This window comes from Enterococcus gilvus ATCC BAA-350 (assembly GCF_000407545.1).
Taxonomy (GTDB): Bacteria; Bacillota; Bacilli; order Lactobacillales; family Enterococcaceae; genus Enterococcus_A; species Enterococcus_A gilvus.
Genome location: NZ_ASWH01000001.1, coordinates 2,750,001 through 2,865,343, shown reverse-complemented (window position 1 = coordinate 2,865,343; position 115,343 = coordinate 2,750,001). Strand labels below are relative to the sequence as shown.

The window sequence follows — 115,343 nt, the reverse complement described above, 5'->3', positions numbered from 1 at the left end:
AAAACATTTTTATAACAATAAAGAATATATTATAATAAATGGAAACGGGGAATTAAACAATGGAAATCAATCGAATGATCGACCATACAATTTTGAAAGCCGACGCAACAAAAGATGATGTCATGAAAATCATCGAGGAGGCAAAAAAATATCGTTTCTATTCTGTCTGCATCAATCCTACATGGGTAGCGCTTGGCGCGAAGGAATTACAAGGTGAGCCCGTAGCTGTTTGTACAGTGATCGGATTCCCTCTAGGTGCAAATACGACAGAAGTAAAAGCATTTGAAGCAGCGAACGCTATTTCAAATGGTGCCGATGAAGTCGATATGGTCATCAATATCGGTGAGTTGAAAGCCGGTAATGTTGAGAAAGTTCAAAAGGACATTGAGGCAGTCGTTGCTGCGGCGAAGGACAAAGCGTTAGTCAAAGTCATCATTGAAACATCGTTATTGACGAATGAAGAGAAAGTGACGGCTTGTGAATTAGCGAAAGCAGCGGGAGCAGATTTTGTTAAAACGTCTACTGGATTTTCAACAGGCGGTGCGACAGTGGAAGATGTTCGCTTGATGCGCGAAACGGTAGGACCTGAAATGGGTGTCAAAGCTTCTGGCGGTATTCACAACGCGAAAGAAGCAGAAGCAATGATCGAAGCAGGAGCAACTCGTTTAGGTGCCAGCTCAGGTGTATCGATCATGAACGGACTTTCCGGTACGGGGTATTAAGATCGGAGGGTATAAACTATGAATAAAGAAGAATGGATCGACATTGCTGTCGAAGCACTCGACAAAGCGTATGTTCCGTATTCTCATTTTCCTGTAGGCGCGTGTCTCGTGACGAAGGAAGGCAAAACGTATCAAGGACTCAACATTGAAAATGCTTCTTACGGCTTATCAAATTGTGCAGAACGTACGGCCTTTTTCAAAGCTGTTTCAGAAGGCGAACGAGCATTCAGTCATTTAGTGATCGCGGGTCACACACCAGAACCAATCTCTCCATGCGGCGCTTGCCGTCAAGTCATGGCAGAGTTTTGCGACCCAGCGATGCCAGTAACCTTAGTCGGTGACAACGGTGTGATCAAAGAGACGACCGTTGAAGGATTACTGCCATACAGCTTCACGGACAAAGATTTATAAACCATGTTCATTCAGTCGCAGGACTGTTGAAAAAAAACATATTTAGGGGGCTTTACAGAAATGAAAAAAGCAAAATTATTTGGCCTAGGTACCGTGGCAATGGCAGCATTGCTAGCATTAGGAGCTTGCGGCGGAGGCGGCGGTTCAACGGATTCTTCAGGTGGAGGATCTGCGAATGAAGATGCAAAACACAGTGTTGCAATCGTAACAGACATTGGTGGGGTGGACGACCGTTCATTTAACCAAAGTGCTTGGGAAGGCCTTAAAGCTTGGGGCAAGGACCACGACATCAAGCGAGGAAATGGCGGCTACAACTACATCCAATCAAACGATGCTTCTGAATATGAACAAAACATTTCACAAGCTGTTACGAACGGATTCAAGACAGTCTTCGGGATTGGTTACTTATTAGCTGATCCAATCACAGCGGCAGCGGACCAAAATGCAGATACAAACTTTGTTATCATCGATTCAGTTATTGACGGAAAAGACAATGTCGCTTCAGCAACATTTAAAGACCAAGAAGCAGCTTACCTAGCAGGTGTTGCAGCAGCCGAAACAACGAAATCAAACAAATTAGGTTTCGTCGGTGGTGAAGAAGGTGCCGTAATCGACCGCTTCCAAGCTGGTTTTGAAAAAGGTGTCGCAGATACTGCTAAAAAATTAGACAAAGACATTTCTGTAGACGTTCAATATGCTGCGTCATTTGGTGATCCAGCCAAAGGTAAAGCCCTAGCAGCGAATATGTACAACGGTGGAGTAGATATCATTTATCATGCTTCAGGCGGTACTGGTCAAGGGGTCTTCTCAGAAGCGAAAGCACGTAACGAAAAAGCGGACGAAGCAGACAAAGTTTGGGTTATCGGTGTCGATAGCGACCAACAAAAAGAGGGCGAATACAAATCTCAAGACGGTAAAGACAGCAACTTCTGTTTAACTTCAACACTTAAAGGTGTAGGTGCAGCGGTTCAAGATATCTCTACTCGTGCGTTAGAAGACAAATTCCCTGGCGGCGAACACTTAACTTATGGTTTGAAAGACGGCGGTGTTTCTCTAACTGACGGATTCCTTTCAGACGAAGCAAAAGAAGCTGTGAAAGAAGCGAAAGATAAAGTTTCTGACGGCGACATCAAAGTTCCAGAAACTCCTGAGAAAAAATAATTCAGGTGTGACCATAGTCTCCATCCACGTGAGGCTATGGTCCTCTTTTAAAAAAAGGACCTTTCTTTTTTTATCCAAGTTACAGCGGATGCTTGATTTGGATAAGGGAAGAACGCCCTTTAACGTTGCAATGTTTTGTCAGGTTTAGAAAGCGATAGGATGTGAAAAGAAAGTGACAGAAGAACAAAATGTCATTGAGATGCGCAATATCACCAAGCAGTTTGGCACATTTAAAGCAAATGACAACATCAATTTACAGGTTCGAAAAGGAGAGATCCATGCTCTTTTAGGTGAAAATGGTGCCGGTAAATCGACGCTGATGAATGTTTTGTCAGGGTTATTACAACCAACTTCTGGTGAGATTTTGATGGATGGTCAAAAGGTCGATATCTCAAGTCCAACTAGAGCCAATCAATTAGGGATCGGAATGGTCCATCAGCATTTCATGTTAGTTGATGCCTTTACCGTTACAGAAAACATTATTTTAGGCAGTGAGCCAAAGAAAAACGGCATGCTGGACCAAAAGAAAGCAAAAGCTGAGATCGTGCGCTTATCTGAAGAGTACGGCTTAAAGGTCGATCCAGATGCGTACATCCGTGATATCTCAGTAGGGATGCAGCAACGGGTAGAAATTTTGAAAACCTTGTATCGAGGCGCGAATGTTCTGATTTTCGATGAACCGACCGCTGTATTGACACCGCAAGAAATCGATGAATTGATTGCAATTATGGAAGGGCTGATCAAAGAAGGCAAATCCATCATTTTGATCACGCACAAGCTAGATGAAATTAAAAAGGTAGCGGATCGCTGTTCAGTTATCCGTCGCGGACAGTACATCGGGACTGTTGACGTGAAAGATGTGAGTTCGCAGCAGTTGGCAGATATGATGGTAGGACGTTCTGTTTCATTTAAAACAGATAAAGTACCTGCTGTGCCAGGTGAAGTCGTTCTAACGGTCAAAGACCTAGTCGTGAAGGAAAGCCGCGGACTGGAAGCTGTTAAGAGCTTGTCCCTGGATGTTCATCGCGGGGAAGTTGTAGGGATCGCCGGAATCGACGGCAACGGACAAACAGAATTGATCCAAGCGTTAACGGGGTTGCGCAAAGTCGAAAGCGGGACTGTGACGATCTGCGGAAAAGATGTGACAGGCAAAGCGCCTCGTCATATTACGGAAACAGGCGTCGGGCATGTACCGGAAGACCGTCATAAATATGGACTGATCTTACCTTTGCCGCTCTCTGAAAATATTGCCTTGCAATCGTATTACCATGCGCCGTTTAGTAAAAACGGAATTTTGAATTATGGGGAGATCGATCGTTATGCCAAACGATTGATTGAAGAATACGATGTACGGACGATGGGTGAAAAAGCGCCTGCTGCATCACTTTCAGGTGGGAACCAGCAAAAAGCGATCATCGCTCGTGAAGTCGATCGTGATCCAGATCTGCTGATCGTATCACAGCCGACTCGCGGACTTGACGTAGGTGCGATCGAATATATCCATAGGCGTTTAGTAGAGCAGCGTGACAAACAAAAAGGTGTGCTGCTGGTAAGTTTTGAATTAGATGAAATTTTGAATGTCTCTGACCGTATCGCGGTTATTCACGCTGGCGAGATCGTTGGGATCGTTGATCCGAAAGAAACTTCTGAAAATGAGTTGGGGCTATTGATGGCCGGCTATAGTTTGGAAGAAGCGCGAGCAGAATTAGCAAAGGCTGGTGAGACAAATGAATGATCGTTCAGAAAAAATTAGAAATATATTAGTACCGATTATCTCAGTTATTCTAGGATTTGTTCTTGGTGCTATTTTGATGTTAGTGTTCGGATTCAATCCGATCGAAGGATACAATGCCATGTTCAGCTCGGCATTCCAAAGTAAAATGTCCTTTGGAGAAATTTTAGTGGGTGCCGGACCGTTGATCTTTACGGCGTTAGGCTTCTCTGTTGCCAACTCAGCGGGTTTCTTCAATATCGGGCTTTCTGGTCAAGCACTTTGCGGCTGGGTTGCAAGTATCTGGGTGGCACTAAGCATGCCGGATTCACCGAAGTTTATCGTTTTACCTATTGCAATTATTGTGGGTGCATTAGCAGGTGCTGGTGCCGCTGCGATCCCTGGAGTGCTGCGGGCATTCTTTGGAACCAGTGAAGTTATCGTTACGATCATGATGAACTACGTGATTCTTTATGTAGCCAATCATATCGTCAACCACGTGATGTCACCAGATATCATCTCGAACAAAGGGGTTACTAAAGCAGTTGGCTTGAATGCCTCTTTACGAGAACCTTGGCTGACCAATTTGTTTGGCGGCTCACGGGTCAATCTTGGGATCGTCTTAGCGTTAGTATTCCTAGTAGTCGTATGGTTCTTAATGAAACGCACGACATTAGGGTTTGAGATTCGTTCCGTTGGGTTGAATCCTTTTGCCTCTGAATATGCAGGAATGAGCAGCAAACGGACGATCGTGATCTCGATGATCATCTCAGGTGCCTTAGCAGGGCTTGGTGGGGTCGTTTATGGATTAGGAACCTTCATGAATTACTTTGTTCAAGGTTCTTCGATCAGTATCGGGTTCGACGGGATGGCCGTCTCACTGTTAGGAAATGGCAGCTCGATCGGGATTTTATTATCCGCGTTATTGTTCAGTATCTTAAAACTTGGAGGACAAGGAATGCAGTTCTCAGGTATTCCTAGCGAATTAGCCAACAGTGTGATTCCATTGATCATCTTCTTCGTCGCAATCAACTACATCGTACGTGTCGGACTTGCGAAAGTAATGGGCGGCAAGAAAGAGGTTGAAACGGTCAAAGAAGTGGAAAGTGCTCCGAATGACGAATCTGAAAAAGGGGGCAAAGTCTAATGAATATGGATTTATTAGCATCGATTATTGCTCAGACACTTGTGTATTCTGCGCCATTGATCTTGACCGCACTTGGCGGGGTCTTTTCTGAACGAAGCGGGATCGTAAACGTTGGTTTGGAAGGAATCATGGTAGCTGGTGCCTTTAGTTCAGTTGTCTTTAACTTAGCTTTTGCGGATCAATTTGGCGGGATGACACCTTGGCTGGGTGTGCTGGTCGGCGGACTGGTTGGGATGGCCTTCTCACTGCTGCATGCAGTGGCGACAGTCAATTTCCGGGCGGATCATATCATCAGCGGAACTGTAATGAATTTACTGGCGCCTCCATTGGCGATCTTCTTGATCAAAGTTATTTATGGAAAAGGTCAAACAGATACGATCCAACAGCAATTTGGTTACTTTGACTTTCCAGTATTAAGCAAAATCCCGATCATCGGAGATTTGTTCTTCAGAAATACTAGTTTACCAGCGTACTTTGCGATTTTAGTCGCTGTGATCTCTTGGTTTGTCATCTTTAAAACACGTTTTGGTCTGCGTCTGCGCTCTGTTGGGGAAAACCCGCAAGCAGCAGATACATTGGGGATCAATGTTTACGCGTTACGTTATTCAGGTGTTTTACTTTCTGGATTCTTAGGCGGTATGGGCGGTGCTGTTTTCGCACAATCAATCGCTGGACGTTTCGCAGCAACAACGATCGCTGGACAAGGATTTATCTCATTGGCAGCGATGATCTTTGGTAAATGGAACCCGCTTGGTGCGATGGGAGCAGCGATCTTCTTCGGATTTGCGCAAAACCTAAGTATCGCCGGATCAAACTTACCGATCATCTCACAAATCCCGGATGTGTATCTACAATCAGCACCATACGTATTGACCATCATCGTACTGGTTATCTTCTTAGGAAAATCAGCCGCACCAAAAGCCGATGGCGTCAATTACATCAAATCAAAATAATTCTTTCGTTTTTAAAGGGTGGGGCTATGGGACAATGTTCTTAGCACGCCCTTTTTTGCGAGTTCCACTTCACGCTTCAGCGTGATTAGTGGAATCGTATGCGCGGTGAGAATAAAACTAACTTTTTCAGTTTTGGAAAAAGTTAATCCTTTAATACGAATTAGCTGCGAATCAAATGTTCAGCGGAATCTTAGGTAAACGGATTTTTTTCCGACAATGGCTTTCAGTTTACGGAATTCCAGGAACCCAATATACTGGGACTGAGCCGTAATTTTTAACAATAAAGTACTTTGGTTAAATTTATGAGTAGGATTTGTCTTACTTATTTAGCTATAAATCAATAGAAAGAGGGAATAGAAATGTTTAAGCGCATTCACTTAGTCGTAATGGATTCAGTCGGTATCGGAGAAGCACCAGATGCTGAAAAATTTGGAGACGTTGGTTCAGATACATTAGGTCATATTGCTGAAGAAGCGGGATTGAATATTCCACATTTGGAACAGCTTGGACTTGGGACGATCCGTCCATTAAAAGGTGTCAAAGATGTTCCAGAGCATGATGGCTATGCAACCAAATTGGAAGAAGTTTCAGTAGGAAAAGACACCATGACGGGGCATTGGGAAATTGCTGGTTTGAACATCCAAACACCTTTCCGTGTCTTTCCAGAAGGCTTCCCGCAAGAATTGCTGGATAAAATCTCTGAATTTTCTGGTCGCGGTATTATCATGGGTGCCAACAAGCCGTATAGCGGGACAGAAGTAATCAATGACTTCGGGGAAGAACAAATGAAGACGGGTGATTTGATTATCTACACGTCTGCGGACCCGGTATTGCAGATCGCGGCACACGAAGAAATCATCCCATTGGAAGAATTGTACAAAATTTGTCAGTATGTTCGTGATATTACCAAAGATGATCCTTACATGATCGGCCGTATTATTGCGCGTCCTTATCTAGGCGAACCAGGCAACTTCACTCGTACCAGCAACCGTCACGACTATGCCCTTGATCCGTTTGGCAAAACAGTGTTGGATTCCTTGAAGGACAACGGCAAAGACGTCATCGCGGTTGGTAAGATCAACGATATCTTTAACGGTCAAGGAATCACTGATGCGGTTCGTACTAAGAGCAACATGGATGGCGTCGACAAATTGTTAGACGTAATGAAGAATGATTTCACTGGCTTGAGCTTCACGAACCTAGTTGATTTCGATGCCTTGTTCGGTCATCGTCGGGATGTGGTAGGCTATGCCCATGCCATCGAAGAGTTTGATTTACGGATTCCAGAAATTTTAGAGGCGATGCAAGAGGATGACTTATTGATGATCACTGCCGATCACGGAAATGATCCAACCTTTACAGGAACCGATCATACGCGTGAATATGTACCGTTCTTGGTTTATAGCAAGCAAATGGCGGAACAAGGGAAATTGCCGCAGGGCTATTATTCAGACATTGCTGCGACGATCGCGGAAAACTTTGATGTGCCGGCAACTGAAAATGGCGAAAGTTTCTTAAAATTATTGAAATAAAAAATTATCTATAAAGGAGCCTTTTATGACAGACTTACAAGACAAAATTCAACAGACTGCGAATTATATCCAGGACAAAGGAGTGGCCGATGTAGCTTTTGGCTTGATCTTAGGATCAGGACTTGGAGAATTAGCAGAAGAAATCGAAAACCCTGTAGTGATCCCTTACAATGAGATCCCGCATTTCCCTGTGTCAACCGTTGTTGGTCATGCTGGACAATTGGTCTACGGAAAATTGGCTGGTAAACAGGTGTTGGCGATGCAAGGTCGCTTCCATTATTATGAAGGAAATACGATGGAGACTGTCACGTATCCAGTACGTGTGATGGCGGCTTTGGGGATTCACTCAGTCGTTGTGACAAACGCAGCCGGTGGAGTGAACGAAGGCTTCCAACCTGGCAACTTGATGCTGATCACAGACCACATCAACTTCATGGGAACCAATCCGTTGATCGGACCAAACGATGACAACATGGGACCACGCTTCCCAGATATGAGTGCGGCCTACACGAAAGAATACCAAGAAAAAGCCCGTGAAGTTGCTGGTAAATTAGCAATTGATCTACAAGAAGGCGTCTATCTTGGGATGACAGGCCCAACGTATGAAACACCTGCGGAAATTCGGATGGCTCGCACGATCGGCGCAGATGCAGTGGGCATGTCGACGGTACCGGAAGTCATCGTAGCAGCTCATAGCGGCATGAAGGTCTTAGGCGTTTCATGTATCACGAATTTGGCTGCCGGCATGCAAGCCAACTTGAACCACGCAGAAGTTGTGGAAACCACGGAACGGGTGAAAGAAGACTTTAAGAAACTGATCAAAGAAACGTTAGCAGTTTTGTAGAAAAGGGATTAAAATAACCACTAAAATGAAATGGGAGGAATACAATGAGCGTTCATATCGAGGCGAAGCAAGGTGAGATCGCAGACAAAATTTTACTGCCGGGAGATCCGTTGCGGGCAAAATTTATTGCGGAGAATTTTTTGGAAGATGCAAAATGCTACAACAACGTGCGAGGCATGTTAGGCTACACAGGAACCTATAAAGGGGAACGTGTCTCTGTTCAAGGTACGGGAATGGGGATGCCCTCTGCCGGAATCTACGCACAAGAATTGATCCAATCGTACGGGGTGAAAAAATTGATTCGTGTAGGAACCTGCGGCGCATTGTCTAAAGATGTTCATGTGCGTGACTTGATCATTGCGCAAGGGGCTGTCACTAGCTCTTCAATGGTAGAAAAGCATTTCCCAGGCTTCCATTTTGCGCCGATTTGCGATTTTAATTTGATGATGAAGGCTTACGAAGTGGCGAAGGAAAAAGGCTTTACGACGCATGTTGGTAACGTATTGTCAGAAGACACCTTCTACAAAGATGATTTGGCGCCAACGTTCAACTTAGCAGAATACGGCGTGATGGGTGTCGAAATGGAAGCCGCGATCTTGTATTACTTAGGCGCGAAATTCCATGTACAAACATTAGGGATCATGACCGTCAGCGACCACATGGTGACAGGCGAGGAAACCACGTCTGAAGAACGCCAAAATACATTTAAAGACATGATGTATGTCGGTCTGGAAACACTGATCGCAAAATAAACAAGTAAGTGCCGTCCTTCAATTGCGAGGGACGGCTTTTTTGTCTCTTCTGCTTTGCGGGCGTTTTCGTGATAGAAAAAGAATGAAGCGTGTATGTCGGAAAAAATCATGGATTGTTGGGTATAATAGATACAAATAGTTAACTACTGGAGGTCAAAAATGAAAGTTGTTGTACGTAAGCGGACGGTAGGAAACATTCCCTTGCTTGAGGTCGTCGCGGAAGATAAAATTTATGAACCGTTGCCGCTGATCATTTATTACCACGGGTGGCAAACGGCTAAGGAACTGGTGCTGACACAAGGCCGCAAATTGGCCGCGCAGCAGTTTCGCGTATTGCTGCCGGATGCGGCGAACCATGGAGAACGGAAGACGAAAAATTCGGAGATTCCTTCTCTCACTTTTTGGGACAGTATCCAAACGAACTTATACGAATTTGGGTATCTCGTTGATTACTTTGAAAATCTTGGACTGGTGATGGGAAAAATCGGTGTCGGCGGGATCTCGATGGGTGGGATCACCACGTGTATGCTCTTGACTCAGCATCCTGAAATCAACGTGGCGGCTTGCGTGATGGGTTCTCCTGCACCGATCAAGTATCGTGAACGAATCGCTAGGCACGCGGGTGAGCTCGGGTTCTATTTACCGAAGGATTATCGTCAGCTAACCTCTTGGCTGGAAGGGTATGATCTGTCTTTAGCGCCGGATAAGGTCGCGGGTCGTCCGGTATTCTTTTGGCATGGCACGGAGGACGAAAAAGTTCCCTATGAGCATACGGCTGATTTTATTGAAGCCAACCCTCAGGACAACCTTACCTTTATCAGCGCAGAGGAACGCCACTTTGTCCAGATTGCTACGATGGATCAGATCGCCGCGTTTTTCGCGGAAAATTTATAGAGAGCACGCGTCGATGAGTGGGTGACGCCTATCAATAAAAATCGAAGACGAAACGGCAAAATTGAGGGAAGATAGTTTCATTCTGAAAAATTTTGGTTTATGCTAATTGGATAGAAATGAACAGGGGGAATGATCATGGAAAATTTTGATTTTCACGTTACAACAGATATTCGTTTTGGGAAAGATCGTCTGGCAGAATTGCCCGATGTGCTGAACCACTATGGCAAGCGCGTGCTGCTCGTTTATGGCGGCGGCAGTATCAAGAAAATCGGGTTGTACGATAAGGTGATGGACCAATTAAAGGCAAACGGCAACGAAGTCTTTGAGCTTTCAGGTGTCGAACCGAATCCGCGGATCGAAACCGTTCGTCGCGGGGCAGAGATCTGTCGCAAGGAAACTGTCGATGTCATCTTGGCAGTCGGCGGCGGCTCAACGATCGATTGTGCGAAGGTCGTCGCAGCGGCGACGAAATTTGACGGAGATGCTTGGGATCTGGTCTTACAGCGTCGGAAATATCAAGGCGGTGCGTTGCCGTTAGTGACGATCTTGACTCTTGCTGCAACAGGCAGTGAAATGAACAGCGGTGCGGTGATCTCTAATCTGGAGACCCATCAAAAATTAGGGACGGGAAGCAAAGCGATGCTGCCGAAAGTCTCTTTCTTAGACCCGCAAAATACCTTTAGTGTAAACACGTATCAAACAGCGGCAGGCTCTGCGGATATCATGAGCCACTTGATCGAAAATTATTTCAAGCGGACAGAAGGAACCGATGTGCAGGATTCTGTATCCGAAGGCTTGATGCGTTCTGTGATCAAAAACTGTCCGATCGCCTTGAAGTATCCCGAGGATTATGATGCCCGTGCGAACTTGATGTGGGCAAGTACCTTAGCATTGAACGGCTTGACTGGAAACGGCAAACCGGGTGCGTGGTCGTGTCATCCGATGGAACATGAGTTGAGTGCGTTCTATGACATTACTCATGGTGTGGGCCTTGCGATCTTGACACCGCGCTGGATGGAATACGCGCTGAACGATGAAACGGTAAATACGTTTGCGAACTTTGCGTGGAATGTTTGGAACGTGGAAGAAAAAGTACCGATGCTGGCTGCACGAATCGGTATCCAAAAATTATACGATTACTTCAAGGCTTGCGGTATTCCAATGACGCTGCCGGAAGTGGGGATCGATGATGAAAAATTCGACGAGATGGCGAAACAAGCGGTTGCTCACAGTATGATCAAAACCGATGCGTTCGTTCCATTAGATGAAGCCGCGGTAAAAGAAATCTATACCGCTTGCTTAACAGAAAGCAGCTTTGAATAGAATGGGAATAGAAAAACGGCGACTCAGGACGAGTCGCCGTTTTTATCTGGTTTATTGGGCATGATAAAATGCAAAATACGTGCGATCGTTTGCTGCAGTGTCGTCGTTACTTTTGGTCGAGAGAGGACATAGAGGATCAAGAGTGTTCCGGCGACCAATAAGATCAGGTGCAGCAGCGGGTCTTTCACGTATTGTGTGAATTCCACAAGGGGTGCCACCAGATAGACATGCAGTAAATAAATCGTTAATGTTTTTTGTCCCCACGATGTGAAGAAATGGGGCCGTGGTGCGGCAAGGCTCAAAAAGACGAACACAAACGCAAAGCCGACTAAGTAGAGCAGCACGTTATTCAAAATATTTTGGTAAAGCGGCAGCTTAAATAGTAAGAAGGAGCGGTCGCGCCATAATATTTCAGGAGGCAGATCAGTCTGTACCCAAAAGAAGGCGATCCCTAGTCCAGCTAAAATGATGCCGATGCTGATATACTTACGCCAACGGATACGGTGTGCCCTTTCCAATAAGGAGCGATCCATGAAATAACCTGCCAAGAAGTAGGGCAGAAAGCCAAGGGTTCGTGCCATCGCCATATACGTGCCGAATTCACTTAAAAAGCCAGAGAAAATACCAACAATAAAACTTAAAATTAAGATTCGTCGAACTTTTACGAGGTCTGGTAGCAATAGGCGCCAGATGAACATACAATATAAGTACCATAGAGTCCAACCGGGGCTCAAGATCATGAATTCGTTGATTTTACCAAGGGCCAGCATGATCAGCGACAGGACCATATTCAATAGAAGATAAGGGACGAGAAATGTCTCGACGGCTGTCGAACGCCCTTTGGCTAAATTTTTAGAGAAATAACCAGAAATAAAAATAAAAACAGGCATATGGAACAGGTAGATGAAGACGTAAATAAATTCACCAACCTTGTTATCTAAACGAAAATATTCTAACGCGTGTCCCAAGACCACGAGTAAAATCAATATGCCGCGAATATTATCATAAAGGTATTCGCGATTCGGCTTTGTGATTGTGGACACCTCCTCCAGATTCCGTTATGCTAAAGAAACAAACAATGACGGTCTACCCGTCTATTGTAGCACGAAAAGGAGGAGACCGGCGATGCGCTACTCAGCGAAATTCGTAAAAAATGTGTTTAAAGTGATCAACATGAAAAAGTTAGTAGGGATCAATATGGTGGCGCCACCGAAGCGGCGCGGCTTGATCAGTCGTCAATTGTCCCAAACGGATATTCCGCAAAAAGACTCGACGATCGATGGGCATCAATTGATCACGTTGTTTCCTAGCCACCCGACAAAACGGCACGTCTTTTATCTGCATGGAGGCGGGTATGCGTTGGAAGCCTCACCTTTCCATAAAGAGATCCAAGAGCGTTTTGTGAAACGCTATAATTTAAAAGTAAGTTATTTTGATTACCCGTTGGCGCCTGAAAACACCGCAGAAAAAACGGTGCCGCTGACGGAAAAGGCCTTTAAAAAATTAACGTATTTATACCCAGACGATTCTTTCTTCCTATTTGGTGATTCTGCCGGGGGCGGATTGGCGATGAGTTTGGCGCAGCATTTGCGCAATATCGATTTGCCGAAGCGGCCGAAAAAAATGGCCTTGGCTTCTCCGTGGCTGGATGCGTCACTTAGTGATCCTCGCTCAGATGAATTGCAGGAAAAAGATGTGTTGCTGGAAAAAGATTTATTGGCAGAAGCTGGTGAGAATTATGCGGGCGAATTGCCGTTGACTGATCCAATGGTATCACCGATTTTTGGGAATTTTGATGATTTAGGCGAATTGCTCGTCGTCGCCGGTACGGATGAGATTCTGTATCCAGATGTTTTGCGTTTGCAAGATCGAATCAAGCGTAGTGAAGGCACAACGATGCGGCTGGAAGTCGTGGAGGGCATGATGCATGATTTTGTCGTTTATCCATTAAAGGAATCGCTCCCGTACGTGGACCAAATCGGAGAATTTTACCAATAGCGATCAGAAAATGATAAGAAGGAGGGGAAGGATGACTCAACATTCACGTCCCCGCGCGCCTTGGCAGCAGAAAGTGATTCAATTCTTGCCTGTTGTCGGGTTAGCAGCGTTTATTATTCTTTTGATTTATATCAGACGCTCCGGCATGTTCAGCTCGATTGCTGATTTGCAGCAGTTTATTAAAAACTTTGGGAGTTTTGCGATCACAGCATTTATTGTTGTGCAGGCGATCCAGCCGATCATTCCCTTCATTCCAGGAGGGGTCGCGACGATCGTCGGAATGCTGATGTTCGGGAATATCCCGGGGATCTTTTACAGTTACATTGGGCTGGTTATCGGAGAAGTGGGGCTGTTTTTACTCGCTCGTCGTTTCGGCCCGAAGTTTGCTCGGTTGGTGTTGTCTGAAAAAAATTACGCTAAATTTGAAGCAACATTGCAGGATCACACGCAGGATATCAAACGGTTGCTGATCGTTTGTTTTATCTTTCCATTTCTGCCCGATGATTTGATTTGTCTAGTCGCAGGGATGACAGAATTGCCCTTTAGAGACTATTTGCGGATCGTCTTGCTCTTTAAATTATGGTCAGTGGCCTCTTATGGCTATGTTTGTCTCTTTGTTTTAGACAAAACCTTTGCAAAATTTTAGAATAGGAACAAGAGAAGAACTGGTTTGTTTAAATCAGTTTTTTCATTTTGATAGGAGGAAGAGAAAATGATTCGTTATGGTATTTTGAGTACCGCTCAAGTGGTTCCTCGGTTTGTGGCAGGCGTAAAGGAAAGCGAAGACGGCATCGTCACCGCGATCGCTTCACGAGGCATTGAAAAGGCGCAAAAAATGGCACAGGAATTGGCGATTCCACATGCGTTTGGAAGCTATGAAGAATTGTGTCAAAGTTCAGAGGTCGATATCGTGTACGTGGCGGTCTATAACAAAGGGCATTATGAAGCGGCAAAGCTGGCGTTGTTAAACAATAAACATGTGCTGCTGGAAAAACCTTTTACGATGACATTGGCGCAAGCAGAGGAATTGTTTGCATTGGCGGAAGAGCGCGGGCTGTTTTTGATGGAAGCACAAAAAGCGTTGTTCCTGCCGATCACGGATCAGGTCCAGCAGGCGATCGAAGAGGACAAAATCGGCGCGGTCCGGTGGCTGGATTCTGTCACAGCGTACCCGAACATCGACCACATCTCGTGGTTCCGTGATTTAAGCGCGGGCGGCGGGGTATTTCGCGGTGCGGGGACCTATCCATTAGAATATATGCAGCATCTGCTGCTGGCGGCACCTGAGGACTATAAGGGCACGCTGACATTTCCTGAAGGGCAATCCGATGCGCAGGCGCAAGTTACGCTGCGTTTTCCAAATGGGGTCATCGGGACGATCTTTTTAACGGTTGATCTGGATTTGCCGAAACGAATGATTATTTACGGAGAAAAAGGGAGAATCATTATCCCTGATTTTTGGAAGACGGACACGGCTGAGATCCAGTATGGCACGGGACTGACAGAAACACTTCATAGTGAACAAGCGAGTGAATTTGTCTTTGAAGTGAATCATGTCAATGAATGTCTGCGACAAGGACGGTTGGAAAGTCCGATCGTCACCAAGGCATTGACGTTGAAAACAGTGGCGATCACAGAATCAATTTATAAGAACGACGAAAAATGATTGTCAAAGGCTAAGCGAGTGTGCTATAGTGTGTCTCATGCGACGAGTCGAGCGGATCTGAAATTTTGATCCTTCGATACCAGAGGCACATGACACACGTCACCTGTCGGATTTCAGGCGTGTCGGAAAGAAGCTTAGTGGACGAAGAACCTTTCTATCAATTTATTGGTACTGGGAAAACCCCTCTTAGAATTTATTCTGAGAGGGGTTTTTGTAATGCTCAGTTTTTTATCAGCAATCTGTGCAGGGCTATTACAGGGCAGGTCGCAATCATTTGATTCCTCAGATATCTTCACTTATAATAGCATCTGTTATTAAAGTCCTTGGATGAACGAGTAGTTACTTGGACTTTTAAACTGGAGGGAATGTCATTGAAAAAAGAAAAAGTAGAAGTTACCGGCGATGTACGCGTTCGATACGCACCAAGTCCGACAGGTTTCCTACATTTAGGAAATGCGCAGTCTGCGTTATTCAACTACCTGTTTGCCAAGCATTATAACGGAACCTGGGTCTTACGCATCGAAGATACTGACTTGAAGCGAAATGTGGAACACGGAGAAGACAGTCAGATGGAAAACCTTCATTGGTTGGGCATCGATTGGGATGAAGGTCCTGACAAGCCCAATACTGAATTCGCTCCGTATCATCAAACGGAACGAGTCGATATATACCGCAAATATGTTCAACAATTGCTAGATGCAGGTCTAGCCTATAAGGATTACGCGACTGAAGAGGAATTGAAAGAATTGCACGATCAGCAAGTGGCCGCTAAAATCGCGCCGCATTATGATGGCCGCTGGTATGGTGCAACAAAAGAACAAATCCAACAAGCGGAAGCAGAAGGACGCAGCTACACGATCCGTCTTCATTTGCCAAGCGATCACATTTACGAGTGGAAGGACATGATCAAAGGCCCAGTCGCATTTAATTCAGACAATATAGGCGGGGATTTCATTATCGAAAAGAGCAATGGCATGGCGACCTATAATTTCGCGGTAGTGATTGACGACTACTTAATGAAAATCAGCCATGTGCTGCGCGGCGACGACCACATCGCAAACACACCTAAACAATTAGCGGTATACGAAGCACTTGGGCTGGAACCTCCTGTTTTCGGTCATATCACGTTGATCTACAGTTTGGACACGAAGAAAAAATTGAGTAAGCGAGACAAGGACACACTGCAATTTATCAGTCAGTATCGGAAATACGGGTATTTGAGTGAAGCGGTGCTAAACTTTATCGCTTTTCTAGGCTGGTCGCCAGTGGGAGAAAAAGAATTGTTTACCCGTGAGGAATTGATCGAAGCCTATGATGTCAATCGGATGTCCGCTTCGCCAGCTTACTTTGATCAAAAGAAACTCGATTGGACAAATGGCGAATACATCAAAAAGCTCTCTGTCGATGAATTAACGGAACGAATCGTTTCGTTAGTCGAGGATGCTGAAACAGAAGTTGCAGAACAATTAAAGGCACTCGGTATCGAAAAGGATCTAGACTTTATTAAAAAAATAGTCGACATTTATCATACAGAAGCGAAAACCTTGATGACCTTCATGGAGAAAATTCTGTTTATCAAAACGGTGGAGCAAGTGACCTTTACGTATGCCGATTTGGCGGATTTTGACAAGGAAAGCATCAAGCAAATACTGACCGTTCTGTCGACAGAGCTAGAAAAAGAATCGGGTGCAATCGATTATTCAGCGATCGTAGCGACTATTCAAAAAGAAACCAAACAAAAAGGCCGGAACTTGTATATGCCATTGAACGTTATCTTCACCGATAGCAAATCCGCGCCGCAAATCACGGATATTCTGTCGGTGATGCCAAAAGAAACGGTTCAACAGTTAATCGATAATGCCATGGCCTACCTGAATGACTAATGATGAGAACTACAGCCCGGAATCGAGGCTGTAGTTTTTTGTATGAATTTGGCGACGGCTTTTCAATCAGAATACGGGAAGTAGGAACATCAAAACCATATAAACGAGCGACATTTTCATATTGAAACTAGATGAAGCAGGTGTGTTAAAGGGACTAGACAAGTAAAAAAGAAGCTTGCTATGATGAAGGTAACGAATAGGGGTGAGGCAATGATCGATCGTGGAGCTATTTTAACGTATCAAAAGCAGCAACGAGTCATTTTTGGAAATGAAGATTGTCTGTATATTAAGCCTCACCCCGCCTTGCAGCCGTATGTCTCGAATTACACGCTGACATTTCCAACGAAAACCGCTATTTCTGATCACTATACAGTGATTCCACATGGGTGCGCGACCATGATTTTTGGAATAAAGGGACAAGAACTCGATAGCCAATTGTTTGGGCCGGCAACGCAAGCAGTTAGAGTTGGCGATCAAGCAGCAGGCTTTGATCAGATACTCATCGTGGAATTCCAGCCGGCGGGGCTGCATGCCTTTTTGGGCTTCCATCAGCATGAATTAACGGATCAGCTTTTTCCTTTGGAATTGTTGCATGCGAAAATACAACAGGGAATGCGGAGGTTGTTAGAAAAGGCGGAGAGTATGCAAGAGCTAGTAATGGGGGTTGACCAACTCTTCCTAAAGGCTATTTCAAAGCCTTCCCCATCAGAGGTGACTGGGTTGACCAGATCGATCGTTCACCACAGGGGGAATATTTCATTGAAGCAATTATCTAAAGAGGCTTTTTATAGTGAACGTCATTTGACACGCCTGTTCAACGAATACCTAGGAATGAGTACGAAAACGTTCTCCCGTTTAGTCCGCATCAATCACACGCTTCGTTTGTTGAATGATCCTTCCAATGGAATCACGAAAATCCATGAGGCGACCGGCTACTATGATGTTTCTCACTTCAACCGCGAGTTTAAGCAGATCACTGGTAATACGCCGCAAGGGTATCGACAAAAGATGTCCGATTTTTACAGTGAAATCGCTAAATTCTAAAGGTATAGTGGAGGAAATGAAGAAGGGGGCGGCGAGTACTATGAACTATGGCGGAATAATGATCGCGGTAAAGGACATGAACATAGCGAGGCAGTTTTACGAAGAAGTGATGGAACAAAAAGTCATGATGAATCTTGATAATATCCATGTGGTTTACGAGAGCGGCTTTTCCATGCAGGCGGATTATGCGGGCTTACTGGATGTTCCGATCGAAATGAAAGAGCAGGCCAATAATTTTCAACTTTATTTTGAAGTGGAGGATTTGGCTATCTGGGAGGAGAAGCTTTCAAAAGTGGAAGGCATCGAGTTCCTTCATCACAGCAAGGAATATCCGTGGGGGCAGCGGGTGATGCGTTTTTATGATCCTGACAAATTTATCGTGGAAGTCTCTGAAAGCATGACAAGTGTAGCGAAGCGTTACTTGGCGCAAGGGCTGTCAATCGAAGAAACGGCTGAAAAAACGATGTTTCCGGTGGCGTTTGTAAAGGAACTAATTTAATAGAAACAACGGATAGGGGTCTGGATCAGACCTCTATTTGCGATGCTTCCGCAATGTGCGTAGAATAAACGTCATAAGAGGAGGTCGTTCCAATGCATGAACATGAGATTGTCCCGCCTATCCAACCCGCGGATGTTGTTGACGATGGGAACACGATGCAGCAAGTTGCTCAAGCTTTTCTAAGAGAAGATCAGCAAGAAAACATCGAGATCAAAAAAGGGAAGAATGATCAAGAGGTCTTCGTTGTGATCGCTGATCCGGCACCTGTGACATTTGAACTGGAAAACGATCTAGCAATGAAAGAAAAACGAAAAATCAAAGGTGCCTTTGTTGAAATACGCGAGGACTGATGATTAAAATAAAAAAAATGCCGCAAAATCTGCGACATTTTTTTTATTACATGAATAAGCCTTTATATAAAGCGATGGCTGCGATGGACGCAACGATCGGTGCTAAAACGGGTACCCAAGAGTAGCCCCATTGTGAATCGCCTTTGTGTTTCAATGGTAAGATGGCATGCATGATACGTGGCCCTAAATCACGAGCAGGGTTCAAACCAGGTCCAGTTGGTCCGCCAAAAGAGGCAACCAATGTCCATACTAAGAAACCTAATGCCAAGTGAGCGGTTCCCAGATTATTCTGGAAGAAAGGCGCTTTGGTAATTCCAAGTGCACCGAAGAATAAAATGAATGACCCGAAGAACTCATTTACGAAACCATTGAATTTTGATCCGACACTATTGATCGTTGAGAAGGTTCCTAGCACATGTAGTTTATCTTCTGTTTGATCGTAATAAGGTTTGTAGCTGGCTACTACGACTAGTTGTCCGACCATTGCGCCAAGGATTTGAACGACGATGTAAGGAAGAACTTCGGCCCAAGGGAACATGCCGCTAACAGCTAAACCAATCGTAAACGCTGGGTTGATGTGATTACCGCTGATCCCGCCGAAAATCATCGCAGGAATCATAACCCCACACCCGTAACCTACTGCAATCAACATCCAGTCACTTCCGTAACCTTTCGTACCTCTCAAATCTACATTGGCAACTGCACCGTTTCCAAGCATTACTAATAAAGCAGTCCCCAAGAACTCAGCTGCTAACCGAGTAGTCAGTGAATAATCCATAAAAACCTCCTAAAATTTCTGAAATGAAAATGTAAATGAAAATTCCATTTTATATCTTAATCCCATTCTATGTAATTAGCAAATGTTAAACCCATAAAAACAAGAAATTCCTGTGATAATTGACAACATTTGTTATCAAAGGGGCAGATAGGGCGTTTTTATCAAAAAAGTTTTTTTGCAAACAAAAAAATCTTGTTCCATTGAACAAGATTTCATTCGTTGACCAATACTAAATGTCGAAAGTTTGGATTGTTCTCAATCAATTTATGGGCACCATAAAAATTCTTGTCTGAGAAACCATTTAATTGTGCCGTCAAAATGGATTTTAATTGATTCTTTCCCCACAGATAGACTAAAAGCTCCATGATCTTCCGTGAATAATCGATGCCTTCTGCGGTTTCAAAGGAAGATTCCAAAAACTCATCGCAATAAAAGTGCAGGAAATCAGGATCGACGTCCTTCCGTTTTTTCTTAACAAAATGCAACAGTAAAACGGTGGCAGTCTCTTTAAACTCTGCCAAATGATCAAAACTTTTTTCTTTTTCTGTATCTAGATTGATGACATAATCCACCGGTGTCATTTCCGCCTGGTCCAGCTCCTTTTCTAAATGAGTGGACTGGGAGAACACGACATCCGCACCCATATTCTTGATCCAAATCTCAGAGTTGTTCTTGTTGATCGTGGCGGCAACCTTCAATCCAGCCCATTTTGCTAGCTGAATGATCGTCGCGCCCAACCCGTCAGACGTATTCAAAATCAACAAATTTCCTTGATTTTTTCCAGGCTGCGGCTTTAGCTTCAACTGCTTGAACAGCACCTCGAAGGCCAAGAAGAAGCTATAGGAAAATGCAGCAGCTTCATCGGTAGGAAAGGTGTCCGGCAGCTTCACGACCGAATGGACATCTGCGATCTGAAAGTTGCTATAGCTGCCATATTTTCCGACTTTATTTATATATAAAACGCGGTCCCCGACATTCAACCGGGGATTGTTACTGCCGAATCGAGTGATGATCCCCACCCCTCCGCAACCAAGAATATACGGCTTTTTGGCACCTTTGATGTTTTGACGTATCTGAGTATCCAAGGTACTGATCGAGATGGCGGAAATTTTTATCATGACATCATTTTCCCGCAATTTTGGGAGCATGATTTTATATTGTTCAAATTTTTTATCTTCTTTTAAACGAAATTTTTTCTCGAACCCAATTGCATCTGAAATCATTCGTTTTACCCTCCTCAGAAATGACTTTCTGAAACCTTGATAAATAAAATGGCTACTTATAATATACTTGATTTAACAAAGAGAGGGAAATAATTTCTTTAAAATAGCAAAATAACTAAAGCGGTTTATTAAATTTTAGTCCGTTTTTTGTCAAATGAGGAAGCAAAAGAACCTTTACTGAAAGAATGTACCTTTTTTTCAATAGAAAAATGCAAATGAAAGGTATAAGCAGATCAAGAGATGGTAAAATCAGGATAGTGTCTTATCACCTGTGAATCATTCGCCTTTTTGGGAAAAGGCAGCAGTTGAAGCAAGGAGGAGTAACATGTTCACCGAAAATAGTTTTGCTGTATTTGATGTCGATGGGCTGGAGGAACGGATGGCAGCGATCCGTCAAGAAATCCAACCGGTTTTTCAACAATTGGATGAAGTTTTTCAACAAGTGTTAGAGCCGCTGCTTGGAGAAGAATTGTTTATCCACATTGCACAGCATCGTCGCCGTACCGCGAATCCACCTGAAAATACGTGGTCTGCGTTGAGTCGCCAAAAGCGCGGCTACAAGATGGAGCCGCATTTTCAGTTGGGGATTTGGCCGGAGTATGTCTTTATGTGGCTATCGTGCATCGATCAGCCAAAAAATGAGCAAGCCATCGCGGACACGCTGCTAGAGCATTTGGATCGTTTCGCTCAGTTATCCCCAGACTTCGTTCTGTCTGGCGATCACACGAAAGAAAAAGTGGAAGAGTTATCACCAGAAAACACAGAAAGGCTGTTGAAAAGATTCCGTGATGTAAAAAAAGGGGAATTTCAAGTAGGGCGGATCATCAAAAGAGAAGATCCTTTGTGGAAAAATCCGGAGGCGGCCCAAAAATTTATGGTAGAGACTTATGAACAGTTGGTACCCATCTATCAATTCGCTAGTGCAGCGAGTTGTGCACAGGTGGAAAAAGAACCCTCTCTGCCCTAAAAAGGAAAACAATCGCTTCGTAAAAAAATAAATGATGAAGAGAAACAGCGATTTTTTCGCTGTTTTTTTTACCTTAATCGCACAGTAAGATAGAGAAAGGAGAATTGGTCACTACGAAGCAGTTTTTAAACAGCACAAAAAGAAACAGGGGTTTTGAAAGGGGGTTATTTTCACAACTTATTTATGTCAGTTATTGAAAGCGTTTTATAAAAATGTCCATCTTAGTGGACACAAGAAAAAATGTACGCAAGAAAAAAAGAGCTATATTAATGACAAGGAGGTTGACAACATGCAGCTAAGCAAACGTGAAACGCAATTGATCGAACTGTTTATCAAACATGGGATGACACTCACCGCTCAAGAGTTAGCTGGATTTGCCAATGTTTCCACCAAAACAATTTACCGAACAATCAAAAAAATCAATGAAGCTTCTGATGTTGGAGAGCTGATCTCCGCCGAGGTCGGCAAGGGGTTTCGCTTAGATTATGACAATTATTTAAAAGAAAGTGTACAAAAACGAGGTGTAGATACCGTTCGCGGACCGCTGGAACGAAGGAACACGATTCTGTTGACCTTGTTATTCAAATCACCGAAGAAAGTGTTGATCCAAGACCTGTTTGATGAATATTATGTCAGCACCACCGTGATAAACAATGATTTGGTACGGATGACAGAATTTCTAATGGATCACCAGCTGGCACTGATTCGTAAAGGACAGCGGCTTTCGATCGAAGGAACGGAGAAACAGATCCGTAAGGCAGTCAACCATTTGATCAGTGCGAACCGTGTGTGGGAGGAGGACTTTTCCACACAACAGGAAAAGATCAGCTCCTACGACATCAACTTTATCACGTCCTTATTGGAATATATTGAACGGAAATTACAGAATGGGATCGCGTATCCCTATAACAGCAATATCTTTTCCCACATTTATATTTTGATCAAGCGGGTACGGGAAGGGGAGATTCATGCGGATACGTGTGGGGAACTTCTCGATCCTGACGAAGAGGAATTGATCACACGCTACGATTCGTTGTATCAGCTTTCACGGATGGTGATCACGAAGCTGAATCATTACTTGAATCTTGTTTTGCCAGAAAGCGAGACGTTTTACCTTTTTCAATACCTGATCTCCTCTCGAATGGAGAAGGAGCCGATCAAATTAAACCGAAAATCCAAAGAGGCGCTGGCGATCACTGAATTCTTTGCGACAGAGATGAGCTGCTTGATGGGGATGAAGGTGGATCAACAGCCGAATCGACAGGATCTGTATGAACACATTGATCCCTTATTGTACCGATTAAAAAATGAGATCATTGTCAAAAATGATTTGCTGGGAGATATCAAGCTGGAGTACCCCGAGATTTTCCAACAGGTCGAGCAAGTGAGTCGATCCGCGGAGGAAAAGTACCAGTTAAATGAGATTTCGGAAGATGAAATTGGTTTTTTAACTTTGTATTTTGTGAAATATAAAGAAATGATCCATTCAAAAAAACGAGTATTGATCATGTGCAGCAGCGGAGTAGGAACGTCCGAATTGCTGAAGGTGAAGGTCCGCAAGGCGTTCCCCGAATTAGAGATCGTGGACGTATTGTCGGCACGAAAATTTTCCAAAGCCCCAGAAAAATATCAAAACATTGATTTGATTTTAACGACGGTCAATTTAACGATCGAGCGGATGATTCCGACGATATTAGTAAATTCCGTATTTACCAAACAAGATGAAAAACGAGTGAAAGAGATGTTAGGAGAGATGTGAGATGACAGCAGAGAAAATGATGGATGATTTCAGTATCGGAGATGTTATTACCGAAGAATTGATTCAGTTAGAAATGAAAGCGAAAACAAAAAAGGAGGCGATTCAAGAGCTGACCCGTTTACTGATGGCAAATGGGGACATCGAAGACGAAGAAGATTTCATGGCCGACGTGTTCGAACGTGAGGCGGAGGGCATGACGGGGATCGGCAATAGTATTGCGATTCCTCATGGAAAATCCGACAGTGTCATCAAAACCTCATTGGTGGTCGGCAAAGCTGCGACCCCGATCGAATGGGAATCATTGGATGAAGAACCTGTTCGTGTGATCATCTTATTTGCGGTCAAAAACACGGACGCCAATACGATGCACATCAAGCTGCTGCAAAAAGTGGCAATGCTTTTGGCAGACGAGGATTTCATCGAGAACATGGTCAATGCGCAAACCAAGGCAGAAATGCTGGAGTTGTTATCAAAAGACCCAATGGAAGAAGACTAAAAAGAAACGGAGGAACAACGAATGAAAATAGTAGGAATCGCCGCATGTACGTCAGGGATCGCCCACACGTACATCGCCAAACAAAAATTGGAAAAAGCAGCTAAAGCACTTGGGCACACGGTTCATATTGAAACACAAGGAACGATCGGGACCGAAGACGAATTAACGATGGAGGAAATCAACGCAGCGGACGTCGTTATCATCGCAGCAGATATCAAGGTCGGCGGAAAAGACCGCTTCGAAGGAAAGCCCATCGTAGAAATCCCTACCAGCATGGTGATAAAAGCACCAAAAGGACTGATCAACAAGATCGAAGAAGAAATCGTAAAAGCGTAAGGAAACGAATTCTTTAAAATGAAAAAGGATGTCAGTTTGCGCGTTCCACTTCGCCGATTCGTACGATTAGTGGAAGGATATACGGCATGAAAATCAGACTAATTTTTCTGGAAGGAAAATAAATACATTAATTTGAAAAAGGATGTCAGTTCCACTCTTCGCAGCTAGTAAGTTGAAAAAACAAAAATCCAGAGCAACACAGAAAATCCGTGCAAAGAACTTAGTGGAATGATATACGGCATGAAAATCAGACTAATTTTTCTGGAAGAAAAATAAATACATTAATTTGAATAAGGAGATGAATTAAATGTTTAAGCAGCTTCAATTGAAAAAACATGCGCTGACGGCAATCTCGTACATGTTGCCAGTTGTTGTTACGGCAGGGTTGTTGATCGCAATCGGGAATCTGACAGGTGGGGGTGTCATCGAAAATTACAAGGCGGCCTATTCCGTTCCAGATGCGCTGGTCTCACTGGGTGTGCTGGGCATGGGGCTATTAGCACCAGTGATCGCAGCAGCGATTGCCTATTCAATTGCTGACCGTCCGGGTATCGGACCTGGGTTATTTATGGGGCTGATCGCAAATGCTATCGGCGCCGGGTTCTTAGGCGGGATGTTGGGTGGTTACTTGGTTGGTTTCTTCGTTCTGTTTCTAGTGAAAAATTTGAAGGTTCCAAAATGGGCGCAAGGCTTGATGCCGATGATGATCGTACCGCTCTTATCTACGTTGATCATAGGATTATTGATGTTTTTTGTCATCGGTGTGCCGATCGTTTGGGCAACAGAAGCGTTGACGGACTTCTTAAACGGACTGCAAGGCTCTGGTAATTTCTTGTTCGGTTCGATTGTTGGCGGAATGGCGGCCTTCGACTTTGGCGGCCCGGTCAATAAAGTGGCTTCTCTGTTTGCTGATGGGCTGTTGTTGGAAGGCGTACAAGGGCCAGAAGCGGTGAAAGTGTTGGCATCAATGGTACCGCCATTTGGTGTCACGATCTCTTGGGTATTATCAAAAATTCTCCGCAAACGTAAATATTCCGTTGAAGAGGAAGACAATATCAAAATCGCCTTTCCAATGGGGCTTTGTATGATCACAGAAGGCGTGATCCCGATTGCGGCAGTTGATCCATTACGGGTGATCTTCTCTTGTACAGTCGGTGCAGCGATCGGTGGCGGACTGAGTATGTCATGGGGCGTGGGTTCCCCAGTACCATCTGGCGGCGTCTTTATTATTCCGGCGATGACGGACCCGTTGAAATTTACGTTGGCTTTACTGATCGGTTCGGCGATCACGGGCATCCTGTTGTTTGCCTTGAAGAAAGCACCTGTTGAAAATGATATCAAGGATGATGAAGAAGAGGAAGAAGTCGATTTTTCTTCGATCAAGATTTCGTAGGAAGGCTGTCAGTTCCACTTTTCCCAGTTGCCAGTTCTACTTCTTGCTTTAGCAAGAGTTAGTAGAATGGTATGCGTACGAGAATCAATTTGAATTTTTACGTTAGAAAAATTCAATCTTAACTTGCGAGTTAGCTTAATAACGATAAGTAAGGAATGATATACGGCTTGAAAATCGAACTAATTTTTCAGAGAAAAATTAATTCTTTAGTATGAAAAAGGAGATTTGTCACATGTATGTTTCGATGAGAGAAATGATGGAAAAAGCCAATCGTGAGAAATATGCCGTGATGGCGATCAATTGCTTCAATCTGGAAACGGCTAAGGCGGTGATTGAGGCGGCTGAAGAAATGCGATCGCCGATCATTGTCGATCTGCTGCAGGATCATTTGAAGGAACACCTTGATATTCGTTATTTGACCCAGCCGATTATCCGAATGGCAAACAATGCCAAAGTCGAAGTGGCGATCAATCTGGATCACGGTCAGGATGTCGCCTTCGTGAAGCAGTGTCTGCATGAAGGGTTTTCCAGTGTCATGATGGATGCGTCGATGTATCCATTAGAAGAAAATATTCGTATCACAAAAGCGATGGTTGCGCTGGCGCAAGTATACAATGCCAGTGTGGAAGCCGAAGTTGGCGACATGGGTGCCGTAGCAGGGGATCATTTTACCAATGATGAGATGTACACCGATCCGGATGACGCGATTCGTTTTATCAAGGAGACAGGCGTGGATTGCTTGGCACTGTCTTATGGCTCGAGCCATGGCAATTATCCAGAAGGGTATGTCCCGAATTTTCGGTTTGATATCGTAGAAAAAATCAAAGCAGCGACGAACCTGCCGTTGGTATTACACGGCGGCTCGGGTGCTGGAGAGAAAAACATCCTTCGTTCGATCGAATTAGGGATCAATAAAATCAATGTCGGGTCCGACTTCATGAAGGCGCAAAAAGCCGAAGTCCAAAAGCAATTAGCAGAAAATCCCGAGGTGGATTATCCCACGCTGATTCATCAAACGATGGCAGCAGGAAAAGAAGTAGTCAAACGGTACATCGAACTTTCGGGTTCTAAAAATAAATCATAAGATGAGAATGGAGATCAGGTCAAATGTTAATCAATATGAAGCAAATGTTAGAAATCGCAAAGGAAAATAAATTCGCAGTAGGAGCTTTCAACGTCGCAGACAGTAATTTTTTACGAGTAGTGATCGAAGCTGCCGAAGAAAATGATGCACCCGCGATCATTGCGGTCCATCCAACAGAGCTGGATTTTACAAAGGATGAATTTTTCCAATATGCGGTTTCTCGGGCAAAAAATAGTTCTGTGCCTTTTGTTATCCACATGGATCACGGGGACAGCTTAGCCAGCATCATGCGCGCTGTCCACTGTGGATTCAGCTCTGTCATGATCGATGGGTCCTTGCTGCCATTTGAAGAAAATATCGCGGTTACGAAAGAAGTCGTGGAGGTTTGTCATAAGATCGGGGTCTCCGTCGAAGGAGAATTAGGAACGATCGGCAATACTGGAACCTCTGTTGAAGGCGGGGTTTCAGAAGTCATCTATACGAAACCAGAAGATGCCGAAGAATTCATCAAGAAAACAGGGATCGATACATTGGCCGTGGCGATCGGAACAGCACATGGCATCTATCCAAAAAACATCAAACCTGAATTGAAGATGGATGTGCTAGAAGAGATCAAAGCAAGAGTGGATATTCCGTTGGTCTTACACGGAGGATCAGCGAATCCGGATGAGGAAATCGCTAAAGCCGTTCAAATTGGGATTCAAAAAGTCAATATCTCTTCCGATTACAAATATGTCTTCTATAAAAAATGTCGCGAGATCCTATCCACGACAGAATTATGGGACCCAAATGCAATTTATCCAGAATGTATCGACGCGGCTAAGGCAGTTGTCAAACAAAAAATGGAGCTGTTCAACTCCATTGGACAAGCAGCCGTTTTTCGTAAAGAAAATGTTCAGCCTTGGAGACAAGAACAAAATTAGACCGAAGCAGCCCGCAGTCTTTCTTGATGAAGGACTGCGGGTTGTTTTAGTTTAAATAGTCCTCAATCGCATCCACCGCTTTTTTATAACCGCCGGCATCAAGGAAAGATTCTTTGATCTTTTTCAGATTGTTTAAATAGTCAGGTTCTGTTTGAACTTTTTCAACGGCGGCTTTTAATTCTGCGCCATCCACCTGTTGATACTCCAATCGGATGCCTGCATTTAGTTCTGCTATGCGGTCTGCGAGTGCGGGTTGGTCTGCCCCCATTGGCAGAGACACGAAAGGCACTTCGTTTAAAATTAAATCATTCATGCTGTTCAAGCCGTTATGAGTGATGGCGACGTCGGCGTATTTTAACACTTCATTTTGCGGGATATAGTCTTGTACGATGAAGTTGTCTGGGATCGTCAACGTTTCTAAACCTACTTGATGCGCCGCCATAACAACAAGATACTCCGAGTTGCCAAAGGCCGTGAACACTTTTTGATAAAGGTCTTTGGCATAGTCTCCAAAAATAGTACCAAAGGAAACATACAACACATTCTTAGCCGAGCGGACGCGTTCGATCGGAAAGTCTTTTGTGTCTTCTAATCGTTGGTAACTATCTGCACCGACGAATACATACTGTTCATTAAAGAAAGAGCGTTCGCTTTCGGGCAAGAAATAATCGGAGGTGAAGACGATGTTCAAAGGTTCGACATTAAAAATTAAATCGAAAAATCGAGGGGGCATCGTAATGGAAAGTGTCTGCTCGATTTTTTTGGCTTCTGCTAGATATGCGTCGTTCATGGATTTGAATTTTCCGGCTAAAGGGGTATTGTCAGGTGTCGCAAATTGCTTCATTCCCATATAAACGGCGAGCATCGAGACGGCTGGCAGCATCAGATATTCGGCAATTTGTTTGCTGAAGGGCATTGCGATGGAATGGATGACAGCATCAAAGGAATCGTCTTGGATTTGTTCCAGAATATCTTGAACAATAGCTAATCCATGATCCAACAAGACATCAAAGCCATTCTTAAAAATATTTAAATCATACGTATATGGGCGGTAATCAGCACCGGCTGCTTCAATTTTTTCGCGGAATTCTTCACTTGAGAAGTAGACAACGTCGATGCCTCGATCGCTGAGTTCTTTTACTAAACCTAAGGAGGGATTTACGTGTCCATGTGTTGTCACATTCAAAAATAATACTTTTGTCATTGTTTTCGCTTCTTTCACAGCTTTATTAAGGGTACCTTACGAAACGATATAATACGGTACCCTGATTAAAAAGTCAAGAAAAAAAGTTTCCGAAAAACGGAAACTTAACGGTACATCAAATGGGTAAAGGAGAGGCGCTTGCCTAGCAAGACACCTAAATAGCCAGCCGCAAGTGCTTTGATCACTCCGGGTAAGATAAAAGGGATCATTCCCGCTGAAAATGCAGCGTTCCAAGGTAAGCTGCCGCTGAATTTCAGCCACAATGAACCGAAAAACAACGTGATGAAGGCACCGACGATATTGGCAAAAATGGACCAGAAATAATTAAATCGCGTCTTTTCAATGATCAGCCCTGTAACGTAAGCTTGAAAAAGAAATCCGATCAAAAAACCGCCGGTTGGTCCGAAGTAACTGGCGATCCCGGCTGCACCGCCAGCCAGCACAGGCAATCCGATCATACCCATCAACAGATAGATGGCTACGGAGATCGTTCCCGTTTTTTTCCCTAGGATGGTCACGACAAATCCGACAGCAAAGGTTTGCAGGGTTAGCGGAATTGGTCCAAGAGGGATGGTAAATTGGGCTAAAATACTGATGACTGCGGCAAATAGGCCGGCTAAAACAAGTTCTCGACTGCTTAATTTCAATAGATTCACTCTTTTCGTTAACTTATATTTTTATTTTGGTTAACGAAAGTATACGTTAGGATTAACGATATGTAAAGAGAAATTTTTGAAAGGGGTACGAAGAAGAGCTGATCCATAAAAAAACAAATGTTCTTCGGTCCAAAGTAGGAGTTAGACTTTATACTTTCGTAGGAAGTCGTTCCCCGCTCTTTCCTCTAAAATTTAAGCTGTAAAAGCGATTACGATAATTTTGGAACGAAAGGGATGTTTTAAAAAATGAAAAAAATAATCATTGGAATTGGTGTGTTAGTTGTTGCGGGGGCGGGCTTTTTTCTTTATCAAAATACCCAAGCAAATGCAAAGGATGAGCACTCGGTCGAGTTGTACCAAGTCCGTAAACAAACCCCATTGCATTTAAAGGGGCAAGTTCAGTCGACGAAGAAGCAGACCGTACTAGTGAACACAGAAAAAGGACCTGTTCAGACGATCCACGTAAATGAAGGCGATCATGTGACGAAAAATACAGTCTTGGTCACGTATCGTTGGGGAGAAGTGATTCGTGCAGCAGATGATTCTGTCGTGACTTCCTTGAATGAGGATGCGAAAAATGATCCGCAACAGGCTTTGATGGTCTTAAAGAGTGAAGCGTCTGCGATCAAAGGGACGGTAACGGAATATGACCGATCGAAGGTTGCGTTGAATGAGCCCATCGAGATCAAATACGCGAACAACGAAAAAACAGTTAAGGGAAAAATCACCTCTTTGGCAGAAATGAACAATGAGCCCAGCAAAGAAGAGAAGACGAGTTTAGTGACCTATAATTTTACCGCAGTTCCTGACGAATCTATTCCGGTAGGCTATTCTGTAGAATTGTTGATCCCTCGTAATGAGATCCACCTGCCGCTGAAAAGCGTTGTAGAAAAAGAGGGAGAACATTACGTGTATACGGTCGCGAAAGGCAAAGCCCAAAAACATCCAGTAACTGTTGAAAAAGGGAATGGGTACTCTATTTTGCGTGAAGGCCTTAATGAAAATGACAAAATCATCAAAGACACGAAAGGTATCAAGGATGGGATGGATGTGACGGTGGAATGATTGTAATGGAAAAGATCAATAAATTCTATACCGCCGATCAGGAGCGTATCCATGTGCTGAAGGACATCAGTCTGACTATTGAGGAGCACGAATTTGTCGCGGTGATGGGGCCTTCTGGTTCGGGGAAATCTACGTTGATCAATACGATCAGTTTTTTAGATGGCGATTTTGAAGGGACCTATCGCTTCGAAGGCCAAGATGCGTACCGCTTTAATGACGAAAAGCTGTCTGGGTTGCGAAATCAATCGGTGGGCTTTGTGTTTCAATCGTTTCAACTGATTGACAACAACACGGTGATGGAGAATGTCGCGTTGCCGCTGCTTTATGGTGGAATGAAGCAAAAACAAACCAAGTCTTTAGTAATGGAGGCGTTGCGAAAGGTCGGTATCGCAGATAAATACAATAAATTGCCAAAGCAGCTTTCGGGCGGGCAGCAGCAGCGAGTGGCGATTGCACGAGCGATCGTTGGCAATCCGAAATTTATCGTGGCGGATGAGCCGACGGGCGCATTAGATAGTCATACCTCTGAAGAAATCATGCACTTATTTAAACGTTTGAACGAAGAAGAGAAAGTCACGATCTTGATGGTCACACATGATCCAGAGGCGGCGGCCTATTGCCAACGGATCATTACAGTGAAAGACGGAGAAGTCTTGGAAGAAGGTGTTGTGCATGCGGATTAGTGAAGTATGGAAGACCTCCTTTAAAGCGATCGGTAAAAACAAACGGCGGAGCTTTTTGACCATGATCGGGTTGATCATTGGGGTCTCTGCGGTCATCACAGTCTTTTCCATCGGTCGTGCTTTTGAAAATTATGCGTCGGAATTTATTGGGTTGGATCAATTTGACGGCAGTGTCGGGTACACGTTCTCAGCAAAAGATGAAACGTTCCATGAGAACGGCTTGAGCGGATTTACAGAAGAGGACATCAGTCAAATCGAGAGTATTCCAGGTGTCCAATCGGTGAACTATTATGACAATTCACGAAATGGCGTCAAGTATGCCGATCAAACCTTTGATGATGTCGGAAATGATGGACGCTGGAATTGCTTCAAGCTGATAAAAAACAAGGGTTCGAAAGTACTCTATGGGCGAGGCATCCAGGCGAGTGATTATTACAATGAAAATCCAGTTGTAGTAATTGACCAAACCGCCGCAAAAGCGATCCAAAAAGAAGAACCGGCATCATTGGTCGGACAAAGCGTCAAAATAGGCGGGCATTTGTTTGAAGTTGTCGGGATCATGGAAGATCGGAACGGCGGAACGATCGTCTCAACACAGGAAGACTATGTCGTGGCAGAATTACCGGAAAATGTCTTCGAAAGTTATTTTAATTCTGAAGATCACAGCATGATCCAGGTGGAAATGAACCAATCAGCGAATATAAAAGATGTTTCAAAGGAAGCAGAAAACACCTTAAAGAAATATGGGACATGGAAAGAACTAGGAAATTATAAGACGGAAGATCTAGCGGGACAGGTGGATCAACTCCGTATGCTTCTGACCAGCATCACACTATTGATCTCGGTGATCGGCGGAATCTCGCTCTTCATTTCAGGAATCGGGGTCATGAACATGATCTACATTTCTGTTTCGGAACGAACGAAGGAAATCGGTGTACGCCGTGCAATGGGCGGTACGAAAGGCAACATCATGATGCAGTTCTTACTAGAAGGGATCTCACTGACTCTTGTGGGCGGGACGATCGGGTATTTGATTGCGATGCTGTTAGGCTTTGCCATCAGTCTATTCACGCCATTGTCCGTTCGGCCGGATCTCTTCACGGTGACATTGGCCTTTGGCTTGTCAGTCGTAATCGGGATCGTTTTCAGTTGGCTGCCGGCAAAAAGTGCAGCGAAAAAAGACATTGTGTCATTATTGCGATAGGAAAATAAGGACAATCCGAGGGTATTCACTTTTGAATGCTTTCGGATTTTTTTGTTATTTTATAGAAAGAACTTAATTAGTCGTTATCAGTGAGTTTTAACAGTGCCGTGGTTTTCTTTTTTTAGGATGTCTAAGGTTCCAAGGAGGACAGAATAGGATTTTGAAGAATGTTCAAGTGAAGCTGTGATCTACTAAAAAATAAAAAAATATCTAAAAAAGGAGGCAATTTTCACATCTTGAAAATGACCGAAATCCTGCTATGACAACGTTTCTGATTTCTTAAAAAGAAAGTATTCAAATCTATTAAAAACGTGTCAGATAAAGGGTAGAAAAACTATAGATTTTTTTCTAATTTAGAGATATTTTTAATTTATAGCGTATATCAGCAAAAAAATGTAAGCGTATTTTTGTGAAATCAAAATAATAGCAAGAGGAAAAAAAGCAGCGTCATCTTTTTGCGTATCTTGCTAATGAAAAAGTGCTTGGAAAAAGAAAAAATAGTGAATGAAATGATAGACAGATGGACAATACTAAGAATGAGGAGTGGAAGGGTATGGGAACGCAACGATTGGGTCAAAGACAGCTATTTACTATGTTAAGAGGAAATCTGGAGAAGCGGGTGCTGAAATTTTATAGTGAGACGAAAGAGGTATCGACGATCATTGAGTATATGGTCGCGATCTTAGTGCGTCATGCCCTCGCTTTAGAAGACTTTTCATTGATGTGCCAGGAGCTGATCCGAGAGTTGTTCTTCACTGCGAAGCCTTGTGCGGAAATGCGTGCGTTCAGTGCTTTTTTTGAACATTATTTTGACAAAGAGGAGTGGCATACCGTGGTCGCTCGTTTGTATCGGGATGAAAAGGATTATCTTGATACGACGAAGGACGCGCGTTTACATAGACAGTATTTACAAGAAAAAGACCCGACGAGGACAGATGAATTGGCGAATCATCAGTTTGTTCTTCGCTCGATCTTCAAAGGTGAAAATGGCCGGAAGCATACGTGGACGTTGAAAAACGCACATCCAACGAGAACGCATGAAGAAGTTGCTGGAGCCCTGAAAATTTTAACGAGATTGTCGATTTTTGAGACGGCTAGCACACGGAAATTTGCTGAGTTTGTGGATGTTTTTCGCGATGCCTATATACAAGATATGCATTATGCGGAGGAAGTCGAAGCGCAACTTCCCGAAAATGAAGCAGATTCATCGGATCTACAGCAGGAGAAGGACGCAAACCAGGCTGCTGAATCCCCAAGCAAAATAGCTTCGAGTCAAAAAGCAGTACTTGCGGGCCAAACGACCTCAAAACCGAACTCTGAAAAAACGAAATCTCCAGTTTCGGCTAATAATGAGACGAAACCGCGAAGTGAGGTTGTTATCCCAACAGATTTTGATCTCAAAAAAGTGATGCCCGCTGAAATCAGGCAGTTACTAAGCGGACATCTGCCAAAGGAAGAACGTTTTACTGAACAACTTTCAAAGGAACAGCAGGCGGAAAAAGACTTGGATTCGGGAGCAATAGCCGAGGAGCGAATAACGAAAGCAGCATCTGCGCCTTCTGCCGCTCAATCGACGGTTGACGAAGTGGCAGAGGTGGCGTCAGCGGCTGGACAGTCAGAAAATACAGAACACTCTTCTGAAAAAAATCAAATAGATAAGTGGAAACAAGAGCGGAAATTTGGACTGAGAGTGGCTAAAATTTTAAAGAAAAGGAGAGGAAAATAACACTTTTGTCTGTGAAGATGGCGGATGTGTATTGTAAAAGGATAAAGCGTTTTATATACTTTCACTAAGGGGATTACCAAGAGGAAGGGGGAGGATCGAGAACGTTCAGCGATGTTCATGTGCAGTAAGAAAGCTTAGCGTTTCTAAGAGTGTGAATGAAGGATTCTCTTTTTCAAAGATCTGTTCGTATTAAAAAATGTGAATAGTTTCACTTGGATGGGTCGTTTAAGGAAATATAGGGGTATATTTCTCTTTTGGTTCTAAAAGGAGCCTTGGATTAAAAAAACGACAAATGAATGGAGAAGAAAATGAAAAAAACAATGATTGGATTGTTGGCTTTGGCTGCTTTAGGGTTAACGGCGTGCGGAGGCGGCGGAAACGAGGACAAGAGTGAGTCTGCCAACTCTGAAAAAAAGGAAACAGGCGCTTTTACCGGCGAATATGTCGTCGATGCGGCCTATGTAAAAAAGAACATGGATGAGATCATTTTGGTGGATGCCCGTGGCGAAGAAGAAGCCAATAAAGGAACCATCAAGGGAGCGACGGTGATCGGTTGGCATGACTTAGCCTCCGTTGAAGACGGGGCTTCTGGAGATGAAAAATGGGGGCTGATCCTTGAGCCGCAAGAACTCGGGAAGCGGCTGGGAGAAAAAGGGCTCGCAAAGGAGAAGGAAGTCGTACTCTTTGCTGGCGCACAAAAAGGCTGGGGAGAAGACGGCCGGATCGCCTGGGAATTATTGGCAGCCGGATATAAAAAGGTAAAAATGGTCGATGGTGGATTTGAGGCATTAAAAAAAGCAGATCTCAAAACAACGATCGAACCCAAAAAATTGAGTCCTGTAAATGTCAAGATCGACGCGATCAATCAGGACCATGTCATTCGAACCGATGAATTGAAAAAGAATTACGCAGACTACAAAATCGTGGATGTTCGGGAAGACAAAGAGTACAAGGGAGAAGTTCTGTACGGCGAAGCGAAAGGCGGCCATTTGCCGGATGCGACGCACCTTCGTTTTACCCAATTATTCACTGAAAAAGGGACATTGAAGAGTAAAAAAGAGTTGACCAGCCTTTTCGAGAAGGCGGGTTTATCAAAAGACGACGAAATCGTCACTTATTGTACGGCGGGGATTCGCTCTGCCTACATGGAGCTTGTGATGGAGATGTGCGGCTTCAAGCAGGTGAAGAACTATGATGGTTCTTACTACCGTTGGGACAAAGTTGAGGATGTTGAAAAATAATGGATAAGAAAAATAAGTGGAAAATGGCACGGCTCTTGTTGCTTCTTTTCGTTCTGATGGCGGTACTTGCTTTTTATTTTGTACCAGGTGTTCGATCGAAAATCACACAAGTCTTGATGCTGTTTCGTTCCATGAGTGTGGAAAGCATTGTGGGGTATTTGCGTTCCTTTGGTGTCTGGGCAGTCGTCATTTCCTTTCTGCTGATGATGTTCCAATCGATCATTGCGCCTTTGCCGGCTTTTTTGATCACTTTTGCGAATGCGGCGGTCTTTGGCTGGTGGCAGGGCGCCATTCTCTCTTGGACAAGTGCGATGGCGGGGGCACTCGTTTGTTTTTATATCGCACGAATCGCAGGGCGGGACATTGTTGAACGCTTGAACAAAAACTTTTCATTGGAGACGCTAGACAATTACTTTGATCGTTACGGGAAACATACGATATTGATTTGCCGGTTGCTGCCCTTTATTTCGTTTGATTTTATCAGTTATGCCGCAGGGCTGACAGCGATAAAACCCGTTCCTTTTTTGATTGCGACGGGGATCGGACAATTACCAGCGACGATCGTCTATTCCTATGTAGGAAGTAATTTGACAGGGAGTACAAAAACCATTTTGTTTGGCTTGTTAAGTATGTTCGCTTTATTTATCGCGGTTTATGTATTCAAACAACTGTATCAAAGCAGACAAGCGAAATCGACAAAATAAAAATAGTCAAAGGGGAGCGGCTCAAGGTCGCTCTCTTTTTTTGAGTTCTTTTGATGATAGAAAAAAGCTGTAAAAGGAATTAGTGCTTTCTTTCTGATTGGGAATGCCTTATTATTAAGTAAAGATATCTTTACTAGGAGCTGGGTACGTGGCTGTAATCAACCATATTAAGGAAATACGGGAAGAAAAGAAAATCCCGCAAAAAGTAATGGCGCAGGCTTTGAATGTCTCACGCCAAACCATGACCGCGATCGAAAAAGGAAAATACAATCCTAGTTTGGAGCTGTCGTTAAAAATCGCGGCTTATTTTGATACGCCGTTTGAGGAGCTATTTTATTTGGAAGACAAGGGGGAGTAAGAAATGAGCTTTTTTTATGCGGTTGGAGTGAATGGGTATTTGGCGACAGTGCTGCTGATTTTTGCATTATTAAGTATGTACGCACTTCTGTCATCCATCGTGTTCATAGCAAAAGAAATGATCAAAGAGAACGACGAGCTAGTGAGAAAAATCGTTTTCGATTCTATGGCGATGGGCTTTGTATTGATTTTGATGTTGCATCTCGTTCAAATGATCGTACGGGTCGTCTATTTTAAACACACAGGGCAGGATATCAATCTCGTCGTGACTCCAGGTTTAGCTATCCACGCATTAGGAGAGTACAAGATGCATTTGGAATCATTCGGTGTTGATTTAGGGATTTTCGCTATCTGTTTATTTATAAATAAGTTGCGTTACCGTTTGTAGGAAGGGATTCAGAGGTTTCTTAAGAGTGGAAAGGGGCGATTTTGATAAAGACACTAGAGAATGTAACCAGTTATGACGTGTTGAAGCAGAAGGTGAAGAAGCAAGAAGATGCCTTTTTTGTCACGGGCGAACTGTACGATTTGGTAAAGGATATTAAACAAAGTCAACTCTCAGAAAATGTCCAAGCTGGATTTGAGTTGGGATCCGGCGGCTCAGGGACGATTCTCTCCCGCAGCGTCTTACGGTTCCTCAATTTATTTGAAGACGATACAGAATTTGAAAACTTGAAGCAGGACATCGCACAAGTGTATACGATTACGTATGTTGGTCAAGGAAAGGCTATGTTGCGTTTGAAGCAATTGGATTATTGATTGTTTGTGGTTGTTGGGAGGAAAACCTCTTGAAATGACAGACGATAGGTTAGGAATATAAATGAGTGGATCTTATGCGTTGGCCAGACTAATGCATAAGATTTTTTTATTGAAATAAGGAAGAGTGGTAATTTTATTTTTTAGAGCAAACAAAAAACACCCAAGAGTCGAGACTCTTGAGTGTCTGTAAGAAGTCTTACATTAATTTGTTGTAGAATTCAACGACTAATGATTCGTCGATTTCTGGGTTGATTTCATCACGTTCTGGTAAACGAGACAATGAACCTTCTAATTTTTCAGCGTCAAAGCTTACGAAAGCTGGACGACCAACAGCTGATTCAACTGCTTCTTTCACAGTAACCATGTTTTTAGATTTTTCACGGATACCGATTACTTGGCCAACTTCTACTTCGTATGAAGCGATGTCAACACGTTTGCCATCGACAGTTACGTGACCATGGTTTACTAATTGACGTGCTTGACGACGAGTTGAAGCCAAACCTAAACGGTAAACCACGTTATCTAAACGACGTTCTAGTAAGATCATGAAGTTAACACCGTGTTTACCTTCTTTGATTTTGCTAGCGCGTACGAATAAGTTACGGAATTGACGTTCGTTTAATCCGTAGATGAAACGTAATTTTTGTTTTTCTGACATTTGCAAGCCGTATTCAGATTTCTTTCCACGGCTGTTTGGTCCGTGTTGACCTGGAGCGTATGGACGACGTGCTAATTCTTTGCCTGTTCCTGATAATGAGATACCAAGACGACGAGATTGTTTCCATGATGGTCCTGTATAACGTGACATTAAAAATTCCTCCAATAAATTGTTTTGGAGTAAAATAATCCGTTGAAAAATTCATATCCGTGTAGTTCGTTCTTCAATCTTCGCCTTCGCAGCCGCGGTTACGCAATTGAACCAATACTGGCAACGAACTGGGGACGGGCTATTATTCTTCTGCTGCATTATTTTACACAAAGGTCAGTATAACGGATAACAGGAAGCGAAGTCAAGTTCAGGAGTTGCATTTTCGAAAAAAATGTGTTAATTGTGGACTACTGACGAAAAACGATTACTTTTTTTCAAAGTCAGTGAAAATTATGAATGGGAAGTACGTGAGAACTTTTTGCAAATTCTCTGAAACTTCTCTACAATATAAGGGCAGGCAGTCGCACGACAGACTGTTGCGAAGATTAGATAAAAGTGTTGGAAATAGGGCAGTTGCGTGTTTTCAACGGAAGTTCGTCCTTAACAGGGCAACAAATACATATAAATGGAGAGATAAATCTTGGAAAGAAAATTAATCGCACTAGACATTGATGGTACCTTGTTGAGCAGTCAAAGAGAACCTTTGGACAGCACGGTAGGGGCACTGAAGGCATTGCGCGAGGCGGGGCATTTAGTGACTATCGCGACGGGACGTTCGCGTTTGCTGGCTGGCGGTGTGATTCATCAATTGGGCTGTACGAACTACATTATTTGCAATGGTTCTGCTGGATTTTTAGACCATGAGCAAGTGTACAAGCATACGCTGGACCGCGAAGCATTGGCTCGGATGATCGATTTTGCGAGTGAGCGCAAGGTGGACATCGCGTTGTTCGGACTAGATTCATTTGCACGTGTGACAAGATTTGACGAACCTAAAGTACTGGATGCGATGGAATCTTTCGGTCAAAAAGCGCCCGAGTACGAAGCAGATTATTTCTCTCAACATGAAGTGTATCAAGGCTGTGCATTTTATGATCAATCGCTGGACGCTGAATTTGAAGCAGCGTTTCCAGAATTTCGGTTAGTACGCTGGCACGAAAACAGTGTCGATATCATTCCGAACCCCGGCTCAAAGGCGCAAACGATTTTAGCATTGGCTAAAAAAGTAGGGATCAAACCTGAAAACATCGTGACCTTTGGCGACGGCAACAACGATATCGAGATGCTGGACTTAGCGGGAACAGGTGTCGCGATGGGGAATGCCGCATCTCATGTGAAGGAAGCAGCCAACCTTGTGACAGATACAAATGACCGCGACGGGATCTATAAAGCGTTGCGCCAATTAGAATTGGTTCATTAAGAATCGCAAGTAAGGATCGGGAAAAGTTCCCGGTCCTTTTTTTGTCTTCTGCTTCTGACTGGGATTGGTCTACCGCCAACGAATAGGAGAAGGATGCGGCGACCTTTATTTGTCGGTAAATTATGAAAAGAAAAAGGAAAAATTAAATAGATATATATAGTATGAATTCTGTTTTGAACATTTTCTTTTATTATTTGCATTTGTTTTTTTAAAATTTATTTACAACCTGTTAATTTCTTTAACCGTGTTGACTGTGGCGATATTTTTCGATTATCATATAAGTGATAAATGTTTTTTTTATTGATACGAAAACAGAAAAAGGAGGAGGAAAAACAATGAAAAAGTTTAGGGGTATCCGCGGGCTGGTTGTGCTGAGCAGTATGCTTGTATTGATGACTGCGTGTTCAGGCGGCGAGGCGAAAAAGGAAGAAAAAAAAGAAGCGAAAGCACAGACATCGAAAGTGGAATTGCGTGTTGAAAATGGAAGCTACATCGTTCCTGATGGGAAAAAGGTTGATGATACGAATGGTTTCCTAGCATTGGACATCAAAATTAAAAATAAATCGAAGGATGAGCTGGCAGTTTCTTCTAGTGATTTTGCTCTTTATGACGAGGAGGGGAAGAAGGTCTCTTCAGAACGTATCTATGATTCCAATAACAATTTCAAAGTAATGGGGAGCGAAAGCTTGTCAGAGGACAAGAGTTTCACGGAACCACTCGTTTTTGAAGTGAAAAAGGATGCGAAATACGACCTGCATTACAAACCTTCGTCTTTTTCAGAGGATGGAAAAGATAAAGGAGTGGAATTGAGCCTTAATACAAAAGACTATCAGGATGAATCTAAAGCAGTTCAAGCATTGACGGATCAATATGTGACCAAGGTTTTCTATGGTTCGGACGAGGTGTCGGAAGAAAACAAGAAAGCTGCGGGCAAGCTAGAATTAGCTAATGATATCGAGCAGGAGCGGAAGACGTTTAGAGAAGAAGGGATCAATGCGTTGAAGGATGTGTTTTCTAATTATGAGCCGTCAACGGCAGAGTTAGAAAAAGTCATTGATCAGATTCAAAAAACAAACACTGAAAAGGGCAAGGTGACCTATAATTTCAAAGAATTTTTCCCTGAATCCGCGGTGATCTATGTACGTCCCGAGATGGTTTTACTGGATGATGTCGATACAAAGGCGATCGTAGAGAAATTTGTGGAAGAAAATAAAGGCAAATATACGGATTACACGAGTGTACGACGCGATGCGGAGAAGTTCCTGCTGCAGGAATTGCCAGCGAAAATCAATGAGACGCCGGTCAATACAGATGAGAACATGAATGGCGAAGGCTATCAAGTCAAGCTGGAGAAAAAAGACGGCAAGTGGGAGATCAACTCTGCCAATGAGAGCCGCAACTATTATTTCAAATCAATGAAGGAGACCTTCAGGGGCGGACTCAATGACTAGAAAAACGAGAGTACTGGTCATGGTCGCAGTACTCGTTGTAGGAGTGGCTGGATTTATCGGCTATTCTAGCTATAAAAATAATGAGGCGAACACGGTAGATCACCTCGCGACTGCATTGATCGAACAGGATCAGGCAGCAGTGAAGCGCTACATGCCTCGTTATTCCAATAAGAAAAAGATTTCAGCTCGTGCATTGGCAATGTATCAAAAGCAGATGAAGAAAATGAAAAAGAAGCAAGTAGTGGCACTTTTACAGAAAGAAGAAAATTTTACGATCAAAGAGGGAGCTTCTATCTTTAAGCCGGCACAAATTTATCCGAACCCGCGTTTTTTTACGATAGAGCTGCCTAAAGGAACGGAGCTGCGAGCGAAACTGCAAGCCAGTGACTTCTCAGGGGCGTATGAAGAGAAGTGGAACAAGTATACGTTTGGACCACTGATACCGGGAAGTTATTCATTGACCTATGACATCGCTCACCCGAAGTTTGGGTCAAAGAGCATGAAGGATACAGTGAATCTTCAAGCAGCGGATCAGCGATTCACAGTGAAGGAAACGAGTCTGTATGAAGGAAACGAGGCGTTCCAAAAACATTTGCTGGCATCGGCAGTCAATCATTTCAACTCCTTTAATGACGCAGTCCGCAGTGGGTTGAACGTGTCTAAGCTGGCGGCTTCGAAGAACTACAAGGAAGAACTGCAAAAGGGCTTCAACCAGTTGAAGCCCTACATGGAAAGCTTTGATCAAGAATTCCAAACGATCAAAATCGATTGTGACTCGATCTCGGTAAATACTGCGCAAACCAAAGTGCAGTTAGATTTGTACGTAGACATCAAGCGGTCTATGAAGTTGATCAAAGAGATAGGGATCGATGAAGCCTTGATCTCTGACAAGCAAAATGCCATTACTTCTTTCGTTTACGATGAAGACCAGAAAAAGTGGCTGATCGATGATATGGATTTTGAGACCTATCAGCAAGACCCTGAAACCTGGGAACATGTTCAGAGCTATCGAGAGGAACAAGCGAAAAAGGCTCATTGGGATAAAAACAGCAATGGGGAAGTCGTATAAACAGTAGGATGTGCCTGATAAATCAGGTGCATCTTTTTTCATAACTAGAACGACTGCGGACTTCTTCGCCAATGGTGCTGCGAAAAAAAGGGTCAGATCGTGCGGGTCAAAAGAAGAAGCGTCTGATTCCTTCGGGCAGGTTTCTTTGGCGAAGGAAACGATTGTCGAGGAATCTTTTATTTTTAAGCAAAAACAACTATAATAAGACAAGATGCTTAACTAGAGAAGGGGAAAAAAAGTGCGCTTATTATTCATTGGGGATGTTGTAGGGTCGTTAGGTCGACAAATGCTGAGTGATTATTTACCACGATTAAAGAAGAAATACCATCCACAGTTGACGATCGTCAACGGTGAGAACGCGGCAGCCGGTCGCGGGATCACGGAAAAAATCTACAAAAAGTTTTTACAAGACGGTGTTGATGTTGTTACGATGGGGAATCATACGTGGGACAACAAAGCGATTTTTGATTTTATTCCAGAAGCGAAGAAAATGATTCGGCCAGCGAATTTTCCAGCAGGAGCACCTGGCAGAGGGCACTTGTATGTCAAAGTGAACGATTTGGAGTTGGCGATCGTCAATTTGCAAGGTCGCGCATTTATGACAGATATCGATGACCCTTTCCGGATCGGTGACCAGCTGATCGCAGAAGCGCAAAAACGTACGCCCTATATCTTTGTAGATTTCCATGGGGAAACAACGAGTGAAAAACAGGCGATGGGCTGGTTTTTAGATGGCCGCGTGTCGGCTGTCGTAGGGACCCATACGCATGTTCAAACCAATGACGCACGAATTTTACCAAAGGGGACCGCGTATCTGACGGATGTTGGGATGACTGGACCTTATGACGGTATTTTAGGAATGAGAAAAGAGCCCATCATTGAGAAATTCATGACGGCTTTGCCTCGCCGATTTGAGGTAGTGGAAGAAGGGCGCGGATTATTATCCGCCTGTGTGATCGATATTGATAAAAACGGTCACGGACAAAAAATCGAAACGATCGTGATCAATGACGATCGTCCATTTAGAGAATAGAAGCAGAGGGATCGTATGAATCTAGCAAATGAAGCCGCCGTCGAAGCGGCTTTATCTCATTTAACTGCCTTATTAGGTGAAAACGAAGTGATCGTCCACTACCAAGAGCTCCAAAAACGAGTAGCGGAAAACGACACACTTCAAGAATTAGAAGAAGGCATCAAGGCCGCGCAAAAAGACGCGGTCCAGTTCGCTCATTATGGCAAACCAGAAGCAGAACGCGAGGCGTTGAAGGAAGCAGATCGTCTGACCAAAGCCTTCGACGAACACCCGTTAGTGGTTGCTTACCGTGAGCAGCTCTATGAAGCCAATGACCTGTTGCAGCATTTGACGACGATGATCCAAAAAGAGGTCAATGCCGCATTGGAAGAGGAAGAATCCACAAAAGGAGGAGAGATCTAATGCCTCAAAAAACGAAAAATACGCCAATGATGGAACAATACTTGGCGATCAAAGAACAATATAAAGATGCTTTTTTATTCTATCGTCTCGGAGACTTTTACGAACTCTTCAATGAGGACGCGATCAAAGTCTCGCAGCTCCTAGAATTGACCCTGACAAGCCGCAACCGGAATGCGGAGGACCCGATCCCCATGTGCGGCGTGCCGCATCATTCCGCGCAGGGCTATATCGATACCCTAGTGGAACAAGGCTACAAGGTCGCTATTTGTGAGCAAATGGAGGACCCCAAACAAGCCAAAGGAATGGTGAAACGGGAAGTTGTCCAATTGATCACACCGGGGACGTTGATGGAAGGCAAAGGGATCGAAGCCAAGGCCAACAACTTCTTGACGGCTGTTACGCAGGTAAAAGACAAATTCGGTTTTGCGTACGTCGATCTTTCCACCGGAGAACTAAAAACGGCCCTGCTTCATGACGAGGAAGCCGTAATGAACGAGGCGACCGCTTTGCAAACGAAAGAGATCGTTCTTGGCAGTGAGATCCCAGAAGGCCTGCAGAAAAATCTGGCGGAACGTCTGGGCTTGGTTTTCTCTACGCAAGAAACGATCGAGGACAATGCAGAATTCAGCTTTCTGACCGCAGAGATCACGGATGATTTGGAGAAAGAAGCAACGGGCAAATTGTTGACCTACTTGTCTGTTACTCAAAAACGCAGCTTGGGACATATCCAAAAAGCGGAGGAATACCAGCCGGAGCATTTCTTGAAGCTGGATTATTTCTCTAAGACCAATTTGGAATTGACCCGTTCGATTCGGGCCGGAAAAAAACAGGGCACGCTTTTGTGGCTGTTAGATGAAACAAAAACCGCGATGGGCGGCCGTCTCTTGAAGCAATGGATCGATCGTCCGCTGATCCAAAAACGTCAGATCAATGCCCGTCAAGCGATGGTTTCTTCGTTATTAAATGCGTATTTTGAACGGATGGATCTGAATGAGACGCTAACGAAAGTCTATGATCTGGAGCGACTTGCTGGCCGTGTGGCGTTTGGCAACGTCAACGGACGGGATTTGATCCAATTGAAGACTTCCTTGATGCAGGTCCCTCAGATCCGTCAATTATTGACCGGGATCAACCAAGGCGAGTGGAATGATTTATTGGTTGATATGGAACCGATGGACGATTTGGTGGCGTTGATCGAAAAAGCCATCAATGAGGAAGCCCCGCTGCAGATCACGGAAGGCAATGTCATCAAAGACGGCTACAATGAGCAACTGGATCACTACCGGGAAGCCATGAAGAACGGCAAGACCTGGCTGGCCGAATTAGAAGCCCGGGAACGTGAAGCGACAGGGATCAAAACCTTGAAGGTCGGCTACAACCGCGTGTTTGGCTACTATATCGAAATCACGAAGTCGAACCTTGCCAACTTAGAAGAAGGCAAATACGAGCGGAAGCAAACCTTAGCCAACGCCGAACGCTTCATCACACCGGAATTGAAAAAATTAGAGACGTTGATTTTAGAAGCGGAGGAAAAATCCGTGGCGCTAGAATACAATCTCTTCTTAGAAGTCCGAAACGAAGTGAAAAAGGCCATCACGCGTCTGCAAAAGCTGGCAAAAAGCTTGAGTGCGACAGATGTGCTGCAAAGCTTTGCGACAGTCAGCGAACGGTATCAATACGTGCAGCCAGCGATGGAAGTTGGGACCCACAATTTACAAATCAAAGAAGGCCGTCATCCCGTTGTGGAGAAGGTCCTTGGGCACCAAGAATATATCCCAAACAGTGTCCACATGAGTCCAGATGAGATGCTGCTGCTGATCACTGGACCGAATATGTCTGGTAAAAGTACGTATATGCGTCAGTTGGCGTTGACGGTGATCATGGCGCAAATGGGCTGTTTTGTTCCAGCAGAAAGTGCGGAGTTGCCGATTTTCGATCAGATCTTTACTCGGATCGGAGCCAGCGATGACTTGATCGCCGGACAATCGACCTTCATGGTGGAAATGATGGAGGCCAATCAGGCGCTGCGCCATGCGACACCAAACAGCTTGATCCTATTTGATGAGTTAGGCCGGGGAACGGCGACATACGATGGCATGGCCTTAGCACAAGCCATCATCGAGTACATCCATAAAAATGTGAAGGCCAAAACGCTCTTCTCGACCCATTACCATGAGTTGACCGTTTTAGAAGAGTCTTTGCCGCAACTAAAAAATGTCCACGTAGGTGCTGTTGAACAAAATGGCGAGGTCGTCTTCTTGCATAAATTGATGGATGGTCCTGCCGATAAGAGCTATGGGATTCATGTAGCGAAGATCGCCGGAATGCCCACCGAATTATTGTCACGAGCAGCGACGATCCTCTCTGCGTTAGAAGCAGACGCGCCGATACAAAAGCAGCCTGAAGTGATCGAAGAAAATGAGCAGTTGTCGTTATTCAATGAAGTATCCACTGCCGAATTGGGTGTGGTGGACAGCCTCAAGAAAGCCAATTTGCTTGAAATGAACCCGATGGAAGCATTAAACTTCCTATACGAGTTGCAAAAACGGATTTAGGAGGAGGCCTTTGATGGGCAAGATCCAAGAATTATCTGAACGTTTAGCCAATCAGATCGCTGCCGGAGAAGTTGTGGAACGTCCGGCCTCGGTCGTGAAAGAATTGGTAGAAAATGCGATCGATGCGGGGGCGACCCAGATCGATATTTTGATCGAAGAAGCGGGATTGAAAAAAATTCAAATCGTCGACAATGGCGAAGGCATCAGCGGAGACGACGTGGAGAATGCCTTTAAACGCCATGCCACCAGCAAGATCCACAATCGCGATGACTTGTTCCGCATTCGGACATTGGGGTTTCGCGGTGAGGCGTTGCCGTCGATCGCCTCTGTTTCTGAGATGACCTTGGAGACAGCGACCGCCGATGAAGCGCAAGGTTCGTACCTTTTCTTGAAGGGCGGCAAGATTGAAGAGCATCGCCCGACCGCGTTGCGGACAGGGACAAAAATCACCGTGGAGAACTTGTTTTTCAACACGCCTGCACGGCTGAAATATGTCAAATCCCTCCAAACGGAGCTGTCCAACATTGGTGATATCGTCAACCGGATGGCGCTGAGTCATCCTCAGATCGCGTTTCGTTTGGTTCACGATGGGCACAAAATGCTGAGCACCAGCGGAAGCGGTGATCTGAAGCAGACGCTTGCCGGGATCTATGGTGTTGCGACTGCGAAGAAAATGCTGAAGGTCGAAGCCAAAGACTTAGACTTTACCTTGAAGGGATACATTTCACTTCCTGAAGTGACGCGGGCAAGCCGAAATTATTTGTCCCTCATCATCAACGGCCGGTATATCAAAAACTACGCCTTGAATAAGGCGATCATCCAAGGCTATCAATCGAAATTGATGGTGGGGCGTTTTCCGATTGCTGTGTTGGAAATCACCATGGACCCCTTGCTGATCGATGTCAATGTCCATCCGACGAAACAAGAAATTCGTCTCTCTAAAGAAAAAGAATTGATGGCGCTCATCAGTCAAGGGATCGCGGAAACTCTTCGTCAAATCAACCTGATCCCAGATGTTGGTGAAAACCCAAGCTTCAAGAAGAAAGTTGAAAAGCTCCAAACAGAGCAATTAGATTTGCCGTTAGAGGAACAGACCAAGAAAAAAAGCGATTTGAATTACGATCCCAAGACGGGGATTTTCTATGTAGAACCGAAAGCGCCGGAAATCGTTGAGACGCCGATTCCCTTAAACGAAGAGATCGTCGAGAAAACGATGACGGTCCCGCTGGAAACAGAAGCGGAGAAGCTGTCGATCGTAGAAGAAACAATCGAACCGCTAGCGGAGGCTTCCGCGCCATTTGAAGAGACCGTCGATCAAGAAGCTGCGAATACCGACCATCCTGAGTTCGACCTAAGCACCCAGTCCGGGGAAAAGGTGATCGAGCAGGCCATCACAAAACTGGAACATGAGCAGCCAAAGGAACGCTTTCCGATGCTGGAATATTTCGGTCAAATGCATGGCACGTATTTATTTGCTCAAAGTAAGGACGGGCTGTACATCATCGACCAGCACGCGGCCCAAGAACGAATCAAGTACGAATACTTCCGGGAAAAAATCGGTGATGTTTCAGACGATCTGCAAGAATTACTGGTGCCCTTTGTGTTGGATTACCCAAACAATGACGCCATCAAGCTGAAAGAGAAGACAGAGCTGTTGCAGGAGGTCGGGATTTATTTGGAAGAATTTGGTCCGAACAGCTTCATCGTTCGTGCCCACCCGACCTGGTATCCAGCAGGGCAAGAGGAAAGCATTATCCGCGAGATGATCGACATGCTGCTGATCACTGGTTCAGTCAGCGTCAAGAAATTCCGTGAAGCGACGGCGATCACGATGAGCTGTAAACGATCCATCAAAGCCAACCATCATTTGAATGAGGCGCAGGCACGTGTCTTGTTGTCCGATTTGGCACAATGCGAGAATCCCTTTAATTGCCCTCACGGCCGTCCCGTTCTGATTCATTTCAGTAACAGCGACATGGAGCATATGTTCAAACGAATCCAAGACCCACACTAGAAAATAGGAGTACGAATACATGACCGTTATCTTAGCCTCACAGTCTCCACGGAGAAAAGAGTTATTAGGCTGGCTGCTGCCAGCATTTGATATACAACCAGCGGACATTGATGAAGACGTCAAGGATCGTTATAAACCAACGGATTACGTGATGGAGATGGCACGCCAGAAAGCCGCGGTAGTGGCAGAGAAGCAGCCAGAAGCATTGGTGATCGCCAGTGACACTGTCGTCGTATTGGGCGAACAAATCCTAGGAAAACCCAAGAGTCGTGAAGAAGCCTTTGGTATGCTGCAACGTATGAGCGGCGGCAGTCACTTGGTGTATACATCGGTAGTGATCCGTCAAAAAGAACAAACAGCAGAAAAATTGACCTCTGCAAAAGTGACCTTTTACTCATTGACGGATGAAGAGATCAATCGCTACCTGGACAGCGACGATTACAAAGACAAAGCCGGCGCCTATGGTATCCAAAATGGCGCAGGTGTCTTCGTTGAACAAATCGAAGGCGACTATTACAGCATCGTTGGATTTCCAGTAGGGGCGGTAAATCAAATGCTGAAGGCCTTTGATGATTGATTCCTCAAAAACATGAGCAAATCCTTCGTGTCTTTCTTTTTTCCGGCGTATGATAGGCAGTACAAAGGGGGCAGAATGATGGAACAAGAAGAATTGAAAAAGAAACTCTCACCAATGGAATATGCAGTGACTCAGGAAAATGCGACAGAACGTCCATTCTCTGGAGCGTACGACGATTTCTACAAAAAGGGCATCTACGTCGATGTCGTTAGCGGTGAACCGTTGTTTTCTTCAAGTGACAAATACGATGCCGGTTGTGGCTGGCCAGCCTTTAGCCGTCCGATTGAAAAGCGGGGAGTTGCTGAGAAAGCCGATTTTTCTCACGGGATGCATCGGGTAGAAGTACGCAGCAAAGAAGCCGATTCTCATCTTGGTCATGTGTTCAATGATGGCCCGCAGGATCAAGGCGGTCTGCGCTATTGCATCAACTCCGCAGCGTTACGTTTTATCCCTGTCGATGAGATGGAAGCAGCAGGCTACAGCGAGTACAAAGAATTAGTAAAATAAGGTGTGCCGATTTTTCGGCGCATCTTTTTATTTTGACTCTTGAACCGCCAGAAAAAAGCGTCCATAGATACTACACCTAAATGTTACTATCTTTCTTTAATAAGATAATGGCTATCGTCCATTTTGAAAATCCTTATAATCAATAGAGTAAGCAGTACGATTAGTAAACAGAATTTGATTAAAGGGAGAGTTTCGTATGAACAATTGGACAACGACAATGATTGAACGCTTGGATTCAGCGTATCAAGTGCGCTTTGAAAAAGAGGCCGTACTCGTCTTTCTAAATGACGCGTACCAAAATGCGTTGATGTTGAGAAAAGAATCTTTAGGGGAAACCAATACAGCGATGGAGGAGTTTTTAGCGGCATTCAATCACACACGGGATTTGTTTATCAGTCAGGTAGTCGACCGTTATCCCTCTAGCTATACAGAAGTTGCTCAGCAAATCGCTGAACTAAAACAATTGAACCTGCACTTAACGATGTAAATCCCCCCAAATAAAAAAACAGTGCGTCAGAAGCTGCTTCTGATGCACTGTTTTTGAATTAAGAGATTGTTTTTCTCTGGATCGTGCGTTTTTTTGATTCCCGTTCGTAATGAAACCCTTCAAGGTCGATCGACACATGACTGAAGCCTAGCTGTTTGATGTGGGCAATGATTTCTTCTTTCTTTTCAACTAAGGGCAGCAAGTGCTGTTCGGGGACTTCGATCCGTGCTTCCTCGTTCTCACTGTGCAGGCGAACGATGGGAAAGCCGATCTCACGTAAATATTTTTCTCCTTCAAAAACTTTCTCGATATCGCTGAGGGTCAATTTTTTTCCTCGAGGAAAACGGTTCGCCAAGCTCCAGAGACTATTTCTGTTCCAATTAGAAAGGCCGGCCTCCTTCGCTAATTGCCGGACATCTTCTTCGTACAAATCAGCTTCTTGCAAAAAGCTGATGATGCCTTCCTCGTCTCGGGCCTTTAACCCAAGTTGGAAATCTTCTTTGTTGTCCATGATCATTCCATCCGCAAGGACCGGAAATCCTTCTTCGACGGCTGCGGCATGGATCGTTTGATAGAGCATCTTTTTGCTGTAATACAAACTGACAGAAGTATTTGTGGCGATTTTAGGCTGAGAAAGCTCGCTCATTTCAAGACCTAAAACATTTGCGCCCATCGCTTCAGCCAAATCTAACGCCTCATTAAATTCTTCATCAGAGATCAATTCAGAATTCATGACGATCGCTAAGATGTTGCGGGGACCTAACACGTTTAGTGCGGTATGGAGGAGGTAGGAACTAGCGACACCTCCAGAATAGGCAATAGCAAGTTTGTTGGTTTCTTTTAATTGTTGAATCAACCGTTGTTCTTTTTCTAACGCTGTCATTTGAAGCATCTCCTAATAAATGGACTCGTCGTCTAAGCGGTATAACGGATAAACGATTAATAACTAGCTAAACGAGCAATCAATTTTTGATCCTTTTGAATGTCTTCTTTTTTATAGGGAGTGATTTTTTCCGTGAAAAGCAAGACATCGACGGGTTCGTCTTGAAAGCTGCGGTAATCATGGGAAGCGATCAAAATGGTTTTTCCCAAGTCGTGGAGCTTCCGCAAGATCTCTTTGAATAATTTTTCCGAATCCTTCGTCAATCCGTTGAAGGGTTCGTCCAATAAAAATGTTTCAGGATTCATGGCTAAAATACTGGCGAAGGCGACTTTTTTCTTCTCACCGCCAGACAGTTGATAAGGAACTCGTTGGCGGAGGGGGGCAATCGACAGCAAGGCAAGACAATCCTCCACCCGCCGACGCACTTCTTCCTCGGATAACCCTAGCTGTCTAGGCCCAAAAGCAATCTCATCATACACAGAATTGTTGAATAATTGATGATCAACTTCCTGAAAAAGAATGCCAAAGTGTCGGTAAAAAGCTTTTTTCTTCTTTTGCCACTGGCGCATATCCTCGCCTTTAAACAAAATCTTTCCCGCAGACGGCTGCTGGAAGCCGGCTAAAAGATTCAGCAGTGTCGATTTTCCGCTGCCGTTGTCCCCCATCAATAAAAGATAGGCCCCTTGAGGGATCGTGGTTGAATAAGGGGCGAATACCTCCCGCTGTGTCTCAGGATAACTAAAGCAAACATCTTCTAATTCAAACATCATTACACCTTCCCAATGAAAAAAAGAACGAATAAAAGTGTGACTTGCGTCAAAATATAAACGTAGTCGATTTTCTTCAAAGCTAGTTTATGCGTGGGATACGTTCCATTGAATCCGCGTGCTTCCATCGCTTGCTGGAGCTTTTTTCCATAATCAAGCGAACGTAAATAGATCAAAGCGATCACGTTGGTCCCTAGATACAGTTTCACCTGTTGATTACCTACATGACGCGCACTGATTCCTTTCATCATATGAACCATTACCTTCGCCAAAATATAAATGTATTTGATCGTGATATCCAATTGAAATAAGACGATATTCGGCAAGTGCCAGCGCTTTAACAAAGAAAGCAGCTCGTAAGTCGTAGCCGTCTCCGTATACTGGCTGATCAAGCAGGCGATCAACGGCACACGTATCAGGAAAAGAAACGTCCCTTGATGCAGGAGGAGACTAGGCAAGTAGATGAGAAAAGGCATTGCTGACAAGAGCACGCTTTTTCCTAAAATTTTTTTGAGGTCCTTTTGAGAAAAGAAAAGCAGCCCACTAAAAATGTACAACCCGCAGATCCACAGCACCAACATTTTTTGTGACAGACTCACGATCAGCAGCAAAGCAAGCGTTGAAAGAAAACGAAGCGAAGGATGGATCGCTGACGCCGCGCTTCTTTCTGATCCATGGTCAAATTTCTCAAGGATAAAAAGAAGCCCTTTCTGATTTTTCATCAGAAAGGAATTTTTTTTATCAAGCAGCAACGCGTCCTCATTTTGCGACGTCAACCAATCAGGCATGCTTGTTCCTTCTTTCAAAAAGAACACGATAAATAAAAAGAAAGACCAAAATAGCGGTGACGCCGCAGAGAATATACCCAATTCCTACAGGCAATCCTGGGATCGTATAGTCCGTAAATAAAGAATGGAAGCTCCAGCCTTTCACCATTCCTTGCGGCTTGTTGGCGGGTAAATGGTAGTCGCGCAAGGTTTGGAGCAGCTCCTGCAGATCCCATTCGCCAAAAGCAGTCCCACTGGCTAATAAACCAAGCGGAGAAAGTAAAAGAAAGGTAATCAGAACATACTTCAGCCGTTGTGTATTTGTTCCTTCGACGGGTGCCGACAATGGCGCAGGTTCGTTTGTTCGTTTGACAAATTTCAGCACACCTAATGTGAAGAACCCTTCAACAAAACCGATGATCAGCAGATGTGTGCTCATCATCGCGGGAATAGTGATGGCTAACGGGTACGGATTGTAAAGGGGATGATTGGCAGCATCATGGAAAAGCACAGGCTGTATGCCCAGTAAGACCGCTGTCGTAAACGCTGCGGCATTTACACCTAGATACGCAGCCAGAAAGGCGCCTATTTTAGGCCAATGCTTTTTAACTAATTGATAGACACCGTATCCAACAAAAGGCATAACGATAGCCATCGTAAAACAGTTCGCTCCGAAGGCGAGAATCCCGCCATCGCCGAAAAGCAGTGCCTGTAAGAAGAGTGCTGCCGAGACAGAAAGACAAGCAGCCCAGGGACCCATCAAGATAGCAAGAAGAACACCCCCGACTGCATGAGCCGTTGTTCCCCCCGGCACCGGAAGATTAAACATCATGATCAGAAAAGAAAGAGAGGAGGAAAGACCCAGCATAGGGATCGTTTCCTTGTGCAGTGAGACTTGCGCTTCGACCTTTCGTATAGAGAAATACCAAAACGGTGCAGCTGTGGCCAGCATGACGCCGCAGGTTTCAGGACTAAGATAATTTTCAGGGATGTGCATACGGTAAGACTCCTTTTTCATAATAAGGAAAAAATCATTTTTTTGTCATTGTGTGGTGTAATCAGCAAGATAGTCCAGATCAAGAACGACGATTTTTTGATGCTGGATCTCGATCACTTTTTCTTGTTTAAGGTCGTGGATGATTCGATTCACACTGTTTCGCGTTGAGATGCCGCAGAACCCAGCGATGTCTTCATTTGTTATAGGAAAATCGATCAAGATTCCCGACGCTTGCTTGATGCCAAAAAGGGTGACGAGTTTATTGATAAAGGCGCAGACTGCTCCTTTTTTCCCATTCATCGTCATGTTTTGCAGGGCTTGTATGTTTTCGGATAATTTTTTTCGGTAATAATCTCGAACATAGTCCTGTAATTGCTGGTTGTGTTTGACATATTCCCAAAAGCTCGCTCGCGGAATACGATAGAAACTCGCTTCCTCCGATTCGATCCGGACGTTAAAGGGGGCTGAAGTATAGTTCGATACCTCATCCTTTAATAGGGAAATAATGTCTGGAGCGACAATATACGATAGATTAAATTCTCGCCCGTCTTTAAGAATGATACTCGTTTTGACGATCCCATCCTTTAGGACATACGTATAGGCCTCCTCTAATCCGTGATAAGACAAATAGGTATGTCTTCTCTTTTTGATAATGGTCGTTTGCTTCTCTTCTAAGAAAGAAACTAAATAATCTGCCTCCACCAAAAAAACTCCTTTTTCTTTTTTTGATTTGATTTCCTGTTACATATTATCTACGCGATCGAAAAAAACACGTTAACAAATATTACTATCAATTGCGCTATCTCTGAAATTTCATTTCAGTATACTAACGTCCGTAAGTAAAAAATAGGAGATGACACACGATGGTAGACGTTAAATTACCATACGACAAACAATTGATCACAGCAAAAATCCCTGAAAAGAATTTTGCAGGTCTATTGGAGTCAAAAGCAGAGAATTTCCAAGCGGCTCTTTCAGAAAAAGAGACCGTAGAAAAATCATTGGACGATCCGATCGGAAGCCGTTCATTAGAAGAATTGGCGAAAGGCAAGAAGGACATCGTCATCATCAGTTCTGACCACACAAGACCCGTTCCTTCACATATTATCACACCTATTCTGTTACGCCGTATCCGAAGCACAGCCCCAGACGCCCGCATCCGTATTTTGGTTGCGACAGGGTTCCACCGGCCATCCACACGGGAAGAACTTATCAATAAATACGGTCAGGAAATTGTTGATAATGAAGAAATCGTCATGCACGTCTCAACAGATGATTCTTCGATGAAAAAAATCGGTCAACTGCCCTCCGGCGGCGACTGCATTATCAATCGCATCGCGGCAGAAGCTGACCTTCTGATTGCCGAAGGGTTCATTGAATCCCACTTCTTCGCAGGCTTTTCTGGCGGACGAAAGGCAGTTTTACCGGGGGTTGCTTCTTATAGAACCATCATGGCTAACCACTCTGGCGAATTTATCGACTCTCAAAAAGCGAGAACAGGAAATTTGAATCACAATCCGATTCATAAGGATATGGTATATGCGGCTCGCACAGCCAACTTAGCGTTCATCGTGAATGTGGTTCTTGATGGAGAAAAAAAGATCATCGGCTCCTTTGCGGGAGATATGGAGGACGCACATAAAGTCGGCTGTGAGTTTGTTCGTGAATTAGCCAGTGTGCAAAAAATCCCAAGTGACATTGCGATTTCAACAAACGGGGGCTTTCCTCTTGACCAAAACATTTACCAAGCAGTGAAAGGAATGACCGCAGCCGAGGCAACAAATAAAGAAGGTGGCGTCATTATTATGGTCGCTGCATCAGGAGACGGTCACGGCGGCGAAGGGTTTTACCATAATTTAGCAGATGTCAGTGATCCAAAAGAATTCTTGGATCAAGCAATCCATACACCGCGCTTAGAAACGGTCCCAGATCAGTGGACATCGCAAATCTTAGCAAGAATCTTGGTTCACCATCATGTGATCTACGTTTCTGATAAAGTTGATCCGACATTGATCACGACTATGCATATGGATAGTGCTCAGACCATTGATGAAGCAATGGAAAAGGCGTTTGAAATTGAAGGCAATGAGGCAAAAGTCACGGTCATCCGAGATGGCTTATCTGTAATCGTTCAATAGAAGTCGTTTGGAGGGATGAACACGATGGACAAGAAAGAATTGCTTAGAAACGTACAGCTAGGAAAACTGTCCGTTGAGGAAGCTGCTGAAAAACTGACGGGCTTTAATGAATTAGGTTATGCCAAAATCGACACGCAACGAAAAGAAAGAAATGGTTTTCCTGAGATCATTTACGGCGAAGGAAAGAACCTTGAGCAGATCATCGGAATAGTGACTGTTCTTAAAGAAGAACAAAAGCCGATTCTTGCGACGCGGATATCTTCGGAAAAGGGGCGTGCGTTGCAGGACACGTTCCCGGATGGAAGTTATTTTGAGCTGGCCCGGTGCTTTGTCCTTCAGCCTGTGCAGCCAGACTCTGAAACGTATATTGCGATCGTTACTGCGGGGACATCCGATGTTCCTGTTGCTGAAGAAGCAGCCGTGACAGCAGAAACCTTCGGCAACCAGGTGAAGCGGATCTATGATGTGGGCGTTGCTGGAATCCACCGGCTGTTTGCTCGTTTAGAAGAGATTCAACAGGCGTCTGTCGTGATCGTGATCGCTGGAATGGAAGGCGCATTGGTCAGTGTAGTAGGAGGCTTGGTCGATGTGCCGGTGATCGCAGTTCCAACAAGTATCGGATACGGAAGCAATTTTCAAGGAATGACGGCCTTGTTGGGGATGCTGAATAGCTGTTCTTCTGGTGTCAGCGTTGTCAACATCGATAACGGGTTCGGTGCAGCCTATTCAGCCAGCATGATCAATCAATTAAGGAGAAAAAAATGAAAAATCTATATTTGGAACCATTCTCCGGTCTTAGCGGAGACATGCTAAACGGACTTTTGATCGATCTAGGCGGAGATGTGGCGGCGTTAGAACAAGAATTAGCCAAGCTTTCTGTAGGGAATTACCATCTCCATGTTCAAAGGATCGCTAAAAACAGTATCTATGGAACTGATTTTGATGTTCATTTAGCCCACGGAATCAAGGATAACGGTGTCCCTCATGATTTCGATGCACACGCGTCTCATGTGCACCCTGCCCATGAGCAGGCCCACGAACATAGTCATGCCCATACGCATAGCCATTCAGAGGCTCGAAATCTACGGGACATCTTAGCGCTGATTGATCAGAGTGCCCTCTCTCAACAGGTCAAGCAACATAGCCGACAGGTCTTCAACGACATTGCCAAGGCAGAGGCCGCTGTGCACAACAAACCAATCGAAGAAATCCATTTTCATGAAGTAGGGGCGATCGATTCAATCGTCGATGTCGTAAGTTTCTTTATTCTATGGGAACAATTGCAAATTGCGCACGTTTATTCCTCGCCGATAACAGAAGGCTCTGGCACGATCGCCGTCGCCCATGGGGTCATGCCTGTTCCTGTACCGGCAGTGATGCAATTAAGAAAAGGAACCAACTTGATCATCCATCAAGACACTGACGTGCGGACAGAACTCGTCACACCAACCGGTATCGCGATTTTCAAGGAAATTCACCCTTCATTTGTTCTCAACGGTGTTCAGCAAATTGAGAAAGTGGGGTATGGGTTCGGCAAACGAGAAACAGGGAAATTCAATGCGCTGCGAGGTTCGTTGATGGCTGTCGAGCCAAGTAAACGGGAAAATCATCAGACGCAAGATCAAATTTTAAAGATCGAGGCGAATATTGACGATCAAACGCCAGAGCAATTAGGGTTTGTGATGGCTCTCTTATTGGATCAGGGCGTGCTTGATGTTTTTTATACGCCGATCCAGATGAAGAAAAACCGGTGTGGGATTCTACTGACGGTCCTCTGTACACCAGAGCAAAAAGAATTCTTTACGAAGCTTTTGTTCAAACAAACAGCAACGATCGGGGTGCGGTATACCCAGATGGCTCGAACAGTGATGGCGCGACAGTTCGTTACGAAGCAGACACCGTATGGAGAAATCCAGGTGAAGCAAAATCGTTACGAAGACATTGAAAAGAACACGCTGGAATTCCAAGACTGTCAACGAATCGCTAAAGAAAATAATTTATCGATCTATGAAGTGTATAAAAAATTAGAAAAATATAGTTAAAAAGGAGCATATTTATGTTACATCACTTATTGTCAGAATTCATGGGGACCGCATTAATGATTATGTTTGGTCTAGGCGTCCATTGCGACGATGTTTTAAAGAAAACGAAATACGCAGGCTCGGGTCATTTGTTTGCCATTACTACATGGGCATTCGGGATCACTGTGGTCTTATTTATTTTTGGTGGTGTGTGTATCAACCCAGCAATGGCGCTAGCACAAGCAATCTTAGGGATGATCCCATGGAGCTATTTTGTTCCCTATGTGATCGCTGAAATGCTAGGCGGACTTGTCGGTGCTATTATTATTTATATTATGTATGCAGATCATTTCAAGGCTTCTGAGGGACAAGTTGATCCAATCGCTATTCGCAATATTTTCTCAACGAACCCTAATTTACGGAACTTGCCTAGAAACTATTTTGTGGAAACAGTCGCTACATTTATTTTCTTAACAACGATCCTTGCCATCGCACATAATGCAGAATCTATGCTGCCGATCGGTGTTGGTTTGCTGGTTTGGGCAATCGGTATGGGATTAGGCGGTACGACAGGATTTGCCATGAACCAGGCCCGTGACTTAGGTCCGCGAATGGCCTTCCAACTGCTGCCAATCAAAAACAAAGCAAACAATGACTGGCAATATGGCTTGATCGTACCCGGTACTGCGCCTTTTGTCGGAGCCGCTTTAGCAGCGATGTTCGTAAAAGGATTTTTGAAATTTTAAACGCTGAGTAATCTTAAAGAGGAGCTTTTGTACATCTAAGCCACTTTCTCGTCTGCTTTTTCAAGAGTAGATGAGAGAGTCTTTTATAGCTGATTGCCAAAGGGATCAATCCTAAAAAAAGGAAGTTTTACAAATGGAATACATAGAAAAGGTAGAAAAATTAAAAGCTGTTTTGGCCTCGATGGAGAAGGTCGTGATCGCTTTTTCAGGCGGTGTGGATAGTTCTTTAGTTCTAGCGGCGGCACTAGATGTTTTAGGAGAAGAGAACGTTCTTTCTGTCGTAGCGGATTCAGAATTAATCATGAAAAAAGAATATCTCGACGCGATGGAGAATTCAAAAAAAATCGGTGCCCGCACTCAAGGTGTTTTTTTGGATGAATTGAGTATTGAGGAAATCAGAAGAAACCAACCTTCAAGCTGGTTTTACAGTAAACGTCTGCTCTACCAAGAATTGTCGGTAATTAAAAAGAATCTGGGATTTAATTGGGTTGTTGATGGGATGATTATGGATGATGCTTTTGATTACCGCCCAGGGTTAAAGGCCAGAGACGCATTCAATGTTCGAAGCCCTTTGCAGGAAGCGGAGTTTTACAAGCCCGATGTCAGAAAAGCATCAAGAGACTATCAGGTTCCTACTTGGAACAAGCCAGCGACCTGTCATATTTTATCAAGGTTTGAATACAATGATGTATTGACCAGCGAACGACTGGAGCGTGTTAAAAAATCTGAAATCTATCTTCAAGAGCAAGGATTCAAGATTGTCCGCGTACGAGACCACAATACAGTTGCAAGAATCGAAATCGAGAAAGAGAAATTTCCGCTTTTCCTTGAGAAATCAGAAGCCATCGAAAAAACGCTCGAATCTTTTGGGTACACATTTGTATCTTTGGACATAAAAGGCTATGCTTATGGAAAAATGAACAAACTATTGGAGAAAAAATAAGTCGTTCAAAAAGCAGGAGTGGAGCAAATGGATTCTTATGATTATGAGAGCGTATTGACTTTTTGGTTCAAGGAACTAGATCCTAGTGACTGGTTTGCGTCTGATTCGGAATTGGATAAGACAATAGAAAAACGTTTTGGTGACATGCTGACAGCGGCAAAAAAAGGTGAGCTGGTTTTTTGGAGAAAAAATATGCGGGGCAGATTGGCAGAAATCATCGTATTGGATCAGTTTGCCAGAAATATCTATAAAGAAGATGGACGCGCTTTTGAAGGAGACGCGGTGGCATTGGTGTTGGCACAAGAAGCGGCACTCATGAAAGAAAAAGAGAATCTGAGTGTAGAAGAGCGCTCCTTTTTATACATGCCATTCATGCATTCTGAGTCGCTGGTTATTCAAGAAACGTTTTCGCTGACCTATTTTAAGGAGCCCGGCTTAGAGAAACGGTACCGCTACGCAAAAGAACATCATGACACCATCAAGGCATTTGGCCGTTTTCCCTATCGAAACAAAGCATTGGGCCGAATCACTACGGCAGAAGAACAAACGTATTTAGAAAAGGCGAAGTCTTAGAGACTTTGTCTTTTTTTCATAACCGTGGATGGGGGAGATTCAAAGGTAAGAGTTTTTTACCGACGCATTTTGTGCTAAAATAATGAGAACATATGTGCAGAAATTGCCTGCTGATCACTAGTATGCTTGTTTTATGGACACTAAAGGTTTTTATTACAGTCCAAAGGATAAAGGGATTGACGGGAGGCTGTCAATGTTTCTTCATGTTTACGTGTTACCATGAAAAGAAGAGTCTAATAATAGTAGAAAAATTTTCTTTGATACAAGAAAGGAACCACTATGTACGAATATATTACAGGCCGTTTGACCTTCATCAGCCCCAGCTATGTGGTGCTGGATGTGAATGGTATCGGTTATCAAATCGCGTTGGGAAATCCCTATCGCTACAGCAGTAAAATGGAGCAGTCGGTGACGATCTATGTCCAGCAGATTATCCGAGAAGACGCGCATTTATTATATGGCTTTGAGACACTGGCTGAAAAGGAATTGTTTTTGCGCCTGCTTTCTGTTTCTGGAATCGGCCCGAAAAGCGGGTTAGCGATCATGGCAAATGAAGACCATCAAGGACTGATCCAGGCGATCGAAGCAGGAGATGTGACTTATTTGACCAAATTCCCAGGAGTTGGCAAAAAAACAGCACAGCAAATGGTTTTAGATTTAAAAGGCAAGCTAGCTGAATTGGTCGATGATCCAATGTCCTTGTTCTATGAAGGAAACGACGATACTGCCTTGGCGGAAGCGATGGAAGCTTTACAAGCGCTAGGCTACAGTCCAAAAGAAATCAAAAAAGTCGAAAAGATCTTGGAAAAAGAAACGCTGCAAAATACCGACGATTATTTACGGGCAGCGCTGAAACTAATGATGAAAAAATAGAGGATCAAAGGTGTTTTTCGTTAGTGGAAAATGCATTTATGAACTAGGAAGTAGGAGGAAGAGGGATGGATGAGGAACGTTTGCTTTCACCCGATGCGGATGAGAGTGATAAAAGTTTAGAAAAATCACTGCGTCCCCGTTATCTTGCACAATATATCGGTCAGGACAAGGTCAAGCAAGAATTATCAATCTACATCGAAGCGGCAAAAAATCGCCAAGAGGCACTCGACCATGTGTTATTATATGGCCCGCCAGGTCTAGGGAAGACGACAATGGCGATGGTGATCGCCAATGAGATGGATGTCCAGATTCGCTCGACAAGTGGTCCGGCGATCGAACGTCCAGGGGATCTAGTAGCGATCTTGAATGAATTAGAGCCTGGAGATGTGTTATTCATCGATGAGATCCATCGACTGCCGCGAGTAGCGGAGGAAACACTGTATTCAGCGATGGAGGATTATTATGTAGACATCATGGTAGGCCAGGGACCAACTGCTCATCCCGTGCATTTCCCGTTGCCCCCCTTTACGTTGGTGGGCGCTACCACTCGTGCCGGAATGCTGTCAGCACCATTGCGTGACCGATTCGGGATCATCTCTCATATGGAATATTATGAAGAAGACGACTTGCGGGAAATTGTTTTGCGTTCAGCCGACATTTTTCAGACAGAAATCGTAGGAGAAGGTGCGGTAGAGATCGCCCGACGTTCACGAGGCACCCCCCGAATCGCCAATCGCCTCTTGAAGCGTATTCGTGATTTTGCGCAGGTGCAATCAGATGGGGTGATCAATCAAACGATCGCTGACCAAGCGCTGGGGCTGCTACAAGTCGATGAAGCCGGTCTCGATTATATCGACCAGAAGCTGTTAAAGACAATGATCGAGCTTTACCATGGAGGTCCCATCGGATTGAGCACATTAGCGGTGAATATTGGCGAAGAACGAGAAACAGTGGAAGATATGTACGAACCGTACCTGATTCAAAAAGGCTTTATTAAGCGGACACCGCGGGGGCGGATGGCGACACCGCTGGCCTATGAGCACTTCAATTATCCGTATCAAGAATAGAAGGTGAAAAGATGGCGGAAGGAAAAGCGACCAAAGAAACATTTGTTCAAGCGTTAGTCGCCGCGTGCCGAGAAAAAAGTTACGACAAAATTACCGTTCAAGACATCAGTCAGCAGGCGAGCCTGAACCGCCAAACGTTTTATTATCACTTTAAGGATAAGAATGACCTGCTCCACTATGCTTATTATCAGCGAGGCCTGCAGTATTTGATTTCTGTGGAGCTGTCTCTTACAAATTGGGAGGAGTCTGTTCTCAAAATGTTAAAGGAGATGCAGCTCTGTCATCAATTCTATTTGAATACTGTAAGGGCAAGACCGGAGATACTGACGAAAGAATTTAATGAGTTGGCCAAGCAGTTGTTTGTCCGCTTGTTCGATGAAGTCGATCAGGAAGGAGAGCTTTCACCTGCTGATAAAGAATTTTATGCTCGTTTTTTGGCTCACGGGTGTGGCGGGATTTTGATCGACTGGCTGCTGGCTGGAGCGGAGCAGCCGCCGATTACAGTCGCGGCACAATTGTTTCGTTTTGCTAAGGACATCGAGTTCTTTGCGTATCGACTCTATGAAAAAGACTGGAATGAGCGTTAGGCTCAGTCCAGTCCGTTGACGATATGAGTAATTGGTTCTTTTTTCGAAAGAGCGATCGCATTTTTTGCGACAATTTCTGCCATCTGGTCTCGTGCTTCTACACTGGCATTGCCAATATGAGGCGTTAAGACGACATTCGATAATTCCTTCAGCCCTTCAGTAACCTTCGGCTCAAATTCATAGACATCCAAAGCAGCTCCAGCGATTTGCTTGTCGTTTAATGCTTGTAGCAAGGCAGCTTCATCAATGAGCGGTCCGCGAGCGGCGTTGATCAAGAATGCGCTGTTCTTCATCTGTTTAAAGGTCTCGCTTGTTAAAAGATGGTGTGTTTCTTTCGTTAACGGTGCATGAAGCGTTAGAATATCTGCTTGGCGTATGACGTCCTCTTGTGAAGCGAACGTTGCCTGCAAGTCATTTTCTAGTTCAGGCGTTAAGGGGTGTCGTTGGCTATAGACGATTTTCATGCCAAAAGCAGTCATCATAGTAGCTAACGCTTGTCCGATTTGGCCCATTCCGATGATCCCTAATGTCTTGTCTTTTAATTCATGGCCCAAGAAGAAGAGAGGCGCCCACCCATCAAAACCTTTGTCGTGCATCAAACGGTCGCCCTCAACGATGCGGCGAGACAAGGCAATGATCAATCCGGCAGTCAGCTCAGCAGTTGCGTTAGTAGAGACGACAGGCGTATTTGTTACATAGATATTTTTTTCTTTTGCATAATCGGTATCGATATTGTTGAATCCTGCACCGAAGTTTGCGATCAATTTTAAGTTTGGAGCGGCATCTATGACGTCGCGATCAAGTTGTGTGGATAGCGGACAGATCAATACCTCACAATCGGCGACCTGTTGGATCAATTCTTTTTTAGTGATCAACCCAGTGCCTTCATAGACCTTATAATCAAGTGCTGCTTTTTTTAATAATGTTGTGCCAAGCTCAGGAAGTTTGGCGGAAAGATAAATTTTACTCATTTACGATCCCCCGTTTCATTTCTATAAATTGACTATAGCACAGGAGGAATGACATGAAAAAGATTCTATTTGTTTGTATGGGAAATATTTGCCGTTCGCCAATGGCAGAAGCAATTTTTCGAGACGCGCTTCAAAAAGAAGGAAACGGCACCTTCGAAGTTGACTCAGCAGCAACGAGCCGTTGGGAAGTGGGAAATCCGCCTCATCATGGAACACAGCAGCTATTGGCGGAGCACTCGATTTCCACCAAAGGAATGCGCGCACGTCAAGTGACGACGAATGATTTTTATACGGCGGATTATATTATAGGGATGGATCGAGAAAACGTCAGCGACCTTCAGACAATGGCGCCTGAAGGGACAAATGATAAGATCTATCTTTACTTGGATCGTGTCTCTGGATATGCAGGAAAAGATATTCCAGACCCTTGGTACACCGGGGATTTTGAAGAAACGTACCAATTGATTCAAAAAGGTTTAAATGAATGGTTAACTTTTTTTGAAATGGACTAGATTCCTTGTTTTTTCCTAGAAATTTAAGTAAAATCATACTACGTAATCATGCTCTTGATAGGAGGAAGCTGAATGACTAAAAACGAGAAACCTAAAAAGAATTTAATCAAGCTGTTTTCTAATTCATCGTATCGTTTCATCTCGGATTTTTTGAATGATTCTGCTGAAAAACGTGCGCAAGAGCAAGCAAATGAGAACATTTTTCTTAAACTAAAAATGGCGGCCTTACAAAATAGTTTAGTGGTCATTCAAGTGCAAGATGAAAAAGACGAAGAAAAATTTCAAACAATCTCTGGTTGGTTGCCTAAAGTGGTAACGAATGATTCGATTGTTATTCGAACACAGGACAATCAGTTAGTGATGTTGACGATCGATCGCATTAAAAAGGTGACGACGTTGTCCCCAAGCGGCGATCAAGAGAGCATTTCACGTTAAAAGTATTGTATACCTTTACGGGCATGCAGACATCTGATATACTTTGAGGGAACAAAAAAAGAATAATACTTTCACAAAGGGGAGCCTTCGGGCTGAGATTGAGATTACTCTAAACCCTGGTACCTGTTTCGGTTATTCGAGCGTAGGAATTGTGATGAAGTAAGATTATTACTTCTCCTTTGTGGACTGTATGTTCAAAAGGAGGAGTTTTTTTATGCATAACAAAACAAGAATAATGATTGAAGGAACGATTGTGGCGGCGTTGGCATTCATGCTGTCTCTGATCCCAACGACGATCGGCAGTAGTTTCACCCTATCGTTGGGGATGATCCCAATGACTCTGTTTGCCTTGCGTCGTGGAGTGAAGCCTGCGCTGCTGTCTGCATTTATTTGGGGAATCCTGCATTTTCCGGCAGGTGATGTGTATTTCTTAAGTGTTATTCAAGTGTTGATCGAATACCCGATCGCGTTTACGTTTGCTGGATTTGCGGGACTTTATGCCAAGAAGGTACAGCAAGCATTGCTGGCTGAAGATACAAAAGGGGCACGTAAAAATATTATTTTAGGTGCTTTCGCTGGAACGGGAGCGAGATTCTTTTGGCATTTTATCGCCGGTGTGGTTTTCTGGGGGAGTTATGCGTTATGGGGAATGAATCCTTGGATATTCTCGTTTATCATGAACGGGGTCAGCGGCTTAGTTACAGCTATCGTGACGGCGATTGTAGCAGTTCTAGTAGCGGAAAAAGTTCCGCAGCTGTATTTACCGAAAGATGGAATCTTGGTTCGCAAACAAAGTGAATAATAAAAAAGAAGCATTTGTCTGCCGGACAAATGCTTCTTTTATCTAAATGAGAAGACAGGATCATCATTTTCTACATCCAAGGACCACTGTTGTTTCGATGTGTCATAACTGATCTCTGCAATTTGTTGATCTTTTTTATAATTCTTAGGACTGCGCCGCCATCCCTTTTCATCAGATAAAAATATAGGGATTCGGTAGGTTTTATTTTTTAATTCAGATAAATTAAAGCAGAAAATGGCTCCTTCTTGCAAAATAGGGTACAATTCCTTCAATAGTTCCCCATCCAATGGGGCGACAGAAGAACCTTTACGGAAAAACGACCGGCGATCATTGACTTTTTCCAAAACGATCCGAGTTAACTTGCTAGCTAGGATGCGGTAAAATTCATCTAAATAGCGATAGTAGATACGCATGGTTTCATTGCCTAAGTTGAAATAGACAAAATTGTTTTGTAATTTATAAAAAAAGGGAGAATGCAGATGCGTCCGCATATGACCAAAATAAAGCAATTCAGAAATTTCTAATGGAGTGAGTTCTTTTAACATCGCAAGATCATTAAAATCGATCCATTTGGTTCCCTTTGAGTTAGTAAAGACTTTATTAGCGAAAAATTGCTGTACTTGTTCAGGGCTAGTGACGACCTTTAAACCTGTATGGGGTTCGTATTCTCCAGCTTCTGCAACGGGATCCAGCAATAACAAATGTTTTGGCTGATGAACGATTCCTTCAACAAAATCAGCGGGTGAAAAACCTTTTGAGAGAACAGCATTACTTGTGGAATCGATGTAAGCAAATAACGTATCTGGCACAAATTTTCACCCTTTCTAATAGTTGTCACAATCATTTTAACCCAATAATAAAAAAAAAGCTCGTATCTTTTATTTTAAAATTAGATTACAAACCCCTTAAAAACTGCAACACTATCGCACCTTTTTAACATTTAAAATGATTTTAATAAATAACGAATCCCTAATGCAATTATTTCTTTTTTTAATTTTTTTTGTAGTAAGTGAAAGTAGTATCACCGGTTCTAAAAGAGTATGATATGATTAGCGGGAGAATGCAGGAGGCTTGTGATGAAGAAAAAAAGAAATTGGATCCTTAATATTTTTCTTTTCTTATTACTTTTAGTAGGTTTGGCTTTGATTTTCAATAATCAGATCAAGTATTTTTTGATGCAGCATAATGGCGAACGTTATGCCGTGTCCCAACTCGATCAAGCTGAAATCGATAAAAATATGCAAAAAGAAGAGACGTTTGATTTTGATGCTGTACAGCCAGTCAGCACAGAAGCCGTGCTGCAAGCACAGTTGAGTAACAAGCGCTTGCCTGTGATCGGCGGGATTGCGATCCCTTCTGTAGAGATCAATCTGCCTATTTTTAAAGGCTTATCCAATGAAGTCCTCTTTTATGGTGCAGGAACCTTGTCTCCTGACCAAAAAATGGGCGAAGGAAATTATGCATTAGCCAGCCACCGTGCGGATCGGCCTGGCCTATTGTTTACACCACTTGATAGCATCAAAGAAGGCGATTTGATCTATCTAACCGATCTACACAATATTTATACCTACAAAACGACGTTGAAAGTCCGCGTGCAGCCGACAGAAGTAAAATATTTAGATGTGCATCCAGACAAACAACAAGTCACCTTGATTACTTGTGGCGAGATCGAGGGCGTTACACGGATTATTGTTCAAGGAGAGCTGACGGCGATCACACCGACAAAAAATGCGACAGATACGATGCTCAAAGCCTTTGAAATGGAACAACGAACATATTAAAAATAAAGCGTGGCAGAACAATCAGGTTCTGTTGCGCTTTTTGTTGCAGTAAAATTTCTGCTATACTGGACACAGACACTGAATGTATCAGTCACAACAGTAATCAAGGAGGCCTAGATGACGCTCAAAAGGATGTACGTTTCGGATCTATTAGCGAGTTGGAAAGTGTTCCAGCAATCACATTTGCTTTTTCCTTTCTATCCCTCTCACGGACAAGCGCGTTCAGAATTTTTTGCTGCTGTCAGACGCGGGGAAGGGTATTGGGTTCAGCGTGATTCTCAATGGCTGTTAATAGAGAAAGTCGATGCCGGAGAGACTTGGCGAATCACTAACTTGTTGATTTCAACTGAAATGGACTGGCAGACCGCTTTTCAATTATTAGAAACGACAGCCCGTCAAATGTTCAAACGATCCATACAATTGAAGCTTGAGGCAAACTTGGTTATTCAGCAATGGTTAGTGACGCAAGGGTATCATTTCAATGAAGGTATCTGGCAGAAAGAATTGGTCTATCATACAGGACTTGTCTTAGGTGGCGGCGGTGCGCGTGGTGCCTATCAAATCGGTGTTTGGAAAGCGCTATTGGAGAAAAACATTCAATTTGAAGTGATTACGGGTACGTCAGTCGGAGGGTTAAATGGCGCATTGATTGCCCAAGGGGACTATGATCAGGCCTTCTCTCTATGGAAAGAAATTGAAACGGACAAGGTTTTAGATATTACCTTTAAAGAGGTGGAGATACTGGATTTTTCCGCGCAGGTCGACCAATTGCGAACCTTTATTCGAACCTCTTTAAAACAAAAAGGACTCTCTTCCGAGCCGCTTAGAAGGTTGCTGGAGGAACGGTTGGATCCGAAAAAGATTCAGATGGGTTGCCCATTTTCTATCGTGACAACAAAAGTTCCGGCTTTTCAGGAAGTCATTGTTTCGTTGAATGATTGCCCCAAAGAAGAGATTATTGACTGGCTGCTAGCTTCTTCCGCCTTTTTCCCCATGATGGCAATGGCAAAATTAAAGGGTGAGTTCTATGTAGACGGGGGCTATCGCAACAATTTACCCGTGGATATCGCTTTGAGAGAGCCGATTACTGAGGTGATCATAGTAGATGTTCATGGTCCTGGACTAGATAGGAAATATCGGTTGTCAGACGGAATTGCTGAGCTATACTTGGCCAGTCCGTGGAGTTTGGGAGATTTATTATTGTTTCATAGTGATCGTTCGTCAGAAAATATTGATCTGGGCTATTTAGAGGCTAAACGAGCATTTGGAGAGTTGCAAGGCTATCGTTACTTTTTTGAGGACCGTGCTGATTTTGAAACGCTAACAAAAAACTTTTTACGCAGTGTTAAAAAAGCATTTCCAATTGACGCAGCGTCTCTTTATCCAGAACTGCAAAAATATTTTCGACAAAGTATCCCGGTAGAGATGCTAAGCTTAGCCTTCTTGGAATTCTTTGCCTATTGGGTAAAGGTACCACCAGTGAGAGTCTATACCCCGGAAGAATTTATCGAGATCCTCTTGCAGCAATTTGAGATGCCAGTCAAAGGGACGATCCCGTTCTCTGTCCAAGAGCAGATTGAAGATTTTATTGAGAATCATAATGTGTTTTCAGATTATTACCACGTGCTGCAACTGTATCAGAGAAAAGGCGCCTTTAAATCTTTTTATCACCGTTGGCCGATTCCGACGCTGCTAGCACTTTTTTTAAACTATATACGTGAAGGTTCTATTTAATCGTTTTTTACCTATAACAATAAGGAAAATACGGAATACATATAAATTTGGAGGAATTACAATGGCAGAATTTAATTATGAGATCGTGGAAGAAATCGCTGTGCTGTCGGAAAATCCGAAGGGCTGGCGCAAAGAGCTGAACTTAGTGAGCTGGAATGAACGCCCGCCAAAATTTGATTTGCGTGATTGGGCGCCTGACCATGAGAAAATGGGAAAAGGTGTTACATTAAGCAATGAAGAATTTGCTATTTTGAAAGAGACGCTCGCAAATATGTAGCGAAGGAAAGGAAAAAAGCGCATGAAAAGTATGACTGGATACGGACAAGCGGCTAAAACGAACGAAGCCTATGAGTTAACGATTGAGTTAAAAAGTGTCAACAATCGCTTCTTAGATTTGCAGATTCGGATGCCCAAAGAATTGAATCCCTTTGAAGCGTTGATCCGCAAAGCCGCAAAAGAGAAAATTCAACGTGGTCGGGTGGATGTATTCATTAACATGGCTCCCCTAAAAAGCGGCAATAAGAAAGTTTCAGTAAACTGGGAACTGCTAAACCAATTAGTTACTGAGCTTCAAATAGGTGGAAAAGAACATTTTGGTGTTGTCGATTTTCCAGTAGAGCAGGTGCTGGTGAAGGCGATGGAACAATCCGATTTTGTGACCTTGGTAGATCAGCCGACGGAAAAAGACACGTTAGAAGAATTGGTCCAAACGGTTGCTAGTGAAGCCTTTACGCAGCTGGCGGCTAGCCGAGAACATGAAGGATCAGGGATTCAAAAGGTGCTGGCAGACTACAATAAGCAAGTTCAAGCATTGGTGACAAAGCTGAACGGGTTTGTGACCGAATACGAAGCCGATTTTCAGCAGCGTTATCAAGCGAAGCTGGAGGAATACTTAGGCAATACGGTTGACCAAGATCGATTGCTGACAGAATTAGCAATTTTATTGGAACGTGGCGATATCCATGAAGAGTTGGATCGGCTGAGTATCCATTTAGAGAAATTAGCAAAACTGCTGCAGGTAAAAGAACCGGTAGGACGGGAATTGGATTTTCTTTTGCAGGAAATGAATCGTGAAGTCAATACAATCGGGTCAAAATCCAGCCCGATCCAGATCAAAGATATCGTTGTCCAATTAAAAACGGTGTTAGAAAAAATTCGCGAACAGATTCAGAATGTTGAATAAATAGCTGTTTTTCTAAGAAATAGCGTGCGGGTCAACGATGCCTCTTGAAATATTCACAAAAAAAGTGCACAATAGGCGTTAGCTAAAAAGAGCATGAAAGGGCGTTAGTATGTCTGAACGAGGACTGTTGATTGTATTGTCGGGACCTTCCGGAGTTGGAAAAGGAACGGTCAGAAAAGCCATTTTTGAAAGAGACGATAACGAGTTTCAATACTCTGTCTCAATGACCACCCGTCCGATGCGGGAAGGGGAAGTAGACGGTGTCGATTATTATTTCCGCACCAAAGAAGAATTTGAGGCCATGATTGAAGCTGGCGAAATGCTGGAATATGCAGAGTATGTTGGAAATTATTATGGCACACCGCTCACTTATGTGAACCAAACGTTGGACGAAGGCAAGGACGTCTTTTTAGAGATTGAGGTCCAAGGGGCGCAGCAAGTAAAAGAAAAAGTCCCAGACGGCGTCTTCATCTTTCTCACGCCGCCGGATCTTGCAGAATTAAAAGCGCGGATCGTTGGACGCGGTACGGACAGCCCTGAAGTGATTGAAGAACGCATGCGTGTTGCACGCCAAGAAATCGAAATGATGGCCCTTTATGATTATGCTGTCGTTAACGATGAAGTATTCAAAGCTGTTGATCGTATCAAAGATATCATCGTCAGTGAGCATTACCGAGTAGACCGAGTTATTGGCAACTATATAAAAATGTTAAAGGAGATATAAGCTTATGATGTTAAAACCTTCAATTGATACATTGTTAGACCATGTAAATTCAAAATATTCATTAGTTATTTTAGCCAGCAAACGTGCTCATGAATTAGACGCCGGGGCACAACCAACATTAGAAACTTTTGAATCTGTAAAAAGTGTAGGGCAAGCCCTAGAAGAAATCGATGCCGGTGCTGTGATTAACGATCCGCATCCAGAAATCAAACGCGAACGGTTGAAAATGGAAGAAGAAGAACGCCACTTGCAACGTGAACGTGACCAACGTGATCTAGAAGCACGGATTCGCAACGAACAAAACTAAGCGTAACTGTTCTCTCACGAATGAAGCGTAACTGGGATTGTACCAATACTTTTGGCGCAATCCCTTCTTTTTGTGTTACATACTGTCATAAATTTAGACGTACATAGAGAAAATTTAGTACACTGTTTAAGAATGGAGGCGGAAGAAATGAAATTAGCACAAGTGATCGTAGATGTGCCGGCGATGCAAACGGATCAACCCTTCAGTTACTTGATCCCGCCTCAATTAGCGGTAGAAATCGGTATGCGTGTAGAAGTTGGTTTTGGCTCACGCCATGTCCAAGGGTTTGTCGTTGGTTTTGAAACAGCCCCAGAGCCTTTGCCGGACAACTTAAAACCAATTATTCGCGTATTGGATCTAGCACCCGTATTAAACCAAGAACTATTGGCGTTGGCAGATTATATGAAGGAAACGACCTTTGCATTCAAAGTTACCTGCTTGCAAACAATGCTGCCTAGCGTCATGAAGGCGAATTATCAAAAGCGCCTATATCTTTCTGTTGAGGACGCCGATGTTCGAGAGAAATATTTTGGCGATGCCGAGTCGCTGACCTGGGAAGACGCAGAAGAAAAAGGCTGGCTGAAAGAACTGGCCGTTCTTCGAGAACAAGGGATCGTGGAGCTGCGCTACGAAGTACATACAAAAAACAAAGTGAAGACCGAACGATATATCAAACGGTTATTCCAGCCAGAAAAGAAGGAGTCATTAAAAACAACACTACGGAAAAATTCGCATAAGCAAGAACAGCTGCTGGATTATTTAGCGGCACTGCCTGAAGAAGAATTGATCGCCGTTAAGCAAATGAAGGCAGAAGATTTTTCTTTAGCCAACTTGAATCAAGCAGAGAAAAAAGGCTGGTTGGAATTTGTCGCGGTAGAAAAATATCGGGACCCTTATGCGAATAGAAACATTCAACAGACGTCTGCCTTGAATTTGAATCCAGAGCAACGAATAGCGTATGAAGAAATCAGCAAAAAAAGTGCCGATCAGCAGCATCAAGTCTTCTTATTGGAAGGCGTTACTGGCAGTGGGAAAACGGAAGTCTATTTACAAGTTATCCAAGATGTACTGGCGCAAGGACAAACAGCCATGATGCTAGTACCTGAGATTTCGTTAACACCGCAGATGGCGACACGTTTCAAAGCTCGATTCGGCAGCGAAGTAGCTGTATTGCATAGCGGATTATCACAAGGAGAGAAGTATGACGAATGGCGAAAATTGGAACGCGGAGAGGCCCATGTAGTCGTAGGTGCCCGTTCAGCAATTTTTGCTCCTTTAGAAAATCTAGGCGTCATCATTATTGATGAAGAGCACGAGACAAGCTATAAACAAGAAGAAACACCGCGTTATCATGCTAGAGACTTAGCAATCTGGCGTGGGAAATACCAACAATGTCCAGTAGTTTTAGGAAGTGCAACGCCTTCTTTAGAATCGCGGGCGCGAGGGCAAAAAGGTGTTTACCGCTTATTGAAATTGACAGAACGTGCCAATGCACAGGCAAAATTACCTGAGGTTGAGATCGTTGATATGCGAGAAGAGATGCAGCGTCGGCTGAATTCCTCTTTTTCGGAAGCGTTAGAAGATAAGTTGCGCGACCGTTTAGCAAAGGGTGAACAGAGTGTCCTTCTGCTAAATCGTCGTGGGTACTCTTCATTTGTGATGTGCCGTGACTGCGGATTTGTTTTGCCTTGTCCGAACTGCGATATATCCCTAACGCTCCACATGGATACGAAAACGATGCGTTGCCATTATTGTGGACATGAAGAAGGCATCCCTCATCGTTGTCCAAACTGCGGAAAAGATAAGATTCGCTATTTTGGAACGGGAACTGAAAAAGTGCAAGAGGAATTAGAGCAGCTGATCCCAGAAGCACGAGTGCTTCGGATGGATGTAGATACGACTCGCCGTAAGGGCGCACATGAAAAAATCTTGACTGCTTTTGGAGACAAGGAAGCGGACATTTTGCTGGGAACTCAAATGATTGCGAAAGGATTAGACTTTCCGAATGTCACACTCGTCGGTGTACTAAATGCTGATACTGCATTGAATCTGCCAGACTTCCGATCTAGTGAGCGGACGTTCCAGTTGCTGACCCAGGTCAGCGGGCGCGCAGGACGTGGAGAAAAAGCCGGAGAAGTCATCATCCAAACCTTTAATCCAGAACATTATACGATCCAATTAGTGCAACATCATGACTATGAAAGCTTCTTCAAACAAGAGATGCAGATTCGTCATCAGACAGATTACCCGCCGTATTATTACACAGTCAAAGTGACGATCTCTCATCAAGAAGAGATGCGCGCGGCGCAAAAAGCTTTTCAATTAGCAGAAAAACTACGGCAGCAATTAAGCCCGCAGAGTATTTTGCTAGGTCCGACGCCGGGGGCCATTTTAAGAATAAAAAACCGTTACTATTACCAATTGATCATTAAATATAAAAAAGAACCTAAGCTGCAAGCTGCGTTAGAAGATATTTTACAAGTGAGCCAGAAAGACCAGCGGCAAGGCTTGCTGATCGCAATTGACAATGAACCTATGTATTTTATTTAAGACATAGGAATAAGGATGTCAGTTCCACTTTTTAGCAGTAACTAATGAGAAATAATCTAAGCAGTAAGTTAAGAAAATCAAGATGAAGAAACTAGTGGAATGATATACGGCATGAACATCAAATTTATTTTTCTGAAAGAAAAATAAATACATTAATAGGAATAAGGATGTCAGTTCCACTTTTTAGCAGTAACTAATGAAAATAATCGAAGCAGCAAATTAAGAAAATCAAGATGAAAAAACTAGTGGAATGATATACGGCATGAACATCAAATTTATTTTTCTGAAAGAAAAATAAATACATTAATAGGAATAAGGATGTCAGTTCCACTTTTTAGCAGTAACTAATGAGAATAATCGAAGCAGCAAGTTAAGAAAATCAAGTTGAAGAAACTAGTGGAATGATATACGGCATGAACATCAAATTTATTTTTCTGAAAGAAAAATAAATACATTAATAGGAATAAGGAGGACGTCTATGCGTTACCCAATTATTATTCACCCGGATGATCGACTGTTAAAAAAAGCAGCACCGATCGAATATATCACCGATGAGATCGTCACTTTATTAGACGATATGTACGAAACAATGGTTGCCCATGATGGAATCGGACTTGCGGCACCCCAAATCGGCAAAAATCTCCGTATCGCAGTCGTAGAAGTTGATGAAGGCGATCGTTTTGATTTTATCAATCCTGAGATTATTGAACGTAAGGGAACTAGTATTGACGTGGAAGGGTGTCTTTCAATCCCTGAAACCTATGGAACAGTTGCGCGCGCAGATGAAGTGACTGTGCGTTATTATGATCGTGAAGGTTCGGAGATGGAAGTAACGGCTTATGGGTATTTAGCCCGAGCCTTTCAGCATGAAATTGATCATTTAGAGGGGAAACTATTTATTGACCAAGTGATCGAAAAAATTGAACCAGAAGACTTAGAACGGTATATGGAGGAACACGTGGATGACTAAAATTGTATTTATGGGAACACCGGCCTTTTCAGTGCCGATTTTAGAGAGCTTGATTGAAGCAGGGTATGATGTCGCTGCAGTGGTGACACAACCAGATCGACCAGTGGGAAGAAAAAAAATAATCACACCAACACCGGTGAAAGAAGCAGCGCTGAAGCATGACTTGTTGGTATTGCAGCCAGAAAAAATCAGCGGGTCACCTGAAATGGAGAAAATCAAAGAACTAGCCCCTGACTTATTGATTACGGCTGCTTTCGGCCAGTTTTTACCAGAGAAATTACTGCAAGTCCCTAAATTGGGAGCAATTAATGTTCATGCCTCTTTATTGCCAAAATATCGTGGCGGCGCCCCCGTTCATTACGCTATCATGGAGGGTGAAGCTGAGACAGGCGTAACGATCATGGAGATGATCAAGAAAATGGATGCTGGCGGCATTTTCAGCCAACAAAAGATTGCGATTACTAAGCAAGACGATGTCGGTACCATGTTTGAAAAACTAAGCCGAGTGGGTAAAGAATTGCTGCTGGAAACCTTGCCTAAAATCATTTCAGGTGAATTAAAGCCATTACCGCAAAACGAAGAAGAAGCGACCTTTTCACCAAATATCAGTCGTGAGCAAGAAGCGATCGACTGGGAAAAAACGGCTGAAGAAGTAGACAATCAAGTTCGGGGAATGCATCCTTGGCCTGTGGCATTTACCACCTACGAAGGTGCGCGATGGAAAATCTTCCACACAACGCCCGTAGAAGAAACGACGTCAGCGAAACCTGGAACAATCACAGCGCGCACAAAAAAAGCCTTACACATCGCATGTGGGAAGGGCACTGTTCTAGCAATTGAAGAATTGCAGCCTGCAGGCAAGGCCAAACAAACGATCCAAGCCTTTCTAAATGGCAGCGGACAAACAATCGAAGAAGGACAACAGGTGGGCTAATGGGAAAAATTCCAAAAAAATTATTGCGGTCTGTTCGTTTTACAGCTCTAGAAGCCATTGAACGTATCAATCGAGGCGGTGCTTATTCCAATTTGCTGCTAAACGAGTTGATCCAAAAGAATCAAGTGGATGGCAAGGATACTGCATTGCTAACAGAGCTTGTTTATGGAACGATTAGTCGTCAGCTGCTGTTAGCCTACGATATTGAGCCATTTATCAAAAAAGCGAAGAAAGTCGATCCGTGGGTCAAGAGCCTATTGCAGCTCTCCATTTATCAAATGCTTTATTTGGATCGGGTCCCAGACCATGCGATCATCAACGAAGCAGTAGAAATCGCTAAGGCGAAAGGAAATCCTGGGACAGGAAAGTTTGTCAACGGGGTGCTGCGTTCGTTCCAACGTGAAGGAGCGCCTTCGCTAGACTTGATTTTGGACCCTATTGAACGCTTAGCAACGGAAATCAGCTTACCAAAATTTTTAACAGAAAAATTTGTCGCAGAGATTGGTGAAGAAGAAACGCGCAAACTAGGTCTCTCTTTGCTACAGCCGAGTCGTGTTAGTGCACGAATTGATTTGCGCTTCTTAACACGAGCAGAAGCAATTGAGGCGTTAGAAGAAGATGGAATAGAAGCACGCATCAGTGAGCTGTCACCCTATGGTATCGTTGCGGACCGAGGGTTTCTAGCAGGCAGCGAGTTGTTTCAAAATGGGTGGCTGACCATTCAGGATGAAAGCTCGATGCTCGTTGCTCAAGCTATGCAAATTGAACCGGGTCAAAGGGTGCTGGATGCTTGTGCAGCTCCTGGAGGAAAGACGACTCACATTGCGGCTTTGCTAAATGATGAAGGCTCGGTGACTGCTCTAGATATTCATGACCATAAGTTAAAGCTAGTACGCGAAAATGCAGAACGTTTGAGGGTCTCAGATACTGTCGTAACGAAAAAGATGGATGCACGAGAAGCCGCGGAGAATTTCCCATCAGAAAGCTTCGATCGTATTTTAGTGGATGCACCGTGTTCAGGCTTGGGCTTGATGCGCAGAAAACCGGACATCAAATACCAGAAACAGCCGCAGGATTTTGTTCAATTACCTAATATTCAACTAGAAATCTTAAAGAATTGCGCCCCCACATTGAAATCAGGGGGGATTTTGGTATACAGTACATGTACAACGGCTAAAGAAGAAAATCAGCAAGTGGTGAATGAGTTTTTGAATGAAAATTCAAATTTCGAAAAAATCGACTTAAATTTAGAGACGAAATTAGAACCAGCGATCCATGATCAAATGTTGGTTTTATATCCAGAAATGTTTATGACAGACGGGTTCTTTATTTGTGCAATGCGAAAAAAATAGATAAATGAGGTGGACAAAAAGATGGAGATCCAATTTCAATCAGACATCGGCAAGCGGCGCAACATGAATCAAGACTATGCAAATGTTTTTACCAATCAAGCAGGTATGTATTTAGCGATATTAGCTGATGGCATGGGCGGGCATCTAGCTGGCGATGTTGCTAGCAAAATGGCTGTTGACGGTTTAGGCGTTGCTTGGTCAACCTCGACGATTGCACAGCCTGAGGAAGCTGGGCACTGGTTTACAGAAGAAATTCAAAAAGTAAATGAAGCAATCTATCAAGAAGGAATCGCGCATCCAGAGATGCAAGGAATGGGAACAACGATTGTCAGCGCAGCTTTATTAGACGAGAAATTCGTTCTGGCACATGTTGGCGATAGTCGTGCGTACCTGATTCAAAATAGTCAATTGCAGCAATTGACAGATGATCATTCATTAGTGAATGAGCTGTTGAAGTCTGGTGAGATCACGAAAGAGATGGCAGCGATCCATCCGCAAAAAAATGTACTGACTCGTTCAGTAGGGATAGCTGGAACAATCAAAACGGATGTTTCAGAGCATGCGTGCCATCAGAATGACTATTTGCTGCTATGTTCAGATGGATTGACCAATATGGTGAGCGAAGAAAATATTCTTTCAATTGTAGAAAGCGATCAAACATTGGAAGCAAAAACGAAGCAGCTGATCAATGCTGCCAATGATGCTGGTGGTGCAGACAATATTACTGTCTTGCTGATCCATTTTGAAGGGGAGGCTCGTCCATGATTGAAATAGGCAAGTTGGTCAATGGACGCTATAAAATCATCGCCAGCATCGGTAGCGGCGGTATGGCAAACGTCTTTTTGGCCCACGATTTAATTTTGGATCGTGATGTTGCCATCAAAATATTACGCTTTGACTTTCAAAATGATCAAACTGCAATTCGTCGTTTCCAGCGTGAAGCGCTAGCGGCGACCGAAATGGTTCATCCTAATATCGTTGGTGTATACGATGTAGATGAAGAAAGCGGCATGCAGTATTTAGTCATGGAATATGTAAAAGGAATGGATCTGAAACGCTATATCCAGTCGCGATCGCCAATTCCTTACGGCAAAATTGTAGATATTATGGAACAAATACTATCTGCGGTTAGTTTGGCTCATGCTCACGGCATTATTCATCGTGATTTGAAGCCGCAAAATATTTTGATGGATCAGGCAGGCGTTGTTAAAATCACTGATTTTGGAATCGCGATCGCCTTGTCAGAAACCTCTCTGACCCAAACCAACTCCATGCTAGGCTCTGTGCATTATCTTTCTCCAGAACAAGCCCGAGGCAGTATGGCAACAAAGCAATCAGACATTTATGCCTTAGGGATCATATTGTATGAAATGATCACTGGGAGTGTGCCGTTTGATGGAGAATCTGCGGTAACGATTGCCTTGAAACATTTTCAAGATGACATGCCTTCAGTAAAAGGCTTTGATCCTGAAGTGCCTCAAGCCTTAGAGAATATTGTGATGCACGCTACAGCAAAAGATCCAGCAGATCGCTATAAGACTGCTGATGAGATGGCGGCGGATCTTTCAACAGCGTTGATACCAGCACGCGTAAATGAATTGCCTTGGCAGCCAACGGTGATGCTTGATGAAACGAAAGTATTGACGCCAATCCAGCCAGAAGAGGCACCGGCTATTGAAAAACCAAAAGAAGAACCTCCTGTACCAGGAGAAAAGCCGAAGAAGAAAAAAGGCAAGAAACGCTTTGTTTTTCTTTTTCTACTGCTGATGCTGGCGATCGGCGGAGTAGTAGGCTATATGATGACTAGTTCGGCAGAAGTATCTGTCCCGCAAGTGGAGGATATGACTGAAGCGGATGCGCGAACAGCCTTGAAAGCGGCGAAATTGACTGTTGATAGTAAAACCGATGAAGCGCCAAGCGATACTATCAAAAAAGGTCGAGTAGTCAGAACAAATCCTGATGCTGGAACTATGATCAAAAGAAGCCAATCTGTACGGTTGTATATAAGTTCGGGAACGAAAAAGGTCTCACTGAAAAATTATAAAGGGGATACTATTGACGATGCAGAGGAAGATCTGCTAAAAATTGGATTCTCCGAAAAAAATATTCGTATCAAGAAAATTTTTGACGAAACAGCTCCGAGTGGTCAAATTTTGAGTCAAGACCCTAAAGAAGGAACAAAAAGTGATCCAAAGACAGATGAGATTACTTTTGAAGTATCCGATGGTCCTCAAAAAATTAAAATTGGTGATTATTCGCAAATGAGTTATGCGGAAGCGGAACAAAGTTTGCTGGAGCTAGGGCTGACAAAAAATCAAATCAAGCGTGTAAATGTTTCAAGTGAAACGGCCTCAATTGATGAAGTGATCAGCCAAGACCCTGTAAGCGGGGCTGGTTTGACGTCAAAAGATATCATTACTTTAAAAGTCAGTTCGGGCTCTGCCTACATTAAGCTAGATGATTTAACCGGCCAAGATAAAGCAATGGCAGAAGCAACGATTACAAATTCAGGTCTAAAGTATTCTGAACAACAAGAATTTTCTGATGAGGTAGAAGCAGGAAAAGTCATAAGAACAGACCCGGGAGCGGGAACTTCTTCTCTAAAAGCAGGTGATACGGTGACAGTGTATGTCTCTAGAGGACCTGAAAATAAGGAAAATACATTTGATGTGAAGATTTCCGCCCGGTTCAATGGGCCGGATGACAAACAGGATACAATTTCCGTGATGCTAAAAGATGCAAAAAACACGAGTGCCGTGGAGGTTTTAAACTTCCCATTAGATAAAAATACGCCTACGACAGAACAGACTGTCTCCGTAACCACCACTGAAGGTGGGTCCGCTACAATAGAGATTCAACGGAATGGAAAACCAGCAGTTACAAAAAGCGTTACAAAAGCGGAGACAATAACCGTACCGTAGAAAAAACCTTTCCTCCATGAGGAAAGGTTTTTTAGGTCATTTGTACTGAAATTGGTTTTGAAGTATGCTACAATAAAGTGGAATTTGAACTATATATCTCTTGCTTATTCGATAGAAAAAGAACTATTGGATGATTGTGGGCGTACGTTTGAATGTAAAAGGATTCTCATTAGGAGTTAATCTACGTTAAAATAGTTAGATGTTTACAAAAAAGGAGATGAGTCGGATCGAAGGACAGATTCGTAAAGCACTAAGCGGTTTTTATTATGTTGCGAGTGAAGGAAAGACCTATCAAACACGTGCACGCGGGAATTTTCGTAAAAGAAAGCTGACACCTTTAGTAGGCGACGAAGTAGTTTTCAGCAGTGAGGAAAACAGTGAGGGGTACATCCTTGAGCTGCTGCCAAGAAAAAATGAATTGGTTCGACCGCCAGTTGCCAATGTGGATCAAGGCGTGATCGTAACCAGTTTAGTTGAGCCTAACTTCTCTTACAATTTGTTGGACCGTTTTTTAGTGACTTTAGAAAATAAATGCATGCATCCGATTATTTATTTATCGAAAACAGATTTAGTCTCGGACCACTCATTAGTTGACGACATTCGTTCTGTCTATGAGCCTTTAGGCTACCCGGTAATCGACGGGGATCAGGACAAGGAAAAGCTAACAGACTTGTTTAAGGGAAATCTGACTGTGTTTATGGGGCAATCCGGTGCAGGAAAATCTACATTGTTGAATGACGTTTCTCCTGATTTGAATTTAGAAACGGGTGAAATCTCGGATTCATTGGGGCGTGGTCGGCATACGACGCGGCATGTAGAATTGCTGTATTTATTTGATGGTCTAGTGGCGGATACACCTGGCTTCAGCTCGATTGATTTTCTTGAAATCTCTGCTGAAGAATTACCCAAAGAATTTCCTGAATTCCGTTCGGCGGCTCCACGTTGTCGATTCCGCGAGTGCCGTCATGTGAAAGAACCTGGTTGCGAAGTAAAACACCTTCTCGAAGAAGGGCAGATTGCACAAACTCGCTATGACAATTACCTGCAATTCCTGCAGGAAATTGAGAAGCGTCGTCCTATTTACAAGAAAAATAAATAATGAACTGGATCGTTTTTTAGTATAGTAAGGCTTTAAAAGCATAAAATAAATACATTAAAATGAAAAAGGAGTACTAATTATGAAAATTGCCCCATCGATCTTAAGCGCAGATTTTGCAAAACTAGGTGAAGAAGTAAAAATGGTTGAAAATGCCGGCGTAGATTACATCCACATTGATGTAATGGATGGAAACTTTGTACCGAATATTTCATTCGGCCAAGTTGTCGTGAGCGCCTTGCGTCCAGTAACTAAATTACCATTGGATGTTCATTTGATGATTGCTAATCCTGAGAATTACATCAATGATTTTGCAAAAGCGGGTGCGGATATCATTATGGCTCATGTGGAGGCTACGCCGCATATTCATCGTGTGGTTCAAATGATCAAAGCGGCAGGCGTGAAGCCGGGAGTTGTTTTGAATCCTGGGACACCGATTGAATCAATCGAATATATCTTGGGTGACGTAGACCAGATTTTAGTGATGACGGTCAATCCAGGGTTTGGTGGTCAAACATTCATAGAGAGCCAAGTTGAAAAAATCGCAGAATTGGATCGTCTACGAAAAAAACATGGCTACCAGTATGAAATTGAAGTAGATGGTGGTATTCAACCAGAATCAGCTAAAAAATGTGCGGAGGCAGGCGCAGATGTATTTGTTGCCGGCTCGTATATCTATGACGCAGAAAACCCGCAAGAAAAAATCGATGCTTTGAGAGCGGCTATCGATTAATGAAGATATTACTTGTTGCAGGCGGTGATCCAAATCACTGGCCTGCTTTTTCAAATGAATTCGATAAAGTCATCGGAATTGACCGTGGGAACCTCTTTCTGTTGCGTCGAGGAATCATTCCCGATTTAGCGATTGGCGATTTTGATTCTCTAAATGAAGAGGAAAAAAAGGAAGTATTTGACAGCGTCGCGGAAGTGATGACTTCTCCAGCAGAAAAAGATGACACCGATACACAATTGGCACTCCAAACAGCTTTTGAACGTTTCCCTGAAGCTGAAATAACGCTGATCGGTGCAACGGGCGGGCGGTTGGATCATCTGTTAGCCAATCTATGGTTAGGCGCTGAGCCGCGCTTTCAGCCATTTTTAAGTCAAATAGAGATCGCAGATGAAGGCAATGTTGTGAATTATATTTCTTCAGGACGTTATCAAATTGCTAAAAACCCAATGATGAAGTATGTCGCATTTTGCTGTATCGTTCCTGTAAAAAAATTGACATTGAAAAATGTGAAGTATGAACTCTCAAATGTAGACTTTGCACAACCCACTAGTTTAGCCAGTAATGAATTTTTGGATGGTGATGCAGAGGTATCCTTTGAGGAGGGATTGATCGCTGTGATTCAGAGTCGGGATGTATAAATAGAGGAGCAGCAGATTGTTTTTTTTAAAACAAATCTGCTGCTCTTTTTTTATTTGATGAGAGATACTAAAATTCTCTAAAATCAACCGTCCACGCTTTTTTATACCGCCATTTAGTGGTAAAATTCAATCTATATTATAGCGTTCAGAGGTGCCTAAGTGAGAAAGTTTAATCCGAATAAAAATATTATTATTATATTAATTGTTGTTATCGTTGTTGTGGCGACTGTTTCGATTACTGCAGCGAATCGTGCGAAAGACAGCGACACGAATATCGTCCAATCAGCTGTGAATGATACGATCAGTGTCGTCGATAAAGTGATTACTGCACCAGGACGTTGGCTTAGCAGCGGCGTTCATTCCGTGTCGAATTTGATGAACACGTATGAAGAAAATCAAAAATTAAAAAATGAAGTTGATCAATACGATGAAGTGAAACAGCAAACAAAAAATCAAGCACAAGAAATTGAACGTTTAAAAAACGAGCTAGAATTGAACCAAACATTGACCAGCTACGAGAAGGTAACGGCAAATGTCATTACCCGTTCGCCGGATACTTGGCAGGATATGCTGATCGTAGACAAAGGGAGCAGCGATGGTGTTGAGGGAAATATGGCGGTCATGTCCAAGAAAGGACTAATTGGTCGTGTGATGGAAGTAAATGCACATTCATCTAAAATCCAGTTATTAACATCAGATAATAAAAGCAGCAATCATTTTCCAGTAAAAATAAGTTCCGGCAAGGGGAATTCTTTCGGAGTATTGAATAAATACGACGTAAAATCGCAACAATTAATCGCATCGGAAATTACTGGCGAAGAAGACATCAAAGAAGGCGATGTCGTTCAAACGTCCGGTTTAGGTGGGAACTCTCCAGCAGACCTTGCTATTGGAACAGTTGTCAAGGTCAAGCCAGATAGCTATGGGTTAAATCGCGAGGTCTATATTAAACCCTATGCGCAAATGTATGATATCTCAGTCGTAACGATTATCCAAAGAATGGCGGGAGCAACTGAATGATTACGCGGACAACCTTAAAATATATTACGCCATTCCTCTTATTTTTCTTATTTTTACTAGACGCACATATCACGCGGATCATCGCTTCTTTGACAGACAATGTTTATGTTGCAAATGCGCATTTGGCACTGTTGGTTCTATTGATCCTGTCGCGCGTGATAGATGAACGGTTTTTGTTAGGAACGTCATTGTTTTTAGGGATCTTGTATGACCTTTATTACATAGGAGTTATCGGTATTTATGCCGTCATTTTCCCACTCTTGGTCCTACTGTTTTACCTTTTCAAAAAGACAATCCAACAAAATATTTTGACGCTCTTTTTCACTATTGTGATTAGTGTGACGCTCTTTGAATTAATTAGTTTATTGTTGCAGTCAGTCTTTGGTTTAACAGGCATCAGCGGAGACTTTTTTGTCCCCCGATACCTAGGTCCAACACTGCTTTTTAATATTCTAACGTTTGTAATTTTAATCTTCCCATTAGAGAAAATTTTGATTGGCCCGCCTGAAGAAAACCTTGATTTATAAAGGAAAAACTAGTGGTATGGGTCAAATGAAAAAAACAGAAGAATTTTTCTTCTGTTTTTTTGTTGCCTGAATTTGTAACTCAAAAATAGTAAAATGAAATGTTTTTGTAACAAAGCTATTATATGGGTGACATACAGCTGTGGTAAACTCATGAATGTGTTAGAAAAAAAGTCTAATAAAATTCAAAATAAAAGATTAAGTAGTCGGAGGACATAAGAGTGAAAAAAAGTTTGTTATCAGCATTAATGGTATGTTCAGTAACATTAAGCGCATTAGCAGCTCCAGCCGCAGCTTCTGCCGATGAATTCGATAGTAAAATTGCTGATCAGGATGCTAAAATTTCAAGTTTACAGAATCAACAAACCGATGCACAGTCACAAATCAGTGCATTAGAAGGTGAAGTTGCTTCAATTAACGATAAAGCCCAAGGGTTATTAAACGAACAAGCATCATTAAAACAAAAATCACAAGAATTACAAAAGCAAATTGAAACGTTGGATAAACGTATCGAAAAACGCTCAGAAGCAATCAAAGAGCAAGCGCGAAGTGCGCAAGTAAAACAATCTTCAGGTTCAAATGTTGTGGATGTCGTATTGAACGCTGAATCATTTACCGATGTTGTTAGTCGTGTTCAAGCGATGGCAACAATCGCTAAAGCAAACAATGACTTAGTTGAACAACAAAAAGCAGACAAAGCAGAAGTTGAACAAAAACAATCTGAAAACCAAAAACAATTAGAACAAATCGCTGCAAACCAAGCTACATTGGAAAGCCAAAAAGGTGATTTGATTACGAAACAAGCAGACTTAAATGTCCAAACGACGACTCTAGCCGCTGATCAAGCAACTGCTGAAGGCGAAAAAGCCAGTCTGAAAGAAAAACAAGATGCTGCTATCAAAGAACAACAACGTGTGCAAGAAGAAGCTCGTAAAGCTGCAGAAGCACAAGAAGCTGCTAAAAAAGCTGAAACAGATGCAAAAGCAAAGGCTGATGCAGACGCGAAAGCGGAAGCAGATCGCAAAGCACAAGAAGAAGCTGCTGCAAGCACAACGACAACTGAAAGCTCAACAGTTGAGTCTTCAACTACAGTAGAAACATCATCAACAGAACAACAAACAAGCACGACAGAATCTTCTTCATCAGAATCATCTAGTGAAGATAACTTCCAAGGTGGCGGAGCAACTCCGACTGATAATGGGAATTCAAGCGCTAATAACAATCAAGGTTCAACATCGTCATCAACTAACGATCAAACTCCGGCACCTACGCCAACACCAGCGCCGGAAGTACCAAAACCATCAACACCAACACCACCGCCTGCTACAAGCGGATCAGTGGTTGCTGAAGCGATGAAATACATTGGTACACCTTACGTATGGGGTGGTAAAACACCAGCAGGATTTGACTGTTCTGGTTTTACTTCATATGTATTCCGTCAAGCAACTGGTCGTGAAATCGGCGGATGGACTGTTCCTCAAGAATCAGCTGGAACACGCATCTCAGTCGGTGAAGCACAAGCTGGAGACTTATACTTCTGGGGTAGCCCTGGTGGAACATACCACGTAGCGATCGCAATGGGCGGAGGACAATACATCCACGCACCACAACCAGGTGAAACAGTTACAGTAAGTTCTGTAAGCTATTATGCACCAAGCTTTGCGGTTCGTATGTAATCAAACTAAATCACTTATGACCGGTACGGGTTTCGTACCGGTTTTTTTATTGGAGGAAAAGCAATGCAGAAACAAATGAAAAATGGTAATTTTTATTTAGGTATTGCCATTTTGATGATGGTCATTTTATTTATTAGTTCGTCGATGACGTATCAACAACAAAGTCAGGTATCCTTAATTCAAAAATTATTAGCAAACGAGCCGTTGAAAGAGTTCTTTAGTCGCATTTCATTTAACTACGCGGGCAGCGAAGTAAGTATTTCTGCAAAAGGCTATGTTAAATTTGTCGAGTTTTTTATTCGCAAAGGTGCGCATTTCATGACGTATTTTATTTTAGGAGGAAGTCTATACTTAGGATTATCACCGAAATTGAAGCAAAAGTCATCGGTCTTAAGCCTGTATTTTGCTTGGATGGCTGCAACTGGGTATGCAGCTACGGATGAGTTTCATCAAATGTTAACGGGCGGACGAACGCCTTTATTCCAAGATGTGATGCTGGATTCTTGCGGTGCTTTGACGGCTTGCGTAATTATTATCATCTATCGTGCTCTTCGTAAGAAACGTTAATCTGAAGATTATTCTTGACGAAAAATACAATCAGACGGACAATAAGAGGGATCAATAATTAATTGGAGGAATCTACCATGTCAGGACATAGTAAATGGAATAACATTCAAGGGCGTAAGAATGCACAAGATGCTAAACGAGGAAAAATTTTTCAGAAGATGTCTCGAGAAATTTATATGGCAGCTAAAGCTGGGGGTCCTGATCCAAGTGTAAATCCAGCCTTACGTTTAGTAGTCGATAAAGCGAAAGCCGCAAATATGCCAAACGACAATGTCGATCGTGCGATAAAAAAGGCTACTTCGGCAGGTGAAGGGGAACATTACGATGAGATCACTTACGAAGGGTATGGTCCGGGGGGCGTTGCTATCTTAGTCCATGCGCTTACAGACAATCGCAATCGAACCGCTACTAATGTACGTGTTGCATTTTCTAGAAATGGCGGGAATTTAGGTGAGACGGGTTCTGTTAATTATATGTTTGATCGTAAAGGGTATATGGCGATTGAACGAGAGGGTTTATCAGTTGATGAGGATACCATGTTTGAAAACGTGTTGGAAGCTGGCGCGGAAGACATGGAGATCTCGCCTGAGGTTTTTGAGATTTATACTGCTGCAGAGGATTTTGTCAGTGTAAGAGATCAATTAGAGTCGGATGGGTTTGTATTGGCTCAAGCGGAATTAACAATGATTCCTCAAACGACTGTAAGTTTAGACGAAGAAAGCAAAGAAAAATTGGATCGCTTAGTTGAGAAGCTTGAAGATGATGATGATGTTTCTGAAGTATTTACATCTGCGGAGTAAGTGAGTACCTGCTCTCAAGTACTCAACTCTGCTAAGCTGAATAAATTTTTAGTGAGTATGTTGCGAGAACGAATGCGCAACATACTTTTTTTGATTAAAAATCAGAGATCTAAAAGAAGGAGAGTGTGTTGCAATTTTTTAATATAATTTGTGCATGCTCTATTTTAAAGTAAAAAATTGAATGGCTCTTTTTTGCAGAGAGAAGTGCATTCATTTATCTAGTAGTAAAGAATGGTTTGAGAACTTTTCCAATAAAAAAGTGTTGACGGAAAATCAGTAAGACTTTTCCGTCAACACAAGTAGATATAAGAACTAAAAAAACCAGCGAAGCAAGTTCGCTGGTTTTGATTTATTAAAATACTAAAACAGGTGTACCGACATCAACCATATCGAAAAGCTTGGCCATAACGTCTGGTGGAGTGTTTACACAGCCATGAGAACCACGTGTTTTCCATAATTCGCCGCCGTATTCAGGCTGCCAATCAGAATCATGAAGTCCTACGCCGGTCCAATCAATCGGCATCCAATATTTCACGGGACTTGCATAGTCAGTACCGTCATCGTTCTTTCCTCTTAAGGTCTTGTTCGTTTCTTTAGACCAAACATAGTCAACTCCTGGTGGGGTCGGAGAACTTGGTTTCCCACTAACGATATCTGTTTCTAGAGCAACTTTTCCATCCTTGTAGTACCACATATGTTGGTTTTGAAGATCGACTTCAATGTATGTTTTATCCACTAATGGTTTGTCGGCTGTCGTTGCACCAGTAACGACAGGAGAACGAGTGAAATCTTTCCCTTCCAGAATTTGTTTTGTTAAGGCTTCAACTTCTGCAGGAGTATTGATCGTCCAACTGAATGTACCAGAAGGAACTGAAACTTTACCCCGACGAGTGCTGTTAAATTCTGTTGGTTTTGAGCTGGTATTGTATTTTTCACCTAAGCTCTTCACGTAAGCTGTTACTTTATCCTGATCTAGAGACATTGTGCCATTGTCGTCAATCAACCAATCGTTAATGTCTGATGTAGGAATCTGGAAGTTTTGTCCATTGATGCTGTAGTTTGCTTTGATTTTTGCCACAGCATTCATTTTGTCCATTGTCTTTTTCAAATCAGCATTGTCTTTAGTAATTGATGGTTTGGCAAGATAATGATCAAAATCAACAGTATGTTTTCCGTCTTTCGCTGCCTCTTTAAACGCAGTTACGGCTGCATCGACATCAATCGTGTTCCCTTGTTTTTCGGGAGTGATCTCAAAGCCTTCATTTGTACGAGAGACTTTTGCATTTTCAGTGGCAGTACGTGTTGTGTTTGTTTGTGTAAGTTCTGCTCTGACTGCTTCGCCAACGGCGTTTAATTTATTTTCGTCTAATGTATTGCCCTCGACATCTTTTGTGTCAGCGGCAGAAACTAACTGCATTCCCCAACTAAAGGGGTTTTGCTTTTCTTGCATTTCCTTTAAGCCAGGCAAATAATCATTTTTCCAGCCTAAGTCTTTGCGATTGATCTCTTTCCAATTTTGATCATCAATTTTAATCAAGAAAGGAGAGTCTGAAAGTTCGCGAGTGATTTTTCGATTGGCTTCACTTACTGTTAAATTATTAATCTTCACGCCATTGACTACCGTATTAGGGAGAAATCTTTGTGCGTAATATGTACTGCGAACGGCGTATCCGCCAACTAAAACTACCAATAAACCTAAAACAACAATCATGCCGATACGTGTTCGGCCACGAGAATTTCTTTTTTCATTTCTTGTCATCGAAATAACTCCTCATTGCTTTTCTGTATTTGGTTTTCATCCATTATCGAAGCATTTTCTTCTATATAATAGCCGCTAAGTGTAAATGATATACCGACTATAAATATACCACAGAATGAGTAAAATACGAGTGATATGTTCTGAAACATTAGCAAATATTAAAAAAGCCGCAAAGAATCATCAGATTCCTTGCGGCTTCAAAAAGTGTCTTATTTTCCTTCAGCTTCAAGATCAGCAAAAGCTTTGTCCATAACTTCTTTTAATTCTTTCGCAGAAGCATCCATACGATCTTTTTCAGCATCGCTTAATGGAATTTCGATAATGTTTTGGATACCTTTTGCATTGATAACAGCAGGTGCACCAATATAAATATCGCTTTGTCCGTATTGACCTTCTAAATAAACTGATAGAGGGAACACAGCACTTTCATCATTTAAGATTGCACGGGTGATACGTGCTAAAGCAACGGCGATACCGTAGAATGTTGCTCCTTTTTTCTCAATGATTTCGTAAGCAGCGTCACGTACACCGAAGAATAAGTTTACTAAAGCTTCTTCATCTACTTCTGGATTATCTTTTACCCATTCGTAAATTTGCAAGCCGGCTACGTTTGCGTGTGACCAAACTGGGAATTCTGAATCACCATGTTCACCAAGAATGTAAGCATGGACGTTACGTGCGTCAACGTCAACTAATTCAGCGATTGCTTGACGGAAACGTGCTGTATCCAATGACGTTCCTGAACCAATAACGCGTTCTTTAGGGAAGCCAGAGAATTTCCATGTAGAATACGTTAAGATATCTACAGGGTTGGCAGCAACTAAGAAGATGCCGTCGAAGCCAGAAGCAACGACTTGTTCTACGATGCTTTTGTTGATGCGTAAGTTTTTACCAACTAAGTCTAAACGAGTTTCACCTGGTTTTTGTGGTGCGCCCGCTGTAATAACAACTAAGTCAGCATCGTGACAGTCTTCGTAAGAAGCAGAATATATTTTTTTAGGTGATGTGAATGCTAATGCATGTGATAAGTCGATTGCGTCACCTTGCGTACGATTGGTATCGATATCGATAATACCGATTTCTTGAGCGATATTTTGATTGACAAGTGCGAAGGCATAGCTTGAACCTACGGCGCCGTCTCCGATTAACATTACTTTTTGATGGGTTTTACTTGCTGCTGTTGCAGTCATGTGTACCAATCCCTTCTTATATTTGTTTTCCAGTGGAATGATAACACTAATTAATGAAATTTGTCACGTGTTTTACTCATTAATAATACAGTTTTTTCAGCTGTTTCCAAAGTAAGCGTTTCATGCATTGATGCTCCAAGGTGCTGATATGATTAAGTTTTTGCAAAAATAACAGGTTTTTGAAAACAGGTTAGAGCATTGGAAACGGTCACTACAGTATAGTTTGTGTTATACTGTATAAAGAAAATTTCTTACTGGGTAGTCAGCTGACTATCCAGCATTTTGTCATGCAACTGAAAAACGTGGCATTTAGGTAACTATGATAAATATAAATGAGGCGAATACAAATGAAAATGATCGTTGGCTTGGGAAATCCAGGGAAAAAATACGAAAATACGAAACACAATATTGGTTTTATGGTGGTTGACCGTCTAGCAGAAGAACATGGTGCTACGTTCAAAAAGAATACGTTTGAAGCGGAAGTAGCGGACTACTTTGTAAATGGCGAAAAAATCTTGTTGGTGAAGCCCTTAACATTCATGAATGAATCTGGTCGAGCGGTTGGCCCATTAATGACGTACTTCGGTGTTTATCTTGAAGAATTAGTAGTCATCGCAGATGATTTAGATATGGATCTTGGTAAATTGCGTTTGAGAAAAAAAGGAAGCGCCGGGGGGCACAACGGATTAAAAAGTATTATTTCCCATATTGGGACACAAGAATTTAATCGTATCAAGGTTGGTATTGGACGGCCAAACGGTAAAACAGTTGTAAACCATGTATTAAGTACATTTAGTAAAGAAGAAGCAGAGACAATCGCTGTCAGTGTCGCCCGTGCGGCAGATGCCGCAGATGACTTTGTAGCAGGGGCGGATTTTCTACAAACAATGAACCGATTTAATTAACCCTGATACTGAGAAAATAAGAACTGCATGTGAGGCGAGAAGCTTTCTAAATAGTCTCGGACAGCACATGCAAAGAGGAATGTATAAGGAGCAAGAACGATGAATTTAATTGAATTTATAAATCAACTGCCGTTAATAAAAGAGTGGCAAGCGAATTTAAGCAAAAAAGCGAAGCGGCAATTGCTGATCGGTCTTTCTGGATCTGCCAAAGCTTTGGTGATGGCAGCGACGTATCAGACAAGTCAAAAGCAGACAATCATCGCAGTGCCCAATCTTTACTATAGTAATCAATTAGCAGATGAACTGCGCCAGATCGTCGACGATGTTCATTTGTTTCCTGTGGATGAAGTACTTTCGGCAGAAATGGCTTTTGCCTCCCCTGAAGCAAGAGCAGAACGCGTTGCTACGCTACAGGCGCTTTCTCAAGGTGAAAAAGGACTGTACGTTGTTCCGATCGCTGCATTGAGAAAGTATTTACCGTCAACTGAAACATGGAAAGCCAATCAACTACATTGGAAAATCGGCAGCGAAGTTGATCTAGATCACTTAGCACAACGGTTGGTATTGATGGGCTATGAGCGGCAAACAATGGTCGGAAAACCCGGTGAGTTCAGTATGCGCGGCAGTATCGTTGACATTTATCCTTTGACGACCGAATATCCTGTTCGTGTAGAGTTGTTCGATGTGGAAATAGATTCTTTACGCTATTTTGAGCCAGAGACGCAACGCTCTGTGGAGAATTTGGATGAAGCATGGATCACCCCAACTACAGATTTGGTTTTCTCTGCGGAAGATTTGACACAAGGCGCGCAGAAGGTGACTCAACTTTTACAAAATCGTTTAGCGGTCACGAAGGAAAAAGAAGCGTATAATTTCTTAAATGATTACTTTGGTCAGCTCATTGCGTCGTGGGAAGATGGAATCCCTACAGAGCAGGCCAAGTATTATACGGATTTACTATATGAAGAAAAAGTATCTCTACTCGATCACTTTGCTGAAGATGCGCTGCTATTCGTCGATGACTATCCTCGAATAATGGAAACGAACCGTGAAATGGAACGAGAAGAAGCGGAGTGGCACACGCAAAAAATCGAAGAGCTGAGAGTGTTTTCTGATCAAACATTTGGAATGAATGCCCACGACTTAATAAAGAAGGCTAAACTTGTAACAAGCTTCTTCTCCTTATTTCAAAAAGGAATGGGAAATTTGCGCTTCGAAGCAATCCATAATTTTCAGTACCGCTCGATGCAGCAATTTTTTGGGCAAATGCCATTACTGAAAACAGAAGTCGATCGTTGGCAAAAACAAGGACAAACAGTACTATTTCTTGTTTCTGACCAGGAGCGTCAAGAAAAACTCACACAAGAATTTCGAGATGTGGCTATCCAAGCAGTGCAAACAACTCCAGATAAAATAGTAGTGGGACAAACGCAAATTGTAATAGGAAATTTAACGAATGGATTCGAGCTGCCGCAAGATAAGTTAGTAGTGGTAACAGAACGGGAAATTTTCCAAAAGGTAACCAAAAAACGTGCGCGCCGCCAAACGATCTCCAACGCGGAACGCCTGAAGAGCTATAATGAATTAAAGACAGGCGACTATGTCGTTCATGCAAATCACGGAATCGGGAAATATATAGGGATGGAGACTATCGAAATAGATGGGGTCCATCAAGACTATATGTCGATTCTGTACCAAAAAGACGACAAACTGTTTATTCCAGTTACACAATTGAACCTAATCCAAAAGTACGTTTCTTCTGAAGCGAAACCGCCGAAAATCAATAAATTAGGCGGCAGCGAGTGGACTAAGACAAAGAGTAAAGTATCGAAAAGAATTGAAGATATCGCAGATGACTTGATTGAACTATATGCGAAGCGTGAAGCAGAGCGCGGGTATGCTTTTGGTCCAGATGACGAATACCAGAAGGAATTTGAAGATGCCTTTCCTTATAGTGAAACAGACGATCAGTTACGGAGCGCTTCGGAAATCAAGCACGACATGGAGAAGGCGCGCCCGATGGACCGTCTGTTGGTTGGCGATGTTGGTTTTGGGAAGACAGAGGTTGCGTTGCGCGCAGCCTTTAAAGCAATGAAAGAAAATAAACAAGTAGCATTCCTTGTTCCGACGACGATTTTGGCGCAGCAACATTACGATACGATGACCGAACGTTTTGAAAATTTCCCTATAAACGTGGGAATGTTGAGTCGTTTTCGTACAAAGAAGCAACAAAATGAAACGATTGAACAACTTCGTACAGGACAAATCGATATTGTAGTCGGTACGCATCGTCTGTTGTCACAAGATTTAAAATTTGCAGATTTGGGCTTATTAGTGATCGACGAAGAACAACGTTTTGGCGTGAAACACAAAGAGCGCTTAAAGCAACTCCGATCTCAAGTGGATGTCTTAACGTTGACCGCTACTCCGATCCCTCGGACGCTGCATATGTCGATGCTGGGCGTACGTGACCTTTCAGTCATCGAGACACCTCCGGAAAATCGCTACCCAATTCAAACTTATGTAATGGAGACGAATCCCGGAGCGATCCGTGAAGCGATCGAGCGAGAAATGGCACGTGGCGGGCAAGCCTTTTATCTGTATAACCGGGTAGAGACAATCGAACGAAAAGTAGAAGAATTACAAATGTTGGTACCAGATGCTAAAATCGGATTTGCGCACGGTCAAATGACCGAAGTACAGTTAGAGAATACATTGATGGACTTTATCGATGGACAATACGACATCTTGGTGACGACAACGATTATTGAAACGGGGGTAGACATTCCCAACGTAAATACGTTGTTTGTAGAAAACGCCGATTATATGGGGCTGTCCACATTGTATCAATTACGTGGACGTGTAGGACGAAGCAGTCGAATCGCCTATGCGTATTTCATGTATGAGCCGCAAAAAATACTGAATGAAGTCAGTGAAAAACGTCTGCAGGCAATCAAAGACTTTACTGAATTAGGCTCAGGCTTCAAAATCGCGATGCGGGACTTATCTATTCGTGGTGCAGGAAACCTTCTTGGTGCTCAGCAGCATGGCTTTATTGACGCAGTCGGCTTTGATATGTACTCACAAATGCTTTCTGAAGCAGTAGATCGGAAGCAAGGCAAAAATACTCAAGTGGAGCGTACATCAGTTGAAATCAACCTTGGAATCGACGCCTATATTCCGGGGACTTATATAGAAGATGAACGACAAAAAATCGAGATCTATAAACGGATTCGCGAACTAGAAAGCACGGAGATGCTAGATGAAGTCGAAGCAGACTTGATTGATCGCTTTGGTGATTATCCTGATGAGGTAGCCAATTTGCTGAACGTCGGTCAAATCAAAATGGATGGCGACCGGGCATTAGTTGAGAGTATACAAAAACGTCAGCAGCAGATTATCTTTACCCTAAGCAAAGTTGGGACAAAAGCGTATAAAGTCGAACAGCTTTTTGAAGCATTAAGTGTAACGAAGATGAAAGCAACTCTAGGTGTTGAAAAGGATCAAATGGTCATCAAATTAACTATTGCTAAAACCATGGATGAGGCTATTTGGTTACGAGAAATCAGCAAATTTATTCGGGCGTTAAGAGAACAAAAATACAAAGAATAGGTGGTGGAGGCACTGGCAAATAAAGAAATGCGGGTCATGATGCAAGGTGCCTTCGTCTTGACGGCTGCGTCATTCATCGCGAAGCTATTGAGCGCTGTTTACCGAGTCCCTTATCAAAACTTTGCAGGTGACGAAGGTTTCTACGTTTACCAACAAGTGTATCCGATCTACGGGATTGCGATGACGCTTGCTTTAACTGGACTTCCGCAGTTCATTTCAAAATACGTAGTAGAGAAAAAAGAGCCTCGAAAACAACGTCAAGCACTGGAAGAGTTATTTCCGTTAATCAGCAGTTTTGGTTTGATGTTATGGGCCATTTTCTTCTTTTCTGCTTATCCATTCGCTGTCTGGATGGGAGATGCAAAATTAGCTCCTTTGATTCGCGTGGTTTCGTTTACCTTTGTAATTATGCCGTTCCTTTCGATTACACGAGGAGAGTTCCAAGGGAAATTACTGATGGTGCCAACTGCCGTTTCTCAAGTGGTGGAGCAATTGATCCGGGTGGGTGTAATTATAATTGCTGCGTGGTCGTTCAGACAATTTGGTTGGAATGTTTACCATACAGGAACGGTTGCCATGTCAGGGGCATTAGTCGGTGGCGTTGCAGCAGTAGCTGTCCTCTGGTATTACCGACGGAAAATCTTGTCTACCAGCATTTTTCTCAAGCTTCCCAGAGTGGGCGGAAATACGGTTAAGCTTGCTAAGCGAGTGGCTCTTGAAGGTGGTTTGATGACTGTCTACAGCGGTCTGTTGATTTTATTTCAACTCATTGATTCGTTTACTGTAAAAAAAGCGTTAGTTGATTTTGGGTTAAGCGAACATGGTGCGAAACTCGCAAAAGGGGTCTATGATAGAGGGCAGCCGCTGGTACAATTAGGATTAGTTGTAGCATTAGCTTTAAGTTCAAGCTTCTTGCCCTTGTTAACCCGCTATTTAATCAACAATGACCGTCGGATGTTTGTTAAAACGAGTCAAGTTTTCCTTCGATTGACCTGTGCAATTGCAGCGGCAGCTTCAATTGGATTAGCGATGTTGTTGCCGTATGTGAACTATGCGTTATTCAAGGATTATCAGGGAAATGCCACGCTAGTGCTATTTGTATTCGCGATCTTTCTTATGGCGATGGTACAGGCTTACCAAAGTATTGCCCAGAGTCAAAATGAATACCGTAGTTCGTTGCAAGCAGCAGGCGTTGGATTGCTGTTAAAAGTTGTGACAACAGGGGGATTAACGAATCAATTCGGCACAATTGGTGCTAGCTTATCGACTCTGCTGGGGTTAGCAGTCGCTTTATTTGTTTTACATTATGCATGTAACCGTGAAACCCGCGCCTATGGAAAGCAACGACACTTTATGCGAAATCTTTTTATTTGTTTAGCGGGGATGATCATCGTACTCTTATGTTATTATGGCGGTATCAGCATTATCTTTGGTGCTATTCAAAAAAGAAGTTTTGCTTTAGTTGCAGCCATTTTTGGTGTAGGAATTGGAGGAAGTGCTTTTTTGATGCTGGCCATTCAACTACGTTTGTTAACCATTAGAGAGTGGCTGATGTTGCCATTTGGCAGCAAATTATTAAGAATAAATTGGAAAAGGAGATAGTTCATGCGATTAGATAAATTTTTAAAAATAGCGCGTATTATAAAACGTCGTACGGTAGCGAAAGAAGTAGCTGACAAGGGACGAATCCAAGTAAACGGAAAGTTAGCAAAATCTTCAACAGATATAAAAGTGGGAGATGAGCTTCGCATTCAATTTGGTAACAAAGTCCTAGAAGTGGCGGTAGAAGAGCTGCATGAGTCGACAAAAAAAGAAGATGCAGCAAAAATGTATCGGATCATTCGTGAGACACGAGTGGAAAATAACGGGAATTAAGGATAATTCAAATAGACAATTATATCCTGAATTGATATAATAGTAAAGAATTTCATGGTAAGGAGCGAGCAGGAATGAATGAAAACGAGACGCAGAAAATTGCTTCGTTAGATACGCCGTATGCAAAAGAGCAATATCGCAAATTTCAAAAGCAGCACCGTCAATTAATTTTTAAGCGTCGTCGTCTAGCAGCATTATTTGCTGTCGCAGCTTTTGCCGCTATCGTCATGGGAGTTCAAATCTTCAACGAACATCGTCATTTGAACGAATTGAAGCAAATTAAGGTTCAGACAGTAGCCGAATCTGCTAAAGTGGATGATCAAGTGAATGGGTTAAAACAAGATGTAAAATTGTTGAAAGATGATAACTATGTGGCAAAACTAGCTCGTAGTCGTTTCTATTATTCAAAAGATGGGGAATTGATTTTTGTTTTACCAGATTCAGCAAATACGCCTAGCAAAGACAAACAGTCTGCTGACGAAGTTGTAAAGTCCGAAACTGCTAACTAATATAAAATCGCAGTTTTAAAATAAATTGGAAAAAAATTAGGAGGAACATTTTTTTTATGTCAATCGAAGTAGGAGCTAAGCTGCAAGGAAAAGTATCAGGGATCACCAATTTCGGTGCCTTTATCGACTTGGGAGAGGGCAAAACGGGCTTAGTCCATATCAGTGAAATATCTAATGGTTTCGTCAAAGACATTCATGATGTTTTGACTGTCGGGGATGAGGTAACGGTAAAAGTTACGTCAGTTGGAGACGACGGCAAAGTAGGTCTTTCAATACGTAAGGCCCAAGATCAACCACAACCAGAAAAGAAACCTTTCAAACGTGAGTTTCGCGACAACAACCGACCAAGACCAGCGGCTAAAGGCAAACCCCAACAAAATAGCGGCAAACAAGACTTCGATTCATTGATGAGTTCCTTTTTAAAGGATAGCGATGATCGCTTGTCATCGATCAAACGCAATACCGAAGGAAAACGCGGAGGCCGAGGCGGCCGTCGTAGTTAAAATAGGGAAGCTGAAATTCTTTTAGGATTTCAGCTTTTTTTATAGTTGTCACTACTATTTTTAAAAATGAGGAATTTAATATGGAACACGCTTTTTTTAAAGAGAATCCAGAGTTAATGGAAGGGAAAAAAATCTTAATAGCTGTCTCGGCTGGAGTCGATTCAATGGTATTGCTACATCTGCTAGAACAAAGAAAGCTGAAAATAGGTGTCGCACACATAAACCATCAGTTACGTAAAGAATCCAAAGCAGAAGCAGCTTTCCTGCATGCGTATTGTGAAAAACAGCAAATACCGTTTTATTTAAAGGTCTGGGAAAAGCCAGCAGAGAAAAATGTAGAAGCGGAAGCTAGAAATGTTCGGTATGGTTTTTTTAAAGAAATTATGCAGAAAGAAAAGTATGATCTGATTTTAACAGCTCATCATGGCGATGATCAGCTAGAAACGCTATTGATGCGTCTGACTAGAGGCGGTTCGCTTGCAGGCCATGAAGGAATAGCGCGTCAACAACGATTTGGTAATGGAATTTTACTACGTCCACTGCTGCTATTTTCAAAAGAATCATTATACGATTACGCTGAAAAAGAAAATGTCCCTTATTTTGAAGATGGAACAAACACGTCTCAAGATTATTTTCGTAATCGTATAAGACAAAATGTTGTCCCTGAATTAAAAGAAGAAAATCCCCAAGTCTTACTGCACGCGCAACAATTTCACCAACAATTGACGTGGGCTAACCAGCTGATCAATGAAACGCTAAAAGAAAATTTAAGAAATGTTGAATTTGACGGTCAACGGTGGTCATTTTCCTATGAAACTCTTCCTCAGGAGACGGGCGCTCGTTATTATTTTCTTTCTTCGTTTTTTCAACAGGCTAGTGAACAGAAGACGCTCGCGGTCTCACAGCGTCAACTTTTTTTACTGTTAGATAAAATGGAAGATTTTACCAGTCAATGGCTAATAGACATCGGCAATAATTGGCAATTTGTACGTCGTTATCAGCATTTTTATCTAGAGCAGAAATCCCTGGTGGATAAAGAAGTTCTTTATTTAGATGAAGGTGAAGAGGCTGGGCTGTCTGATGGTGCAAGGATTGCGCTTAGAAAAAGCAGCGAAGCTTCCAATAAAGAGGGGTATCAAGTTTTCCTGCCCGCAACAGTGAACCTCCCGCTAAAGATTCGCAAGAGAGAAGCGGGAGATCGCATTCAATTAAGTGGGCGTTTGAAAAAAAGGATAAATCGTTATTTTATTGACAAGAAAATCCCAACAGATGCACGTGATCGCGCATGGGTGGTAGAAGATTCTGCGGGAGAAATCGTAGCGCTTTTGCCTTTTGTCAATTCCTATTTGAGTATTACAACTGAAACTGATAGAATACACTACATACTTGACTATACGCTTCAGGTAGCGAAATGAAAGGAGTTTCCACATGCTAGCAAAAGATATTGAAAAAATCTTGATTACTAGAGAAGATATTCAAAAGCGCTGTGTTGAATTAGGCGCACAATTAACGACAGATTACGCCGACAATAATCCATTGGTGGTTGGTATTTTAAAAGGTGCTGTACCTTTTATGGCAGACATCGTTCGTGAGATCGATGCACACTTAGAATTGGACTTTATGGATGTTTCAAGTTACGGTAACCAAACCGTTTCATCTGGTGAAGTAAAAATCATTAAGGATTTAGACACAAATGTTGAGGGCCGTGATTTGTTGATCGTTGAAGATATCATCGATAGTGGTCGAACATTGGGTTATTTGGTGGATCTGTTCAAATACCGCAAAGCCAAATCAGTGAAAATTGTCACATTGTTGGATAAACCCGAGGGTCGTGTAGTTGATATCCATGCGGACTATGTTGGCTTTGATGTGCCAAATGAATTCGTTGTTGGTTATGGACTGGATTATGCAGAAGCATATCGCAATTTACCGTATGTAGGCGTATTAAAGCCTGAAATTTATCAATCAAATTAGTGACCGAAAAAATCACAGTGTGATATACTTAAAAGGTCAAAATTGATAAAACTTTTTTTACAAGCTAATAAGCTAATGAGCTAACAAGCGCGAGGAGGACGCAGATGAACAAAAACAATAAGGGAGTAAAAAATGCTCTCTATTATATTCTCGTCATCTTGGCGATGGTTATGGTAGTGTATTTCCTTTTCGGGGATAACAAATCAGCTTCGCCAGATATCGAGTATTCAACCTTTACAGAACAAATGCAAGAAGGCAAAATCAAAAATGTTAAAATCCAACCTGCTGGTGGTGTGTACAAAATCACTGGGGAGTACAAAGAGAAGCAAGAAGTTGCAAACTCTGGTGGATTGAGCATCATTGGTTCGACCGATTCTACAACGACTCATTTCTCAACTATTATTTTGCCTAATGATTCAACGTTGAGCCAAGTTAATGATCTAGCAAAAGAAAACAATGTAAAAACAGAGATCGATGAAGAATCTAGCAGCGGTATGTGGGTGACATTATTAGTCAGCTTCTTACCAATCCTAATCATGATTTTCTTCTTCTATATGATGATCGGACAACAAGGCGGAGGAGGAGGCGGCAATGGTCGTGTCATGAACTTTGGCAAGTCAAAAGCGAAAGAAGCAGACAAAAAAGCCAACCGTGTAAGATTCTCTGATGTGGCCGGAGCAGAAGAAGAAAAACAAGAATTAGTAGAAGTTGTAGAATTCTTGAAAGACCCGCGTCGTTTTGTCGAATTGGGCGCTCGTATTCCTGCCGGTGTTTTACTAGAGGGACCTCCAGGGACCGGTAAAACATTGCTTGCCAAAGCTGTAGCCGGTGAAGCAGGCGTACCGTTCTATTCAATTTCTGGTTCAGATTTCGTGGAAATGTTTGTAGGGGTCGGGGCTTCTCGTGTCCGTGACCTATTTGAAACAGCCAAGAAAAATGCTCCAGCAATCATTTTCATTGATGAAATTGATGCTGTTGGTCGTCAACGTGGCGCTGGTATGGGCGGGGGTCATGATGAACGTGAACAAACCTTAAACCAGTTACTTGTTGAAATGGATGGTTTTGATGGAAACGAAGGCGTGATCGTCATCGCTGCAACGAACCGTTCAGACGTATTAGATCCAGCGTTATTACGTCCAGGTCGTTTTGACCGTCAAATTTTAGTTGGGCGCCCGGATGTTAAAGGTCGTGAAGCGATTTTACGCGTTCATGCTCGGAATAAACCGTTAGCAGACGACGTTGATTTGAAAGTTGTTGCACAACAAACACCAGGTTTTGCTGGTGCGGACCTTGAGAATGTTCTGAATGAAGCAGCCCTAGTAGCTGCTCGTCGAAACAAGAAGAAAATCGATGCTTCAGATGTTGACGAAGCAGAAGATCGCGTGATTGCAGGTCCTGCTAAGAAGGATCGTGTCATTAGCAAGCATGAACGTGAAATGGTCGCTTATCATGAAGCAGGCCACACAATTATTGGTATGGTATTAAACCGTGCGCGTGTTGTTCACAAAGTAACTATTATTCCTCGTGGACGCGCTGGCGGTTATATGATCGCTTTACCAAAAGAAGATCAAATGTTGATGTCGAAAGATGATATGTTTGAACAAATCGTTGGACTGTTGGGTGGACGTACTGCTGAAGAAATCGTGTTTAACGCACAAACAACAGGTGCTTCAAATGACTTCGAGCAAGCAACGGCACTCGCCCGCAGCATGGTAACTGAATACGGAATGAGTGATAAGCTTGGACCGGTTCAATACGAAGGAAATCATCAAGTCTTTGTTGGCCGTGATTACGGTCAAACAAAAGCTTACTCTGAACAAGTTGCTTTTGAAATTGATGAAGAAGTTCGTAGTATCTTAATGAAAGCTCACGAAAAAGCACGTGAGATCATCGAAACGCATCGTGATCAACATAAATTGATCGCTGAAAAGTTACTGGAATTCGAAACATTGGATGCGAAAGCAATCAAATCATTGTTTGAGACAGGGCAAATGCCAGAAGGCAAAGGCACTCCTTATCCAAGTGAAAAAGCTCAAGCACAAACCTTTGAAGAAGCAAAACGTGCTTTGGAAGAGAAAGATGCTGAGAAACAAGCAGAAGATAAAGATCCTGAAGAACACAAAGACTCAGACAATAAAATCGAGCCAGATGATACAAACGACAATCAAGAGTAAAATGAAACGGCATGTCCTTGGGCATGCCGTTTTTCTATTCTTCAGCTTTACAGCATTTGAGAGAACAAAGAATTTCGTTCGTTGATTTTCGAGTATTTAAAAAGTTTCAGACAATCTCTTTTTACATCTCAAAATGATAAAAAATTAATTTATCGTTGATTTAAATGTATTTTGTTGGTCTATAGGTTATCTAGGCGTAAAATGATTTTAAAGAGGTGGAGAGCATGAAACGCGACGAAAAAACTAAACAAATGATGGATCAGATTAGTTGTGCTTACGGGGATGAGTTTGTAAAAACGAGTCCAGAAATCAAAAAAATGTTGTTTGAGAATGCGCAAGTACTTGAAAAAACGGAAGACTGCGGTTTAGTTGCAACAAAAATCTGTAAGGAAATCGCCCTTTATGCACTGTCTCATCAACAGGATTTTCCTGAGGCGCTAGGCACCCTACACAACCAGTTGAAAAGCGAAGCGATGAAGTATGATGCTACTGCAATGACAGCTATTTTATTGCCTTTGTGTTTTTAAGAAGCAGACGAAAATTCGTCTGCTTTTTTTGTGTTTAGTGAATATCACTTTGTTAAGCTTTTCCATTATGCAGGCGCAGAGAAGTTGAAAAAAGTTGAAACACCTAGTATGATGCAATCACGAGTAAAAAATGAACCACTTTAAAAAAATGAATGAGGGTCTTATTTTTTTAAAAATAAAGTAAGAAAACAGATTAGACATTCTGAGGAGTGTTTCAGTAGTAAATAGTTCATTATTAGGGATAAGGAGCAGGTAAATGAGTGATTATTTAGTAAAAGCATTAGCTTATAGCGGATTTGTTCGAGCATACGCAGTAAACGCAACGGAGACGATTGGTGAGGCACAGCGCCGTCATGATACATGGAATACGTCCTCTGCAGCATTGGGTCGCACAATGATCGGTGCATTGATGTTAGGAGCCACGTTAAAAGGCGAAGATAAAATGACTGTCAAAGTAGAAGGAAACGGTCCTGCGGGAGCTATCGTCGTTGACAGCAATGGTAAAGGCGAAGTGAAAGGATATATCAAGAATCCACATATCAGTCTACCATTAAATGAGATTGGCAAAATAGATGTGCGTGGAGCAGTTGGAACAGAAGGCATGTTCACTGTAATCAAAGATCTAGGGCTAAAAGAACCATTTTCTGGTCAAACACCTATTGTTTCTGGTGAAATCGGAGAAGACTTTACCTATTATTTGGCAGTATCCGAACAAATTCCATCTGCGGTGGGAGTATCAGTCTTAGTCGATACAGATGATTCTGTCAAAACAGCGGGTGGTTTTATGATTCAAATTATGCCAGGTGCAAGCGATGAGATCATTGATCAAATTGAAGAACGCTTAAAAGAGACAACACGTATTTCAACCTTGCTAGACGAGGGTCAAACGTCAGAAGAAATTTTGCAAAATTTATTAGCAACTAGCGATGTTGAATTTTTAGAAAAGATGCCTGTTCAATTTAAATGTGATTGTTCAAAAGAAAAATTTGCTTCTGCGATTCTCACATTGGGAGCCGACCAAATTCAGGAATTAATTGATCAAGATCATGGTGCAGAGGCGGTTTGTACTTTTTGTAATAACAAATACGAGTACAGTGAAGAAGAACTTTACGAACTTAAACAAGAAATTTTGGGGGAATAAACGTGAGACCATTGAATGGTACGTGGAAAATAGGCGATGTGGAGGTACCTAATCGGGTGGTTGTAGCTCCAATGGCAGGCATCTCGAATGCTGCTTTTCGAGTGACGGTGAAGGAGTTCGGAGCAGGTCTGGTCGTGTGCGAAATGATCAGTGATCAAGGAATCCACTTTAGAAATAAAAAGACGTTGGAGATGCTGTATATAGATGAACGGGAACATCCGTTAAGTGTACAAATATTCGGTGGGAACAAAGACTCATTAGTAGAAGCAGCGCAATTTGTCCAAGAAAATACGAAAGCTGACATTATCGACATCAACATGGGTTGTCCGGTAAACAAGGTTATTAAAGCAGAAGCGGGTGCTAAATGGCTGTTAGACCCAAATAAAGTTTATGAAATGGTAAATGCAGTTTCGTCGGCTGTAGATATTCCCGTAACTGTTAAAATGCGTGTAGGCTGGGATGAACAGCATATCTTTGCAGTAGAGAATGCTTTGGCGGCTCAAAGTGCGGGAGCTTCAGCCATTGCAATGCACGGAAGGACACGAGTGCAAATGTATGAAGGCAAAGCAGATTGGGCTGTCTTGAAGCAAGTAGCTGATGAGCTAACGATTCCATTTATGGGAAACGGCGACGTCCGTACGCCAGAGGATGCGAAACGAATGATTGATGAAGTCGGTGTGGATGCGGTGATGATTGGCCGAGCGGCTCTAGGCAATCCTTGGATGATCCATCAAACCCAGCACTATTTAGAAACAGGTGAATTAATTCCTGAACCAAGTGCAAGAGAAAAAATAGAAACAGCCAAGCTGCATTTAGAACGCCTAATTCAGTTGAAAGGCGAAACCATCGCTTGTCGTGAATTCCGTCAACATGCAAGCTACTATTTAAAAGGGATTCCGCGCTCTGCAAAAGCTAAATTAGCTATTAATCAAACAGAAGACAAACAAGTGATCGCAGATTTATTGGATCAGCTTGTTGAAAAGACTGAAGCGAGAGAGAAAATCAGTTGATCTTGAAGCCGAATGAAGAATTCGGCTTGATTTTTTGCTTATTCATTGGCATTATAAGAAAGAGTAATTACATTCTGAGGAGGAACATTCGTGACTGAAGAACAATCAAATTTAACAGAAATGAACGATCAGATGCGTGTTCGCCGAGAAAAAATGGAAACCCTTCGTGAAGAAGGCATTGATCCATTCGGTGCACGTTTTGAACGAACAGCAAATTCAAAAGAATTACACGAAACATATGACGAAAATACTAAAGAAGAGCTTCAAGAAAAACAATTATCGGCAAGCGTGGCTGGTCGAATGATGACGAAACGGGGAAAAGGGAAAGTCGGCTTTGCTCACTTACAAGACCGGGAAGGCCAAATCCAAATCTACGTACGTAAAGACGAAGTCGGGGAAGAACCGTATGCGATCTTCAAAAAAGGGGATCTAGGTGATTTCTTTGGTGTAACTGGTGAAATCATGAAGACGGATACTGGCGAAGTCTCCATTAAAGCGAAAGAAATTACATTGTTGTCTAAAGCGTTGCGTCCACTTCCAGAAAAATATCATGGGTTGACCAACGTTGAACAACGTTACCGTCAGCGCTATTTGGATTTAATCAGTAATCGTGAGAGTTTTGATCGTTTTACTAAACGTAGTCAAATCATCAGTCAAATCCGACGCTATTTAGATGGACTCGGTTATATCGAAGTAGAGACGCCTGTGTTGCACAATGAAGCAGGAGGGGCGACTGCTCGTCCGTTTATCACGCATCACAATGCTCTTGATATGGATTTATATCTCCGAATCGCATTAGAGCTTCACTTGAAGCGTTTAATCGTTGGCGGAATGGAAAAAGTATACGAAATTGGTCGTGTATTTCGTAATGAAGGGATTGATACTACGCACAATCCTGAATTTACAATGATGGAAGTTTATACTGCGTATCAAGATTTCTTAGATGTAATGAATTTGACAGAAGGAATTATTCGAGATGCCGCGCAAAATGTTTTAGGGGAAACTACACTTTCATATGATGGTCAAACGATTGACCTAGGATCTGAGTTTAAACGTATCCATATGGTGGATGCAATCAAAGAACAAACAGGGGTAGATTTCTGGCCTGAAATGTCTATTGAAGAGGCTCGTGCGCTAGCTAAGGAACACCATGTTGAAATTAATGATAACATGGAAATTGGGCACATTATCAATGAGTTCTTTGAGACCTTTGTGGAAGAAACGCTGCAACAACCGACATTTGTGTATGGTCATCCAGTAGAAGTATCTCCACTTGCGAAGAAAAATGCAGAAGATGGACGTTTTACAGACCGTTTTGAATTATTTATCGTGGGACGCGAATTTGCGAATGCCTTTACTGAGCTAAATGATCCAATTGATCAACGTGAACGCTTCGAAGCGCAAGAAAAAGAGCGGGAACAAGGAAACGATGAAGCACATGGTGTAGATGAAGACTTCTTAGAGGCGTTAGAATACGGTATGCCGCCGACTGGTGGACTAGGTATCGGAATTGACCGTTTAGTTATGTTACTGACAGATGTTCAGTCAATTCGAGATGTTTTGCTATTTCCGACCATGCGTTAGAAAAAAATTTCAAGAGACGTTCAGCTATGCTGACGTCTTTTTTTTTGTATGTTTGAAAAGGTTTATTAGAAAATGATGTCATCTCCAGAATTAAAAATACGGCAGTTTGTGTTTTGAAAAGGAAATTTTCAATCAGCTTTCATGTTATTTACGAACGTTTGCAAGCAGGTTGCGAAGTATTGGTCAGTATTGAAAAAAAGTTCCGAAAAATCAATATTTCTAATTGACCAGATAAGATTATGTTGGTATATTATTTAATGTTCCAAGGCGAGGGAATATCGCTTAAAAAAACTTCAAAATTGTTATTGACAGATGGCTGACTTTCAGTTATTCTATCAAAGTCGCATAAAGCGATGACGACAACTTCTTCGGAAAAAAACTTCAAAAAAGTTGTTGACATTAAAACGGCAATCTGTTATGATTTAAAAGTTGCTGAAACAAAGCGACAAACAACGTAGACCTTTGAAAACTGAACGAATAAAACAAACCAAATGTGTAGGGCGCTTCTATTCTATAGAAGCAAACAACATAGCAAGCAATATGCTAGCAAGTCAATTATTAAATTGAGCTTAACAATCGCAAGATTGTTTCAAACACTTTATATGAGAGTTTGATCCTGGCTCAGGACGAACGCTGGCGGCGTGCCTAATACATGCAAGTCGAACGCTTTTTCTTTCACCGGAGCTTGCTCCACCGAAAGAAAAGGAGTGGCGAACGGGTGAGTAACACGTGGGTAACCTGCCCATCAGAAGGGGATAACACTTGGAAACAGGTGCTAATACCGTATAACAATAGAAACCGCATGGTTTCTATTTGAAAGGCGCTTTTGCGTCACTGATGGATGGACCCGCGGTGCATTAGCTAGTTGGTGAGGTAACGGCTCACCAAGGCAACGATGCATAGCCGACCTGAGAGGGTGATCGGCCACATTGGGACTGAGACACGGCCCAAACTCCTACGGGAGGCAGCAGTAGGGAATCTTCGGCAATGGACGAAAGTCTGACCGAGCAACGCCGCGTGAGTGAAGAAGGTTTTCGGATCGTAAAACTCTGTTGTTAGAGAAGAACAAGGATGAGAGTAAAATGTTCATCCCTTGACGGTATCTGACCAGAAAGCCACGGCTAACTACGTGCCAGCAGCCGCGGTAATACGTAGGTGGCAAGCGTTGTCCGGATTTATTGGGCGTAAAGCGAGCGCAGGCGGTTTCTTAAGTCTGATGTGAAAGCCCCCGGCTCAACCGGGGAGGGTCATTGGAAACTGGGAAACTTGAGTGCAGAAGAGGAGAGTGGAATTCCATGTGTAGCGGTGAAATGCGTAGATATATGGAGGAACACCAGTGGCGAAGGCGGCTCTCTGGTCTGTAACTGACGCTGAGGCTCGAAAGCGTGGGGAGCAAACAGGATTAGATACCCTGGTAGTCCACGCCGTAAACGATGAGTGCTAAGTGTTGGAGGGTTTCCGCCCTTCAGTGCTGCAGCTAACGCATTAAGCACTCCGCCTGGGGAGTACGACCGCAAGGTTGAAACTCAAAGGAATTGACGGGGGCCCGCACAAGCGGTGGAGCATGTGGTTTAATTCGAAGCAACGCGAAGAACCTTACCAGGTCTTGACATCCTTTGACCACTCTAGAGATAGAGCTTCCCCTTCGGGGGCAAAGTGACAGGTGGTGCATGGTTGTCGTCAGCTCGTGTCGTGAGATGTTGGGTTAAGTCCCGCAACGAGCGCAACCCTTATTGTTAGTTGCCATCATTTAGTTGGGCACTCTAGCGAGACTGCCGGTGACAAACCGGAGGAAGGTGGGGATGACGTCAAATCATCATGCCCCTTATGACCTGGGCTACACACGTGCTACAATGGGAAGTACAACGAGTCGCGAAGTCGCGAGGCTAAGCTAATCTCTTAAAGCTTCTCTCAGTTCGGATTGTAGGCTGCAACTCGCCTACATGAAGCCGGAATCGCTAGTAATCGCGGATCAGCACGCCGCGGTGAATACGTTCCCGGGCCTTGTACACACCGCCCGTCACACCACGAGAGTTTGTAACACCCGAAGTCGGTGAGGTAACCTTTTGGAGCCAGCCGCCTAAGGTGGGATAGATGATTGGGGTGAAGTCGTAACAAGGTAGCCGTATCGGAAGGTGCGGCTGGATCACCTCCTTTCTAAGGAAATAGTTCATCTTAGATGAACGTTACGGAAACTACACAGGCTTGCTTTTATTCGTTCAGTTTTGAGAGGTCTACTCTCAAATCGTTCATTGAAAACTGGATACAGAAACAAAATGTTAAACAAACCGAGAACACCGCGTTGAATGAGTTTTTTAATAAGTTCAATTGCTTATTTATTACTAAGGAACATGATCGCTCATGGAAATTAGTAAGACCCTTGACGCAAGTCAAGATAAGGTTAAGTGAATAAGGGCGCACGGTGGATGCCTTGGCACTAGGAGCCGATGAAGGACGGGACTAACACCGATATGCTTCGGGGAGCTGTAAGTAAGCTTTGATCCGGAGATTTCCGAATGGGGAAACCCAGCATCTTTTATAGGATGTTACTTTTCAGTGAATACATAGCTGAATAGAGGTAGACGCAGAGAACTGAAACATCTAAGTACCTGCAGGAAGAGAAAGAAAAATCGATTCCCTGAGTAGCGGCGAGCGAAACGGGAAAAGCCCAAACCAAGAGGCTTGCCTCTTGGGGTTGTAGGACTCCAATATGGTAGTTCAGTGAGATAGTCGAAGGACCTGGAAAGGTCTGCTAGAAAGGGTAAAAGCCCCGTAGACAAAATTTGACTGGCACCTAGGAGGATCCTGAGTACGGCGGAACACGAGGAATTCCGTCGGAATCCGGGAGGACCATCTCCCAAGGCTAAATACTCCCTAGTGACCGATAGTGAACCAGTACCGTGAGGGAAAGGTGAAAAGCACCCCGGAAGGGGAGTGAAATAGATCCTGAAACCGTGTGCCTACAACAAGTTAGAGCCCGTTAATGGGTGATAGCGTGCCTTTTGTAGAATGAACCGGCGAGTTACGATTACTTGCGAGGTTAAGTTGAAAAGACGGAGCCGCAGCGAAAGCGAGTCTGAATAGGGCGAATGAGTAAGTGGTCGTAGACCCGAAACCATGTGATCTACCCATGTCCAGGTTGAAGGTGCGGTAAAACGCACTGGAGGACCGAACCCACGTACGTTGAAAAGTGCGGGGATGAGGTGTGGGTAGCGGAGAAATTCCAAACGAACTTGGAGATAGCTGGTTCTCTCCGAAATAGCTTTAGGGCTAGCCTCAGAGTAAGAATGATGGAGGTAGAGCACTGTTTGGACTAGGGGCCCATCTCGGGTTACCGAATTCAGATAAACTCCGAATGCCATCCATTCATCTCTGGGAGTCAGACTGTGAGTGATAAGATCCATAGTCGAAAGGGAAACAGCCCAGACCACCAGCTAAGGTCCCCAAATAACTATTAAGTGGAAAAGGATGTGGGGTTGCACAGACAACTAGGATGTTGGCTTAGAAGCAGCCACCATTTAAAGAGTGCGTAATAGCTCACTAGTCGAGTGACCCTGCGCCGAAAATGTACCGGGGCTAAATAGTTTACCGAAGCTGTGGAGCACACCATGAGGTGTGTTGGTAGGAGAGCGTTCTAAGGGCGTTGAAGGTAGATCGTGAGGACTACTGGAGCGCTTAGAAGTGAGAATGCCGGTATGAGTAGCGAAAGACAGGTGAGAATCCTGTCCACCGAATGACTAAGGTTTCCTGGGGAAGGCTCGTCCGCCCAGGGTTAGTCGGGACCTAAGCCGAGGCCGAAAGGCGTAGGCGATGGATAACAGGTTGATATTCCTGTACCCGTTGTTTTTGTTTGAGCAATGGAGGGACGCAGGAGGCTAAGGAATCAGACGATTGGAAATGTCTGTCCAAGCAACAAGTCTTGATGTGAGTCAAATGCTTACGTCTCTAAGGACAAGTTGTGATGGGGAGGGAAATATAAGTACCGAAGTTCCCGATGTCACACTGCCGAGAAAAGCTTCTAGTAAGAAAACAATGGCCCGTACCGCAAACCGACACAGGTAGTCGAGGAGAGAATCCTAAGGTGAGCGAGAGAACTCTCGTTAAGGAACTCGGCAAAATGACCCCGTAACTTCGGGAGAAGGGGTGCTGATCTAACGATCAGCCGCAGTGAATAGGCCCAAGCGACTGTTTATCAAAAACACAGGTCTCTGCAAAATCGAAAGATGACGTATAGGGGCTGACGCCTGCCCGGTGCTGGAAGGTTAAGAGGAGTGCTTAGCGTAAGCGAAGGTACGAATTGAAGCCCCAGTAAACGGCGGCCGTAACTATAACGGTCCTAAGGTAGCGAAATTCCTTGTCGGGTAAGTTCCGACCCGCACGAAAGGCGTAACGATTTGGGCACTGTCTCAACGAGAGACTCGGTGAAATTTTAGTACCTGTGAAGATGCAGGTTACCCGCGACAGGACGGAAAGACCCCATGGAGCTTTACTGCAGTTTGATATTGAGTGTTTGTACCACATGTACAGGATAGGTAGGAGCCGTAGAAGTCGGGACGCTAGTTTCGACAGAGGCGCTGGTGGGATACTACCCCTGTGTTATGACCACTCTAACCCGCACCACTAATCGTGGTGGGAGACAGTGTCAGATGGGCAGTTTGACTGGGGCGGTCGCCTCCTAAAGAGTAACGGAGGCGCCCAAAGGTTCCCTCAGAATGGTTGGAAATCATTCGCAGAGTGTAAAGGCACAAGGGAGCTTGACTGCGAGACCTACAAGTCGAGCAGGGACGAAAGTCGGGCTTAGTGATCCGGTGGTTCCGCATGGAAGGGCCATCGCTCAACGGATAAAAGCTACCCTGGGGATAACAGGCTTATCTCCCCCAAGAGTCCACATCGACGGGGAGGTTTGGCACCTCGATGTCGGCTCGTCGCATCCTGGGGCTGTAGTCGGTCCCAAGGGTTGGGCTGTTCGCCCATTAAAGCGGCACGCGAGCTGGGTTCAGAACGTCGTGAGACAGTTCGGTCCCTATCCGTCGCGGGCGTTGGAAATTTGAGAGGATCTGTCCTTAGTACGAGAGGACCGGGATGGACTTACCGCTGGTGTACCAGTTGTCTCGCCAGAGGCATCGCTGGGTAGCTATGTAGGGAAGGGATAAACGCTGAAAGCATCTAAGTGTGAAGCCCACCTCAAGATGAGATTTCCCATTTCTTTAAGAAAGTAAGATCCCTGAGAGATGATCAGGTAGATAGGTCAGGAGTGGAAGTGCAGTGATGTACGGAGCAGACTGATACTAATCGATCGAGGACTTAACCAAAAAAATTGATTCACGGTAGTTTAACTGTTTCTGATCCAGTTTTGAGTGAACGACGTTTACTCAGATAAAGCATAGTGTGGTGGCGATAGCGGGAAGGATACACCTGTTCCCATGTCGAACACAGAAGTTAAGCTTCTTAGCGCCGATTGTAGTGAGGGGTTGCCCCTTGTGAGATTAGGACGTCGCCACGCGAATTCCATCCTTTATGTGGGATGGAATTTTTATTTCAAAAGTAATGGTTTCTTGTCATAGAATTATTTTTTTTGATTGACAAAATGCTATTGCTGGTTATAGTGATAAAAGCAACGTATTTTTGAGTTTGGACTGATAAACAAAATTCGTTAAATGAAACTATTGACACTTTTATAGTATTAAGTTATTATAACTAAGTTACTGAAGGGTTAATCATAGTTTTGAACAAACTTCAAAAAAGTTGTTGACATTCACTCAGTAACCTGTTAAGATGTAAAAGTTGCTGAAACAAAGCAACAAACAACGTAGACCTTTGAAAACTGAACGAATAAAACAAACCAAATGTGTAGGGCGCTTCTATTCTATAGAAGCAAACAACATAGCAAGCAATATGCTAGCAAGTCAATTATTAAAATTGAGCTTAACAATCGCAAGATTGTTTCAAACACTTTATATGAGAGTTTGATCCTGGCTCAGGACGAACGCTGGCGGCGTGCCTAATACATGCAAGTCGAACGCTTTTTCTTTCACCGGAGCTTGCTCCACCGAAAGAAAAGGAGTGGCGAACGGGTGAGTAACACGTGGGTAACCTGCCCATCAGAAGGGGATAACACTTGGAAACAGGTGCTAATACCGTATAACAATAGAAACCGCATGGTTTCTATTTGAAAGGCGCTTTTGCGTCACTGATGGATGGACCCGCGGTGCATTAGCTAGTTGGTGAGGTAACGGCTCACCAAGGCAACGATGCATAGCCGACCTGAGAGGGTGATCGGCCACATTGGGACTGAGACACGGCCCAAACTCCTACGGGAGGCAGCAGTAGGGAATCTTCGGCAATGGACGAAAGTCTGACCGAGCAACGCCGCGTGAGTGAAGAAGGTTTTCGGATCGTAAAACTCTGTTGTTAGAGAAGAACAAGGATGAGAGTAAAATGTTCATCCCTTGACGGTATCTGACCAGAAAGCCACGGCTAACTACGTGCCAGCAGCCGCGGTAATACGTAGGTGGCAAGCGTTGTCCGGATTTATTGGGCGTAAAGCGAGCGCAGGCGGTTTCTTAAGTCTGATGTGAAAGCCCCCGGCTCAACCGGGGAGGGTCATTGGAAACTGGGAAACTTGAGTGCAGAAGAGGAGAGTGGAATTCCATGTGTAGCGGTGAAATGCGTAGATATATGGAGGAACACCAGTGGCGAAGGCGGCTCTCTGGTCTGTAACTGACGCTGAGGCTCGAAAGCGTGGGGAGCAAACAGGATTAGATACCCTGGTAGTCCACGCCGTAAACGATGAGTGCTAAGTGTTGGAGGGTTTCCGCCCTTCAGTGCTGCAGCTAACGCATTAAGCACTCCGCCTGGGGAGTACGACCGCAAGGTTGAAACTCAAAGGAATTGACGGGGGCCCGCACAAGCGGTGGAGCATGTGGTTTAATTCGAAGCAACGCGAAGAACCTTACCAGGTCTTGACATCCTTTGACCACTCTAGAGATAGAGCTTCCCCTTCGGGGGCAAAGTGACAGGTGGTGCATGGTTGTCGTCAGCTCGTGTCGTGAGATGTTGGGTTAAGTCCCGCAACGAGCGCAACCCTTATTGTTAGTTGCCATCATTTAGTTGGGCACTCTAGCGAGACTGCCGGTGACAAACCGGAGGAAGGTGGGGATGACGTCAAATCATCATGCCCCTTATGACCTGGGCTACACACGTGCTACAATGGGAAGTACAACGAGTCGCGAAGTCGCGAGGCTAAGCTAATCTCTTAAAGCTTCTCTCAGTTCGGATTGTAGGCTGCAACTCGCCTACATGAAGCCGGAATCGCTAGTAATCGCGGATCAGCACGCCGCGGTGAATACGTTCCCGGGCCTTGTACACACCGCCCGTCACACCACGAGAGTTTGTAACACCCGAAGTCGGTGAGGTAACCTTTTGGAGCCAGCCGCCTAAGGTGGGATAGATGATTGGGGTGAAGTCGTAACAAGGTAGCCGTATCGGAAGGTGCGGCTGGATCACCTCCTTTCTAAGGAAATAGTTCATCTCAGATGAACGTTACGGAAACTACACAGGCTTGCTTTTATTCGTTCAGTTTTGAGAGGTCTACTCTCAATTTTATATCGGGGCCTTAGCTCAGCTGGGAGAGCGCCTGCTTTGCACGCAGGAGGTCAGCGGTTCGATCCCGCTAGGCTCCATTGATGACATTGGTCATCATTCGTTCATTGAAAACTGGATACAGAAACAAAATGTTAAACAAACCGAGAACACCGCGTTGAATGAGTTTTTTAATAAGTTCAATTGCTTATTTATTACTAAGGAACATGATCGCTCATGGAAATTAGTAAGACCCTTGACGCAAGTCAAGATAAGGTTAAGTGAATAAGGGCGCACGGTGGATGCCTTGGCACTAGGAGCCGATGAAGGACGGGACTAACACCGATATGCTTCGGGGAGCTGTAAGTAAGCTTTGATCCGGAGATTTCCGAATGGGGAAACCCAGCATCTTTTATAGGATGTTACTTTTCAGTGAATACATAGCTGAATAGAGGTAGACGCAGAGAACTGAAACATCTAAGTACCTGCAGGAAGAGAAAGAAAAATCGATTCCCTGAGTAGCGGCGAGCGAAACGGGAAAAGCCCAAACCAAGAGGCTTGCCTCTTGGGGTTGTAGGACTCCAATATGGTAGTTCAGTGAGATAGTCGAAGGACCTGGAAAGGTCTGCTAGAAAGGGTAAAAGCCCCGTAGACAAAATTTGACTGGCACCTAGGAGGATCCTGAGTACGGCGGAACACGAGGAATTCCGTCGGAATCCGGGAGGACCATCTCCCAAGGCTAAATACTCCCTAGTGACCGATAGTGAACCAGTACCGTGAGGGAAAGGTGAAAAGCACCCCGGAAGGGGAGTGAAATAGATCCTGAAACCGTGTGCCTACAACAAGTTAGAGCCCGTTAATGGGTGATAGCGTGCCTTTTGTAGAATGAACCGGCGAGTTACGATTACTTGCGAGGTTAAGTTGAAAAGACGGAGCCGCAGCGAAAGCGAGTCTGAATAGGGCGAATGAGTAAGTGGTCGTAGACCCGAAACCATGTGATCTACCCATGTCCAGGTTGAAGGTGCGGTAAAACGCACTGGAGGACCGAACCCACGTACGTTGAAAAGTGCGGGGATGAGGTGTGGGTAGCGGAGAAATTCCAAACGAACTTGGAGATAGCTGGTTCTCTCCGAAATAGCTTTAGGGCTAGCCTCAGAGTAAGAATGATGGAGGTAGAGCGCTGTTTGGACTAGGGGCCCATCTCGGGTTACCGAATTCAGATAAACTCCGAATGCCATCCATTCATCTCTGGGAGTCAGACTGTGAGTGATAAGATCCATAGTCGAAAGGGAAACAGCCCAGACCACCAGCTAAGGTCCCCAAATAACTATTAAGTGGAAAAGGATGTGGGGTTGCACAGACAACTAGGATGTTGGCTTAGAAGCAGCCACCATTTAAAGAGTGCGTAATAGCTCACTAGTCGAGTGACCCTGCGCCGAAAATGTACCGGGGCTAAATAGTTTACCGAAGCTGTGGAGCACACCATGAGGTGTGTTGGTAGGAGAGCGTTCTAAGGGCGTTGAAGGTAGATCGTGAGGACTACTGGAGCGCTTAGAAGTGAGAATGCCGGTATGAGTAGCGAAAGACAGGTGAGAATCCTGTCCACCGAATGACTAAGGTTTCCTGGGGAAGGCTCGTCCGCCCAGGGTTAGTCGGGACCTAAGCCGAGGCCGAAAGGCGTAGGCGATGGATAACAGGTTGATATTCCTGTACCCGTTGTTTTTGTTTGAGCAATGGAGGGACGCAGGAGGCTAAGGAATCAGACGATTGGAAATGTCTGTCCAAGCAACAAGTCTTGATGTGAGTCAAATGCTTACGTCTCTAAGGACAAGTTGTGATGGGGAGGGAAATATAAGTACCGAAGTTCCCGATGTCACACTGCCGAGAAAAGCTTCTAGTAAGAAAACAATGGCCCGTACCGCAAACCGACACAGGTAGTCGAGGAGAGAATCCTAAGGTGAGCGAGAGAACTCTCGTTAAGGAACTCGGCAAAATGACCCCGTAACTTCGGGAGAAGGGGTGCTGATCTAACGATCAGCCGCAGTGAATAGGCCCAAGCGACTGTTTATCAAAAACACAGGTCTCTGCAAAATCGAAAGATGACGTATAGGGGCTGACGCCTGCCCGGTGCTGGAAGGTTAAGAGGAGTGCTTAGCGTAAGCGAAGGTACGAATTGAAGCCCCAGTAAACGGCGGCCGTAACTATAACGGTCCTAAGGTAGCGAAATTCCTTGTCGGGTAAGTTCCGACCCGCACGAAAGGCGTAACGATTTGGGCACTGTCTCAACGAGAGACTCGGTGAAATTTTAGTACCTGTGAAGATGCAGGTTACCCGCGACAGGACGGAAAGACCCCATGGAGCTTTACTGCAGTTTGATATTGAGTGTTTGTACCACATGTACAGGATAGGTAGGAGCCGTAGAAGTCGGGACGCTAGTTTCGACAGAGGCGCTGGTGGGATACTACCCCTGTGTTATGACCACTCTAACCCGCACCACTAATCGTGGTGGGAGACAGTGTCAGATGGGCAGTTTGACTGGGGCGGTCGCCTCCTAAAGAGTAACGGAGGCGCCCAAAGGTTCCCTCAGAATGGTTGGAAATCATTCGCAGAGTGTAAAGGCACAAGGGAGCTTGACTGCGAGACCTACAAGTCGAGCAGGGACGAAAGTCGGGCTTAGTGATCCGGTGGTTCCGCATGGAAGGGCCATCGCTCAACGGATAAAAGCTACCCTGGGGATAACAGGCTTATCTCCCCCAAGAGTCCACATCGACGGGGAGGTTTGGCACCTCGATGTC

General features: G+C 43.5%; 104 protein-coding genes, 1 tRNA gene, 5 rRNA genes and 1 riboswitch (1 of these 111 only partly in view). Of the genes, 95 read left to right on the top strand and 15 right to left on the bottom strand.

All coding sequences use genetic code 11. The features are described from left to right. Positions 1 to 59: 59 nt before the first annotated feature. The 11 genes from deoC to I592_RS14165 all read left to right on the top strand — a co-directional run bounded on the left by deoC (position 60) and on the right by I592_RS14165 (position 11,450). Positions 60 to 722 carry a deoxyribose-phosphate aldolase gene (deoC, locus tag I592_RS14215; RefSeq protein ID WP_010779525.1) on the top strand — a complete coding sequence of 221 codons (663 nt, stop codon included), beginning with the start codon at positions 60 to 62 and terminating at the stop codon, positions 720 to 722. Between the two features lie 18 nt (positions 723 to 740). Next, on the top strand, positions 741 to 1,133 hold the full coding sequence (locus I592_RS14210; RefSeq protein WP_010779526.1) for a cytidine deaminase: 393 nt from the start codon (positions 741 to 743) through the stop codon (positions 1,131 to 1,133). Positions 1,134 to 1,193: 60 nt separating this feature from the next. Then, positions 1,194 to 2,294, top strand: a complete 1,101-nt coding sequence (locus I592_RS14205) for a BMP family lipoprotein (RefSeq protein ID WP_010779527.1) — start codon at positions 1,194 to 1,196, stop codon at positions 2,292 to 2,294. Between the two features lie 199 nt (positions 2,295 to 2,493). Beyond that, a complete protein-coding gene (locus I592_RS14200; RefSeq protein ID WP_371191115.1) occupies positions 2,494 to 4,029 on the top strand; it encodes an ABC transporter ATP-binding protein in 1,536 nt (511 codons plus the stop codon). Further along, a complete protein-coding gene (locus I592_RS14195; RefSeq protein WP_010779529.1) occupies positions 4,022 to 5,152 on the top strand; it encodes an ABC transporter permease in 1,131 nt (376 codons plus the stop codon). The genes I592_RS14200 and I592_RS14195 overlap by 8 nt, the downstream gene beginning before the upstream one ends. Continuing rightward, complete coding sequence (locus I592_RS14190) at positions 5,152 to 6,105, top strand: ABC transporter permease (protein WP_010779530.1); 954 nt, start codon at positions 5,152 to 5,154, stop codon at positions 6,103 to 6,105. Before I592_RS14195 ends, I592_RS14190 begins: the two co-directional genes overlap by 1 nt. Positions 6,106 to 6,464: 359 nt before the next feature. Further along, positions 6,465 to 7,637: a phosphopentomutase gene (deoB, locus tag I592_RS14185; RefSeq protein ID WP_010779531.1), complete on the top strand. Its 1,173-nt coding sequence runs from the start codon at positions 6,465 to 6,467 to the stop codon at positions 7,635 to 7,637. 25 nt (positions 7,638 to 7,662) lie between these two features. Beyond that, complete coding sequence (locus I592_RS14180) at positions 7,663 to 8,481, top strand: purine-nucleoside phosphorylase (protein WP_010779532.1); 819 nt, start codon at positions 7,663 to 7,665, stop codon at positions 8,479 to 8,481. Between the two features lie 44 nt (positions 8,482 to 8,525). After that, positions 8,526 to 9,233: a purine-nucleoside phosphorylase gene (gene deoD / locus I592_RS14175; RefSeq protein WP_010779533.1), complete on the top strand. Its 708-nt coding sequence runs from the start codon at positions 8,526 to 8,528 to the stop codon at positions 9,231 to 9,233. A 159-nt stretch (positions 9,234 to 9,392) separates the two neighbouring features. Beyond that, the gene (locus I592_RS14170) at positions 9,393 to 10,127 is read left to right on the top strand and encodes an alpha/beta fold hydrolase (protein WP_010779534.1); all 735 of its coding nucleotides are present in this window, start codon (positions 9,393 to 9,395) and stop codon (positions 10,125 to 10,127) included. A gap of 135 nt (positions 10,128 to 10,262) precedes the next feature. Beyond that, positions 10,263 to 11,450, top strand: a complete 1,188-nt coding sequence (locus tag I592_RS14165; protein ID WP_010779535.1) for an iron-containing alcohol dehydrogenase — start codon at positions 10,263 to 10,265, stop codon at positions 11,448 to 11,450. A 23-nt stretch (positions 11,451 to 11,473) separates the two neighbouring features. On the opposite strand, the gene I592_RS14160 is transcribed toward I592_RS14165, so the two are convergent. Beyond that, positions 11,474 to 12,493: an acyltransferase family protein gene (locus tag I592_RS14160; protein WP_010779536.1), complete on the bottom strand. Its 1,020-nt coding sequence runs from the start codon at positions 12,491 to 12,493 to the stop codon at positions 11,474 to 11,476. A gap of 82 nt (positions 12,494 to 12,575) precedes the next feature. Between I592_RS14160 and I592_RS14155 the strand changes: the two genes are divergently transcribed. The 7 genes from I592_RS14155 to I592_RS14125 all read left to right on the top strand — a co-directional run bounded on the left by I592_RS14155 (position 12,576) and on the right by I592_RS14125 (position 18,890). Continuing rightward, on the top strand, positions 12,576 to 13,448 hold the full coding sequence (locus tag I592_RS14155) for an alpha/beta hydrolase fold domain-containing protein (RefSeq protein WP_010779537.1): 873 nt from the start codon (positions 12,576 to 12,578) through the stop codon (positions 13,446 to 13,448). 31 nt (positions 13,449 to 13,479) lie between these two features. After that, a complete protein-coding gene (locus tag I592_RS14150; protein ID WP_010779538.1) occupies positions 13,480 to 14,094 on the top strand; it encodes a TVP38/TMEM64 family protein in 615 nt (204 codons plus the stop codon). Positions 14,095 to 14,160: 66 nt separating this feature from the next. Then, complete coding sequence (locus I592_RS14145) at positions 14,161 to 15,114, top strand: Gfo/Idh/MocA family protein (RefSeq protein ID WP_010779539.1); 954 nt, start codon at positions 14,161 to 14,163, stop codon at positions 15,112 to 15,114. A gap of 371 nt (positions 15,115 to 15,485) precedes the next feature. Further along, entirely contained in the window at positions 15,486 to 16,997 is a 1,512-nt protein-coding gene (gene gltX, locus I592_RS14140) for a glutamate--tRNA ligase (protein ID WP_010779540.1), read from the top strand. Between the two features lie 210 nt (positions 16,998 to 17,207). Beyond that, positions 17,208 to 18,041 carry a helix-turn-helix domain-containing protein gene (locus tag I592_RS14135; protein ID WP_044926321.1) on the top strand — a complete coding sequence of 278 codons (834 nt, stop codon included), beginning with the start codon at positions 17,208 to 17,210 and terminating at the stop codon, positions 18,039 to 18,041. 40 nt (positions 18,042 to 18,081) lie between these two features. Next, complete coding sequence (locus I592_RS14130) at positions 18,082 to 18,540, top strand: VOC family protein (RefSeq protein ID WP_010779542.1); 459 nt, start codon at positions 18,082 to 18,084, stop codon at positions 18,538 to 18,540. A gap of 92 nt (positions 18,541 to 18,632) precedes the next feature. Next, positions 18,633 to 18,890 (top strand): hypothetical protein, encoded by a 258-nt coding sequence (locus tag I592_RS14125; protein WP_010779543.1) that lies wholly within the window; start codon positions 18,633 to 18,635, stop codon positions 18,888 to 18,890. A gap of 46 nt (positions 18,891 to 18,936) precedes the next feature. Here I592_RS14125 and I592_RS14120 read toward each other — a convergent pair whose 3' ends face one another. Continuing rightward, complete coding sequence (locus I592_RS14120) at positions 18,937 to 19,668, bottom strand: MIP/aquaporin family protein (protein ID WP_010779544.1); 732 nt, start codon at positions 19,666 to 19,668, stop codon at positions 18,937 to 18,939. 212 nt (positions 19,669 to 19,880) lie between these two features. Then, on the bottom strand, positions 19,881 to 20,891 hold the full coding sequence (locus tag I592_RS14115) for an alcohol dehydrogenase catalytic domain-containing protein (protein ID WP_010779545.1): 1,011 nt from the start codon (positions 20,889 to 20,891) through the stop codon (positions 19,881 to 19,883). Positions 20,892 to 21,216: 325 nt separating this feature from the next. Between I592_RS14115 and I592_RS14110 the strand changes: the two genes are divergently transcribed. The 7 genes from I592_RS14110 (at position 21,217) to I592_RS14080 (ending at position 27,849) form a co-directional block, all read left to right on the top strand. After that, a complete protein-coding gene (locus tag I592_RS14110; RefSeq protein WP_010779546.1) occupies positions 21,217 to 21,858 on the top strand; it encodes a DUF1054 domain-containing protein in 642 nt (213 codons plus the stop codon). Positions 21,859 to 22,147: 289 nt separating this feature from the next. Beyond that, the gene (locus I592_RS14105; protein WP_010779547.1) at positions 22,148 to 23,617 is read left to right on the top strand and encodes a BglG family transcription antiterminator; all 1,470 of its coding nucleotides are present in this window, start codon (positions 22,148 to 22,150) and stop codon (positions 23,615 to 23,617) included. 1 nt (position 23,618) lies between these two features. After that, positions 23,619 to 24,113 carry a PTS sugar transporter subunit IIA gene (locus I592_RS14100; RefSeq protein WP_010779548.1) on the top strand — a complete coding sequence of 165 codons (495 nt, stop codon included), beginning with the start codon at positions 23,619 to 23,621 and terminating at the stop codon, positions 24,111 to 24,113. 21 nt (positions 24,114 to 24,134) lie between these two features. Further along, positions 24,135 to 24,449, top strand: a complete 315-nt coding sequence (locus I592_RS14095) for a PTS fructose transporter subunit IIB (RefSeq protein WP_010779549.1) — start codon at positions 24,135 to 24,137, stop codon at positions 24,447 to 24,449. Between the two features lie 307 nt (positions 24,450 to 24,756). Then, positions 24,757 to 25,842, top strand: coding sequence for a PTS fructose transporter subunit IIC (locus I592_RS14090; RefSeq protein WP_010779550.1), 1,086 nt, complete (start codon positions 24,757 to 24,759; stop codon positions 25,840 to 25,842). 232 nt (positions 25,843 to 26,074) lie between these two features. Beyond that, positions 26,075 to 26,926: a class II fructose-bisphosphate aldolase gene (locus tag I592_RS14085; protein WP_010779551.1), complete on the top strand. Its 852-nt coding sequence runs from the start codon at positions 26,075 to 26,077 to the stop codon at positions 26,924 to 26,926. Between the two features lie 23 nt (positions 26,927 to 26,949). Further along, the gene (locus tag I592_RS14080) at positions 26,950 to 27,849 is read left to right on the top strand and encodes a ketose-bisphosphate aldolase (protein ID WP_010779552.1); all 900 of its coding nucleotides are present in this window, start codon (positions 26,950 to 26,952) and stop codon (positions 27,847 to 27,849) included. Positions 27,850 to 27,895: 46 nt separating this feature from the next. Here the strand turns inward: I592_RS14080 and I592_RS14075 are convergent, their stop codons facing one another. Next, complete coding sequence (locus I592_RS14075) at positions 27,896 to 29,053, bottom strand: macrolide family glycosyltransferase (RefSeq protein ID WP_010779553.1); 1,158 nt, start codon at positions 29,051 to 29,053, stop codon at positions 27,896 to 27,898. 104 nt (positions 29,054 to 29,157) lie between these two features. Further along, positions 29,158 to 29,700 carry a biotin transporter BioY gene (locus I592_RS14070; protein WP_010779554.1) on the bottom strand — a complete coding sequence of 181 codons (543 nt, stop codon included), beginning with the start codon at positions 29,698 to 29,700 and terminating at the stop codon, positions 29,158 to 29,160. A gap of 255 nt (positions 29,701 to 29,955) precedes the next feature. On the opposite strand from I592_RS14070, the gene I592_RS14065 reads away from it, so the two are divergent. The 9 genes from I592_RS14065 (at position 29,956) to I592_RS14025 (ending at position 37,448) form a co-directional block, all read left to right on the top strand. After that, positions 29,956 to 30,774 carry an efflux RND transporter periplasmic adaptor subunit gene (locus I592_RS14065; RefSeq protein ID WP_010779555.1) on the top strand — a complete coding sequence of 273 codons (819 nt, stop codon included), beginning with the start codon at positions 29,956 to 29,958 and terminating at the stop codon, positions 30,772 to 30,774. Next, positions 30,771 to 31,457: an ABC transporter ATP-binding protein gene (locus I592_RS14060; RefSeq protein WP_010779556.1), complete on the top strand. Its 687-nt coding sequence runs from the start codon at positions 30,771 to 30,773 to the stop codon at positions 31,455 to 31,457. Before I592_RS14065 ends, I592_RS14060 begins: the two co-directional genes overlap by 4 nt. Next, on the top strand, positions 31,447 to 32,661 hold the full coding sequence (locus I592_RS14055) for an ABC transporter permease (protein WP_010779557.1): 1,215 nt from the start codon (positions 31,447 to 31,449) through the stop codon (positions 32,659 to 32,661). Before I592_RS14060 ends, I592_RS14055 begins: the two co-directional genes overlap by 11 nt. Positions 32,662 to 33,214: 553 nt before the next feature. Continuing rightward, a complete protein-coding gene (locus tag I592_RS14050; RefSeq protein ID WP_010779558.1) occupies positions 33,215 to 34,387 on the top strand; it encodes a hypothetical protein in 1,173 nt (390 codons plus the stop codon). 308 nt (positions 34,388 to 34,695) lie between these two features. After that, positions 34,696 to 35,628 carry a sulfurtransferase gene (locus I592_RS14045; RefSeq protein WP_010779559.1) on the top strand — a complete coding sequence of 311 codons (933 nt, stop codon included), beginning with the start codon at positions 34,696 to 34,698 and terminating at the stop codon, positions 35,626 to 35,628. Further along, a complete protein-coding gene (locus tag I592_RS14040) occupies positions 35,628 to 36,332 on the top strand; it encodes a TVP38/TMEM64 family protein (protein WP_010779560.1) in 705 nt (234 codons plus the stop codon). Before I592_RS14045 ends, I592_RS14040 begins: the two co-directional genes overlap by 1 nt. 148 nt (positions 36,333 to 36,480) lie before the next feature. Continuing rightward, complete coding sequence (locus I592_RS14035) at positions 36,481 to 36,690, top strand: helix-turn-helix transcriptional regulator (protein ID WP_010779561.1); 210 nt, start codon at positions 36,481 to 36,483, stop codon at positions 36,688 to 36,690. 3 nt (positions 36,691 to 36,693) lie between these two features. Next, positions 36,694 to 37,077, top strand: coding sequence for a hypothetical protein (locus I592_RS14030; RefSeq protein WP_010779562.1), 384 nt, complete (start codon positions 36,694 to 36,696; stop codon positions 37,075 to 37,077). A 41-nt stretch (positions 37,078 to 37,118) separates the two neighbouring features. Then, positions 37,119 to 37,448, top strand: coding sequence for a hypothetical protein (locus I592_RS14025; RefSeq protein WP_010779563.1), 330 nt, complete (start codon positions 37,119 to 37,121; stop codon positions 37,446 to 37,448). A 196-nt stretch (positions 37,449 to 37,644) separates the two neighbouring features. Here the strand turns inward: I592_RS14025 and rpsD are convergent, their stop codons facing one another. Beyond that, positions 37,645 to 38,256 (bottom strand): 30S ribosomal protein S4, encoded by a 612-nt coding sequence (gene rpsD, locus I592_RS14020; RefSeq protein ID WP_010779564.1) that lies wholly within the window; start codon positions 38,254 to 38,256, stop codon positions 37,645 to 37,647. Between the two features lie 481 nt (positions 38,257 to 38,737). Here rpsD and I592_RS14015 point away from each other — a divergent pair, with 481 nt between their 5' ends. From I592_RS14015 to I592_RS13965, 10 genes are all read left to right on the top strand, one after another. Then, a complete protein-coding gene (locus tag I592_RS14015; protein ID WP_010779565.1) occupies positions 38,738 to 39,517 on the top strand; it encodes a Cof-type HAD-IIB family hydrolase in 780 nt (259 codons plus the stop codon). 335 nt (positions 39,518 to 39,852) lie between these two features. Continuing rightward, complete coding sequence (locus tag I592_RS14010) at positions 39,853 to 40,968, top strand: DUF4352 domain-containing protein (RefSeq protein ID WP_010779566.1); 1,116 nt, start codon at positions 39,853 to 39,855, stop codon at positions 40,966 to 40,968. Beyond that, the gene (locus I592_RS14005; RefSeq protein ID WP_010779567.1) at positions 40,961 to 42,037 is read left to right on the top strand and encodes a zinc ribbon domain-containing protein; all 1,077 of its coding nucleotides are present in this window, start codon (positions 40,961 to 40,963) and stop codon (positions 42,035 to 42,037) included. The genes I592_RS14010 and I592_RS14005 overlap by 8 nt, the downstream gene beginning before the upstream one ends. Positions 42,038 to 42,275: 238 nt before the next feature. Further along, the gene (locus I592_RS13995; protein ID WP_010779568.1) at positions 42,276 to 43,070 is read left to right on the top strand and encodes a TIGR00282 family metallophosphoesterase; all 795 of its coding nucleotides are present in this window, start codon (positions 42,276 to 42,278) and stop codon (positions 43,068 to 43,070) included. A 15-nt stretch (positions 43,071 to 43,085) separates the two neighbouring features. Then, the gene (locus I592_RS13990; RefSeq protein WP_010779569.1) at positions 43,086 to 43,472 is read left to right on the top strand and encodes a YlbF family regulator; all 387 of its coding nucleotides are present in this window, start codon (positions 43,086 to 43,088) and stop codon (positions 43,470 to 43,472) included. Continuing rightward, positions 43,472 to 46,027 (top strand): DNA mismatch repair protein MutS, encoded by a 2,556-nt coding sequence (gene mutS, locus I592_RS13985; protein ID WP_010779570.1) that lies wholly within the window; start codon positions 43,472 to 43,474, stop codon positions 46,025 to 46,027. Before I592_RS13990 ends, mutS begins: the two co-directional genes overlap by 1 nt. A gap of 13 nt (positions 46,028 to 46,040) precedes the next feature. Beyond that, positions 46,041 to 48,041: a DNA mismatch repair endonuclease MutL gene (gene mutL / locus I592_RS13980; RefSeq protein ID WP_010779571.1), complete on the top strand. Its 2,001-nt coding sequence runs from the start codon at positions 46,041 to 46,043 to the stop codon at positions 48,039 to 48,041. 19 nt (positions 48,042 to 48,060) lie between these two features. Beyond that, complete coding sequence (locus I592_RS13975) at positions 48,061 to 48,618, top strand: Maf family protein (RefSeq protein ID WP_010779572.1); 558 nt, start codon at positions 48,061 to 48,063, stop codon at positions 48,616 to 48,618. 78 nt (positions 48,619 to 48,696) lie between these two features. Further along, entirely contained in the window at positions 48,697 to 49,125 is a 429-nt protein-coding gene (msrB, locus tag I592_RS13970; RefSeq protein WP_010779573.1) for a peptide-methionine (R)-S-oxide reductase MsrB, read from the top strand. Positions 49,126 to 49,321: 196 nt separating this feature from the next. Then, positions 49,322 to 49,612 carry a hypothetical protein gene (locus tag I592_RS13965; protein WP_010779574.1) on the top strand — a complete coding sequence of 97 codons (291 nt, stop codon included), beginning with the start codon at positions 49,322 to 49,324 and terminating at the stop codon, positions 49,610 to 49,612. A gap of 58 nt (positions 49,613 to 49,670) precedes the next feature. Here I592_RS13965 and larE (I592_RS13960) read toward each other — a convergent pair whose 3' ends face one another. The 5 genes from larE (I592_RS13960) to I592_RS13940 are packed head-to-tail and all read right to left on the bottom strand — an operon-like array spanning position 49,671 to position 53,728. Further along, the gene (larE, locus tag I592_RS13960) at positions 49,671 to 50,495 is read right to left on the bottom strand and encodes an ATP-dependent sacrificial sulfur transferase LarE (protein WP_010779575.1); all 825 of its coding nucleotides are present in this window, start codon (positions 50,493 to 50,495) and stop codon (positions 49,671 to 49,673) included. A 56-nt stretch (positions 50,496 to 50,551) separates the two neighbouring features. Then, positions 50,552 to 51,262: an ABC transporter ATP-binding protein gene (locus I592_RS13955; protein WP_044926313.1), complete on the bottom strand. Its 711-nt coding sequence runs from the start codon at positions 51,260 to 51,262 to the stop codon at positions 50,552 to 50,554. A 2-nt stretch (positions 51,263 to 51,264) separates the two neighbouring features. Further along, the gene (locus I592_RS13950) at positions 51,265 to 52,050 is read right to left on the bottom strand and encodes an energy-coupling factor transporter transmembrane component T family protein (protein WP_010779577.1); all 786 of its coding nucleotides are present in this window, start codon (positions 52,048 to 52,050) and stop codon (positions 51,265 to 51,267) included. Beyond that, complete coding sequence (gene cbiM, locus I592_RS13945) at positions 52,043 to 53,026, bottom strand: cobalt transporter CbiM (RefSeq protein ID WP_010779578.1); 984 nt, start codon at positions 53,024 to 53,026, stop codon at positions 52,043 to 52,045. Before cbiM ends, I592_RS13950 begins: the two co-directional genes overlap by 8 nt. A gap of 45 nt (positions 53,027 to 53,071) precedes the next feature. After that, positions 53,072 to 53,728, bottom strand: coding sequence for a Crp/Fnr family transcriptional regulator (locus I592_RS13940; protein WP_010779579.1), 657 nt, complete (start codon positions 53,726 to 53,728; stop codon positions 53,072 to 53,074). A 161-nt stretch (positions 53,729 to 53,889) separates the two neighbouring features. Between I592_RS13940 and larA the strand changes: the two genes are divergently transcribed. From larA to I592_RS13895, 9 genes are all read left to right on the top strand, one after another. Beyond that, on the top strand, positions 53,890 to 55,164 hold the full coding sequence (gene larA / locus I592_RS13935; RefSeq protein WP_010779580.1) for a nickel-dependent lactate racemase: 1,275 nt from the start codon (positions 53,890 to 53,892) through the stop codon (positions 55,162 to 55,164). Between the two features lie 24 nt (positions 55,165 to 55,188). Then, positions 55,189 to 55,929, top strand: coding sequence for a nickel pincer cofactor biosynthesis protein LarB (gene larB, locus I592_RS13930; RefSeq protein ID WP_010779581.1), 741 nt, complete (start codon positions 55,189 to 55,191; stop codon positions 55,927 to 55,929). Next, positions 55,926 to 57,206 carry a nickel pincer cofactor biosynthesis protein LarC gene (larC, locus tag I592_RS13925; protein ID WP_010779582.1) on the top strand — a complete coding sequence of 427 codons (1,281 nt, stop codon included), beginning with the start codon at positions 55,926 to 55,928 and terminating at the stop codon, positions 57,204 to 57,206. Before larB ends, larC begins: the two co-directional genes overlap by 4 nt. 14 nt (positions 57,207 to 57,220) lie before the next feature. Further along, positions 57,221 to 57,931, top strand: coding sequence for a D/L-lactic acid transporter LarD (larD, locus tag I592_RS13920; protein WP_010779583.1), 711 nt, complete (start codon positions 57,221 to 57,223; stop codon positions 57,929 to 57,931). Between the two features lie 133 nt (positions 57,932 to 58,064). After that, a complete protein-coding gene (gene larE, locus I592_RS13915) occupies positions 58,065 to 58,874 on the top strand; it encodes an ATP-dependent sacrificial sulfur transferase LarE (RefSeq protein ID WP_010779584.1) in 810 nt (269 codons plus the stop codon). A 27-nt stretch (positions 58,875 to 58,901) separates the two neighbouring features. Beyond that, positions 58,902 to 59,447, top strand: a complete 546-nt coding sequence (locus I592_RS13910; RefSeq protein ID WP_010779585.1) for a DUF924 family protein — start codon at positions 58,902 to 58,904, stop codon at positions 59,445 to 59,447. 279 nt (positions 59,448 to 59,726) lie between these two features. Further along, positions 59,727 to 60,320, top strand: a complete 594-nt coding sequence (gene ruvA, locus I592_RS13905) for a Holliday junction branch migration protein RuvA (protein ID WP_010779586.1) — start codon at positions 59,727 to 59,729, stop codon at positions 60,318 to 60,320. 65 nt (positions 60,321 to 60,385) lie between these two features. After that, complete coding sequence (ruvB, locus tag I592_RS13900) at positions 60,386 to 61,387, top strand: Holliday junction branch migration DNA helicase RuvB (RefSeq protein WP_010779587.1); 1,002 nt, start codon at positions 60,386 to 60,388, stop codon at positions 61,385 to 61,387. A gap of 11 nt (positions 61,388 to 61,398) precedes the next feature. After that, positions 61,399 to 61,974 carry a TetR/AcrR family transcriptional regulator gene (locus I592_RS13895; protein WP_010779588.1) on the top strand — a complete coding sequence of 192 codons (576 nt, stop codon included), beginning with the start codon at positions 61,399 to 61,401 and terminating at the stop codon, positions 61,972 to 61,974. A gap of 2 nt (positions 61,975 to 61,976) precedes the next feature. Here I592_RS13895 and I592_RS13890 read toward each other — a convergent pair whose 3' ends face one another. Then, positions 61,977 to 62,945, bottom strand: a complete 969-nt coding sequence (locus tag I592_RS13890; protein WP_010779589.1) for a 2-hydroxyacid dehydrogenase family protein — start codon at positions 62,943 to 62,945, stop codon at positions 61,977 to 61,979. Positions 62,946 to 62,998: 53 nt separating this feature from the next. Here I592_RS13890 and I592_RS13885 point away from each other — a divergent pair, with 53 nt between their 5' ends. The 3 genes from I592_RS13885 to thiT all read left to right on the top strand — a co-directional run bounded on the left by I592_RS13885 (position 62,999) and on the right by thiT (position 64,694). Further along, positions 62,999 to 63,457, top strand: a complete 459-nt coding sequence (locus tag I592_RS13885) for a low molecular weight protein-tyrosine-phosphatase (protein ID WP_010779590.1) — start codon at positions 62,999 to 63,001, stop codon at positions 63,455 to 63,457. Positions 63,458 to 63,529: 72 nt separating this feature from the next. Then, positions 63,530 to 63,892, top strand: coding sequence for a hypothetical protein (locus tag I592_RS13880; protein ID WP_010779591.1), 363 nt, complete (start codon positions 63,530 to 63,532; stop codon positions 63,890 to 63,892). A gap of 67 nt (positions 63,893 to 63,959) precedes the next feature. Beyond that, positions 63,960 to 64,058, top strand: a riboswitch (TPP riboswitch). Positions 64,059 to 64,106: 48 nt separating this feature from the next. Further along, positions 64,107 to 64,694: an energy-coupled thiamine transporter ThiT gene (thiT, locus tag I592_RS13875; RefSeq protein WP_010779592.1), complete on the top strand. Its 588-nt coding sequence runs from the start codon at positions 64,107 to 64,109 to the stop codon at positions 64,692 to 64,694. Between the two features lie 38 nt (positions 64,695 to 64,732). Here thiT and I592_RS13870 read toward each other — a convergent pair whose 3' ends face one another. Next, positions 64,733 to 65,503 carry a hypothetical protein gene (locus I592_RS13870; protein ID WP_010779593.1) on the bottom strand — a complete coding sequence of 257 codons (771 nt, stop codon included), beginning with the start codon at positions 65,501 to 65,503 and terminating at the stop codon, positions 64,733 to 64,735. 267 nt (positions 65,504 to 65,770) lie between these two features. On the opposite strand from I592_RS13870, the gene I592_RS13865 reads away from it, so the two are divergent. From I592_RS13865 to I592_RS13770, 20 genes are all read left to right on the top strand, one after another. Next, positions 65,771 to 66,475: a class A sortase gene (locus I592_RS13865; protein ID WP_010779594.1), complete on the top strand. Its 705-nt coding sequence runs from the start codon at positions 65,771 to 65,773 to the stop codon at positions 66,473 to 66,475. 117 nt (positions 66,476 to 66,592) lie between these two features. Then, on the top strand, positions 66,593 to 68,209 hold the full coding sequence (locus tag I592_RS13860) for a patatin-like phospholipase family protein (protein WP_010779595.1): 1,617 nt from the start codon (positions 66,593 to 66,595) through the stop codon (positions 68,207 to 68,209). A 61-nt stretch (positions 68,210 to 68,270) separates the two neighbouring features. Then, positions 68,271 to 68,486 carry a YdbC family protein gene (locus I592_RS13855; protein ID WP_010779596.1) on the top strand — a complete coding sequence of 72 codons (216 nt, stop codon included), beginning with the start codon at positions 68,271 to 68,273 and terminating at the stop codon, positions 68,484 to 68,486. A 21-nt stretch (positions 68,487 to 68,507) separates the two neighbouring features. Beyond that, complete coding sequence (locus I592_RS13850; RefSeq protein ID WP_010779597.1) at positions 68,508 to 69,392, top strand: YicC/YloC family endoribonuclease; 885 nt, start codon at positions 68,508 to 68,510, stop codon at positions 69,390 to 69,392. Positions 69,393 to 69,501: 109 nt separating this feature from the next. Beyond that, entirely contained in the window at positions 69,502 to 70,116 is a 615-nt protein-coding gene (gmk, locus tag I592_RS13845; protein ID WP_010779598.1) for a guanylate kinase, read from the top strand. A gap of 4 nt (positions 70,117 to 70,120) precedes the next feature. Further along, complete coding sequence (rpoZ, locus tag I592_RS13840; RefSeq protein WP_010779599.1) at positions 70,121 to 70,423, top strand: DNA-directed RNA polymerase subunit omega; 303 nt, start codon at positions 70,121 to 70,123, stop codon at positions 70,421 to 70,423. A 147-nt stretch (positions 70,424 to 70,570) separates the two neighbouring features. Further along, the gene (gene priA / locus I592_RS13835) at positions 70,571 to 72,973 is read left to right on the top strand and encodes a primosomal protein N' (RefSeq protein ID WP_010779600.1); all 2,403 of its coding nucleotides are present in this window, start codon (positions 70,571 to 70,573) and stop codon (positions 72,971 to 72,973) included. A gap of 478 nt (positions 72,974 to 73,451) precedes the next feature. Then, positions 73,452 to 73,943: a peptide deformylase gene (gene def, locus I592_RS13830; RefSeq protein WP_010779601.1), complete on the top strand. Its 492-nt coding sequence runs from the start codon at positions 73,452 to 73,454 to the stop codon at positions 73,941 to 73,943. Further along, positions 73,936 to 74,877 (top strand): methionyl-tRNA formyltransferase, encoded by a 942-nt coding sequence (gene fmt / locus I592_RS13825; protein ID WP_010779602.1) that lies wholly within the window; start codon positions 73,936 to 73,938, stop codon positions 74,875 to 74,877. Before def ends, fmt begins: the two co-directional genes overlap by 8 nt. Next, a complete protein-coding gene (rsmB, locus tag I592_RS13820; RefSeq protein ID WP_010779603.1) occupies positions 74,877 to 76,229 on the top strand; it encodes a 16S rRNA (cytosine(967)-C(5))-methyltransferase RsmB in 1,353 nt (450 codons plus the stop codon). The genes fmt and rsmB overlap by 1 nt, the downstream gene beginning before the upstream one ends. 21 nt (positions 76,230 to 76,250) lie before the next feature. Continuing rightward, entirely contained in the window at positions 76,251 to 76,994 is a 744-nt protein-coding gene (locus I592_RS13815; RefSeq protein ID WP_010779604.1) for a Stp1/IreP family PP2C-type Ser/Thr phosphatase, read from the top strand. Then, a complete protein-coding gene (gene pknB / locus I592_RS13810; protein ID WP_010779605.1) occupies positions 76,991 to 79,150 on the top strand; it encodes a Stk1 family PASTA domain-containing Ser/Thr kinase in 2,160 nt (719 codons plus the stop codon). Before I592_RS13815 ends, pknB begins: the two co-directional genes overlap by 4 nt. Positions 79,151 to 79,367: 217 nt before the next feature. Then, entirely contained in the window at positions 79,368 to 80,249 is an 882-nt protein-coding gene (gene rsgA, locus I592_RS13805; protein WP_044926590.1) for a ribosome small subunit-dependent GTPase A, read from the top strand. 79 nt (positions 80,250 to 80,328) lie between these two features. Then, positions 80,329 to 80,979 (top strand): ribulose-phosphate 3-epimerase, encoded by a 651-nt coding sequence (rpe, locus tag I592_RS13800; protein ID WP_010779607.1) that lies wholly within the window; start codon positions 80,329 to 80,331, stop codon positions 80,977 to 80,979. Further along, positions 80,979 to 81,617, top strand: a complete 639-nt coding sequence (locus tag I592_RS13795) for a thiamine diphosphokinase (protein WP_010779608.1) — start codon at positions 80,979 to 80,981, stop codon at positions 81,615 to 81,617. Before rpe ends, I592_RS13795 begins: the two co-directional genes overlap by 1 nt. A gap of 159 nt (positions 81,618 to 81,776) precedes the next feature. Continuing rightward, positions 81,777 to 82,637, top strand: coding sequence for a rod shape-determining protein MreC (gene mreC, locus I592_RS13790; protein WP_010779609.1), 861 nt, complete (start codon positions 81,777 to 81,779; stop codon positions 82,635 to 82,637). Further along, entirely contained in the window at positions 82,634 to 83,164 is a 531-nt protein-coding gene (gene mreD, locus I592_RS13785; protein WP_010779610.1) for a rod shape-determining protein MreD, read from the top strand. Before mreC ends, mreD begins: the two co-directional genes overlap by 4 nt. Before the next feature lie 218 nt (positions 83,165 to 83,382). Continuing rightward, on the top strand, positions 83,383 to 84,837 hold the full coding sequence (locus I592_RS13780; RefSeq protein WP_010779611.1) for a C40 family peptidase: 1,455 nt from the start codon (positions 83,383 to 83,385) through the stop codon (positions 84,835 to 84,837). A 63-nt stretch (positions 84,838 to 84,900) separates the two neighbouring features. After that, positions 84,901 to 85,404 (top strand): VanZ family protein, encoded by a 504-nt coding sequence (locus I592_RS13775; protein ID WP_010779612.1) that lies wholly within the window; start codon positions 84,901 to 84,903, stop codon positions 85,402 to 85,404. Positions 85,405 to 85,481: 77 nt separating this feature from the next. Next, on the top strand, positions 85,482 to 86,204 hold the full coding sequence (locus I592_RS13770) for a YebC/PmpR family DNA-binding transcriptional regulator (RefSeq protein ID WP_010779613.1): 723 nt from the start codon (positions 85,482 to 85,484) through the stop codon (positions 86,202 to 86,204). Between the two features lie 352 nt (positions 86,205 to 86,556). Here the strand turns inward: I592_RS13770 and I592_RS13765 are convergent, their stop codons facing one another. Beyond that, the gene (locus I592_RS13765; RefSeq protein WP_010779614.1) at positions 86,557 to 87,963 is read right to left on the bottom strand and encodes a L,D-transpeptidase family protein; all 1,407 of its coding nucleotides are present in this window, start codon (positions 87,961 to 87,963) and stop codon (positions 86,557 to 86,559) included. Positions 87,964 to 88,172: 209 nt separating this feature from the next. Beyond that, entirely contained in the window at positions 88,173 to 89,153 is a 981-nt protein-coding gene (locus I592_RS13760) for an L-lactate dehydrogenase (RefSeq protein WP_010779615.1), read from the bottom strand. Between the two features lie 347 nt (positions 89,154 to 89,500). Between I592_RS13760 and pth the strand changes: the two genes are divergently transcribed. The 19 genes from pth to I592_RS13665 all read left to right on the top strand — a co-directional run. After that, the gene (gene pth, locus I592_RS13755; RefSeq protein WP_010779616.1) at positions 89,501 to 90,058 is read left to right on the top strand and encodes an aminoacyl-tRNA hydrolase; all 558 of its coding nucleotides are present in this window, start codon (positions 89,501 to 89,503) and stop codon (positions 90,056 to 90,058) included. Positions 90,059 to 90,157: 99 nt separating this feature from the next. Continuing rightward, a complete protein-coding gene (gene mfd, locus I592_RS13750; RefSeq protein ID WP_010779617.1) occupies positions 90,158 to 93,670 on the top strand; it encodes a transcription-repair coupling factor in 3,513 nt (1,170 codons plus the stop codon). A gap of 39 nt (positions 93,671 to 93,709) precedes the next feature. Beyond that, positions 93,710 to 95,272, top strand: a complete 1,563-nt coding sequence (locus tag I592_RS13745) for a putative polysaccharide biosynthesis protein (RefSeq protein WP_081633637.1) — start codon at positions 93,710 to 93,712, stop codon at positions 95,270 to 95,272. A gap of 3 nt (positions 95,273 to 95,275) precedes the next feature. Continuing rightward, on the top strand, positions 95,276 to 95,545 hold the full coding sequence (locus I592_RS13740) for an RNA-binding S4 domain-containing protein (protein WP_010779619.1): 270 nt from the start codon (positions 95,276 to 95,278) through the stop codon (positions 95,543 to 95,545). A 74-nt stretch (positions 95,546 to 95,619) separates the two neighbouring features. Continuing rightward, a complete protein-coding gene (locus I592_RS13735) occupies positions 95,620 to 96,054 on the top strand; it encodes an FtsB family cell division protein (protein WP_010779620.1) in 435 nt (144 codons plus the stop codon). Positions 96,055 to 96,110: 56 nt separating this feature from the next. Then, on the top strand, positions 96,111 to 96,557 hold the full coding sequence (locus tag I592_RS13730; protein ID WP_010779621.1) for a S1 domain-containing RNA-binding protein: 447 nt from the start codon (positions 96,111 to 96,113) through the stop codon (positions 96,555 to 96,557). An 80-nt stretch (positions 96,558 to 96,637) separates the two neighbouring features. Further along, positions 96,638 to 97,972 carry a tRNA lysidine(34) synthetase TilS gene (gene tilS, locus I592_RS13725; RefSeq protein WP_010779622.1) on the top strand — a complete coding sequence of 445 codons (1,335 nt, stop codon included), beginning with the start codon at positions 96,638 to 96,640 and terminating at the stop codon, positions 97,970 to 97,972. 13 nt (positions 97,973 to 97,985) lie between these two features. Then, on the top strand, positions 97,986 to 98,531 hold the full coding sequence (gene hpt / locus I592_RS13720; protein WP_010779623.1) for a hypoxanthine phosphoribosyltransferase: 546 nt from the start codon (positions 97,986 to 97,988) through the stop codon (positions 98,529 to 98,531). Positions 98,532 to 98,635: 104 nt separating this feature from the next. Next, positions 98,636 to 100,705 carry an ATP-dependent zinc metalloprotease FtsH gene (gene ftsH / locus I592_RS13715; RefSeq protein WP_010779624.1) on the top strand — a complete coding sequence of 690 codons (2,070 nt, stop codon included), beginning with the start codon at positions 98,636 to 98,638 and terminating at the stop codon, positions 100,703 to 100,705. Positions 100,706 to 100,929: 224 nt separating this feature from the next. Then, complete coding sequence (locus tag I592_RS13710) at positions 100,930 to 101,232, top strand: bacteriocin immunity family protein (RefSeq protein ID WP_010779625.1); 303 nt, start codon at positions 100,930 to 100,932, stop codon at positions 101,230 to 101,232. Between the two features lie 256 nt (positions 101,233 to 101,488). Continuing rightward, on the top strand, positions 101,489 to 102,373 hold the full coding sequence (hslO, locus tag I592_RS13705; protein WP_010779626.1) for an Hsp33 family molecular chaperone HslO: 885 nt from the start codon (positions 101,489 to 101,491) through the stop codon (positions 102,371 to 102,373). Between the two features lie 11 nt (positions 102,374 to 102,384). Continuing rightward, entirely contained in the window at positions 102,385 to 103,383 is a 999-nt protein-coding gene (dusB, locus tag I592_RS13700) for a tRNA dihydrouridine synthase DusB (RefSeq protein WP_044926588.1), read from the top strand. Positions 103,384 to 103,503: 120 nt separating this feature from the next. Beyond that, positions 103,504 to 104,967, top strand: coding sequence for a lysine--tRNA ligase (gene lysS, locus I592_RS13695; protein ID WP_086306438.1), 1,464 nt, complete (start codon positions 103,504 to 103,506; stop codon positions 104,965 to 104,967). Positions 104,968 to 105,565: 598 nt separating this feature from the next. Beyond that, positions 105,566 to 107,124, top strand: a 16S ribosomal RNA gene (locus I592_RS13690). A gap of 242 nt (positions 107,125 to 107,366) precedes the next feature. Next, positions 107,367 to 110,279, top strand: a 23S ribosomal RNA gene (locus I592_RS13685). A 75-nt stretch (positions 110,280 to 110,354) separates the two neighbouring features. Next, positions 110,355 to 110,470 (top strand): 5S ribosomal RNA (gene rrf, locus I592_RS13680). A gap of 451 nt (positions 110,471 to 110,921) precedes the next feature. After that, positions 110,922 to 112,480: ribosomal RNA gene (locus tag I592_RS13675) — 16S ribosomal RNA — on the top strand. A gap of 96 nt (positions 112,481 to 112,576) precedes the next feature. Then, positions 112,577 to 112,649, top strand: a tRNA-Ala gene (locus I592_RS13670). Positions 112,650 to 112,823: 174 nt separating this feature from the next. After that, positions 112,824 to 115,343: ribosomal RNA gene (locus I592_RS13665) — 23S ribosomal RNA — on the top strand; it runs 393 nt beyond the window's last position. Together the 16S, 23S and 5S rRNA genes with 1 tRNA gene alongside form the textbook arrangement of a ribosomal RNA operon.

Coding starts and splice junctions, on each gene's coding strand:
- priA (WP_010779600.1), top strand. CDS start 70,571: ATGAAATTAGCACAAGTGATCGTAGATGTGCCGGCGATGCAAACGGAT.
- I592_RS13865 (WP_010779594.1), top strand. CDS start 65,771: ATGAAGAAAAAAAGAAATTGGATCCTTAATATTTTTCTTTTCTTATTA.
- I592_RS13765 (WP_010779614.1), bottom strand. CDS start 87,963: ATGACAAGAAATGAAAAAAGAAATTCTCGTGGCCGAACACGTATCGGC.
- ruvB (WP_010779587.1), top strand. CDS start 60,386: ATGGATGAGGAACGTTTGCTTTCACCCGATGCGGATGAGAGTGATAAA.
- I592_RS13735 (WP_010779620.1), top strand. CDS start 95,620: ATGAATGAAAACGAGACGCAGAAAATTGCTTCGTTAGATACGCCGTAT.
- larA (WP_010779580.1), top strand. CDS start 53,890: ATGGTAGACGTTAAATTACCATACGACAAACAATTGATCACAGCAAAA.
- msrB (WP_010779573.1), top strand. CDS start 48,697: ATGGAACAAGAAGAATTGAAAAAGAAACTCTCACCAATGGAATATGCA.
- I592_RS13710 (WP_010779625.1), top strand. CDS start 100,930: ATGAAACGCGACGAAAAAACTAAACAAATGATGGATCAGATTAGTTGT.
- rsmB (WP_010779603.1), top strand. CDS start 74,877: ATGGGAAAAATTCCAAAAAAATTATTGCGGTCTGTTCGTTTTACAGCT.
- deoC (WP_010779525.1), top strand. CDS start 60: ATGGAAATCAATCGAATGATCGACCATACAATTTTGAAAGCCGACGCA.
- I592_RS13990 (WP_010779569.1), top strand. CDS start 43,086: ATGAATCTAGCAAATGAAGCCGCCGTCGAAGCGGCTTTATCTCATTTA.
- I592_RS14130 (WP_010779542.1), top strand. CDS start 18,082: ATGAACTATGGCGGAATAATGATCGCGGTAAAGGACATGAACATAGCG.
- I592_RS14165 (WP_010779535.1), top strand. CDS start 10,263: ATGGAAAATTTTGATTTTCACGTTACAACAGATATTCGTTTTGGGAAA.
- I592_RS14045 (WP_010779559.1), top strand. CDS start 34,696: ATGAAAAAAACAATGATTGGATTGTTGGCTTTGGCTGCTTTAGGGTTA.
- I592_RS14080 (WP_010779552.1), top strand. CDS start 26,950: ATGTTAATCAATATGAAGCAAATGTTAGAAATCGCAAAGGAAAATAAA.
- def (WP_010779601.1), top strand. CDS start 73,452: ATGCGTTACCCAATTATTATTCACCCGGATGATCGACTGTTAAAAAAA.
- thiT (WP_010779592.1), top strand. CDS start 64,107: ATGCATAACAAAACAAGAATAATGATTGAAGGAACGATTGTGGCGGCG.
- I592_RS14115 (WP_010779545.1), bottom strand. CDS start 20,891: ATGATTTCAGATGCAATTGGGTTCGAGAAAAAATTTCGTTTAAAAGAA.
- I592_RS14065 (WP_010779555.1), top strand. CDS start 29,956: ATGAAAAAAATAATCATTGGAATTGGTGTGTTAGTTGTTGCGGGGGCG.
- I592_RS14090 (WP_010779550.1), top strand. CDS start 24,757: ATGTTTAAGCAGCTTCAATTGAAAAAACATGCGCTGACGGCAATCTCG.
- hpt (WP_010779623.1), top strand. CDS start 97,986: ATGCTAGCAAAAGATATTGAAAAAATCTTGATTACTAGAGAAGATATT.
- I592_RS14085 (WP_010779551.1), top strand. CDS start 26,075: ATGTATGTTTCGATGAGAGAAATGATGGAAAAAGCCAATCGTGAGAAA.
- I592_RS13855 (WP_010779596.1), top strand. CDS start 68,271: ATGGCAGAATTTAATTATGAGATCGTGGAAGAAATCGCTGTGCTGTCG.
- I592_RS14055 (WP_010779557.1), top strand. CDS start 31,447: ATGCGGATTAGTGAAGTATGGAAGACCTCCTTTAAAGCGATCGGTAAA.
- I592_RS13885 (WP_010779590.1), top strand. CDS start 62,999: ATGAAAAAGATTCTATTTGTTTGTATGGGAAATATTTGCCGTTCGCCA.
- fmt (WP_010779602.1), top strand. CDS start 73,936: ATGACTAAAATTGTATTTATGGGAACACCGGCCTTTTCAGTGCCGATT.
- I592_RS14145 (WP_010779539.1), top strand. CDS start 14,161: ATGATTCGTTATGGTATTTTGAGTACCGCTCAAGTGGTTCCTCGGTTT.
- I592_RS13895 (WP_010779588.1), top strand. CDS start 61,399: ATGGCGGAAGGAAAAGCGACCAAAGAAACATTTGTTCAAGCGTTAGTC.
- larE (WP_010779584.1), top strand. CDS start 58,065: ATGGAATACATAGAAAAGGTAGAAAAATTAAAAGCTGTTTTGGCCTCG.
- I592_RS14110 (WP_010779546.1), top strand. CDS start 21,217: ATGTTCACCGAAAATAGTTTTGCTGTATTTGATGTCGATGGGCTGGAG.
- larB (WP_010779581.1), top strand. CDS start 55,189: ATGGACAAGAAAGAATTGCTTAGAAACGTACAGCTAGGAAAACTGTCC.
- larD (WP_010779583.1), top strand. CDS start 57,221: ATGTTACATCACTTATTGTCAGAATTCATGGGGACCGCATTAATGATT.
- mutL (WP_010779571.1), top strand. CDS start 46,041: ATGGGCAAGATCCAAGAATTATCTGAACGTTTAGCCAATCAGATCGCT.
- rpsD (WP_010779564.1), bottom strand. CDS start 38,256: ATGTCACGTTATACAGGACCATCATGGAAACAATCTCGTCGTCTTGGT.
- mreD (WP_010779610.1), top strand. CDS start 82,634: ATGATTACGCGGACAACCTTAAAATATATTACGCCATTCCTCTTATTT.
- I592_RS14040 (WP_010779560.1), top strand. CDS start 35,628: ATGGATAAGAAAAATAAGTGGAAAATGGCACGGCTCTTGTTGCTTCTT.
- I592_RS13795 (WP_010779608.1), top strand. CDS start 80,979: ATGAAGATATTACTTGTTGCAGGCGGTGATCCAAATCACTGGCCTGCT.
- I592_RS14105 (WP_010779547.1), top strand. CDS start 22,148: ATGCAGCTAAGCAAACGTGAAACGCAATTGATCGAACTGTTTATCAAA.
- I592_RS14030 (WP_010779562.1), top strand. CDS start 36,694: ATGAGCTTTTTTTATGCGGTTGGAGTGAATGGGTATTTGGCGACAGTG.
- deoB (WP_010779531.1), top strand. CDS start 6,465: ATGTTTAAGCGCATTCACTTAGTCGTAATGGATTCAGTCGGTATCGGA.
- lysS (WP_086306438.1), top strand. CDS start 103,504: ATGAACGATCAGATGCGTGTTCGCCGAGAAAAAATGGAAACCCTTCGT.
- I592_RS13850 (WP_010779597.1), top strand. CDS start 68,508: ATGAAAAGTATGACTGGATACGGACAAGCGGCTAAAACGAACGAAGCC.
- mutS (WP_010779570.1), top strand. CDS start 43,472: ATGCCTCAAAAAACGAAAAATACGCCAATGATGGAACAATACTTGGCG.
- I592_RS14120 (WP_010779544.1), bottom strand. CDS start 19,668: ATGGATTATTCACTGACTACTCGGTTAGCAGCTGAGTTCTTGGGGACT.
- I592_RS13760 (WP_010779615.1), bottom strand. CDS start 89,153: ATGACTGCAACAGCAGCAAGTAAAACCCATCAAAAAGTAATGTTAATC.
- I592_RS13745 (WP_081633637.1), top strand. CDS start 93,710: ATGCAAGGTGCCTTCGTCTTGACGGCTGCGTCATTCATCGCGAAGCTA.
- tilS (WP_010779622.1), top strand. CDS start 96,638: ATGGAACACGCTTTTTTTAAAGAGAATCCAGAGTTAATGGAAGGGAAA.
- gmk (WP_010779598.1), top strand. CDS start 69,502: ATGTCTGAACGAGGACTGTTGATTGTATTGTCGGGACCTTCCGGAGTT.
- I592_RS14050 (WP_010779558.1), top strand. CDS start 33,215: ATGGGAACGCAACGATTGGGTCAAAGACAGCTATTTACTATGTTAAGA.
- hslO (WP_010779626.1), top strand. CDS start 101,489: ATGAGTGATTATTTAGTAAAAGCATTAGCTTATAGCGGATTTGTTCGA.
- I592_RS14010 (WP_010779566.1), top strand. CDS start 39,853: ATGAAAAAGTTTAGGGGTATCCGCGGGCTGGTTGTGCTGAGCAGTATG.
- deoD (WP_010779533.1), top strand. CDS start 8,526: ATGAGCGTTCATATCGAGGCGAAGCAAGGTGAGATCGCAGACAAAATT.
- I592_RS13815 (WP_010779604.1), top strand. CDS start 76,251: ATGGAGATCCAATTTCAATCAGACATCGGCAAGCGGCGCAACATGAAT.
- I592_RS13860 (WP_010779595.1), top strand. CDS start 66,593: ATGACGCTCAAAAGGATGTACGTTTCGGATCTATTAGCGAGTTGGAAA.
- I592_RS14195 (WP_010779529.1), top strand. CDS start 4,022: ATGAATGATCGTTCAGAAAAAATTAGAAATATATTAGTACCGATTATC.
- rsgA (WP_044926590.1), top strand. CDS start 79,368: ATGAGTCGGATCGAAGGACAGATTCGTAAAGCACTAAGCGGTTTTTAT.
- I592_RS14125 (WP_010779543.1), top strand. CDS start 18,633: ATGCATGAACATGAGATTGTCCCGCCTATCCAACCCGCGGATGTTGTT.
- ftsH (WP_010779624.1), top strand. CDS start 98,636: ATGAACAAAAACAATAAGGGAGTAAAAAATGCTCTCTATTATATTCTC.
- I592_RS13880 (WP_010779591.1), top strand. CDS start 63,530: ATGACTAAAAACGAGAAACCTAAAAAGAATTTAATCAAGCTGTTTTCT.
- I592_RS14190 (WP_010779530.1), top strand. CDS start 5,152: ATGAATATGGATTTATTAGCATCGATTATTGCTCAGACACTTGTGTAT.
- mfd (WP_010779617.1), top strand. CDS start 90,158: ATGAATTTAATTGAATTTATAAATCAACTGCCGTTAATAAAAGAGTGG.
- ruvA (WP_010779586.1), top strand. CDS start 59,727: ATGTACGAATATATTACAGGCCGTTTGACCTTCATCAGCCCCAGCTAT.
- I592_RS13770 (WP_010779613.1), top strand. CDS start 85,482: ATGTCAGGACATAGTAAATGGAATAACATTCAAGGGCGTAAGAATGCA.
- I592_RS14205 (WP_010779527.1), top strand. CDS start 1,194: ATGAAAAAAGCAAAATTATTTGGCCTAGGTACCGTGGCAATGGCAGCA.
- I592_RS14180 (WP_010779532.1), top strand. CDS start 7,663: ATGACAGACTTACAAGACAAAATTCAACAGACTGCGAATTATATCCAG.
- larE (WP_010779575.1), bottom strand. CDS start 50,495: ATGACAGCGTTAGAAAAAGAACAACGGTTGATTCAACAATTAAAAGAA.
- I592_RS13965 (WP_010779574.1), top strand. CDS start 49,322: ATGAACAATTGGACAACGACAATGATTGAACGCTTGGATTCAGCGTAT.
- I592_RS14005 (WP_010779567.1), top strand. CDS start 40,961: ATGACTAGAAAAACGAGAGTACTGGTCATGGTCGCAGTACTCGTTGTA.
- I592_RS13890 (WP_010779589.1), bottom strand. CDS start 62,945: ATGAGTAAAATTTATCTTTCCGCCAAACTTCCTGAGCTTGGCACAACA.
- pth (WP_010779616.1), top strand. CDS start 89,501: ATGAAAATGATCGTTGGCTTGGGAAATCCAGGGAAAAAATACGAAAAT.
- I592_RS14060 (WP_010779556.1), top strand. CDS start 30,771: ATGATTGTAATGGAAAAGATCAATAAATTCTATACCGCCGATCAGGAG.
- pknB (WP_010779605.1), top strand. CDS start 76,991: ATGATTGAAATAGGCAAGTTGGTCAATGGACGCTATAAAATCATCGCC.
- I592_RS13975 (WP_010779572.1), top strand. CDS start 48,061: ATGACCGTTATCTTAGCCTCACAGTCTCCACGGAGAAAAGAGTTATTA.
- I592_RS14210 (WP_010779526.1), top strand. CDS start 741: ATGAATAAAGAAGAATGGATCGACATTGCTGTCGAAGCACTCGACAAA.
- I592_RS14155 (WP_010779537.1), top strand. CDS start 12,576: ATGCGCTACTCAGCGAAATTCGTAAAAAATGTGTTTAAAGTGATCAAC.
- I592_RS13740 (WP_010779619.1), top strand. CDS start 95,276: ATGCGATTAGATAAATTTTTAAAAATAGCGCGTATTATAAAACGTCGT.
- I592_RS13950 (WP_010779577.1), bottom strand. CDS start 52,050: ATGCCTGATTGGTTGACGTCGCAAAATGAGGACGCGTTGCTGCTTGAT.
- rpe (WP_010779607.1), top strand. CDS start 80,329: ATGAAAATTGCCCCATCGATCTTAAGCGCAGATTTTGCAAAACTAGGT.
- rpoZ (WP_010779599.1), top strand. CDS start 70,121: ATGATGTTAAAACCTTCAATTGATACATTGTTAGACCATGTAAATTCA.
- I592_RS14150 (WP_010779538.1), top strand. CDS start 13,480: ATGACTCAACATTCACGTCCCCGCGCGCCTTGGCAGCAGAAAGTGATT.
- I592_RS14100 (WP_010779548.1), top strand. CDS start 23,619: ATGACAGCAGAGAAAATGATGGATGATTTCAGTATCGGAGATGTTATT.
- cbiM (WP_010779578.1), bottom strand. CDS start 53,026: ATGCACATCCCTGAAAATTATCTTAGTCCTGAAACCTGCGGCGTCATG.
- I592_RS13955 (WP_044926313.1), bottom strand. CDS start 51,262: ATGTTTGAATTAGAAGATGTTTGCTTTAGTTATCCTGAGACACAGCGG.
- I592_RS13910 (WP_010779585.1), top strand. CDS start 58,902: ATGGATTCTTATGATTATGAGAGCGTATTGACTTTTTGGTTCAAGGAA.
- I592_RS14170 (WP_010779534.1), top strand. CDS start 9,393: ATGAAAGTTGTTGTACGTAAGCGGACGGTAGGAAACATTCCCTTGCTT.
- I592_RS13775 (WP_010779612.1), top strand. CDS start 84,901: ATGCAGAAACAAATGAAAAATGGTAATTTTTATTTAGGTATTGCCATT.
- I592_RS13730 (WP_010779621.1), top strand. CDS start 96,111: ATGTCAATCGAAGTAGGAGCTAAGCTGCAAGGAAAAGTATCAGGGATC.
- I592_RS14095 (WP_010779549.1), top strand. CDS start 24,135: ATGAAAATAGTAGGAATCGCCGCATGTACGTCAGGGATCGCCCACACG.
- I592_RS14075 (WP_010779553.1), bottom strand. CDS start 29,053: ATGACAAAAGTATTATTTTTGAATGTGACAACACATGGACACGTAAAT.
- I592_RS14200 (WP_371191115.1), top strand. CDS start 2,494: ATGCGCAATATCACCAAGCAGTTTGGCACATTTAAAGCAAATGACAAC.
- I592_RS14135 (WP_044926321.1), top strand. CDS start 17,208: ATGATCGATCGTGGAGCTATTTTAACGTATCAAAAGCAGCAACGAGTC.
- larC (WP_010779582.1), top strand. CDS start 55,926: ATGAAAAATCTATATTTGGAACCATTCTCCGGTCTTAGCGGAGACATG.